The 102744-nt window shown below is 44.0% G+C and carries 97 protein-coding genes, 8 pseudogenes and 1 riboswitch (1 of these 106 only partly in view); of the genes and pseudogenes, 31 read left to right on the top strand and 74 right to left on the bottom strand.

What is annotated here, in order from left to right; all coding sequences use genetic code 11:
* On the top strand, positions 1-231 hold a 231-nt coding region (locus C400_RS26685; protein WP_017426710.1), incomplete at its 5' end, for a transposase.
* Between the two features lie 442 nt (positions 232-673).
* Here the strand turns inward: C400_RS26685 and C400_RS27570 are convergent.
* The 19 genes and pseudogenes from C400_RS27570 to C400_RS0108780 all read right to left on the bottom strand — a co-directional run.
* Positions 674-829: pseudogene (locus C400_RS27570) on the bottom strand (restriction endonuclease); the annotation flags it as partial.
* 69 nt (positions 830-898) lie between these two features.
* Positions 899-1297 (bottom strand): hypothetical protein, encoded by a 399-nt coding sequence (locus C400_RS0108865; RefSeq protein ID WP_017426709.1) that lies wholly within the window; start codon positions 1295-1297, stop codon positions 899-901.
* Entirely contained in the window at positions 1278-1445 is a 168-nt protein-coding gene (locus C400_RS27565) for a hypothetical protein (protein ID WP_017426708.1), read from the bottom strand. The genes C400_RS0108865 and C400_RS27565 overlap by 20 nt, the downstream gene beginning before the upstream one ends.
* Positions 1446-1789: 344 nt before the next feature.
* Positions 1790-2118 (bottom strand): annotated as a pseudogene (locus C400_RS0108860) (hypothetical protein).
* Positions 2119-2354: 236 nt separating this feature from the next.
* Complete coding sequence (locus C400_RS0108855) at positions 2355-2597, bottom strand: DUF1871 family protein (RefSeq protein ID WP_017426706.1); 243 nt, start codon at positions 2595-2597, stop codon at positions 2355-2357.
* A gap of 332 nt (positions 2598-2929) precedes the next feature.
* Positions 2930-3484, bottom strand: coding sequence for a hypothetical protein (locus tag C400_RS0108845; RefSeq protein ID WP_017426704.1), 555 nt, complete (start codon positions 3482-3484; stop codon positions 2930-2932).
* A gap of 684 nt (positions 3485-4168) precedes the next feature.
* Complete coding sequence (locus tag C400_RS0108840) at positions 4169-4417, bottom strand: CPCC family cysteine-rich protein (RefSeq protein ID WP_017426703.1); 249 nt, start codon at positions 4415-4417, stop codon at positions 4169-4171.
* A gap of 175 nt (positions 4418-4592) precedes the next feature.
* Entirely contained in the window at positions 4593-5051 is a 459-nt protein-coding gene (locus C400_RS0108835; RefSeq protein WP_017426702.1) for a hypothetical protein, read from the bottom strand.
* A 672-nt stretch (positions 5052-5723) separates the two neighbouring features.
* Positions 5724-5945, bottom strand: a complete 222-nt coding sequence (locus C400_RS0108830; protein ID WP_017426701.1) for a hypothetical protein — start codon at positions 5943-5945, stop codon at positions 5724-5726.
* 11 nt (positions 5946-5956) lie between these two features.
* Complete coding sequence (locus C400_RS26140) at positions 5957-7000, bottom strand: WXG100 family type VII secretion target (RefSeq protein WP_017426700.1); 1044 nt, start codon at positions 6998-7000, stop codon at positions 5957-5959.
* Positions 7001-7325: 325 nt separating this feature from the next.
* On the bottom strand, positions 7326-8696 hold the full coding sequence (locus tag C400_RS0108820; protein WP_017426699.1) for a helix-turn-helix domain-containing protein: 1371 nt from the start codon (positions 8694-8696) through the stop codon (positions 7326-7328).
* 330 nt (positions 8697-9026) lie between these two features.
* Positions 9027-10358, bottom strand: coding sequence for a helix-turn-helix domain-containing protein (locus tag C400_RS0108810; protein ID WP_049885681.1), 1332 nt, complete (start codon positions 10356-10358; stop codon positions 9027-9029).
* Positions 10359-10581: 223 nt separating this feature from the next.
* Positions 10582-11037 carry a GNAT family N-acetyltransferase gene (locus tag C400_RS0108805; RefSeq protein WP_017426696.1) on the bottom strand — a complete coding sequence of 152 codons (456 nt, stop codon included), beginning with the start codon at positions 11035-11037 and terminating at the stop codon, positions 10582-10584.
* Positions 11038-11131: 94 nt separating this feature from the next.
* On the bottom strand, positions 11132-11806 hold the full coding sequence (locus C400_RS0108800) for a VOC family protein (RefSeq protein ID WP_017426695.1): 675 nt from the start codon (positions 11804-11806) through the stop codon (positions 11132-11134).
* Between the two features lie 45 nt (positions 11807-11851).
* On the bottom strand, positions 11852-12376 hold the full coding sequence (locus C400_RS0108795; protein WP_017426694.1) for a hypothetical protein: 525 nt from the start codon (positions 12374-12376) through the stop codon (positions 11852-11854).
* Between the two features lie 234 nt (positions 12377-12610).
* Entirely contained in the window at positions 12611-13786 is a 1176-nt protein-coding gene (locus C400_RS0108790; protein WP_017426693.1) for an MFS transporter, read from the bottom strand.
* Positions 13787-13861: 75 nt separating this feature from the next.
* Positions 13862-14174: pseudogene (locus tag C400_RS26670) on the bottom strand (ArsR/SmtB family transcription factor).
* A gap of 139 nt (positions 14175-14313) precedes the next feature.
* The gene (locus C400_RS0108785; RefSeq protein WP_016820455.1) at positions 14314-16362 is read right to left on the bottom strand and encodes an iron ABC transporter permease; all 2049 of its coding nucleotides are present in this window, start codon (positions 16360-16362) and stop codon (positions 14314-14316) included.
* Positions 16359-17354: an ABC transporter substrate-binding protein gene (locus C400_RS0108780; RefSeq protein WP_017426692.1), complete on the bottom strand. Its 996-nt coding sequence runs from the start codon at positions 17352-17354 to the stop codon at positions 16359-16361. The genes C400_RS0108785 and C400_RS0108780 overlap by 4 nt, the downstream gene beginning before the upstream one ends.
* 171 nt (positions 17355-17525) lie before the next feature.
* Here C400_RS0108780 and infC point away from each other — a divergent pair.
* Positions 17526-18042 (top strand): annotated as a pseudogene (infC, locus tag C400_RS0108775) (translation initiation factor IF-3).
* 56 nt (positions 18043-18098) lie between these two features.
* Here infC and C400_RS0108770 read toward each other — a convergent pair.
* Complete coding sequence (locus tag C400_RS0108770) at positions 18099-18401, bottom strand: hypothetical protein (RefSeq protein ID WP_017426691.1); 303 nt, start codon at positions 18399-18401, stop codon at positions 18099-18101.
* Between the two features lie 98 nt (positions 18402-18499).
* Between C400_RS0108770 and C400_RS0108765 the strand changes: the two genes are divergently transcribed.
* Positions 18500-19270: an ANT(4')-I family aminoglycoside nucleotidyltransferase gene (locus C400_RS0108765; RefSeq protein WP_017426690.1), complete on the top strand. Its 771-nt coding sequence runs from the start codon at positions 18500-18502 to the stop codon at positions 19268-19270.
* 443 nt (positions 19271-19713) lie between these two features.
* A complete protein-coding gene (locus tag C400_RS0108760) occupies positions 19714-20262 on the top strand; it encodes a hypothetical protein (protein ID WP_016820460.1) in 549 nt (182 codons plus the stop codon).
* Between the two features lie 108 nt (positions 20263-20370).
* Here the strand turns inward: C400_RS0108760 and C400_RS0108755 are convergent, their stop codons facing one another.
* A complete protein-coding gene (locus tag C400_RS0108755; protein ID WP_016820461.1) occupies positions 20371-20754 on the bottom strand; it encodes a DUF423 domain-containing protein in 384 nt (127 codons plus the stop codon).
* A gap of 221 nt (positions 20755-20975) precedes the next feature.
* Here C400_RS0108755 and C400_RS0108750 point away from each other — a divergent pair, with 221 nt between their 5' ends.
* From C400_RS0108750 to C400_RS0108740, 3 genes are all read left to right on the top strand, one after another.
* Positions 20976-21449, top strand: a complete 474-nt coding sequence (locus tag C400_RS0108750) for a hypothetical protein (protein WP_017426689.1) — start codon at positions 20976-20978, stop codon at positions 21447-21449.
* 32 nt (positions 21450-21481) lie between these two features.
* A complete protein-coding gene (locus C400_RS0108745) occupies positions 21482-22333 on the top strand; it encodes a DegV family protein (protein WP_017426688.1) in 852 nt (283 codons plus the stop codon).
* A 155-nt stretch (positions 22334-22488) separates the two neighbouring features.
* Positions 22489-24114 carry an S-layer homology domain-containing protein gene (locus C400_RS0108740; protein WP_017426687.1) on the top strand — a complete coding sequence of 542 codons (1626 nt, stop codon included), beginning with the start codon at positions 22489-22491 and terminating at the stop codon, positions 24112-24114.
* 70 nt (positions 24115-24184) lie between these two features.
* On the opposite strand, the gene C400_RS0108735 is transcribed toward C400_RS0108740, so the two are convergent.
* Entirely contained in the window at positions 24185-25774 is a 1590-nt protein-coding gene (locus tag C400_RS0108735; RefSeq protein WP_017426686.1) for an amidohydrolase, read from the bottom strand.
* A 47-nt stretch (positions 25775-25821) separates the two neighbouring features.
* Positions 25822-26520, bottom strand: a complete 699-nt coding sequence (locus C400_RS0108730; RefSeq protein ID WP_017426685.1) for a 4'-phosphopantetheinyl transferase family protein — start codon at positions 26518-26520, stop codon at positions 25822-25824.
* A gap of 226 nt (positions 26521-26746) precedes the next feature.
* Between C400_RS0108730 and C400_RS0108725 the strand changes: the two are divergent.
* Positions 26747-28207: pseudogene (locus C400_RS0108725) on the top strand (RICIN domain-containing protein).
* Between the two features lie 107 nt (positions 28208-28314).
* Here C400_RS0108725 and C400_RS0108720 read toward each other — a convergent pair.
* Together C400_RS0108720 and C400_RS0108715 are read right to left on the bottom strand one after the other, a co-directional pair.
* Positions 28315-28830 (bottom strand): acyl-CoA thioesterase, encoded by a 516-nt coding sequence (locus tag C400_RS0108720; protein ID WP_014599583.1) that lies wholly within the window; start codon positions 28828-28830, stop codon positions 28315-28317.
* A 99-nt stretch (positions 28831-28929) separates the two neighbouring features.
* The gene (locus C400_RS0108715; protein WP_017426682.1) at positions 28930-29478 is read right to left on the bottom strand and encodes a helix-turn-helix domain-containing protein; all 549 of its coding nucleotides are present in this window, start codon (positions 29476-29478) and stop codon (positions 28930-28932) included.
* Between the two features lie 233 nt (positions 29479-29711).
* Here C400_RS0108715 and C400_RS0108710 point away from each other — a divergent pair, with 233 nt between their 5' ends.
* From C400_RS0108710 to C400_RS0108700, 3 genes are all read left to right on the top strand, one after another.
* Positions 29712-30950: an MFS transporter gene (locus C400_RS0108710; protein ID WP_017426681.1), complete on the top strand. Its 1239-nt coding sequence runs from the start codon at positions 29712-29714 to the stop codon at positions 30948-30950.
* A 176-nt stretch (positions 30951-31126) separates the two neighbouring features.
* Entirely contained in the window at positions 31127-31852 is a 726-nt protein-coding gene (locus C400_RS0108705) for an AzlC family ABC transporter permease (RefSeq protein ID WP_016820470.1), read from the top strand.
* Complete coding sequence (locus C400_RS0108700) at positions 31849-32178, top strand: AzlD domain-containing protein (protein WP_017426680.1); 330 nt, start codon at positions 31849-31851, stop codon at positions 32176-32178. Before C400_RS0108705 ends, C400_RS0108700 begins: the two co-directional genes overlap by 4 nt.
* A gap of 38 nt (positions 32179-32216) precedes the next feature.
* Here the strand turns inward: C400_RS0108700 and C400_RS0108695 are convergent, their stop codons facing one another.
* The 5 genes from C400_RS0108695 to C400_RS0108675 all read right to left on the bottom strand — a co-directional run bounded on the left by C400_RS0108695 (position 32217) and on the right by C400_RS0108675 (position 39555).
* The gene (locus C400_RS0108695; protein ID WP_017426679.1) at positions 32217-34118 is read right to left on the bottom strand and encodes an ABC transporter ATP-binding protein; all 1902 of its coding nucleotides are present in this window, start codon (positions 34116-34118) and stop codon (positions 32217-32219) included.
* Complete coding sequence (locus C400_RS0108690) at positions 34105-37359, bottom strand: lantibiotic dehydratase (RefSeq protein WP_017426678.1); 3255 nt, start codon at positions 37357-37359, stop codon at positions 34105-34107. Before C400_RS0108690 ends, C400_RS0108695 begins: the two co-directional genes overlap by 14 nt.
* Positions 37334-38011 (bottom strand): winged helix-turn-helix domain-containing protein, encoded by a 678-nt coding sequence (locus tag C400_RS0108685; RefSeq protein ID WP_016820474.1) that lies wholly within the window; start codon positions 38009-38011, stop codon positions 37334-37336. Before C400_RS0108685 ends, C400_RS0108690 begins: the two co-directional genes overlap by 26 nt.
* A 50-nt stretch (positions 38012-38061) precedes the next feature.
* A complete protein-coding gene (locus C400_RS0108680) occupies positions 38062-39327 on the bottom strand; it encodes a lanthionine synthetase C family protein (RefSeq protein WP_016820475.1) in 1266 nt (421 codons plus the stop codon).
* A gap of 75 nt (positions 39328-39402) precedes the next feature.
* Entirely contained in the window at positions 39403-39555 is a 153-nt protein-coding gene (locus C400_RS0108675; RefSeq protein ID WP_016820476.1) for an FDLD family class I lanthipeptide, read from the bottom strand.
* A 197-nt stretch (positions 39556-39752) separates the two neighbouring features.
* On the opposite strand from C400_RS0108675, the gene C400_RS0108670 reads away from it, so the two are divergent.
* Positions 39753-41114 (top strand): lanthionine synthetase C family protein, encoded by a 1362-nt coding sequence (locus C400_RS0108670; protein WP_017426677.1) that lies wholly within the window; start codon positions 39753-39755, stop codon positions 41112-41114.
* Here the strand turns inward: C400_RS0108670 and C400_RS0108665 are convergent, their stop codons facing one another.
* The 5 genes from C400_RS0108665 to C400_RS0108645 form a co-directional block, all read right to left on the bottom strand.
* Complete coding sequence (locus C400_RS0108665) at positions 41115-41849, bottom strand: ABC transporter permease (RefSeq protein WP_016820478.1); 735 nt, start codon at positions 41847-41849, stop codon at positions 41115-41117.
* Positions 41850-41862: 13 nt separating this feature from the next.
* The gene (locus tag C400_RS0108660) at positions 41863-42570 is read right to left on the bottom strand and encodes an ABC transporter permease (RefSeq protein WP_017426676.1); all 708 of its coding nucleotides are present in this window, start codon (positions 42568-42570) and stop codon (positions 41863-41865) included.
* Positions 42567-43490, bottom strand: a complete 924-nt coding sequence (locus C400_RS0108655) for an ABC transporter ATP-binding protein (protein WP_017426675.1) — start codon at positions 43488-43490, stop codon at positions 42567-42569. Before C400_RS0108655 ends, C400_RS0108660 begins: the two co-directional genes overlap by 4 nt.
* A 145-nt stretch (positions 43491-43635) precedes the next feature.
* Positions 43636-44571 (bottom strand): sensor histidine kinase, encoded by a 936-nt coding sequence (locus C400_RS0108650; RefSeq protein ID WP_226888706.1) that lies wholly within the window; start codon positions 44569-44571, stop codon positions 43636-43638.
* Positions 44572-44702: 131 nt separating this feature from the next.
* On the bottom strand, positions 44703-45422 hold the full coding sequence (locus tag C400_RS0108645) for a response regulator transcription factor (RefSeq protein ID WP_016820482.1): 720 nt from the start codon (positions 45420-45422) through the stop codon (positions 44703-44705).
* A 163-nt stretch (positions 45423-45585) separates the two neighbouring features.
* On the opposite strand from C400_RS0108645, the gene yhbH reads away from it, so the two are divergent.
* Both yhbH and C400_RS0108635 read left to right on the top strand, forming a co-directional pair.
* Entirely contained in the window at positions 45586-46752 is a 1167-nt protein-coding gene (gene yhbH, locus C400_RS0108640; RefSeq protein WP_016820483.1) for a sporulation protein YhbH, read from the top strand.
* Positions 46749-48194 carry a SpoVR family protein gene (locus C400_RS0108635; protein WP_017426673.1) on the top strand — a complete coding sequence of 482 codons (1446 nt, stop codon included), beginning with the start codon at positions 46749-46751 and terminating at the stop codon, positions 48192-48194. The genes yhbH and C400_RS0108635 overlap by 4 nt, the downstream gene beginning before the upstream one ends.
* A 69-nt stretch (positions 48195-48263) precedes the next feature.
* Here C400_RS0108635 and C400_RS0108630 read toward each other — a convergent pair whose 3' ends face one another.
* From C400_RS0108630 to C400_RS26665, 4 genes and pseudogenes are all read right to left on the bottom strand, one after another.
* Complete coding sequence (locus C400_RS0108630; RefSeq protein WP_017426672.1) at positions 48264-49445, bottom strand: hypothetical protein; 1182 nt, start codon at positions 49443-49445, stop codon at positions 48264-48266.
* Between the two features lie 113 nt (positions 49446-49558).
* Positions 49559-51142: a sensor histidine kinase gene (locus tag C400_RS0108625; protein WP_017426671.1), complete on the bottom strand. Its 1584-nt coding sequence runs from the start codon at positions 51140-51142 to the stop codon at positions 49559-49561.
* Positions 51139-51825, bottom strand: coding sequence for a response regulator transcription factor (locus C400_RS0108620; RefSeq protein ID WP_017426670.1), 687 nt, complete (start codon positions 51823-51825; stop codon positions 51139-51141). Before C400_RS0108620 ends, C400_RS0108625 begins: the two co-directional genes overlap by 4 nt.
* Positions 51826-51857: 32 nt before the next feature.
* A pseudogene (locus tag C400_RS26665) lies at positions 51858-52073 on the bottom strand (helix-turn-helix domain-containing protein); the annotation flags it as partial.
* 189 nt (positions 52074-52262) lie between these two features.
* On the opposite strand from C400_RS26665, the gene C400_RS0108615 reads away from it, so the two are divergent.
* From C400_RS0108615 to C400_RS0108585, 8 genes are all read left to right on the top strand, one after another.
* Positions 52263-52964, top strand: coding sequence for a response regulator transcription factor (locus C400_RS0108615; RefSeq protein WP_017426669.1), 702 nt, complete (start codon positions 52263-52265; stop codon positions 52962-52964).
* Positions 52961-54322 carry a sensor histidine kinase gene (locus tag C400_RS0108610; RefSeq protein WP_017426668.1) on the top strand — a complete coding sequence of 454 codons (1362 nt, stop codon included), beginning with the start codon at positions 52961-52963 and terminating at the stop codon, positions 54320-54322. The genes C400_RS0108615 and C400_RS0108610 overlap by 4 nt, the downstream gene beginning before the upstream one ends.
* A 22-nt stretch (positions 54323-54344) precedes the next feature.
* Positions 54345-54770 (top strand): PepSY domain-containing protein, encoded by a 426-nt coding sequence (locus tag C400_RS0108605; protein WP_017426667.1) that lies wholly within the window; start codon positions 54345-54347, stop codon positions 54768-54770.
* Positions 54767-54940 (top strand): PepSY domain-containing protein, encoded by a 174-nt coding sequence (locus C400_RS27555; protein ID WP_017426666.1) that lies wholly within the window; start codon positions 54767-54769, stop codon positions 54938-54940. Before C400_RS0108605 ends, C400_RS27555 begins: the two co-directional genes overlap by 4 nt.
* Before the next feature lie 115 nt (positions 54941-55055).
* The gene (locus C400_RS0108600; RefSeq protein WP_016820491.1) at positions 55056-55604 is read left to right on the top strand and encodes a PepSY domain-containing protein; all 549 of its coding nucleotides are present in this window, start codon (positions 55056-55058) and stop codon (positions 55602-55604) included.
* A 204-nt stretch (positions 55605-55808) separates the two neighbouring features.
* Positions 55809-56819, top strand: coding sequence for an aminoglycoside phosphotransferase family protein (locus tag C400_RS0108595; RefSeq protein ID WP_017426665.1), 1011 nt, complete (start codon positions 55809-55811; stop codon positions 56817-56819).
* A gap of 18 nt (positions 56820-56837) precedes the next feature.
* A complete protein-coding gene (locus C400_RS0108590) occupies positions 56838-57734 on the top strand; it encodes a phosphotransferase (protein WP_017426664.1) in 897 nt (298 codons plus the stop codon).
* A gap of 243 nt (positions 57735-57977) precedes the next feature.
* A complete protein-coding gene (locus tag C400_RS0108585) occupies positions 57978-58844 on the top strand; it encodes an arylamine N-acetyltransferase family protein (protein ID WP_017426663.1) in 867 nt (288 codons plus the stop codon).
* A gap of 169 nt (positions 58845-59013) precedes the next feature.
* On the opposite strand, the gene C400_RS0108580 is transcribed toward C400_RS0108585, so the two are convergent.
* Together C400_RS0108580 and C400_RS0108575 are read right to left on the bottom strand one after the other, a co-directional pair.
* Positions 59014-60036, bottom strand: a complete 1023-nt coding sequence (locus C400_RS0108580) for a globin-coupled sensor protein (RefSeq protein WP_017426662.1) — start codon at positions 60034-60036, stop codon at positions 59014-59016.
* A 249-nt stretch (positions 60037-60285) separates the two neighbouring features.
* Complete coding sequence (locus C400_RS0108575; RefSeq protein WP_013370145.1) at positions 60286-62181, bottom strand: PrkA family serine protein kinase; 1896 nt, start codon at positions 62179-62181, stop codon at positions 60286-60288.
* A gap of 284 nt (positions 62182-62465) precedes the next feature.
* On the opposite strand from C400_RS0108575, the gene C400_RS0108570 reads away from it, so the two are divergent.
* Positions 62466-63224, top strand: a complete 759-nt coding sequence (locus C400_RS0108570; RefSeq protein ID WP_017426661.1) for a DUF2161 domain-containing phosphodiesterase — start codon at positions 62466-62468, stop codon at positions 63222-63224.
* A gap of 19 nt (positions 63225-63243) precedes the next feature.
* Here C400_RS0108570 and C400_RS0108565 read toward each other — a convergent pair whose 3' ends face one another.
* The gene (locus C400_RS0108565; protein WP_016820497.1) at positions 63244-64497 is read right to left on the bottom strand and encodes an aminotransferase-like domain-containing protein; all 1254 of its coding nucleotides are present in this window, start codon (positions 64495-64497) and stop codon (positions 63244-63246) included.
* A 49-nt stretch (positions 64498-64546) separates the two neighbouring features.
* Positions 64547-65203: a response regulator transcription factor gene (locus C400_RS0108560; RefSeq protein WP_016820498.1), complete on the bottom strand. Its 657-nt coding sequence runs from the start codon at positions 65201-65203 to the stop codon at positions 64547-64549.
* Between the two features lie 271 nt (positions 65204-65474).
* Between C400_RS0108560 and C400_RS0108555 the strand changes: the two genes are divergently transcribed.
* Together C400_RS0108555 and C400_RS0108550 are read left to right on the top strand one after the other, a co-directional pair.
* The gene (locus C400_RS0108555) at positions 65475-65882 is read left to right on the top strand and encodes a hypothetical protein (RefSeq protein WP_017426660.1); all 408 of its coding nucleotides are present in this window, start codon (positions 65475-65477) and stop codon (positions 65880-65882) included.
* A complete protein-coding gene (locus tag C400_RS0108550; RefSeq protein WP_016820500.1) occupies positions 65879-66946 on the top strand; it encodes a phosphodiester glycosidase family protein in 1068 nt (355 codons plus the stop codon). The genes C400_RS0108555 and C400_RS0108550 overlap by 4 nt, the downstream gene beginning before the upstream one ends.
* A 104-nt stretch (positions 66947-67050) precedes the next feature.
* Here the strand turns inward: C400_RS0108550 and C400_RS0108545 are convergent, their stop codons facing one another.
* From C400_RS0108545 to C400_RS0108490, 12 genes are all read right to left on the bottom strand, one after another.
* On the bottom strand, positions 67051-67299 hold the full coding sequence (locus C400_RS0108545; RefSeq protein WP_014599574.1) for an AbrB/MazE/SpoVT family DNA-binding domain-containing protein: 249 nt from the start codon (positions 67297-67299) through the stop codon (positions 67051-67053).
* A 376-nt stretch (positions 67300-67675) separates the two neighbouring features.
* On the bottom strand, positions 67676-68140 hold the full coding sequence (gene trmL, locus C400_RS0108540) for a tRNA (uridine(34)/cytosine(34)/5-carboxymethylaminomethyluridine(34)-2'-O)-methyltransferase TrmL (protein ID WP_017426659.1): 465 nt from the start codon (positions 68138-68140) through the stop codon (positions 67676-67678).
* Between the two features lie 245 nt (positions 68141-68385).
* Entirely contained in the window at positions 68386-69477 is a 1092-nt protein-coding gene (serC, locus tag C400_RS0108535; RefSeq protein WP_016820502.1) for a 3-phosphoserine/phosphohydroxythreonine transaminase, read from the bottom strand.
* A 268-nt stretch (positions 69478-69745) separates the two neighbouring features.
* Positions 69746-71170, bottom strand: coding sequence for a type I glutamate--ammonia ligase (glnA, locus tag C400_RS0108530; RefSeq protein WP_016820503.1), 1425 nt, complete (start codon positions 71168-71170; stop codon positions 69746-69748).
* A 272-nt stretch (positions 71171-71442) separates the two neighbouring features.
* On the bottom strand, positions 71443-72480 hold the full coding sequence (gene aroF, locus C400_RS0108525) for a 3-deoxy-7-phosphoheptulonate synthase (RefSeq protein WP_017426658.1): 1038 nt from the start codon (positions 72478-72480) through the stop codon (positions 71443-71445).
* 266 nt (positions 72481-72746) lie between these two features.
* Positions 72747-73703, bottom strand: coding sequence for a 4-hydroxy-3-methylbut-2-enyl diphosphate reductase (locus C400_RS0108520; RefSeq protein ID WP_017426657.1), 957 nt, complete (start codon positions 73701-73703; stop codon positions 72747-72749).
* A gap of 111 nt (positions 73704-73814) precedes the next feature.
* Complete coding sequence (locus C400_RS0108515) at positions 73815-75293, bottom strand: sensor histidine kinase (RefSeq protein WP_017426656.1); 1479 nt, start codon at positions 75291-75293, stop codon at positions 73815-73817.
* A 1-nt stretch (position 75294) separates the two neighbouring features.
* Positions 75295-75984: a response regulator transcription factor gene (locus C400_RS0108510; RefSeq protein ID WP_016820507.1), complete on the bottom strand. Its 690-nt coding sequence runs from the start codon at positions 75982-75984 to the stop codon at positions 75295-75297.
* A gap of 150 nt (positions 75985-76134) precedes the next feature.
* Entirely contained in the window at positions 76135-77718 is a 1584-nt protein-coding gene (locus C400_RS0108505; RefSeq protein ID WP_017426655.1) for a S1C family serine protease, read from the bottom strand.
* A 195-nt stretch (positions 77719-77913) separates the two neighbouring features.
* On the bottom strand, positions 77914-78222 hold the full coding sequence (locus C400_RS0108500) for a hypothetical protein (RefSeq protein WP_016820509.1): 309 nt from the start codon (positions 78220-78222) through the stop codon (positions 77914-77916).
* 84 nt (positions 78223-78306) lie between these two features.
* A complete protein-coding gene (locus tag C400_RS0108495; RefSeq protein ID WP_016820510.1) occupies positions 78307-78882 on the bottom strand; it encodes a 3D domain-containing protein in 576 nt (191 codons plus the stop codon).
* Between the two features lie 61 nt (positions 78883-78943).
* Complete coding sequence (locus tag C400_RS0108490) at positions 78944-79825, bottom strand: putative sporulation protein YtxC (protein WP_016820511.1); 882 nt, start codon at positions 79823-79825, stop codon at positions 78944-78946.
* A gap of 239 nt (positions 79826-80064) precedes the next feature.
* Between C400_RS0108490 and C400_RS0108485 the strand changes: the two genes are divergently transcribed.
* From C400_RS0108485 to C400_RS0108470, 4 genes are all read left to right on the top strand, one after another.
* Positions 80065-80460, top strand: coding sequence for a hypothetical protein (locus C400_RS0108485; RefSeq protein WP_016820512.1), 396 nt, complete (start codon positions 80065-80067; stop codon positions 80458-80460).
* A 196-nt stretch (positions 80461-80656) separates the two neighbouring features.
* Positions 80657-81151: a cation:proton antiporter regulatory subunit gene (locus C400_RS0108480; RefSeq protein WP_017426654.1), complete on the top strand. Its 495-nt coding sequence runs from the start codon at positions 80657-80659 to the stop codon at positions 81149-81151.
* Positions 81152-81155: 4 nt separating this feature from the next.
* Positions 81156-82382 carry a cation:proton antiporter gene (locus C400_RS0108475; RefSeq protein ID WP_017426653.1) on the top strand — a complete coding sequence of 409 codons (1227 nt, stop codon included), beginning with the start codon at positions 81156-81158 and terminating at the stop codon, positions 82380-82382.
* 84 nt (positions 82383-82466) lie between these two features.
* Positions 82467-83330 carry a YitT family protein gene (locus tag C400_RS0108470; protein ID WP_017426652.1) on the top strand — a complete coding sequence of 288 codons (864 nt, stop codon included), beginning with the start codon at positions 82467-82469 and terminating at the stop codon, positions 83328-83330.
* A gap of 148 nt (positions 83331-83478) precedes the next feature.
* Here the strand turns inward: C400_RS0108470 and mqnC are convergent, their stop codons facing one another.
* The 4 genes from mqnC to metA all read right to left on the bottom strand — a co-directional run bounded on the left by mqnC (position 83479) and on the right by metA (position 88355).
* A complete protein-coding gene (gene mqnC, locus C400_RS0108465; protein ID WP_016820516.1) occupies positions 83479-84612 on the bottom strand; it encodes a cyclic dehypoxanthinyl futalosine synthase in 1134 nt (377 codons plus the stop codon).
* 341 nt (positions 84613-84953) lie between these two features.
* Positions 84954-86132, bottom strand: coding sequence for an aminotransferase class I/II-fold pyridoxal phosphate-dependent enzyme (locus C400_RS0108455; protein WP_017426650.1), 1179 nt, complete (start codon positions 86130-86132; stop codon positions 84954-84956).
* The gene (locus tag C400_RS0108450) at positions 86129-87313 is read right to left on the bottom strand and encodes a PLP-dependent transferase (protein WP_017426649.1); all 1185 of its coding nucleotides are present in this window, start codon (positions 87311-87313) and stop codon (positions 86129-86131) included. Before C400_RS0108450 ends, C400_RS0108455 begins: the two co-directional genes overlap by 4 nt.
* 124 nt (positions 87314-87437) lie before the next feature.
* Complete coding sequence (metA, locus tag C400_RS0108445; protein WP_017426648.1) at positions 87438-88355, bottom strand: homoserine O-acetyltransferase MetA; 918 nt, start codon at positions 88353-88355, stop codon at positions 87438-87440.
* A gap of 117 nt (positions 88356-88472) precedes the next feature.
* A riboswitch (SAM riboswitch) is annotated at positions 88473-88599 on the bottom strand.
* Between the two features lie 549 nt (positions 88600-89148).
* On the opposite strand from metA, the pseudogene corA reads away from it, so the two are divergent.
* Positions 89149-90085: pseudogene (gene corA, locus C400_RS0108440) on the top strand (magnesium/cobalt transporter CorA).
* 121 nt (positions 90086-90206) lie between these two features.
* Here the strand turns inward: corA and C400_RS0108435 are convergent.
* The 12 genes from C400_RS0108435 to C400_RS0108380 all read right to left on the bottom strand — a co-directional run bounded on the left by C400_RS0108435 (position 90207) and on the right by C400_RS0108380 (position 98924).
* A complete protein-coding gene (locus tag C400_RS0108435; protein WP_017426647.1) occupies positions 90207-91214 on the bottom strand; it encodes an HRDC domain-containing protein in 1008 nt (335 codons plus the stop codon).
* 164 nt (positions 91215-91378) lie between these two features.
* The gene (locus C400_RS0108430) at positions 91379-92257 is read right to left on the bottom strand and encodes an ROK family protein (RefSeq protein ID WP_031463162.1); all 879 of its coding nucleotides are present in this window, start codon (positions 92255-92257) and stop codon (positions 91379-91381) included.
* A gap of 217 nt (positions 92258-92474) precedes the next feature.
* A complete protein-coding gene (locus tag C400_RS0108425) occupies positions 92475-93371 on the bottom strand; it encodes a 5'-3' exonuclease (protein WP_017426645.1) in 897 nt (298 codons plus the stop codon).
* A gap of 72 nt (positions 93372-93443) precedes the next feature.
* The gene (locus C400_RS0108420) at positions 93444-93809 is read right to left on the bottom strand and encodes an arsenate reductase family protein (RefSeq protein ID WP_017426644.1); all 366 of its coding nucleotides are present in this window, start codon (positions 93807-93809) and stop codon (positions 93444-93446) included.
* 42 nt (positions 93810-93851) lie between these two features.
* Complete coding sequence (locus tag C400_RS0108415) at positions 93852-94808, bottom strand: RluA family pseudouridine synthase (protein ID WP_017426643.1); 957 nt, start codon at positions 94806-94808, stop codon at positions 93852-93854.
* A gap of 21 nt (positions 94809-94829) precedes the next feature.
* Entirely contained in the window at positions 94830-95393 is a 564-nt protein-coding gene (locus C400_RS0108410; RefSeq protein ID WP_016820526.1) for a cob(I)yrinic acid a,c-diamide adenosyltransferase, read from the bottom strand.
* An 18-nt stretch (positions 95394-95411) separates the two neighbouring features.
* A complete protein-coding gene (locus C400_RS0108405; protein WP_017426642.1) occupies positions 95412-95981 on the bottom strand; it encodes a hypothetical protein in 570 nt (189 codons plus the stop codon).
* Positions 95982-96081: 100 nt separating this feature from the next.
* Complete coding sequence (locus tag C400_RS0108400; RefSeq protein WP_016820528.1) at positions 96082-96288, bottom strand: aspartyl-phosphate phosphatase Spo0E family protein; 207 nt, start codon at positions 96286-96288, stop codon at positions 96082-96084.
* A 115-nt stretch (positions 96289-96403) separates the two neighbouring features.
* Positions 96404-97615, bottom strand: a complete 1212-nt coding sequence (locus C400_RS0108395) for an aminotransferase class I/II-fold pyridoxal phosphate-dependent enzyme (RefSeq protein ID WP_016820529.1) — start codon at positions 97613-97615, stop codon at positions 96404-96406.
* A gap of 12 nt (positions 97616-97627) precedes the next feature.
* On the bottom strand, positions 97628-98128 hold the full coding sequence (locus tag C400_RS0108390) for an Lrp/AsnC family transcriptional regulator (protein ID WP_016820530.1): 501 nt from the start codon (positions 98126-98128) through the stop codon (positions 97628-97630).
* Positions 98129-98271: 143 nt separating this feature from the next.
* Positions 98272-98655, bottom strand: a complete 384-nt coding sequence (locus tag C400_RS0108385; protein ID WP_016820531.1) for a spore coat protein — start codon at positions 98653-98655, stop codon at positions 98272-98274.
* A 32-nt stretch (positions 98656-98687) separates the two neighbouring features.
* Entirely contained in the window at positions 98688-98924 is a 237-nt protein-coding gene (locus C400_RS0108380; RefSeq protein ID WP_016820532.1) for a hypothetical protein, read from the bottom strand.
* Positions 98925-99039: 115 nt separating this feature from the next.
* Between C400_RS0108380 and C400_RS0108375 the strand changes: the two are divergent.
* A pseudogene (locus tag C400_RS0108375) lies at positions 99040-100279 on the top strand (NAD(P)/FAD-dependent oxidoreductase).
* A 70-nt stretch (positions 100280-100349) separates the two neighbouring features.
* Here C400_RS0108375 and C400_RS0108370 read toward each other — a convergent pair.
* From C400_RS0108370 to C400_RS0108360, 3 genes are all read right to left on the bottom strand, one after another.
* A complete protein-coding gene (locus C400_RS0108370; RefSeq protein WP_017426641.1) occupies positions 100350-101603 on the bottom strand; it encodes an MFS transporter in 1254 nt (417 codons plus the stop codon).
* A 116-nt stretch (positions 101604-101719) separates the two neighbouring features.
* Positions 101720-102427, bottom strand: a complete 708-nt coding sequence (locus C400_RS0108365) for a hypothetical protein (protein WP_017426640.1) — start codon at positions 102425-102427, stop codon at positions 101720-101722.
* A 50-nt stretch (positions 102428-102477) separates the two neighbouring features.
* Positions 102478-102744, bottom strand: partial view of a DUF350 domain-containing protein gene (locus C400_RS0108360; RefSeq protein WP_014599569.1) — the 3' portion only. The gene runs 147 nt beyond the window's last position; the window shows 267 of its 414 coding nt (coding positions 148-414); the start codon falls outside the window, past its right edge; its stop codon occupies positions 102478-102480.

Raw genomic sequence — 102744 nt, 5'->3', positions numbered from 1 at the left:
GCAACTCGAAACCGAATCACGAAACGTGGTTCCAGGCAGTTGCGTTACGCACTGGTAATGGCTGTCCAGTGTGGGCTTATACGCTCCCGAAATATGCGACTCAAAGCGTTCTATGATCGCAAGAGAGCAGAAGGAAAACCACATAAAGTAGCTCTAATCGCATGTGCAAATAAGCTCATCCATTGGCTTTATGCAATCTTGAAAAACAAAAAGAAATTTCGTCCAATTTAAAAGATTATCATTGGCATAACCTTCCAAGGCACAACGGAAATTGGAGGGTTATTTGGCATGCTCATATTAACTATACCACATGATTTAGAATCACTTTACTGGTAATCTTGACAAGCTATTAGCTGGTATAGCTTAATACCAGCAGCCAGTCTACAACTTTGTTTTCTTGGTCAAAAACTTTATTGTCACCGGACATTAATTTGTAACGACATCGTTACATTGGACAATTCTGTCCAGCGAAGAATAAAAGGGAGACAGCACAATTTTACTCCCTCACTCATGAACGAATTTTCCGCGTTTCGCGGAGTAGGAATCGTGTCACCTTGGTGACATGGAATAGTAACGACATTACAAAGTGATATTTCCTTGGGGGGGACACTTGATGACACCCATTTTGTTTGATATTCACATACACAGAAATATAGGAAATCCCACCATTTAAACGTACTAGGCTTAACCCAACAGGATTGGTGACTGCATACCGTTTGGCCTGAAGGACATTACGGTATCCCTCACGATCCGTAAATACCAAATCTGCTCCAAAATCTCTACTGTCCTGTGTTTTATACGTATCACTATAACCCAAGCAATTGAACAGCTATAAATTAGAAACAATAAAATCTAAATTAAAAAAGGCAACAGGTAATGCCTGCCGCCTTACTCCCTATTATTCAGCTTCCGTTAACGTTTTTAAAGCTCCAGTAAATGAATTGTCGATCGACACAATTTCTCCATTAACTTGCTTGCTAAATTGAGACTCCGTAAGTTTATCTTTTCCTGCCGTGTGATTCTTAATGAATTTTATAAGATTTGCTTTCTGTTTTGCAACATCCTTTAAAATTTGGTCACTTTCTCGCTTGTAATTTTTAATACTTTTACTTAGTTCCACCTTTGCCACACTGAGTTGCTTCTTTAATTTATCGCAATCAGCCTTGGCTTGAGCTATTACCGCTTTACTAGACTTATTTTTCACTTCGTTTTTATATCGCGCAGTTGCCTGGTTTAATCTCTGAGTTAGTTCACGAACTTCTGCCCCCAGAAAAGCATTAAGTTTTTTTTTGTGCAACTTTAATTTCTTTTACACGATCTTTGTAATTCTCAAAGTATAATTTTTCGATTTCACTTGTTGACATAGCTTTTGTAGATGTTGCTGCCAATACTTGTGATGGAATTAAAACAACAAACATTAATAATAGTAGAATAGCTTTCTTCATATGTATCCCCTTGTCTGGTAATAGTATAATTATCATAAGGGAAATTCAGGAAATAGGCAATATGTCTTATTTTAGTATCATGATATTTCTAAGGAAGCTTATCCGTTAGAATGATTATATATAGAAGCTTTTTAATCTACAAAAAGGAGATAGTTATGAAGAAACATCGAATAGCAATCTTTATAATAATATACAAACACTGAAATTTATTCAGTTGAAACTAAAAGATAGCTAAAGCTCCCATGAAAGGAGTAGATGATGGAACTTATAATTATAAACATCATGAAAAAAAGTGAAAGATTATCCTCAATTCAGTGAAAAAACTCAATTAAGGATAATCTAAGCTATTCATTTTTCCAAATAATAGACCCATCAGAAGAGGTGATCATGCTAGGGGGTCATCATGCAGGGAAATTTCAATAAAGGAGCTTTTTCCTTTTTGCAACCATTTATATATACTTCCTTCATCGGTAATCGGCTTAGATATTATTTTTTTAACTTCAACAACCGCAGCATCATATTCAATGAACCCATTATCATCTTCATCTAAGCCATTGTTTGTTTCATAGATGGTGTCCCTAGTACCAATAATCTTTAATCCACTTTTCCAATGAATAGTTAATTCTTCTTTTGGTACTGAAATAATGGCTTTAATTAAAGAATCATATCCCATATATTCCTCCTTGGTTTAAGGCTCTTCTCGTCTTTGAATTCAATGGTAACGCTAGTGTTTCGATATAAATTAACCATTATTTCAATTCCTTATTTCCCTATCCAGGCACAACCATCTTATCATGGATGATATTGTTGTTTGCTGTATTCAAAAAATCGTGTCCTTTATTTTATTGACCAATTATGCAAAAAAAGCCTACTTTATTTTATTATTAAAGGAGCAAGCTCAAAAATAAATTATTTTGTAACATTAATTATCTTTTCAGCGATTGACCGACATTCTTCAATACTTTTGTCGAATTTCTTTTTAAAAGATTGAGCGAATACCGAATGAATCTGCTTTGCTAATTCTTCAACAGAGTTTGTTTCCTTACTTTTTTCATGGATTCTACATATTTCTGAATAATATTCATCTTCTAATAGAGGATATATTTCGACTGGATTCCATTCATTAATCATTTGTACAATATCATCGTTCATTTCTATACACTCCTACTCTCCAAATAACGATTTAGATAGTGTTTTATATGCATCATCATACTTACTCTTAGGAATAACTGTAACAAGTGTCCCGTCGTTAGCAACTACAGCAGCACCTTCTTTTGAAAAAAACAAATGCTTACTACCATTATTCTGGGAAAGGGCCTTCCCATTCTCCACTCAAGAATCTGCCATTTCTTTGGTTACGCCTCGCTCTTGCATTCTTTCTAAAGTATGATTAGAGGAATTATGTAGTATATAACTGGAAGAAAAAATATTTCACAAATATCAAAAAAGGTGTAGTCATTAAGTTGACTACACCTAATTAAATATCATTTGTCATTGTATGTTAGAGAAACATGAAGATAGCCATCTCTTATACCAGGTAAACCATCCGTTTCTTTTATATCTAAAAAATCAAGTTTTTCTCTCCAAGCTTCTCTTTCTTTATCTTTATAAGTGTTACCGTATCTATCAAAAACATAAGCGATAACTGATGCTTTTATTTCAACGCTCCCCTTTGAAATACGTGTCCATTCTGTCGGTGCAACTATTTGGTTACTTAAAGGAGTTATTTCTTTCCCCGAGACATTCAATACAAACACTTTCCCTTGATTTCCTACAAGCGCTACCTTCTTCTTAGCATCCCATGAAACTGAATCGACATAACCACCAAATAAATCTTTTATAGGTATATATCGGGACTTATAATTAAATTGTTTCCCTTTTTGCTTATATGAGATTGTTAAAGCAGTGTTTTTAAGGTTTGAGTTGTACGCATGGTCTGCTTTTTTAGCTATTGAATCACTAACACCTGCTGCTTGTATGCTTGCTCCAAAAACAAAAAACAAAGAAAAAGACAATAAAAAGAATGTTATTTTTCTCATAAATATCCCTCCAAACCTTTTCATTAAGTAGCTGATAACTTTAGTTAGGTCAATACCTATTTCAAAACATATACAGGCACCGACCTAACACTGCAATATACTTAGAAACCTACAGTATTAACTGTTACTGTTTGGTAAGGTACACTACCAGATTTACTTATTGCTCCACTAGGCGTATCACACGTACCAAACGTTTTTCCATTATACGTGTGACTACTTAAAATGCCTTGTGTCAAATCAGTTGTTGATCCATCTATTCTCGTAACCTCAGTACCAGAATAATTAACCGTTACTTTACCAATGTCACCACCAGAATAATTCTCTTTAGCTAAAGCTGTAACTCTTTTAACAACTAAATTAGAAACCTCAGAGCTACTCAGTGGTTTTGCATAAGTAATCTGTCGTTATTCAAAAACCTGGTACTTATTTGGTCAATATTCTAAGTCCAGATGTATTCGTGGGAGGTAGTTCACCGTACGGCTCTGTCAAATGGGCTGAGATAGCAGTCGATGTAATGCATAAAACCACCAAAAAGCCATAGTTCCTCTCTTCCAAATCTAACACCAGCTAAATATGGACCAGTATAATAAAGGAGCAGCGGCGGACACAAGACTTGATAAATAAAATCTTGTGTCCGCCGCTGTTGTCATTGAACTAATGTTTTCCGTTAGCGTAATGAGACTGTCACTTTTTCAAAAGTGGTTTCCAGTTCTCATTACGCTCATCGTTAATCGTTGGCTTACGATTAACACGTCCTTGTAAATAAGCTTCTTGATATTGCCTTAGCGATTCAATATTTGCTCCCCCTTCATAATCGGGATCGTGGTATTGAATAACATCATCCTCCCAAAAACAAATATCACAAATGTCATAGGTACCTGGTGGTTCATAATCCAGTGTCTTATAACCACAGCATGGACATGCATATTTCATATATAATGACCTCCACATAAACAGCAGCACTTTGATGTGTTCGCTATATGATTAACCTAGCCTGCCGTTAGCTTAATGAGATAAAGTAACTTATTAAATGTATATCTAATCGTCGATCGGTACAAGTTCTTGTCCCTCGACAACTCGACTTTTAATAGAAACAAAATCTGTCTCTTCAATATGGTGCTTTTGACTGTGTAAGAAGAACTTGTCCTTTTGGTTGACCTGTCCCACCGTAAATAGTCACTGTATAAGCGCCTGAAGGAACAAGTGGCATACTATTATTATTTACAAGTTCTACTGTTGCGTCTGCTGCAACACTTGCATTAAAAATAACTGTATTCTTGATGTTGTGCTTTACTTCGATCCTAAAAGAGTGTGCTCCAGTATTTTTTGCATTAAGTTTAATATGTGGATATCCAACTGTCACAGAATAATCTTTTTCAGGGTCCACTTTATCACCCGCTAAATCCCAAGTTAGTGTATCTTCGAGTGTCTCAGGACTGCTTTCAAAGGTTTCACTTTCTTCTTTGGATTTTAAATCAACATTATTTTTCAAGGCACTTGAAACGCCAATAATAAGTATAATAGATGCAGTAGTAACAATAATCTTCATAACTTTGTTTTTATCCATGTAACATTCCTCTCAATGAACAGATTTATAACATAGTACACAAATTCTCCTTTTTCCATAAACATTATTGGAGGCTAGAAAAAGTAAATTTGAAAAAAATCTAATTAAGTATTTGTCTTACGGTTTTGTGTAGGAATTTATTATTCCTTTATTAAGGGGCCAACAACAACGAATTCTTCAATCAACGGTATGTTTGAATTTTATACAGTACCCACTTCTACTATTATTTTCAGAACTTTATCCATCTCGTTTATACTAAGTCTCATTGCTGGAGTGGTGTATACAATCGTTTTTTTATGTATAAAAGGAAATCAGTGGATTTCCCAGAGTAATCTTAAAACAAAAGGAGCCGACCAATCGCAATAGTTCCTTTTCTTTATCGACGGTTCAAAGCAAATATTGCGTCACAGGTAGCGCCACTTTAAGCTTGCTCCCACAAAGGAGATAATTATAAAGAAATATGGAATGCCAATCTTTATTGTAATTATATTGGCAAGCATTTGGATACTTAGTAGCTACACTAAAAGTCATACCCAAATCGAAGTATTCAATTATTTATTCAGTTGAAACTCAAATAGCTAAAGCTCCCTTAATTAGTACATAAGTTATATTTAAGGACGAAATCAATACAAGGTATTTTTATAAAAAAGATCAAGCCCAAAATATACTTTTTCAAATCTCTATGTTATCCCACAATTCTAAAATAGTCTTATCGTCAATCTTTCCATTAACAAACAACTCTCTTGCTGACTGAAATGACTGCGAAAAACTGTCTCTTTCCCGAGTAAGAAAATACTCTTCTTCATTATGGCTAATCCAGTAACTATCGTTTTTATAATAGAATTGAAATTCTTCTCCCATCTCAAAACGTTCTACTAATTCAGTGTATTCCAAAACAATCCCTCCTACTTCTTGTTAACTCTTTTAAATGTTCCGTCTTCTTTCCACTCAAAAATATGTTCATGAGGCCACTCTGGATGCTGTTTTGAATTCCCATGATTTGTATAGTCAACATCTCGTACAGCTCTTCCATTCTCATCATAATATCTTCTCGTTTTTATCTCACCTGTATTTTTATCTAAAATATCAACAGATGAGTTAGGCTCCCCTTTAGCTGGATGTGGATTTGTTGTCGTACTGGTATGATTAGATGAAGGAGTAACATCTATCGACGTTCCCTTATTGGAAGTGAGTGTTTGTTTAGATGAACCTCCACCTTCTCCCTTTACCATCTGCCACAATTCCACTGAGCTTTTCCCTATTCCACTTGCACCTTTAAATGCGGTGGTACTTCCATGCGCTGCCAAAGCTGCAGATCCAATTAATCCTGGTACTCCAACGATACTTCCAACTCCTGTAGATGAAACAGCAACTGATAATCCTTCTCCACCTAGTCCAGCTACTACCTCACCGGCGCCCTGCAATGTCGTAGCTACGTGACCGAGAATTTCGCCTACTTTAGCTGCCATAGGATGATCATAATCCCGTTCTTTATCAGGCAGTATCCCTAAGGTTAAATCTTCCTGAATAGCACCTTTTGCTCCCTGTGCAGTATCCCAGAAAATTTCTCCTTGTAGCTTGCTAGCTTCCAGTTGGGCTTCGGCCTTGGTAATCTCCGCTTTTCCAATCTGTTCAAAAATTTTATGTAACCAACCTTCACCGCTGGATGCTGTTTTGATAGGTACACCATTCCCTGGCACATCTAATACGACTTTTTCCCCGTCTACCTGTGTGAAGTTATTTGAAATAAAGATGAGTTCTTGTGCAACCGTAGAAAGTCGTTCAAGCGTTACACTCATGGATTGTCGAGAAACCTGAAATTCCTGAAAAAATCTTTCTCGGGTAGCTCCAGACCAGCCTTGTTGGACAAAATCAATTCGTCCACTCAGAAAATTCAGCATACGATCCATTTCATGCTTTCCGTGTAAGAACTGATCAGCCACTTCCATCAATTTGTCAGGTGGAACTAAAATTCTCCCCATTCTACCACGCTCACTTTAATTTTGATGGAAATAATCCTATCAGAAGGGGTGATTTAGGAAAATCCATCTACTATCCTGTTATTTCCTTTTAATCCATATGAAGTTCGAACTGAAATAAACAATTCTATTATGTCTTAAGTATCACACTCCCTTGTTATAAGTTATTTAAATCAATGAGCAGCACTGTTAGCTTTCAAATCTCGAACAACATACCCTGTAACTCAGGAATCAATGTCAGGTGTAGTTTTGAACTTAAAAGCATTTTATTTGCAATTGGAATGGTGGGATCAGCTTACTCTTCCTCTTCGTTAACCGCTTTAATCAGATCTCCATAGACTGCCCTCGTATGAGCAGATGCATGTTCTTTAAAATGTGTAAACAATCTCATACATCTGATTGCTTGTATTCTATTATTAGCTTCAGCAGACTTTTCCAAACAGCTGAACAAAAATGTGAATCCTTCCGAAAACCTCCCCTTGCGCAAAAGATAGATCGCCAACTCCCTTAAAAAATGAGTAAAACGTTCTGTAGTGAATTGTTGATTGTACACGCCCGAACACTCAGGATTATCCAGTAATGTGAAAATTTCCGTTTCAAATTGTTTTAGAATATGATCAACATCTAAATGAAATCGATTTGCAGCTTCAATTACATTATCTAATCCGGGAAGTGTCTCTTCTTTTCTTGAAGAAAAATATGTTACATAATCAGCCAATATACCAACTTCACCAGCATGAAGCTTATTTACATAAGCGTTGGCTTTAGCCCATTTTTTAAATCGCTTTTTCCATTCCAAACTGATTTCATCGGTTTCCTTCACCCAACTTAAATCAGCATATTTGTACGTATGTTGAAGCGCCTTCTCATAATCTTTATGTGCTTCACACACTTCAGCACGAAGCAGATGAGAAAACGCCCAGTAAGCAAAAGCTGGAGAAACAGGTTTCTTTGAGTTCTCTTTTTTTACATTATTACTTTGATCTAACTTATATTGAATATCTGCTTTTATCTCCATTGCTTTAGCGAATAGTTCTACTTTATCCCATTTTCGTAACGAACGGTATGTATTCGCCAAGTCTTTTAATGCCTCTAACTGATCTATCTCATCTAACCGTTCAACGTAAGGCTCAAATTGAATGGCTGCATCATAGTTTTTCTCTTGATCGTCTCCAATACGAATCGTAAACAATCGATACTGGCAAACCGCCAAACGTTCTGAATACTGATACTTTTCCCCTTCTGACACGTTTTCATAAAGGAACGCCGCTGCTTCAGTATTACCCTTTTTAAAAGAATCCTCGGCTACTTCAAAAAGTGAAGGAAGATAAACAGGATTATCTAGCAACATACCTGCAACTCTTCGCAAGCAATCAAGTCGTCCTAACTCCACGCATCGGTACAAAAAAGGGCTGATTCTTCGCCAGTTGAGCGGTTCTTCCTCAATACATTCATCAATATAACGTTCATAAAAATAATCCGGTGGTAAATCCATTCCCATAGTGATGCGATCTAGCTGGTGAACAGAAATAGACCGGTTGCCCGTCACAATGCCACTAACTGTACCTACATTCAAATCAATCATGTGACCAAACTCGGTCATGGTTAAGCTTTTCCGTATCAGATAGGTTTGTACTTCTGCTCTAATCGTAGGTGTGATCTCCATAGATAAACCACCCTTTCAACATAAACTCGACATACAACACACATAACATTTTTGCACTTTTTACATATATTTCTCAAAAGAAGATTTTCTCATATTGCTTATATACAGCGAAATAGGTAATAAAAAGGCTAGACGGATCATTCCGTCTAACCACTTAACATTGGTGATTTTCTAGGTTCTACTGTGGCCTTGAACTTGAGGCCTTTTTACCCTCACATTCCTCCGTGTTTTCCAGTCGGCTCGTAAGTAGATCCTTTGTCTTGATACTGAAGGGGGGTAACCATTACCGCTGCTAGTGTAAAACTTGTTACCAAGAAAGCTATCATCACTTTACGTCCCATCATCATCCACCTTATTAATCAAATTTCTGTAGGCTGCCTTCGTCTCAAACGATGCATACTCCAGATAGGATTCATACAGCTTTACACATTTAATTATATACGATTTATTATTTACTAATGTAGATTTTTCCAAGCAACTTAATAAAAAATTAAATCCATCTGCAAAATTATTTTTGTTAAAGTAGTAAACCGCTAATTCACATGTAAAATGAATATAACGTTCTATAATAAATTGTTGATTGTAGACACCTACACCTTCATGTTTATCTCGCATAGCTAAAATTTCCGTTTGAAATTGATTTAGAATATGATCAACATTTAAATTAAATCGATTAGCAGCTTCAATTACGTTATCTAACCCGGGAAGTGTCTCTTCATTCCTTGAAGAAAAAAACGCTACATAATCAGCCAGAACACCAATTTCACCAGCGTGAAGTTTATTTACATAAGTATTGGCTTCAGACCATTCTTTATATCTCATTTTCCATTCTGAAGTGATTTCATCTGACTCTTTCACCCAACTTAAGTCACCATATGTGTACGTATGTTGAAGCGCTTTCTCATAATCTTTATGTGCTTCACAAACCTCATCACGAAGCAAATGAGAAAAAGCCCAATACGCAAACAGAGGAAAGCTTGGTTTCTTTGCATTTTCTTTTTTGGATGGATGGCGTTCTTGCTCCAGTTTATATTGAATTTTTGCCTTGTCTCCCAGAGCTTTAGCGAATAATTCTACTTTGTCCCATTTTCGTAACGAGCGGTATGTATTCGCCAGATCTTTTAATGCATCTAACTGTTCGATCTCATCTAGTCGATCAACGTATATTTCAAATTGAACGGCTGCTTCATAGTTTTTCTCTTGATTATCTCCTTGCCTAGTATGGAACAAACGGTACTGACAAATAGCCAGACGTTCCGAATATTGCTTTTTTTCACTTATAGCCACATTTTCATAAAGTATGGTTGCCGCTTGATACATTTTTTCATGAAATAATTCTTCGGCAAACTCAAATAAAGATTCTGAATAGCCTAGTTTATCCATCAATAAATTAACCACATCATGAATGCAGTCCAATTTATTGAGTCTCGCACAATTATGTATAAAAGGACTCATTCGACGCCAATTCGGATTAGCCTCTGCTAAATACTCAGACACGTAGCGTTCATAGTAATAACCAACGGGATAGCCCATCGCTTGTGTAATTCGGTCTAACTGATCGACTGAAAGTGTGCGATTCCCATTAATAATACTGCTCATGGTGCCCGGATTCATTTCGGCTGCTCTAGCTAAATCACTTAGGATTAAATCATGATCTCTCATATGTTTTGCTATCTCTGTGAGTATCGTGGTTGTTGTGTTGTACAAAGTAACCACCCCTTGTCAGGAACTTAGTAGGATATCAGCTCATTAAAAAAGGACTATTGCAATCCAATGATTGTATAGCCTTTCCGCAATTCATTGTACCATCTTTTGGCACAATATCATATACCTTTCAGAACCTTACTTAAGATACCTTTGAAGGGTTTGCAAAGAAAATTAAGCTCTACAAATCCTGAGACATACGAATCATATCTCTACACTGTATGCCATTCTCATAAATTTCTTCTACATAGTTATGTCTGACAAAGAAATCTAGATCTACACCTACAATTCTGAAACCACATTTTTGGTAGAGAGCTAACTGTCCAATGCTAGAGTTTCCTGTACCACTTTCTAATGTTTTATAGCCTTGTATCCGGGCTGTTTCAATCGCATGTGTCACTAATTGTCTGCCAATCCCCTTACCCTGCATGACTTCCGATACTGCAATATTCACCACCTCAATTGTTTCAGGTCTTGTAGGTAAAAGAACATAGACTCCCACAATTTGATGGTCGATTTCTGCTACATAACACTGCCCTCTTTTCAAATATTCCTCAACAAGTTGGCGCGAAGGATCAGCTAGTAACAAGAGCTCTAACGGATAATTTTCATTTGAATTTAGCAATCTAATATTCATCTATTCTCTCCTATATGTATGGTAATCCCCGGATTTTCCTCTTATTGATCTATTCTAGAAATCCAGGGTGGTGGCGTTGAGATGAAGCCTTAACTCAGGTTGATCTCAATTCATACGACCCATTATGAAGCGAAAGACGGGCAGAGCATATACCTTCAAATAAGATACGGATGCTGAACACGGTCGGAAGCCTATCATCAGGAAACCAGGGACGTTGCTTGTCTGTAACAATAAAGGAACCTTCCACATCCCCTAGCGGTACAAATTTCTGTCCAGCCCCTCCCCATGAATTAAGTTGGAACGTTTCGGTAATTATTCTAGAACCCTCTGGAACATCATCGACCGGAAGACCAATCTCGCTTATACGAAGTATCGAGTGAGATCCGAAAGCTTCAGCGACTGCATTATCGAGTGTATGGTGAGCAATGAATTCAACGAGGTTTTGATCCGGATCATAGAAGTAAAACGCGGTTGCATTCCAGTTTTCGAAATAAAACTCATCTTCTTGGTGCCTTGAAATCAACGAAATTCCTCGGTTGATAGCCCACTGTTTGGCTTCTATAAATTTATTGGTTGGAATCGTAAAGGCAATATGGTAAAACTCATTTTCCATATGGGAGGATTCCTGAAAAGCAAGCACCGATTCACCTACTTGAAACGATAACCGCGAAGTCCCCTCCTCTACAACCTGCAAATCCAGGAGAGAACCGTAAAAAATCTTCATCGCTTCGAAGCTGTGTGTACCTAAGAGCACTTCTTTTAATTTCAAAGCAGTCGTCCTCCTCATAAATAAAAAATAAGACCATTACATTGATTATTGGCTATCTTTTAATTCGCTCAAAAGTTTGGCATTCACATCCAACGCCTTAAATCGAAGTAATACATCCTGTTCATCCAGAGCTTTACTTTTCGCCATTTCGAGATAAAGCTTGGGCTGATCCCGAAATGCCCGTGCGCCCCCAATCGAGTATGCCTTCTTGAGATATTTATGAGCTAATCCAGGCTTGCTCTGAAGAAGATGCGTTTCCGCCATTAAAATGTAAGGCTCTGCATGTATAATTCGGTACCCTGAACCTTCCAAATCTAAAATTTCGTCATTTAAAAGCTCTACTGATCGCTCCATATGACTGTTATAGTTGAGTATTTGAACATACTGATGCAAGGTTACACCTGTAATGCCCCATGTATGCTTTGGCTCAGGGATTAGATCCCAAGCCTTCTGTGCCTTTTCCTCGGCCATACCGCTATCTATGGGAAGTGTAAGAGCTGCTTCCTCTCCAAGAGCCCAAATCGCTTCTTCCAATTGAGCCTCCAGATCGTGATACATTCGAATATCCATCAGATTCCTCCCCATAAATAATGTAATTTCAACACATAGAGATGTCTACTCCTTTATTACGATTAGCGAAAACGCTTAATTAAGGATATCACTCCCCAGGTGAGCAACGCCAAGATCCCGCTAATGATTACGAATGTCATTAAGATCGAAGTCCATACGAAATGCAATCAACATCACCCCATGTATCATTTTATGGTCATAATGTAGAGTACTCCTCTAATGTCTCTCCATATTTTAACGCACGTTGACTTCCGTTGCATTTGATTTGAACATTTTTATTTTTATGATAATCGATAAAAATGCTAGCAGTGCAAACATCATTCCACTCCAGATGAGCTGGTGTATTCCCAAGTGAGAGATAAACCACCCACCCATAACACCCCCTATCGTAATACCGAGATTAGAAAATGAGACAAATAGGCTATTACCGAACTCTGGAGCTTCTTTCGCTTCAGTGGTTAACCATGCTTGGCTAATAATTAGCCCTCCGGAATGTACAGCTCCCCAAATGAGCACAACCACAATCATCGGTAGGAAAGAAGTACCCAGAGCATAAGTGAGTACGTAAATGACCATATATAGCAACGGGAACGTGATGACAGTCTTTGTCAGATTTTTATGTAGTAATCCCCCAAATAAAAAGTTCCCAAAAATCATAACGATTCCAAAGACCATCAGCATCATACTGATCCATGACCCGTTCATACGGGTTATTTCTCCAAGATATTCAGCAAAATAGCTATACACTGAAAACATAGCTGCAAAGATAAAAATAACTGACACAATATTGAACCATAATTGAGGCTTGCGTAATACACTTAGCTGTTTGCCATAAGACATTTTTTCCTGAGCAGGTAGAGAAGGAAGCCATATGAGGATTCCTACAAATGCAATCATGCTTACGACAGCTCCAAACCAGAAAGCAGCTTCTAACGCTATTTTCTCAGCAAGATAAGAAGTCAAGGGTACGCCAAAAGCAAATCCTACCGTGATTCCGGCGAAAACCTTGGTGACAGCTTTACTGCTCTTTTCAGGGGGAACAAGATTAGATGCGGTCACGAGGGCAACTGAAAAAAAGACAGGATGAAATATTGCAGGAAGAACACGAAAAGTGAGCATGACCTCAAAATGAGTAGTATAGGCATAGACAAGATTTGAAATAACAAAACTGAATACAGCTATTAATAGAACAACTTTACGATTCATGCCAGAAACGAGTAAGGTCAAAAACGGTCCTGAGATCGCAACAACGAAAGAAAATATACTGACGAGCCAACCAGCTTGGGAAGCTGATATATTGAATTTTTGAGTGACTTGGGGAAGAACACCTATAATCCCCATTTCCGTTGTAATAATGCCGAACACGCCCAAAGCTAGAATGATAATAAGTAACGGGTTAACCTTTTTCATATTTAAGTATAAGCCTCCAATTAATTATATATATAGATTTATAGATATGTTATGTGAAAAAAAACTCCTTTCTGTTTATAGTTCTTTTTGGATGTACTCGGCAAATTCCTGTATTGTTTTTTCATTCCGACGGTAGTACGTCCACTTTCCTACTCGCTCAGACTCTAACAAACCGGATTTTTGCATCGTTAATAAATAACTTGAGATTACAGACTGTGCAAGCCCCGATTTGGCCTGAATATCTCCCACACATACACCAATTTGAAAATTGAGCCCTTGCTTTAAATAAGCCTGCTCATCAAAATAATCTTCTGGTTTTTTTTAACCACTGCATAATCAGACGACGAGTCTCGTTCGACAAAGCTTTATAAATCAATGACGGTTCCATACTTCACATTATATCTACTTTATTAGATTTGTAAATATTTAATTCAGATGATTCCTCAGATGATTACATAGAAAAAAATAATAAAGGCTGCTTCCTCACGGAGAATCCGCTTGGAAACAGCCTGTTCGTGTCATCTCAACTACACAGATTTACTCTTATTCGAGCGGTACATCAAGTACAGAAAATACGGTGCACCGATTAGTGCAATCAGCAATCCAGAAGGAATTTCGGTCGGCGCAAGCACGGTCCGTCCAATCGTATCCGCCAGCACCAGCATGACCGCTCCCAAGATGCTAGACAGAACAATGGAACGGCGTACATGGTGCCCGATCAACGTACGCACGATATGCGGAGCAATCAGCCCAATGAAGCCGATTGTACCCACACAGGCTACTGCTCCACCCGCCAGCAGCACACCTACTACCATCGCCCACAGCCGGGTGCGGCGCACCGGAAGCCCCAGTCCCATAGCGCTGCTATCGTCAAATACCAAAAGATCGAAACGGCGAGCCAGCCACCATGCTACTGGCAACAACACGAGTAGAAAGGCCAGAATGGTTGCCACCTGTCCCCAGTTTCGAGCGTAGGTGCTACCAGTCAGCCAGATATAGCCTGTGCTACCCCAGAGCGAACCTTGGATGATCAACACCTGAATACCGGCTGATCCGATGGCAGATACGGCAATCCCAAGCAGGATGACCACTGACGGATTTAGGTGCTTGTTCCACGATAAAAAGAAGATCACCGCTGCCGACACTGTCGCTCCAGCAATCGCCGCGATGGGCAGCATGTAAATAGGCAGCCCAGGCCACACGATAATCACTGCAAGCGCACCGAAACCAGCCCCTGACGAAACTCCAATGATCGAGGCATCCGCCAAAGGATTACGAACCGCTAGTTGGATCAAGACGCCGCTGACCGCAAGCGCGATACCAGCCCCGGCCGCCACCAGCGTACGTGGTATTCTAAATTGAAGCAAAGCCGAATTCGCACTCTCCCCGCCAAACAGGCCGGATAGCAGATCCCCCACTGGAATGCGCATTCCTCCAAACATCAGGCTGAATACCGTTAGCAGCACGGCACAGCACGCAAATATTGTAGCCAGTCTGCCAAAAGGTAATTTCCGAGAGCGCACACCTATGTTCATGGAAGACTGTCCGCCGATACCGGATGGCAGCTTCATTTTCCGCAAAATCAGCCAAATCAACCAAGGTGCCCCAATCAAGGCCATGACCGCTCCGGTTGGCAGATCCATGCTTGATTTGTGAATCATTTTCGCCAGCACGTCTGCGCCGATCAACAGCAGTGCCCCCCAGAGGAAGGAACCGGGCAGCACCCAACGATGCATTTTCAACCCGCTTAGGCGCACCAAATGCGGAGCCACCAAACCTACAAACCCGATGGGCCCAATGACGCTGACTGTAATGGTCGACAGCAGCACCGCCAACACAATTCCCACCGCCCGGGTTAAGCTAACCTTTTGTCCAAGGGATGTGGATGTGGACTCATCCAGATCCAGCACATCAAACTGCCTTGACAGCATAACAGCAATGACCGAGAGTCCTACGACCCAAGGCCAAGCGTAAGTCGTCCCACTCCAATCATTTTGCACCAGTGAGCCCGAACCCCAGAGAAACAGCCCCTGTGTTTCAAATGAATAAAAAATATGCAGTGCTCCAGTAAACGAACCAAGAACCATGGATACGATCAAGCCGGCAAGCGCCAACCGAATCGGAGTTCCAGCTCTTCCCCCGCCCATAAAGTAAGCCAGCACCGCTGCCAACAGACCGCCAGCAGCGGCAAATAGAAATGGCGCCTGGTGCAGCAATCCGGGAAACATCACCGCACCAAGTACGACCACAAAGTAGGCACCCGCGTTTATCCCTAGGGTATCAGAAGCTGCCAGTGGATTTTTGGTGATGGCCTGAAGCAAAGCACCCGCGATGGCCAGCGCACCGCCAGCCAGAATTCCAATGACCGTACGCGGCATCCGAAGATCCCAAACCATGTTATGCTCAAGCGTATTCTGACGCTGGGTCAACGCCTCGATGACTGTATGGAGCGGGATCGAAGCCTCCCCATAACACAAGCTTACAAAAAAAAGCACGATGAGGACGATCAAGCCGCCCCCAAAGATGCTTCCTATACGCCAAGTCTTCGATAATCCCGTTGTGTCCGTTCGGGTCATTTCGTCAGAGCTCCGACTACTTGATCAACCAGTACTTTGGACGAAATTGGACCGCCGAAAGTCCATGTTGTACCGTCCAGCGGGTAGGTGCGTTTTTCTTTAACAAAGTTCAGTCCGTTCCATACCGTGTTGTTCTTCATGGCGGTGCCAAATATATCGTCCGTCTTTTGCGTAATGTAGATAAAATTACTATCCTGTACAGCTGGAAGAGCTTCGATGCCTACGGTACTAAATCCGTACTTCTCAGTCTGGTCCGACTTCCAGTCGTTCACCATGCCGATTCTCGCAAGCGTACCCGCTACAACTGAATTATCCTTGAACATTCGCAGACTGGCAGCATTTTGAGCTGTAAAGGCCTGTGTCAGCGCATAGTGAAAGTCTGCTTTGCCCGCCTTCTCCAATGTTGCCTTTGCCTCTACATAGTGCTGGTCAAGTTCGCTTAAGACTTTATCAGCCTGTTCCGTTTTACCGGTAGCCACCGCGATTTGCTTGAAAATCTCGACCATACGGTCGTAATCATAGCCGTTTCCTTTGTAAGGATCGTATTCTATCGTTGGTGCAATTCCCTTAAGCTGTGCATAGATCGCTGCATTGTTATCGGCGTTAGAGATAATAAGATCCGGCTTGAGCGCCGCAATCGCTTCGAGATTGGGTTCGCCCCGTGTACCGATATCCGTTACGGTATCAGCCAGCTTCGCCTCTGGTGTCACCCACAGCTTGTAATTGGCATTGTCCGCATTCCCGACCGGCTGTACGCCAAGTGCTATCAGATCCTCGGTAAACGTCCATTCGAGTACAACGACACGTTCCGCTGGCTTGTCCAGCTTGACTTCCCCATGGTCGTCCTTAACCGTAACCGGACCAGCCGCTGTAGATGTCTGCTCAGACCCTGTAGCCCCTTCCGTCTTCGAGCTATTCGCAGCCGAACCGCAGCCTGCCAATACAATCGCTAAAACTACAAATAACAATAGGCCATTCCACATCTTTTTCATTTCTCTCAATCACCCCTGTATGTATATGCATCGGAAAATGATAATCATTATCAGTAAAAGAGTATAGGGGTTAGTGATTTTTGTCAATAAGGATATATCGAAGCTCAATTGAATCGCACATAGGTTCCGTATATGATAGTTTTATCATTGTTTAAGGGAGGCTACATTGAAGTGGCAGTATTAATCAACGAGCAAATTAAAGCTGACGAGGTGGTGCTCACCGGACTCTCAGGCGAGAAGCTCGGCGTTGTTTCCAAGTCAGAAGCCTTGGCTATGGCCCGATCCAAGGGAGTGGACCTGGTCTGCACCTCACTGATGAGTAGTCCGCCACCGTGCAGCTTGGTTGCAAAGGGCAAAGGAAAAGCGCTTGTGCAAAAAAAAAGCCGCAGCAAGCAAAACAAATAAAGGCCAAGCCGCAGGAAACCATGGTAAAGAAAAGGTCAAGGAGCTTCGCTTCACCGCTCACATTGAGGAGCATGATTACGACACGAAGCTGCGTCAGGCGGACAAACAACTGCGTTCTGGTAAACCGGTACAGTTGGTCGTTAAGGCCTCAGGCGCAAAAGAAGCACCTGTCGCTAAAGCGGTGCTGGAGCGTCTACTGGGCGATCTGAAGGAAGTCGGTGTAAAGGAAACTGGAATCCAGACGGGCGGCAAGGGCTCACAGGTGAAATTAAACCCTCGCTGAATGGCGAATCAGTAGATTGGACAAGTCTCTTAGTTCGTACAATCAAACACTTCACCTTAGTCCTCTAAGCCTAGTTCGGCTATAAGAAAATCAGCCTGATCCATTTTCATCTGTTTCTTTTCTTGGCTGTAATCCCATCCGAGTGCTATAGCATATTTAATGATACGGGCACAAGTATTGGGTTTATGAAGGTTGATGGACCAGTTCCCCTTCCATGAAAAGCTCACTTCAAAAAATGAAGTTTTGGAAGAGTATATTCTAAGACTGACAAAATCTCTGCTAGGCATTTCATTAATCACACAATGAAAAATAAAATTATTGACCGTAATGTTTTTAGTTCTCTTAACAAAGGGCTTCATAAGTCACCACACTACTGATAAAATAGATATTTTCACTTGTCGCTATTTCCCCACAGCACTCCATACCATGCTTGCTAAAAACGGAGGGAGAATCACAAATGAACATGAATGGACCTGTCCACATTTCCCGAAGTGAGAGGCTTCAGACGTGCCATGAAATAGCTGCTAGGTTACATGAAGTATACAAAGACAAAATTCTAGCTATAGGGGTCTATGGATCTGTTGCCAAAGGTACGGACGGCCCTTTCTCAGATATTGAAATGTTTTGTGTACTAAGTGAATCCAACGCTCCCGTAGATTTTAGCCATGAATGGTCGGCGGGTCCCTGGAAAGCCGAGGTGAACGTCTGTAGTTCAGACATTCTTCTGAAAACCGCCTCTACTGTTGAGGGTACGTGGCCGTTGACACATGGACCCTTCTTTTCCCCACTTCGTCTGTATGATCCTAAAGACTTTTTTTCCATATTAAAGGAAGCTGCCGAATTCCCAACAAAGGAAGATTTCAGGCATGCAATCAACGAAGTGCTTGTAGGTGAAATGTATGAGTTTATTGGAAAGCTTAGAAATGTCAGTATAAATGGCCCTCGTACCTACTTGCCGTACTTGATCATGCAGTTTGCCCAATATGGAGCTATGTTAGTTGGGTTACACAATCAGAAGCTTTTCTCAACGGGCTCAATGGTTCTACCAGAAGCACTGGAACTGCCGGATCGTCCAGAGGGATTTGATCATCTAGTTAAGTTGGTTATGTCCGGAGATTTAGCGGAACCAACAAAGATCATTTCAGTCTGTGAAAATTTCTGGAGTGGTCTTGTGAGTTGGGCAGTCGAACATGACTATCATATTCAATCACAACGAATTCCATTTTGATTGAATATAACATCCACTTTATTTTTTGCTTACTATAATATACCATGTTTTCGATATGCCAAATCCCTCTTTCGTTAAGGGGGATTTTAATTTTTTTCTCGGCGGAAAAAGATCCTTAATGAAGATATGCCACGCTATACTTTTTTGTAAAATATTTAAAATTTAAATTACTTGATTTCATTCCCCACCTCACTTATTCTCGGTATATGCATACTTTAGCTCTATTCATTCTTCTCATACACAGTCCTCATTCATGTACACATATGCTAAAATGTACATTTCCTGTGGATTCAGAAAAAATTTAGCTCATAGGGCTTTATATAGAACTTATTTTTGCTAATATCCAACAACAGGGCCCTAGGCCCTATGACAGATTACATTTTAATGATATATTGATAGGTACTACAAAAGACTAATTACCCAGGGCTTGGGCTGGAGGATGTATGAAAAAGGAATCAAATCAAGACGAAACCAGTTATTTATTTAATGTTGATGTATTAGTTAAAGGTCGTTCGAACGTAGAGGCCCTTCAGTTCCTGCTTCATCTCTTGAGCCAAAACGAACAAATTGCGGATAGTCGGATTCAATCCGGTATCGAACTTGGTAATTTAATTGAAGCTGCATTGTATCTAAAAAAACAGTCGGCCGTTAATAGCCCGTCTGATGCAGCCGCTACGCTTGCGGAAAAATTCTCCAAAAAGAAATCAGCCGCAATTACGAACAAGACACCTGTTATTCAAGAGATCAAACAATCCCACGTACAGCCAAAGCCTGCAATACAACAAGACCTTAGTACGTACGAATGGATCAAACGCTATATACATGATAATACGCTTGTACGGTTAATCGTGAACCGCTACGGCGGACAGCGCAGCATTCCATGCCGCATACTCAACCTGGATCATGATAATAACCTGCTGAGTGTGTATCATGTTGATGAGAAGCAAGTGTACTCCTTTAAAATGAATGAGATTGATGAGATCACATCGTAAATGTAATATCTCACTAGAACAAGTAAGCATGAAAAAAGAGAATCGATAGGAAAAACATGGCGTCTTTCCTATCGATTCTCTTTTTTTTAAAATGGGGCAATGAGCTTTCTAATTCTCTTTCTTTAGACCGGCAGCAGCCCATGCCAACAATATCCATCCTGCAATAAAACACACGCCTCCTAATGGGGTGATCGCACCCAGCACACGGATTCCGGTTAAACTTAGCACATACAGGCTGCCGGAAAATAAAATGATACCCGTGAACAACAGCCGCGCAGCCCATCTTAAGCGGGTCGAAGGGCCCCACTGTCCGGCAGCCAACGCAATGATCAGCAATCCGACAGCGTGAATCATATGATATTTCACACCGGTTTCATATACGGCCAATGCATCCGCATCAATCCGTGCTTTTACAATATGCGCCCCAAACGCTCCAATGGCTACCGCCAACATCATCATTATAGATCCTACCATAATCCATCTTCGTTGCATGTTTTTTTATTACTCCTTTTCACTGATCCTTTTACCCGAATGTTCTTCTTATTTTATCGGAACAGCATGAAGTTTACCAGCCAGTGTGTGTAAACAAACCGCATACAAAATTCGATGATTAAGCCCTGTCTATTGGAGGGTAATGTGTAAAGTGGCTTGCTTTTTTGTTTATTTTGTGGAAAATTAGTACCTGTTCGGACTATGTTCAAGGAGTTGAAAAAATGAGTAACCAAGATCCTAATTTGCAAAAGCCTGCTGCGTCTGAGGAGCACCCTGTTTTTTCAGAAGCTCCTGTGTTCCAGCCTCCGGTCAAGCTCAAGCATTCCGGTCCCGGAATTGCTTCTTTTATTATGTCGCTCGTCAGTCTGATCGGATATATTATTCTGGCTATTATGGTCATTAATCTGATGGCTCATTTCAGCCAATACCAAACTATGAACCCGGAAGTCGCCTTGCAGCAAACCGGAACCATGCTGATTCCCTTTATTTTTTTAGGCAGCCTACTGCTCAATTGTAGCGGACTTGTGGTCGGAATCATCGGCATTGCGTTAAAAAACCGTAAGAAAACCTTTGCCATTATTGGATTAATCATTAATGCACTCATTATTGTAGGCTTTATTGCACTACTTGCCATCGGTCTCGCCATTCCGAATAGCACGGCGGATATTTATCCTTCGTCTGTGCAATCTTTATGATTTTTCTGCATCTCACAGAGAGGATTTAATGTATGAACAAAATTAAAATTTTTGCAGACAGTACCAGTGATGTTCCTGCTCACTGGCGTCAACAGTACGAGATTAGCATTGTACCATTGTATACCGTATTTGGTGATGAAGCATTGCAAGATGGGGTGAACATTCACCCGGAACAATTATTTCAGCGTGTCAGCCGCGAGGGACATTTACCTCGTACCGCCGCACCTTCTCCGGCAGATTTCATTCAAGCCTTTACGCCCTACATAGAACAAGGAGAGGACATTTTATATATCAGTCTGTCCTCCGAGCTATCATCGACGTACCAGAATGCGCTGCTCGCTGCCTCCGAATTTCCAGAAGGTCGCATTACGGTTTTTGATTCCCTAAATCTCTCATGCGGCTTTGGCCTGCTTGTGATGAAAGCTGCTCGCGCGGCAGCAAACGGTAGTACAATAGAGCAGATTGTAGATATGTTGACGGCAACCAGACCGCTAATCGACACGGAATTTGTGATTGATACACTCGAATATCTATATAAAGGCGGAAGATGCTCAGGCATGCAAAACCTGATCGGCAGTCTGCTCAAAATTCGTCCAGTAATCAAAGTGATTGATGGAAAAATGACGCCTGCCTATAAGGTCCGCGGCAAACGTGAAAAAGCACTGGAACAAATGCTGCAAAATGCCCTGAACCAGCGGGATTTGATGGATAACGATATGATCATTGTCGTGCACGCTCTGGCTGAGGAAGATGCGCTGATGCTGCAAGCACGCCTACAAGAGGAAACGAACGCACAAGAGGTACTGTTAACAACAGCAGGCTGTGTTATATCTAGTCATTGTGGTCCACAAACGATCGGTATTATGTATGCCAAAAAAGCATAGTTTATCCAATATCAAACCTGTTACCCATCGGTAGCAGGTTTTTTGGTATTTTTCCAGCAATTTAGCAATGAATAACTTTCCTCTTTTTGATAGTATTATTCGTCGAGTAACAATATATACACTTACAATCTATCATAAAAAAGAAGGTTATTGGGATGAGTTCCAAACGATCGCGTTGGCTAACCAGGTTTACTCTATCGGCAACTACAGCCATTACAATATTCACAGCATTCACTTCATACTTAGCTGCCCCGGCAGCAGCATCCGGCGTAGCTTTTCGAGATATTTCACACAGCTACGCCTATCAGTCTATTATTTCCCTGCACGCTAAAGGAATTTTGAACGGTACACAACCTGGTTACTTCTCACCTAAAAAGGCCGTTACCAGAGCTGAATGGGTTACCGCATTGGATCATGTCCTCGCTCTGGAGCCTGTACAAGCAGCTGTCTCCTCCTATAGGGATGTTCCCAAGCAAGCGTGGTACTACGGTTGGATCGAAGCGGCTTCGCAGCTCGATATCGTACAGGGAGGAACGTCCGGCACATTCCAACCCAACAGTCCTATAACCCGGCAAGAAGCAGCCTTAATGATTGCACGTCTCATCCGCTCTTCGAGCGGATCAGGTAGCATCACATCCTCTTTCACCGATCGTGACGAAATTGCAGATTGGGCTCTTGAAGGGGTAACCACCGTGAATCGTTACGGCTTTATGAAAGGTGAGAACAACTATTTCCACCCGGCATCTTCTCTCACTCGTGAAGAAACAGCGGCATTATTGGAGCGTCTGCTGACGTATTCAACACAGCATGCTCACCAAGCTGCTTCCACCGCTTCTTCCATTCGATTAGGCTGGCAATATGACCAAACCGTTCAGCAATTTGAAAATACGGTGCTTCAATCCAACATCAACACCCTGTCACCACGCTGGTTTTTTCTGAACGAAACGGGCAGTATCAGCGATTACACTAACTCTTCGCTGCTTTCCTGGTCCAAACAGCATCAAAAAAAAATCTGGGCTATGGTGGGCAACCGTTCCAATCTGGCGTTGACACACCAAATTCTGTCCAGTGAGGTTCTACGAGCTAAAACCATAACTCAGCTTGCCAATGCTGTATCTGTACATGGTTTAGACGGGCTTGTCATTGATTTTGAAAATGTAGATGGTCAGGATCGTGCCTATCTTACATTGTTCGTCCAACAATTAAAAGCGAAGTTGAAAAGTCAAAATGCAGTACTGGCGCTCTGTGTATCTCCTGATTACGGAACGGACTGGACTGCCGCTTTTGATTATCAAAAGCTTGGCGTTGCGGCAGACTATCTAATCCTGATGGGATATGACGAGCATTGGGGGGGAAGCTCGATCCCCGGCTCCGTGTCCTCCCTGCCATGGCTGCGTGAAAGCGTGCGGCGCTTTGTACAAACCACCGATCCGGAAAAAGCAATTTTGGCGCTGCCGTTATTTACACGGAATTGGACACTTAACGCTAACGGGCAATCCATCGCTTCCTCTGATATTTCACTAGATCTGCAAAATCTGCTGGTGTCCCGTATCTCCTCCAAACCGATCTGGAACGAGGATATTCAGCAGTATACCGTGTCTTACAAAGATACTCAGCTTCATAAGCTATGGCTGGAAGAAGGGCGATCCATCACTCGTAAGTACCGCTTGGGTCAGGATCAAGGATTTGCTGGCTTCGCCTACTGGTATCCAGGCGGCGCAAGCTCTGATCTGTGGGTCAGTGTGAAAAATGCGGACCGCTTCATACAGCGTGGCTTGTAAAAGTCAAAAGCCTTCAACCTCACGTAAAAAGTGAAGTTGAAGGCTTTTGCCATACATACGTATTACCAGCCTACGACCGGTATGCAACTTGCCCGTTCACAACGGTCATTCGTACCTTAACATCAAGCAAAGCTTGGTGACTTTCCGATACATCGCGGTCAATAACGGTAAAGTCAGCGGCTTTGCCTTCAGCGATTGTCCCTCTTTCATCAGCTTCCCCAGCCGCTACTGCGCTTCCCATAGTAAACAGATGAATGGCTTCGTGAACATCCAGCTTCTCAGCGGGAAGATAGCCCTCATGCATTTCTTCCGGCTTGGCGCGAGTCACTGCCGCATGTATACCCAGAAATGGGTTTAGGGGCTCGATCGGTGCATCACTGCCTCCAGCACACGGAATGCCTGCTTGCAGCAGCTTTTTCCAGGCATATAAATACTCGGTCCGTTCTTTCCCAACCCGATCCAGCACCCAGGGAAAATCGCTTGCGACAAAACGAGGCTGGATGTCTGCAATCAGCGGCAGCTTCACCATTCTTTTGACCAAATCAGCCCTTAGCACCTGCCCATGAATCAGACGATCCGGCAACCCGCTTTCCTCCGTTAGTCCATGGGCCTCCATCGCTGTCAAAATCATGTGCGCCGCCCCATCTCCGATGGCATGTACAGCCACTGGAAAGCCTGCGGCTCTGGCTGCTGCCACCATCTGATTCAGCTCTGGCTGTGGTTGGATGGCCATTCCACACGTATGTGGAGCATCACTATATGGTTCGGATAATAAAGCCGTTCTTCCACCAATAGCGCCGTCAGCAAACATTTTAATCGCACCGATTTTGAACCACTCATTTCCAGTACCTGCACGCAGCTCCTGTGCTTTCACTTCTTCCATAAATGGATGATAGATGAGCTGGTGTGTGCGAAAAGCAAGACCTTCTTCTCTCAGCTCCTTGTAAATTCGCTGCATCGTCTCTACGCTGCCCAAAAAACGTAAATCCTCCGTGTGTGCAGCAGTCAGACCCAGCCGTAGCGCATCCAGACAAGCCCGCCGGATCGTATCCTTCTTCGCCGAATAATCCGGCTCTGGCTGCACGCTTGTAAAGGCAAAGGATGCTTCCTCATAAATCAATCCATTTAACCGTCCCTCTATATCTCGTCCATAGGCTCCTGAAGCCGGATTAGGGGTGTTCTCGTGAATACCTGCACGCCGAAATGCCTCTGAATTGGCCAAAAACGTATGAAAGCACGTACGAGTCAGATATACCGGATGCTGATCTGTAATGGCATCCAGCTCAGCTATATTTGGAATTTCAACAGGAATAAACGCGTTTTCGTTCCAATTAAGTCCTAAAATCCACTCTCCCGGCGGTGTTACAGAGACCCGCTTGCGCAGCATAGCCAGCATCTCGTCCTTGGAAGTAGCTGATGTGAAATCCAGCATAGCCAGCTTCATACCATGCATAGACAAATGCATATGGGCATCAGTTAAGCCCGGCAGTACATTGGCACCCTCCCAATCCACCGTCTCGTACTCCTTACCGGACAACTGCAATTCAAGCTCCCGGGCATATCCAATGGCCTGTATGCGGCCATGCTGTACAACGATGGAGTCTCCTTTGGAAGCCCAGTCCCCATATAACCTGCCGTGCTTGAACAAAACGAATGTCAACGCCACTCATCTCCTTTTCTCCAACTATATGCTTGATCTGCTGCATATTACGCCAAGGTTGCCACTTCCAAACGCAGTGTATTTATATCTACCTGCTGTACCTCCTGCGCAAAGTGATCATGAGCTGCACAGACAGCCATTTTATAATCTGGGTCTAGCTCATACTGCTTAAAATGACAATACTCAGTCGTAAAGCCCTCTGTCGTGAAACCTATAGACGGTCGTGCTTCCAACTCGAATGAAAAAGACTTTAATGGTAGCGTTAGCCCCTGCCCTTCGGCCTTCACAAAACTTTCCTTAAGCGTCCAAAGATCGTAAAAATAGGCTAAACGACTCTCTGCATCCTGCTGCATTAATGCATCGTACTCTGTGTCTGAAAAGCATACCCTGCCTACCTCAAAATCAATAGGACGGAGCTGTTCAATGTCAATACCAAGCGGGTGATCATCAATGGCGCATACTACCCATTTTCCCGAATGGGAAACATTAAAATGGAATGCCGGCGCATTCAACAAGGAGGGCTTGCCAAAAGCATTGTATGTAAACTGAAGGCTGGCATTTGGTATTTTTAATTGCCGACAAACCAACCACCTTAACAGCACATCGGCGTATAACCCCCTCAAAGCGTCTTCTCGATGTAAAAAACGATCCAACTTGTGCTGTTTTTCCAGTGAAACCTGATTTACCAGTAATTCATAATGTCGCTCAGCCTCCGGCTTACTTGTATCAATCGCGTATATTTCCATGGTCGCCTCCTGTATACCTAATGGATATTAGCCAGTTTGTAACACTCACCAGTTGATTAAAGTCTGTTAAATTGGGATGACGCTTGCCATATACATGGTCAATATACTACTCTAGCACTTTCAATTCAATATGGATACAATTGGGATAAGTAGCTCTATCCAAACTACTTCATAGACCCTATTAATGAAAGCGCTTTAAAATAACCATACAGAGGAGGACGAAACAATGAAATATGATTTTGCCCGCTTGCTGTGTATTATGCTCACTATTTTGCTTTCGTTAAGCATTTTTCAGATGTTTTCACCTAAGATCGCTTCAGCTGCTTCAGCGAATGTAGTAAATGGCATTCAGTTTAAAGATACAGATGGAAACGTGGTCCATGCCCATGGGGGCGGGATGATTAAAGTGGATGGTTATTATTATTGGTTTGGTGAAAATCGTAATCCGAATGGAACATTCAAGGCGGTCTCCGCCTATCGTTCCTCTGATTTAAAAAACTGGGAGTTTCGTAAAAACGTGCTGACCAGCAGCTCGGCCGTAGAGCTGAATGTATCAAATATTGAACGTCCGAAAGTGATTTATAACGAAAAAACACGCAAATACGTATTATGGATGCACAAGGAAAACGGGATTAATTACAACGAAGCCCGAGTGGCAGTTGCCTCATCCGATACTGTAGACGGAGATTATACGTATCAGGGCAGCTTCCGTCCGCTGGATTATGATTCGCGCGATATGACCGTATACAACGATAACGGTACTGCATACCTGATTTCGGCTACCCGTGTAAACGCGGATCTGAACATTTATCGTCTGACACCGGATTTCCTTCAAGTTGAATCGCTGGTGACTACACTTTGGCCAGGACAATATCGTGAAGCTCCAGCGATGTTCAAAAAAGGAGACGTCTACTTCCTGATTACATCCGGGGCAACCGGCTGGAATCCCAATCAGGCCAAGTATGCTACCGCATCCAGCATTGAAGGAACCTGGAGCAATACGATGAACTTCGGGGATAGTACAACCTATGGTTCACAGTCGGCCTACGTCATTCCTGTTGAAGGTACGCAGACGACCTCGTATCTGTATTTGGGCGACCGTTGGGCTGGGGCGTGGAGTGGTCCTGTGCAGGATTCTCAATATGTATGGCTGCCGCTGCGTTTTCCAACCGCGACCTCATTAGCTATGGATTGGTTCGACAGCATTAATATTGATACCGCCAGTGGTGTGGTGGAGGGCGTAACTACGCCGATGGTCATCGACCCGGATAGTTATTATCAGCTGGTAAGCCGCAAGAGCAACAAGTCGCTAGGCATCATTGGCAATGCGACGACAGACGGAGCAGATTTAGAGTAGCGTGCGAATTCCGGAGCGCCAAGCCAGCAATGGCAGCTTAAGGATGCAGGCGGCGGATATTATAAAATTGTGAATCGGAACAGCGGGAAGCTGATTGGTGTTGAAAGCGGTGCTACAGCAGACGGCGCAGTTATTGAACAGTGGAATGATGGAGGCTGGTCCAGCCAGCATTGGCAGCTCGTATCCGTAACCGGAGGCTATTATAAGCTGAAAAATCGGGCAACGGGCAAGCTCATTTCCGAAGGTGCCACTGCCGATGGAGCCAAAGCCATTCAATGGGGCGATAATGGCGGGACGAACCAGCATTTCCGTGTAGTCAAAGTGGAATAGCTCAGATCCTTATCAAAAGGAGCCGTCATCCGAACAGATCGTAGTGATCTCTAACGGAAAACGGCTCCTTTTTATGCTAAAACGGTAAAATGGGGATGTCTAGTACACTACACTTCCCACGGAAAATCTGTCGTCAGAAAACTAGCCAGCTGCTTGCTTTCTTCCCTCCGCTGACGCCGTATGGCTGCGCGCGATGGAGCCGTCTGGTGTAATTGTATTTGCTCCTCTGTTTCCGGAATCACCTGTGGGACGGTCACTTTACGATTGTTCTCGTCCAATGCCACAAAGGTCAGGAAGGCGGTAGCTGCAATTTTGCGATCGCCAGTCATCAATCCCTCGCGAATCACTTTTACGAACACCTCCATCGAGCTGCGGCCTGTCCAAGTTACGAACGCTTCCAGCGTGACAGAATCGCTCGGGTGGATAGGCAGCAAAAAATCTACCGAATCCGTCGAGGCTGTAACTGTGTTCGTACGGCACAGCTTGGCGGCAGCAATAGATGCGATATCGTCGATATACGACATCAATCGGCCTCCAAAGAGCGTGTTATGATTGTTGATATCGTTGGGAAATACTCGGGACGTCTTAAAGCAGTAGGTTTCTCGGATGTACTTGCTTTCCATGGGTTCTTTCCTCTCTTTTCCTCGTTGCTCTCTTTTTATATCTCAGGATTTTGCAGAATCCTGTGTGGAAGTCTGTTGTAGACTATATTAATCATCCCACTAATCCGCATAATAAATCAATACATAAAAATCGGCATCCTCATCCGAATCATTACGATAGGTATGGATATCAGATCCTTGAAATTGTACGGCGTCCCCTGCACTCAGTTGGAGCTGTTGCCCCTGCATTTCAAAGTACATTTCCCCACGGATCATGAGAATCGTTTCCTCTCCCAGATGCTCTTCTGCCTTGTGTGTAAAGCCTGGCTTCAGACTTACCGTGAATACCTCGAACTTCTTTTCCGAGTGATACGGGAAGACAGGGTAAACAAAATAGTTACCGTCCTCATCAATAACTGGATGCAGATCTGCTCTACGAATTTTGGTGATTTGCGGCGGGTCTTCCTTAAGAAAGGTGGAGAAGGATACGTGCAAGCCGTTCGCAATCTTCCAAAGTGTGGTTACCGTAGGATTAGATTTCCCCTTCTCAATTTGAGCCAGCATCCCTTTGCTAACCCCTGTCAGTTCAGCCACCTTATCCAAACTAAGTCCTCTAGTTTTCCTAATTTGAGCCAAATTAGAACCAATAATATATTGCATTGAATCCACCGAATTATACCTCCTCGTATCCCAAAGTCTATATATGAAGAATACACAAAAGTGTCCGCTGTAGCTATAATTTACTGTTGACATTAACTATAAATGTCCTTAAACTTCACTTACTAAAACGTTTTTCAAAACTATTGTAATATCCTGAAGGGGGCCGCTATCCTGTGACTTTTCCATCCCTGAACACCCAACAGGCGAGAAAATCAACGTTGACTATCTAGGAGGGACTAAATTTGAATCCGCAAACCCGCAAGTCCCGCCACATGTACATGATGCAGCTGGCGACAATTTTTATTGGCTTTATTGTATTTGGTATCTCGGAGAATATAAAAGGTCCTGCCATTCCACGCATTCAATTCGACTTCAATCTGGATGAACAGCAGCTCGGAACATTGTTGTCTCTAAACGCACTTGGTTATTTGATTGCCTGCTCGTTCACCGCTGTCCTTGTCCGTAAGTGGGGAATCAAGGCGGTCAGCATCATTTCTTTTGCTTCCATGATCATCTCGGGAGTGTTCATCTACCTGTCGCACACGTATCCGTTCTTCGCTTCGTCCTACTTCTTGATGTATATCGGGAACGGCATGCTGGAGATTGCACTCGCAATTTTGGGGGCGAGGATTTTTGTGAAAAATACCGGCACGATGATGAATTTGTCTCACTTTTTCTATGGGCTTAGCTCAACAGTCGCCCCTTTGCTGGCGACGGGAGTTATGTCACTGACGGTATTTGGGCATACGCTAGACTGGCGGGGAATGTATCTGGCTATGTTGTCGCTCTGCCTGCTGCCGATTGTGGCCGCGCTGCTCAGCACCTTCCCGGGAGACGATCTGCAGCATGAGGAACGGACCTCACTCAAGACCCTAACCCGCGATCCGGCACTCTGGATGATGGTAATGATCCTGTCGTTTGGGGTAGTCTCTGAGCTCGCAGTTGGGGGCTGGCTAGTCAACTTTTTAGAGAAAGCGTATTCATGGAGCACGGTGAAGGCGTCCAGCATGCTCTCAGCGTTTTTTCTTACCTTCTCGTTGGGGCGCCTGTTGCTTGGTCCACTCACAGACCGGATGGGGTTTGTACTTTCGACGATTCTATTCTCCGCCTTCTCAGCGATATGCACGTTTGCAGCAATCGCGGGTGGGGAGAGACTGGCGTTTCTCTTTGCCGCATCGGGTGCCGGCATTGCAATGATCTATCCGACCGTGATGGCGTTCATAGCACGGAGATATCCGAAAGACAGTGATACAGCTATTACGTTCGTCGTCACACTGATGGGCATAGGTAGTGTCATTGGCAACTATGTGATCGGCTGGGTAATCGAAGGGGTCAAGATAGTCTACGGAGCAACCACTGAGCTTGGCATACTGCGCGGGCTTCAGGCGGGATATGGAGTTATTGGTCTATGTGCAGCCATCTGCGCGGTCTCGGGAATGATTCTCTACGGATATCTGAAAAAACGGCAAGAGCTTATATAAGCCACCACCTTAGGGTTGTCCCATAAGTCATGAACTGACTGGGGCGCCCTTTTTTTACGAACTACTTGTTCGCTATAGGGATTATTCAATATAACATACAATTGTATAATATATTGATACTTCGCAATTTCCGTTATATACTATTATAAAATTTATACACTGGGGGTAAGGTTAACATGTCCATAGCTTCGGAATTGAGCGGAACGAAGCCCGATTCACTGAGCGTTTTACAAGGGGTTAAAGATTGTATTCCTACACTGCTTGGTTATGTATGTATTGGATTCGCAGCTGGCATTGTGGGCGCTTCATCAGGGGTTAGCACCATGGAAATTGGTCTGATGTCAGCGCTTGTATACGCAGGCGCCTCCCAGTTTATTATGTGCTCGATGCTGGCGGCAGCCAGTCCTCCGTCTGTCATTATTTTAACGACATTTATTGTGAATGCTCGCCATCTGCTTTTAAGTGCGTCATTGGCTCCTTACTTTTCTAAATACTCACTGTGGAAAAACATAGGCATCGGTATCCTTTTGACGGATGAATCCTTTGGGGTAGCGTCGGATAAATTGGCTAAAGGCGGGCAGGTCAGTGACCGCTGGATGAACGGACTTAATATTACAGCTTATCTCGCTTGGATTGCTTCCTGTGTGGCTGGTGGAGTGCTAGGGAATTGGATTTCCCAGCCGGAAGCTTTTGGTCTAGACTTTGCCTTACCTGCAATGTTTCTGGCCCTACTCATTTCCCAGCTCCAAAGTGTCCAGACCTCCAAACTCAAGCATCGCCTGCTGCTTGTGCTATGTATGGCCGTTCTAATGTACCTTTTGTCCTGGTGGGTGCCATCACATATCGCAGTCATTGTAGCGACCATGATCACCGCAACGATTGGAGTGTTAACTGACAAATGAGTATTAGTCCCAATGTCCTGTATATCATTATCGGCGGTATGATTGTCACGGCAATTCCGAGAATCATCCCCTTCGTCGTGCTGCAAAAACTGACGTTGCCCAAACCTGTGTTACAGTGGCTGTCCTACATCCCCATTTGCATCTTCACGGCACTGGTCATGGAAAATCTGCTCGTACGAACTGAAACCTCGGTCACTCTTAATGGGCAAGTGCTTATAGCGGTCCTTCCTACGCTGGTGACCGCTTTGTGGAGCAAAAATTTGCTGGCTACTGTGGTTGTGGGTATTGTGAGTATGGCTGTAGTTCGAGTTTTGTGGTTGGGATAGAAAATCCCCTCCTAAAATAGGAGGGGATTTGTCCTTTCTTACGATCCGCCTGTCGCCTTTACCAACGGAGGTGACAGCATCTCTTGCTCAAGTTCACTTTCTCCTTGTGAAAGATACGAAGATGCTTGTAGCCTGAACATTTCAGCGTATACTCCGTCCATATCCATTAAGTGTTTATGACTGCCCGCTTCCACAATTCTGCCCTCCTTCATTAAAATAATGGTATCCGCCATACGTGCGGAGGACAATCTGTGTGAAATAAATACTCCTATTCTCTCGTGAACAAGTTGATCAAATTTTTGAAAAACTTCCTTCTCTGCGTGTGGGTCTAAAAAAGAACTCGGCTCATCCAACACATAGATATCAGCATTTCTCATAAAAGCCCTAGCTATTGCTATGCGCTGCCACTGCCCTCCAGATAGCTGTTGTCCATCTTCAAACCATTTTCCAAGCAGAGTGTTCAGTTTTTCTGGCAGACCAGCTATCAAATCTACAATGCCTGCCTTATCAATAGCTGTCCAAATGGCCTCATCATTTTCTCTGGCAGCCACATGACCAAAGCCTATATTATCCCTAACAGACATCTCATAATGTACAAAGTCCTGAAAAACGACGCCTATCTTTCCCCTAAAGCTGTCTTTATCCAATTCGTGTATTGAGTGTCCATTAATTAAGATTTCTCCTTCAAAATCAGAATACAGATGAGTGAGTAACTTCACAATTGTTGATTTACCCGATCCATTTCTCCCTACAATGGCTAGCTTCTCTCCTTGATGAAGAGTAAAGCTAACATTAGAGATGGCATTCTCCTCCGTGTTAGGATATCTAAACGATACATTTCGAAATTCAATACTGTGTATAGCGGACAAAGGCAAGTGTTGAACTGACTTTTGCATTTTCGTTTCCTCCGGCATATCCAGAAAGTCAAAAAGCTGCTTAATATACAAGTTATTTTGACACAGACTTAAAATACCTTGTACAATGCTCTGCGACGTTGACTGGGTTAACGTGATACCTTGAATTAAGCTCACCAGGTTCCCCACTAAAATTTGACCAACATAAGTGGCTTGTATGGCCATGAAAATAATAAATGCGCATGCACCCTGATTCACAATCTGAAATGCAAGAGAAGTATAGGATCTACGAACCGCCAGCACTTTATCCTCACGATAAAACCCTTCGAGTATTGTTTTATACCTTTTTCGCAGATAATCTCCCAGTTGAAATATTTTCACTTCTTTAAAACTATTATCTCTCGTCACCAAAAAAGACAAGTACCAGGATTCGCGTTGTCTTCCTGCTCTTTGAAAGTGAACATTAAATTCTCTTTGCCCAATGCGTAAAAAGGAATAGAATGACAAACATGGAATGAGAAAAATGAATAAAAACGCCCACCATCTCCACGCAATAAGAATAGCACCCGTCGAAAATAAGGTTACCACACTGCTCATAATGGCGAGGATCTGAGTAAATATTTCAAATGGTCTGTAATCTGCTTCTCCCTGAGCACGTTGAAGCATATTTTGCACATCTGCATCCTCAAACGACTGCAAAGACATCTTTTGTGCTTTTTCAATAATTCTGATATTTACCTGGTTTGATAGCCGGCTTTGAAACATTTTACGAAAAAAGCTTTCCCCAATATTGATCAGATCGTACAGCAAATTGACACCTATTAGAACACCAAAAGCTATAAAAACAGGCTGAAAGCTTCCTCCTGACGCTCCTGCCACAACACTATTAATTAATTCCCTCGTTGCTAAAAGGATCACAGCAGGAACGGCACCCTTCAACAAATTTGTAATAAGTATAGCGATCAAAAAAGTAGGGTGTGTGTCCCAAAGCAGCCTGAATATACGAGGCCAAAATAAAAAGGTACGAAATATATTTTGGTAGGACAAGGAAACCAGGTCATTGGTTTGTCCTTTAGACTGTGACATGGCGCACTCCTTTCCGATGCAACAGGTTGGCCGCTGTATGCTTTGCCAAAGCCATACATTTCATTTCCCGTTCCCGATTTACACCCAGCAGACGATTCAGGTGCATATGAATGATACTGCCTAAAATATCATTAGCATGGTTCGTAAGCTCATGATTGTTTTCAGCCAGGGTTATCGCTTGAGCATACTGTTGAATCATGGCCTGTCTTTTTTCTACAAGTGCCAACAAAGCGACCTGTGTAGCCGTATCCGCTTGTCTAATCCATTCATATTCCGATTCTACAGCGGTAATCAATGCTTTTTTAATATCCCTGAACGCCTTCATATAAGGCTTGCTGTCAATTCTACCTTCTAGCCAGTCCACTTGCTCCTGAATCGTTAAACCAAAGCTGCTTAAATAGTGAATAATGTTAATCACAGCTGCAATCTCTATGTCCAGATTGAAAGCTTTGGAACGAATTCCTGCCATATAGGCGATAACCCATCGGCTATCCACGTCAAAAACCTGTTCTGCCAGGTCCATAAGTGTCTGCCCTCCATACCTCTCCAACTCAGGAAGGTATGTATCCAGTACCATATGTGTGATAAGTCCCTCTTCACGCAGCTCACCTGCCCACTGATTTAATTGCGCCAAGCCAGCACTCCATAGTTGACCTGGCTCTCCTTGAAACCGCAGACGAATATGATGCTCAGGATCAACGTACCGCAAAAAATAAGATTTTTTACTCCAATCCTCAAATTCCGGGTTATTTCGGAGTTGATCCAAGCTTAAGGAAATAAGATCCGTTTCCCTTTCCTTGACTCCATACAATTTAAGGTACAGCCATTCACCTCCTGGAAGGAACCCTCTATGAATGCCCGAAGGGGTATAAGCCATGAATTTTTGAGAATCCATCTTGTGGGGTAAACTTGGAATACTCGGCTTCCCCTTTATTTTTTTCTTCTTGAGCGGAAACACAAATTCCCCCATATATCTTCCAGCGGTCCCATGTAGCGGGGTATGGAATGGATCGCCCAAACACTCGGTAAGAAGCAGTTCCTGTCCTTCCCTCATCTTGCTCATCTCACGAAGCAATTCTTTGATATGGAAGAGATTGCACAGGTCCAATAACAGTCGGTTATCTCCCATCGTTAAATAAACATAGCGTGGCACATTCCACTGTTCTCTCCAAGTATGAAAAAGCTCCTCCCTTGCTTGAGGCTCAGTTAAATCTGAAATATTCAATGCAGCCTTGCCAAGCCTCCACTGCGCAGCACTAATAACAATTTTTCCATATACAAGTCTTGGCAAAAAAGGAGACTGCTCTAGTGGCCCCCAGTCAAAGTATGACCATGTGCCAAGCTCTTTGTTGGTGATATCGGTCAAGAATCTGAATACATGCGGTGAAAGCTTGTAATTAAGCATATGGGTTTGCAGGGGGATGATTTCTTTACCCAAACGCCTGGACTTGACATAGAAACGGTCGTGAGTTGCACCTATCAATAAATCATCCATGTGTAGTGTCTGCTCCTCATCTTTAGAAGAGGTCGTTCCGGACACGATTTCATATTCCATAAAATTTTTGCTCAGTGATATATTCGATATTTTTCCCTGGTCAGGCATAAAAACCATCTCTGCCAACAAGGCGTCGGGATGAAAGCATCGGTGATGATCATAAATATCAGAGAATTTCTGAACATACTCTTCACTAAACATATCCAGAAAACGTCCAAAAGTTTTACCTGCCCGATTAGAACCGGCGCTGGGCCCAAGTAAAAGCTTATAGTCTCCTGAATCAACTTTTTCAGGTGATTCGGCAAATATACTGTAGTATACCTCCATAGATTCCGGGGAAGTGTCATCATTATCGGATATCGTCAGCTGCTCCAACTGCTCATCTGAAAGAACGATTTCTATGTCATGGTTGGCAATGGCATTCGAAAGCCATTGAAAGAGAACTGCGTTGCGTTTAAATGCTTCCATGCCCATTGATTTTTTCTCATTGGTACGATACGTCTTTGGTATACCAAGTCCCCAATCCTCATCAAACAGTTCATTGATAGGGACCTCCTGGTACACTCCGTACTTTTCCAAAAAACGATTTAAATATTCGTCCAGTTCATCCATTTTTGGGGATGAAAACAACCTGCACATGACTTCAGCTCCTAATGCAACATCATCGAGCACATGTCTCGGCAGCGTTACTTCTTGAGCTAATTTGACATCGACCTGTACAGGCGTTTTTACAGCAATGATATCTAGCATTTTTCCACATAGTTCCCGGTAGGCCTTCTCTCCTTCTCCAATCATGCACTGATTGTATTGTCGTAATAAAATATCAATTTCGTGTAAAATGTCAGTCCAATAATCAGACATGTCCATTTTTTTAATTTTTTCAAATATGTAATGAAAAGGTGAGTGATCCATCAGTGGAGGTCTAAGCTCGCTCAAAATAAACTCTTGCTCTACAAGCTGCTGCAAAAAATGAGCGATGATTTCCGTAGTAGCGTCAGGAAATGCCTTCAATAGTAATTCTTTAAGCTCCATCACCTGAATCGGATGCTCAGCAGCTTCAAACGTCAGGCGAACGACGTCCGTAAGCCGAATGGAACTAAACATTTCGGCCGAATCATCGGTTTCTGCCGCTCCATGCTTAGGCCGAAATGGTAATTTGGCGCGATCGCCCTTGATCATAACCGTTCGGTTTAAAAAAACCTTTAATTGATCAAATATGACTGGGTCAGACTCCATTTTTCGGATAATCTTATATATCCATTCCATGTCAGGTCTAGCTCTCTTCAGATGTTGATGATAGGTACCTATGTCCAAATGGGTAGTATCCTTACAAATCCCTTGCCCCACCCCTGAAAATAATCCAAATGGAGTCGTTCGAGTAGTCATCCGAATAAAATAACGATAAAAACTATTTAGCGTCTTCTCATACTTTTGTAACTCTCCTTTATCTTCCAAAGCATCGTCATCGTTCAAGTAGTGTAGAAACTGCATAAGGGACGGAGAGGCCAATGAAATAGCTTCTCGAATAACAGCTTCACGGGACACAAGCTTTAGTCGACGAGTGATTTCCTCCAAAGAAAGATGGCTATCTACATCTTGATCCGAAAACACCTCAAAATATTGCTCTAACGGTAGTAATGGGGCTCTGATTAGAAAATAATCACATGCGCTGAACCATCGTTCATTCTTATCTCTCGGTTCTCTATGTAGGTTATGAGCATCAGTGTAATGCAGTTGTCTCTTCACAACTGGCCACCTCCAAGTTTTTAGGAAATATATTCAACCTGTAACCGATTCCATGGCATGTTACCAGTATTTTCGGATGACTTGGATCATCTTCTATTTTCTCTCTCAATTTTCGGATATGCACATACACCGTATTAGATGTAGTAAAAGCATCAACTCCCCATACTCTGTCTATAATGTGATCAATCGTGGATGCACACTCTTTCGCTGTAAGGAGATACATCAATAATCGAAATTCCATCATCGTCAGCATATGCTCATGTCCTTGCTTCCAAATAACCTTACCAGCAGGATCAAAAATGACATTGGGTGATAAACTAATTGCCTCCTGATCTCTTTCCAGACCATATTCAGATGAAGCCATGGAAAGCAGTTGTTTGAGGAGATCCAATTGCCGTTTGTCATCACAATGATAGGATAGGAAGATAAATGGGACTGTAAATTTCTCTTTAATGGTGTGCCAGTGAGATAAATCCTCTAGCGTTACATGATCCTGATTCAAAGCTACACCGATGCACTGCTCATCAATATCCGGTAGAGCCTGGTAAAGCGAATCATAAAACATAATTTGAATGTTTTCTGGAGTGCTTAAAGTCTCAAAAAAATGCTTAATCTTCTTAAAGGATGATATAACCATAAATTTTTGTTTCATCTAATCCTCCCCAAAAACACGGCTTCAGATAAGCAGTTAAGACAGAGCTTTTACGAAATTAGAAACAATTCACTCCATCTCCCTGAATATTTAGGTTGTTCCTTCCCTACTCCATAGTCCAACAAGCTTAATGCAATTCCTGTTGCCCCTTGCAGTATTCCTATATTATGAACATGAGTTGTCCCCTCCAAGTCCTGATAACCAAATGGGAGCTCTTCATCGTATAGATTCATCAACTTTAATGCTATTTGGTCGGCAAAGCCTAATGCAGCTTGATTACCAGTGAAGTAATAGAATCTATGAGCCATATGAAGCAAACCCGCCAATCCATGACAGAAAGTGGGGGATAGCGCGTTTAAAAGCTCATCATCCAAGCAAAATACGGATTTCATAGCTTGTTCAGCTATCTTTGTCCATTCTTCATTGCTACACTCCATTCCTGCTCTGAATAAAGTCCATGCTATCCCACAGGTTCCATGGCACCAGCCTTCAATTTCTCTCATTCCTTCTTTGTTATCTGTCTTGTTCATTGAAGTCGCTTGAGAGCTTACAGGCCAATACAAACCATATTGATCCTCCTGAATTTGAATAAGCAAAAAATCGGCTATATATTCTATAGCCTCATGTAATCCTTTAACTCTAATCTTTTTTTGTAGGGCAGTGACAAGTAGTGCAAGGATTCCGGTGATGCCATGCGCCATTCCTAGATGAATCGAAGTCGAACTTCCCCTTGATACCGAATGTATATATTCAGGTATAAAGTGCGTTATAGTATCTAATAGTTGATGGGTCAGATTGCACATCTTCTCGTCGTCTTCAGGAATCTCTAATGTGTATCTGCCCACTCCGAGCAGGCCGTGGATAACGTCCATCTGCTTGCTGAACTCTGTAATTGTATTTATAACGGGTGACTTTACCCATTGAGTACGAATATAATCATTTATTTGATTTAACAGTTGCTGATAATTAGCTCTGTTATTTGAGGCAAGCAATATTCCATATGCTACACCTGTAGAACCATAGTACAGAGATATATCGGGTAGTAATATTAAAGAATTGCGATGTAAATACAACAACTGTGTATGCACATGTTCTGCCCAATTCTGATCAGGTTTCAGATAACCCCACTCGGCCAACAGCACGAATACACCTGGAACTCCATCAGCAAGCCAGCCGGGATTCCAAGGGGCCGTCCCACGCGAAGGTGAAAGGTTGTTTCTATGATGAACTATTTTTTCTGTATATGATAGGTCTATCAGTTTTTGTGTAATATTTTTGCTGATCTCAACTGACCTTTCCTGCAAATCTCCAACCATAATTCCTCCCCCTATTTTATAACCGGGAAAAGACACGGTTATAAAACCGTGCCTTTTGTACCTTGTTTCTCGTTATTAACACGTTTTGCAGAAAGAAAGACTAACTTGGCAATTCAAAGTACCTGTTGCACATGAAGGAGTACAGATAAGACCGCTAGCTGGTTGAACCTCTTTAGGAGCAACCTCATTTTTGGCAACTTGCAAGTCCAGATCAAATTGATTTTTCATTTTGCTACCTCCTTTTATTTTTTACAATTTTATTATAATTTATATAATCTTAACTAGACTTTATAAAACTCTTACATCCATCTTAAATTTAGTGAATGCAATTAAGATAATCCCTCGTTACTTTTTAGAATTTTTAAGGACAACTCGCCAGCTTTGAGCAACAATATAATGAAGGAAAAAATGAAAGGGGCATTCGTATGAAAACGGACCATTTTGTTATGGAAGCATGCGAGCAATTACAGGCAAAAGACTTCAGTACAACAATCGCCTTGCGCCTGAGTAACCCTGAATCGGTCTACAAAGCAGTCCACGCAGAGCAAAATATTTCACCCGAAACAAAATATCACCCATGGGGAGATACTTCGCTTTCACACGGTTATCCGGGTAATATTTTTTTACTATCTCAATGTCGTGCTTCAGATTCCACGTATGATTGGAATCAGGCAATCTACTTGAATATGAAGCACATTCAAGCTTCACTTGCTAAAAAAGGTCTGAATGATGTCTCACTTTACAGCGGCTGGACCGGCATCGCTTCTTCTGTGAGAGAAGCCTCCAATCATGGCGAATACTACAGCCATTTTTTACAGCAAATACATGAATGGATGATTCCTCTGACAGAACAATGGCTGCAATTGAATACAGCACAATTAGCTCTGCACGAAGGGATGCCCATGCAATCCTTTGATACGATTTCAGGAGCCTCCGGGATTGGGAGATATATTGTGATGAACTCAACCGATCCTAGTTGTGCTCCTCTTGTCGAGCCTATTCTTCAATTTTTAACCGATCTCACATATCCTATAAAAATTCACAACCGCTATGTTCCAGGCTGGTACTCTCCGCAAAAGTTCCAATTTTTGGATCGTGATAAAAGCAATTATGCTATGGGTAATTTCAATTGCGGAATGGCACACGGCATTCCCGGACCACTGGCCTTACTATCTGTAGCTTACAGTTCTGGAATTGAAGTAAAAGGCCAATATCAAGCGATTGAAACGATTACGGAATGGCTGCTTAAGTATAAAAATGAGGATACATACGGCTACTACTGGCCTCATATTGTTCCTTTTGAAGCTGAAACAGCCTCTTTACAGTTAGATTTAAAACGAGCAAGAGAAGCCTGGTGTTACGGTACTCCCGGCGTTGCCTGTTCCTTATATCTTGCCGGGAAGGCTCTTCATGATGAAGAACTGCAAAAAATGGCTGTGAAGGCCTGTATCGGTGCCATTACCTATGAGGTTACTAAGCAGGAAATGGACTCCTCTGCATTGTGTCATGGTCTTGCCGGGTTACTTACGATCTCCTGGCGAATGTGGTGTCACAGTAAGGAACCAGCGTTTATCCCGCTTATTCAACACTTAACCAGTCAGCTGATAGATCGCTTTCAAGCCGATAGCCCACTTGGATATCTGGACCCCGAGCCAAGGGCAGACAGCTCTTTGGCCTGGCTGACAAAAGCAGGCCTGCTTGAAGGCGTCGCCGGGATTGCTTCTGCTTTATTAAGTGTTTCTGAGAACAAAGAGATGCCCTGGGATTACATGCTCATGCTATCCTAGCTACAGCCAATCCCTATTCACAAACATCTTTCTTCCAGCAAATAGATAGGCTAAAAACGTAAAAAGTACAATCAAACCAAGACTATAAGGCTCAACTCTAGGAGCATAGCTCGCTGTTTGCGGCAACATGATATAATAAGGAATCGTAAAAGGAAACCATGCGCCTATGGAAGAGTGAAAGCCTGTCATAACAATATTAGGCACCACACAGCAAATAGCCATTCCTAGTGAAGCTCCAAAATTGCGAATTTTCACCGAGAGCATAAGCTGGAGGGCTGCCAATGGTAGAATCCCGAACCACCCTCCCCATCCGGTAGAAAGGACGAGCAACCAAGGGATTTTTCCTGGAGCACCTGCTATATACCCACCTACAAAATATCCTACTATGAATGTAAGCTGATCAAGAAACAGGATGAGAATGAGCAATATATATTTTGCATAATAGATTCGCTGACGGGGATATGGACTGCTCAATAAAATCTTCCATCCCCCGTCTCGATGTTCGTATGCGCACAAAAGAGAAGCGATAATTCCACAATAAAGCGGATAAAAAAACATCGAGTGAAATTGCGCCGCATAGGTGTATAGCATTAACCAGCTAGGCTCATAAAATTGCTTCAAATCGTTCAGTTCCAGGACTCCCATTAAAGAATTGATAACCGCATCTAATATAATGAGAATCCATACCATGACCCATTGAAGCTTCATCGCTTCCACGCGTAAAATGGATCCCATACTACTCCTCCTCCTATTTGAATTCATGCTTTCTAAACTGTAGAGTACCGAGTCCTGTGAAGATGACCCCTGCACATAAAGCAATGATCACCCATATTACGTATCCCTTAATTAGAGGACTTGATAGAGCCGGATACGACCAAGGTAATAATTTAATCCAAAGAATACTGGTTCGTGCCAAAAACAAGCTGGCAATAGAACCAAATATGCCAAATGCTAACGGGAATGCCTGATTAGTAAAAAGCGTAGACAACCAAAGTTGAATTGCAAGTACAGGCAGAGTAGCCAAGCTGGCGTTAATCGGCTGCAGCAGCATAACTCGCCAAGGAATGGGCTCGTTTGTATACAGCACCCAGATGAGACTCATCCCTGCTATCGTAATCAAGGCAGTACCAAACTGCAGAATCACAATCCATAACATTTTGGATAAGTAGATGTAGCTTCTGGGAACCGGCATGGCCATAAGCTGCTTCCATGTTTGGGTATCATGCTCTGTACCCGCCATAATACTTGCTAGAAGTGTACCGCCAAGCAGCATCACGAACGAGATGAACATAAACATAACCGCAAAACCAGCATAGACTCCTCCCGGCCCCTGACGAAAGTAGAGATACCATTCCATGACAGTCATCCCTGTAAGGACACAGCCCTGTATTAGAGGAAGCCACCAGCATATTTTTTTCAGCTTATATCCTTCCGCCTTGATAACTTGGAGTATCATAAACTTCGCTCCTTACCCGTCAGCTCCAGGAATATTTCCTCCAATGTTTTTTTCTTCTCCCTTACCCGATAGACGGGGTGATTGTGCTCTACCAACACTTTGATCATCTCCGATGATTGTTGCCGATCCACAATAGGAGTTATGACCTCTTTTTGCTCCATGGATTCAGCTCCGGCAATCCATCCATGCTGCATCAGGGCTCCAGCAGCCTGAACAGGATTTTGGGTTTCAATGAATAATTGAGGCTTGCTTTTGTCTGTAAGTTCTTTCATCGTTCCCTGGAATATCATTTCTCCTTGATTAATAATCCCTACATAGGTTGCGATCTGTTCGATTTCACTTAGTAGATGGCTCGAAACCAATACCGTCATTCCGTAAGCATCAGGCAGGCTCATAATTAACTCCCGAATTTCCTGGATACCAGACGGGTCCAAACCATTCGTCGGTTCATCAAGAATCAACAATTTGGGATCAGCAATCAACGCCATGGCAATTCCTAGCCTTTGCCTCATCCCCAAGGAGTATCCTTTTACCGGTCGATACGCATCTTTGCTTAATCTCACCAAATCCAGCACTTTATGAATTTTTCGGGTCGGCAGCCCACGCATTGTTGTAACGATTTCCAAATTTCGATATGCAGACAAATGGGCATAATAGGCAGGTGATTCAACCAGAGAACCTACATCCTTTAATATTTCCATGCGATGATCCTTGAGCTTTTTCCCAAAAATCTCAATCTCCCCGGATGTGGATTTAATCAGCCCGAGTAGCATACGAATCGTGGTCGTTTTTCCCGCCCCGTTTGGTCCCAAAAATCCGTAAATTTGCTTCTCAGGTACCTGGAGATTTATTTGTTTGACAAATTCTCGTTTTCCAAAACGCCTGGTTAGCTGCTGTGTATGTATTACATATTCAGACATTTCCTGATCTCCTCTCGACTTTTAATGCTGAAGTTTTAGTTACATACAGTTTACAGAAGGAAAGTTAACATCAGGTAAACAGTTCCTAAACAACAGGCAAAAAAACGAGCGGACTCCAAAATGTGAAGGCAAAGATGTTAAAGAGTTACATATTTAGCGGCAAAGTAATTTCCACCCTGGTACCCTTTTTACTTCCCGGAAGAATATGAAGCGTTCCGTTATGAGCTTCAATAAAGCTTTTGGCAATAGATATGCCATGCTCTTTGGAATGAGACACCTGTATACATTCAGTTGGATTCATTCCTTTTCCATCATCTTCGATCGAAATATGAAGCTTATCGCTCTCTTTATTTACATCCATTGAAATATGTGTACCTGAAGGATTATGAATGATTGCGTTCATCAAAAAATTTTTCAGCGCTCTACCTAATAATTTACTATCGAAGGGCATGGTACATACTGCCTCCAATGACATAAAAGAAAATTCGTACTGCTCGGCCGAAGGATGGTTAGCGATATCTATGACTGTATTGCGGAGAAACTCCACAATGTCCTCCTTCTTCAGCTGGATCGGCAAGGCACCCTCCTTGAGCTGCATAGAAGCATTCAAATCCTGAATTAACTGCTTCATTTCCGTTACTTTCTCACTGATAGCCATACTAAAGCTTCTTTTTTCTTCATCGGACCAATCATACTCTTGAGTAGTCAGCATGGCTGCATATCCTTCAATATAGGATAATGGTGTTTTGAGATCATGGCTTACGCCTGCTACCCACTGCTGTTTTCGCTTTTCTATTTCTATTCTCTCTTCCTCATTACTGCGCAATTGAGCAGATAAGATGTTCATTTGTTCAAAAACTTCTTTATACAATTGATACGGAGGCTTATAATTATTTCTCTGATTTTTTTTGCGCTCTGGCAGTTCTAGCTCACTTAGCGGTGCCTGGAATTCCCCTGTTGCTATATTTCCAATCCATTTAATTACATACACCAAGGGTTTGCCTATATACCATCCATAGACAACTATAAACACAAGGCTCTGCACGATTCCAAGTCCGATCCAGAAGAGATCAATATTCATATTATGAGATGTACCAAATGTACTTTTTATAAAAATATATATAACAGTACAGATAAGAAAACAAAGAACATAGGCTAGAGCAAAACATAATGTTACTTTTATAAAACGAAAGGACATCTTGACGAGAGAGTTCATTCTTGCTCCCCCCTCTTGACTGATATCATTTTATAACCTAGCCCTCTTACATTAACTAAAAATTGCGGGTGCTTGGGATCAGGTTCTATTTTTTTTCGCAAACGGGAGATATGAATGACTACTGTCTTTTCATCACCAAGGAAGGTCTCGCTCCATATTGCTTCGTATAGCTGACGCACACTGAATATACGGTTAGGATGCTTGCACAAAAATACCAGCAGCAGCCATTCACGTGCAGGACAATCGACCTCTTGGTCTTGCACATACAACACACCTGATTCCAATTCCAGACAAAAATATCCAAAATCTAAGGTTCGTAAGGCAGGCTTCATGTCCGCTGTTGTCACTTTTCGATATTTCATTCGAGCTTTCATACGTGCAACGACTTCCAACGGATTAAACGGTTTGGTAATATAATCGTCCCCACCAATACCAAATCCCATTAATTTGTCCAAATCTGTATCTCTTGCCGTCAAAAAAAGAATAGGAGCTTCCGTGTATAGACGCATCTGACGACACACCTCAAATCCATCACGATCAGGAAGCATAACATCAAGCACAATCACATCAATACGAGATTCCATCACGATTTGCAACGCTTCTTGACCCGTGGCTGCATGCTTAACATGTAGAAACCCTTCTTTTTTTAAAACTGTTGTCAGCATATCTCGCAGTCCCTGTTCATCGTCTACGATAAGCACTGCAATTTCTTCCATAACCAAGGTTCTCCATTCTTTTTTTACATTTTTTACTTTCATTATAAAAGCAAACGGGCAGAATTTAAATCGAGTTCCATCACATATCGTACATCCCCGTGAATATACTTAATAACCAACAAGGCCAAACTGTGCCGTGTATCCACTTGGGGGGTGCCTAACAATGACGGAACCACGCCAGCCATATTCATTCGTCGTATCCCGCGAAGATTGGTCGCTGCATCGCAAAGGGTACCAGGACCAGCAACGCCATCAGCAGAAGGTCAAAGATGTCATTAAGCAAAATCTACCCGATCTGATAACGGAAGAAAATATTATAATGTCGGACGGTCAACAGATCATCAAAGTGCCCATTCGCAGTCTGGATGAATATCGCTTCATTTATAACTACCAAAAGCAAAAGCATGTAGGTCAAGGGGATGGCGACAGTCAGGTGGGGGATGTCATCGGACGTGATCCTGCTTCCCAGAAGCCAGGTAAAGGTGAGAAAGCAGGCGACCAGCCAGGACATGATATTATGGAAACTGAAGTCAGCATAGAAGAACTCGAAGATATGCTGTTCGAGGAAATGGAATTACCGCATTTGCAGCAAAAAGATAAGGATCAAATTGAGGTTGAATCTATCGTATTCAATGATATACGCAAAAAAGGCATGCAAGCGAACATTGACAAGAAGCGAACGATACTCGAAAATCTGCGCCGCAACGCTCGTGAGGGGAATCCGGGCATCCATCATATTAGTCCGGACGATCTTCGTTACAAAACATGGGAAGAGAAAACCATTCCCCAATCCAATGCGGTAATTATAGCTATGATGGACACCTCAGGCAGCATGGGATCTTTTGAAAAATATTGCGCCCGCAGCTTCTTTTTCTGGATGACTCGCTTTTTGCGTCGCCAATATGAAAAGGTGGAAATTGTCTTTCTTGCGCATCATACCGAAGCCAAGGAGGTTACGGAGGAAGAATTTTTTACTCGCGGTGAAAGTGGTGGCACAATCTGCTCTTCTGCTTATTTGAAAGCATTGGAGATTATCGACAAGCGCTATCCTCCTTCCACTTATAATATTTATCCTTTCCATTTCTCCGATGGCGATAACCTAAGCTCAGACAATGAACGGTGTGTGAAACTAATTGAGGAGCTTATGAAGCGCAGCAATATGTTCGGCTATGGAGAGGTGAACCAATATAATCGCAGCAGTACGCTGATGTCAGCCTACAAGAATATTAAGGCAGATCAGTTTATGTACTATGTCATCAAGGAAAAAGGTGAGGTATACCAAGCCTTACGCACCTTTTTTCGTAAACGGGAAGGGGGGACAGTGGGATGAGTACCGACCAGAAAGAGCTGGAATACGCGATATCAGAAATTATGGAGATTGCTGATGGATTCGGGCTCGACTATTACCCAATGCGGTATGAGATTTGTCCGGCGGATATTGTATACACATTCGGGGCGTATGGTATGCCTACGCGCTTCAGCCACTGGAGTTTCGGAAAAACATTTCACAAGATGAAAATGCAGTACGATTTTGGATTGAGTAAAATCTATGAGCTGGTCATCAACTCCAATCCCTGCTACGCTTTCCTGCTGGATGGAAATTCGTTGGTGCAAAATAAACTGATTGTCGCTCATGTGTTGGCGCACTGCGATTTTTTCAAACACAACGCCCGTTTCTCGGCCTCCAACCGCAATATGGTCGAGAGCATGTCTGCCACCGCAGAACGGATCAGCAGCTATGAAATGGAGTACGGCTCAAAGGCCGTAGAATCCTTCATTGACTCTGTACTGGCGATACAAGAGCATGTAGACCCACAGCTCATCAAACCAAGGCATCTAGATAAACAACGATACATGGAACTCAAAATCAAGGAGCAAAAAGAACCTAAAAAACACCAGCATCCCATCGGACCTTACGATGATCTGTGGTCACTGGACACAGTAAAGCAGCATGATTCGGCGGAGACCGAGGGGATCAAGGTACGCCAGTTCCCACCGGAACCTGAAAAAGATATTGTCTGGTTTATTCAGGAATTCTCCGAGGTACTGGAGGATTGGCAGCGGGACATCATGACGATGCTGCGGGATGAAATGCTGTATTTCTGGCCCCAAATGGAGACCAAAATCATGAATGAAGGCTGGGCCTCTTATTGGCATCAACGGATTGTCAGGGAACTGGATCTGACTGGGGATGAAACTGTTGAATTTGCCATGCTAAATGCTTCCGTTGTGCAGCCTTCCAAGCAAAGCTTGAATCCATATTATTTGGGACTGAAAATATTTGAAGATATTGAAAAGCGATGGGATAACCCGACCCGTGAGGAGCAAGAGCGTCAAGGACGCAAACCGGGCGAGGGCCGAGCTAAAATGTTCGAGGTGCGAGAGTTTGATTCGGACACCTCTTTTATACGCAATTACATGACCAAGCAGCTAACAGAGGATTTAGATTTGTACGTGTTTGAGAAACGGGGACCGGATTGGAAAATTACCGATAAATCCTGGGAAAACATACGGGATCAGCTTGTGTTCTCACGCGTAAATGGAGGCTCCCCTTACATCGTCGTTGAGGACGGAGACTACCTGCATACGGGCGAGTTAAAGCTCAAGCATCAGTATGAAGGCATTGAGCTGGATTTAAAATATATGGAGCGCACGCTTCCATATGTATATCAACTGTGGGGGCGTACCGTTCATTTGGAAACGATGATTGAGGGGAAGCTCGCCTTATTTTCATATGATGGGAAGAAACATCATCGCAAGTTTGTGCAGTGACCCACAATCGAATAGCCAGCCTAATTTAAAAAAAGGTGCATTCCGAAGAAGGAAATGCGCCTTTTTTTACTACTTTTTCTTAAATTCGACGATGTAGCTCTGATTCAGTTGTTTTCCACCTTCCGAAATGTTCTGGTACATGGATAAAAACCGGGCGGAAGGGCTCCACACTGTTGGACTGTCATAGGATTGGATATCGGTCGTAACGGGAGTGGTTTTACCCGTGGATTGGTCAAACACATACAGCCCTCTCATTCCTTGCTGATCCTCATCATAAATGGAAAAAGCAAGCTTGGTCCCGTCGCTGGACCAGCTTCCACGACTCATTAAAGTCCCTTGACCCACGATCCCTTTCTCTTTGCCTTGTTCATCCAAAATGATCATACGGGCTGGTTCGGATGTATTCCATTTCCGCTTTTCAATGGCAATAGATTTACCATCAAGCGACACAGCAAAAGACATGGCCCCCTCTGCAATGGTCACAGCTTGAGGATGATTGAGAGAGAACCGATTCAGTACCGGATATCCTTGTTTATCATTGCCTGTATAAAATATGTCGTTACCCACCTTCTCGACATGAGCAATTAATTCTGAGTGATTCGGATCTTGAAAGCTTAGTTCTTCTGCTTTGCCGTTCAGACCAATCAGATGTATCTTACCGTCTGGTGTACCTGTAATGAGATGATCCTTATCACCCCAGCTCACTTCGTTAGTCATGTCCAGCTGACCAACCGATGTAACCTTACCACTGCTGAGTTCTAAAATATAGCCCTGGATATCATACTTGCTGCTGGCACTGCCCTCCGTAAAAAACACATGGCGTTGATCCGGTGATACCACAGCAAGTAACTGTAGAGCGTTACGACCTGGTGTTAAAACTCGCTCCTTGTTGGTCTTTACATTATGAATCCATAACTGATTCTGGCGCTCCACAATCAATTCTTCATCACTCAGCCATGACCTCGCGTAGACATCTCCCAGCCTGTCGATGGACTGTACCACCAGTTCGTCCGATACTTGCTGCCGAGCTGCATCCATGTCAATCACAGTAAGCTTTTGCCCCGTTTTCATACCGGATGTTGGAATTGTCTCTCCTGCGCTTTTTATGCCGCAGCCGCTGAGCAATCCTCCAGCGATCAAGCCAGTCATGAGCAAGCCTGTGACTTTGTGTCTGAAAAAGCGTGCATAGGGATATTCGAGACGAGGAAAGCCGTTCTTTTGCCCGTAGCTGTCTAGGTTTTTCTTCATCATGTATAACGGCCTCCTTGTTAACGTTACCCCCAGCTTAATGCCTGAACATCTCGTGAATACATCGAATTGTTTCCAAATTGTAAATAAGACAACATTTTCAGTTCTAAAGCTATCTACTGAGAGCCATCATGAACCAACAGGGGGAGCCTGAGCGAAAATTCATTGCCACTTGCAACTGAATGACCATTGCTATTTTCCAACCCAGTACCGCCCGAAGCTGTAAGCTGCAACTCTCCACCCATGCGCTCTGCCAGTCTGCGTGCCAGAGGCAGGCCAAGTCCCGTACCACTGTCCTGGCGAGAACGATCACGGCTTAAGGTAACAAACGGCTCAAAAATCATGTCCCATTCTTCCCTAGGAATCCATGGACCGGAATTGCATATATACACTATCACAGTGTCCTTTTCCACTCGATTGGATAACGTGATCCAGCCTTTGTCCTGATTATATTTTACTGCATTATCCAGCAAATTCAGTACAATATGCATTAGATGTTTAGGATCTCCACACACCTTGGCTGGAATGGTATCCATCGAAAAATTTAGTCCACGCGCCGCAGCTTTCCCCCGTATTCGGCTACCTGCATCTTCGAGCAGCAAATGCAGCTCCACTTCCTCCGTATGTAATTCAAAATCGTATTTGTCCAGCACAGATAGTCTCAGTGAATCCTCGACAAGCTCATACAACCGTTTTGTTTCCTTACCGATACTTTCTCTGGCTTCACGCACCAATTCGGGATCATCCCCATACATATCCAGCAAATCAGCGTAAGCCTGAATAGAGGTCAACGGAGTCTTCAGTTCATGACTGATATTGCCAATAAAAGTCTTCTGCTGCTGCTCCAGCTCTCGCAAACGCTGAACTGCTTCTTCCAGCCGAAGCTTTTCATTCTCGAGCGCGGTAATACTAGCCCGGATCACATGACTCATCTGGAGCATCCCTTCATCCAGCCTTCCTAGCTCGTCCTGACGTCGCAGCAATCGAGCTTCTGGATAGTGCCCCGCCGAGATCTGCTCAGAAACGCGAGTCAGTCGTCCGATGTCCCTCGTCTGGCGGCTGACATAGCCTAAGCCCAGAACAAAGCTTAAAACCAGCACCGCCCCTCCTGTCCATAAAAACAAGCGGGCAATCGCCTGGTAGAACTGCTGCTGCGCTTCTGTTGAGCTATGAAGCTGTACCACTCCCAGCAAGCCGTCCGGACCTTGCAGCGGAGCCAAATAAGTAACTGAGCTACCTTCCGTAATATACGCAATTTTCCCTTGGAGCGCATAAGAAAGCGCCTGGCCGACGTTTGTTCTATAAGCCAGTGGTAGAGAATTTCCGACCTCATCTCCCCGGCCATCATATAAAATAACGCGCATATTACTGGATACGCCGAGCTCCACGGCAAGCTGTGGTGCTTGCTTTTTCATGAAGTCTTCGGGCGATTGGTGAACTCCCAACAGGTAAGACTGTTTTACGCGCATCTCCACGATTTCCGCCTGACGCTTTAAGCCGCGTTCCATTTGGTCTGTCTGATTAGCACGAATACCGGTAAGTACGAGCCAGCTCAGCACACCGACAGTAAACAGCAGTAAAGCCGCCAGGACCAGCGGAAATTTCCAGCGCAGGCTCAAGCCTGTACGCTTACGTTTGCGCTTTGGCTGGTCAGTGGACTGCAAGCTTCCTTCTGGATGGAGTGAATGATGTTCGTTCACGTCATTTTCTCCGCCTTATAGCCGATTCCATACACAGTTTGCAGCATCGACTGGTGCGGCTCTAGCTTCTTGCGCAAGCGCTGAATATGAATATCCACCGTCCGCGTTCCCCCTGCATAATCGATGCCCCATACTTGTTCCAGCAACTCGTCCCGCGTATATACCCTTCCAGCATGGGACACCAGTAGCGCCAGCACATCAAACTCCTTGGGGGTCAGATCCAATGCTTTTGCTCCGAGTTCAGCCGTTCGACTGGACGGACGCACTCGCAACGGGTCCAGTATTATTTCCGCTCCTTCCGGCGCAGGCGCTCCTTCTCGTTCCAGTCTCCGTACCAATGCCTTAATACGTGCGAGCAGTTCTCTTAGGTCAAACGGCTTGCTCATAAAATCGTCCGCCCCCAACTCCAGTCCGAGCACCTTATCGACGATATCGTTTTTTGCGGTTAGCAGTAAAATACCGATGCCCTTTCGGCTTTCCAAACGGCGACACACTTCATATCCGCCCAGTTTGGGCATCATCACATCCAGTATGAGCACATCCGGGTGAAACAAACGCACTTTTTCCAATGCATCCTCTCCATCCACGGCAGTTTCCACCAAAAAACCTTCCCGCTTTAACGCATAGGCCAGTGCATTCCGAATACTCGCCTCATCGTCCGCTATCAGTATTCTTTTATCCATGTCCTTCCCTCCCTGCCTCAAAAAACGTTCGACTACTTATACTCCCGCAAATAATAATGTATTAGACATGTATGGCATATAAACTGCTCGCGGGAATCATTAAGATCAAAATCCGTCATGTCGCGTATCCGTTCCAGTCTATATTTTACCGAATTATGATGTATAAAAAAATAATTTGCTGTATCTATCAGACTGCCCCTGTTTTCCAAATAATAAAATAATGTTTTGAGTAAATCACTGCCATGTGACCCACTGACTCCCCGGTTGCTAATGCCCTTTCTATGATAGGGGCCACATCTGACCGAGGGGATTGTCCATAATTATAACGCATTATGCTAAGCTCTTTCTCTCCCAGTCCCGTGCTTTGAAGTGTCTTACCTGTCCGTATATGCTAAAATACTTCCGTATCGGCTATTCGCCTACAGGAGGGCATGATTATGAACCAATCCATTTTGATCGTAGAAGACGAAGAGAAGATTGCCCGACTTCTAGAGATCGAACTTGAATTTGAAGGCTATCAAGTAAGTAAAGAAAAAAACGGAATTGACGGACTGGAGACCTATTGCAAAGGTAGTTGGGATCTGGTTTTACTGGATATTATGATTCCCGGTCTTAATGGCATCGAACTCCTGCGGAGGATTCGTAAACATGATGCGAACGTTCCTGTCATTTTACTAACGGCTAAAAGTTCCATTGCGGATAAGGTAGAGGGACTCGATTTGGGAGCCAATGACTATGTTACCAAACCTTTTGTGATCGAAGAGCTGCTTGCACGTGTAAGGGTCGCGCTCAGGGTAGGTGCAGCGAAAGACATGACTTCACAAGTGGTAGATCAATGGCTTAGTGCCGGGGACTTACGTCTCCATGAAGGTACTCGTGAAGTTCTTCGTGGAGAGCACAACATTGAGCTTACGCCGCGAGAGTTTGACTTGCTCGTTCATTTACTTCGACATCAGCGGCAGGTACTTAGTCGTGAACAATTACTGGAGAATGTATGGGGCATTGATTATATTGGTGATACCAATGTGGTCGATGTGTATATTCGCTACGTGCGGAATAAAATTGACCCTTCGCGCCAACTCCCTGAGCTGATTCATACTGTACGCGGAATTGGCTATGTTCTGAAGGAATCGTTATGAAGCTGCAGAACAAAATCCATACGTACACCTCATTACTATTCGGGGTTTTACTTGTAGTCATTAATTTCTTAGTCTATTTTCTATTCAGCCAACTTTCGATAGACAGTCGAAAAAACCAGGTAGAGGCCGCAGCAGAAAACATGATTCATGGCATTCAACGCGCTCCAGTATCCGTAGCCACTGAGGATCTTCTACGAGCTTATGTGCCGCTGGATGGTATGCTTCGGCTGATGAGACCGGAAGGCGACTTTCTTGCCCCTATCACCTCTTCATCAGAGCAGTCTCTCAGCTTGGTGAAGGGCGTTTTTAATGAAACACGGCAGGTTCGCATCATTACCTATGAAAGCAACCGTTATATTTACGTATCGGTCCCCATGATTTGGTCGAATGGAGAGGTTGTCAATCTTCAGGTGACCGAGAGCCTGCAACCGACGATGCAGACGCTTCAGGTACTCAGAATCGTACTTATTGCAGTCACAGGAATTGCTTTTATTCCTGTCGTCCTATCGGGAAGACTGCTGGGCAGACTGATTACACATCCAATCACATCCATGATTAACACGATGAAAGAGATTCAACGTAGCGGGAAATTCAAACGTCTTCCGCTCAATTCGTCATCACGCGACGAGCTAGTCGAAATGGGAGAAACGTTTAATGACATGATTGAATTGCTAGAGCGGAATTTCGTTCGCCAAGAACAATTCGTTTCGAATGCGTCCCATGAATTGAAAACACCTCTAACCATTATTGAAAGTTATGCCAGTCTGCTTAAACGACGGGGATTGCGGAATCCCAGTATTTTTGCCGAATCCATTGAAGCGATCCATTCTGAGGCGCTCAGAATGAAGGATATGGCAGAGCAGCTTCTTCTATTGGCCAGAAACGAAGAACAATGGAATGTCGTGTTAGAACCTGTACGCTTGACCAAAGTAGGGACAGAACTGAAAGCTACATTTGAAAATGCTTTCGCCAGACAAATTCAACTGGATGTACAAACAGACTGCATCGCCTATACGGACGAAAATAAATTAAAACAACTTTTATTTATATTTTTGGATAATGCGCGCAAATACAGTGACGAGCCGATATACCTGATGATTGATATTGTGGGCGGTACGGCTCAACCTTGCATTAGAATCACAGATCAAGGAATTGGAATCCCTGAAGAAAAGTTATCTAAGGTTTTCGACCGCTTTTATCGTGTGGACGAAGCCAGAAGCCGCGAGGAAGGTGGGGCCGGGCTAGGCTTATCATTAGCTACAGGAATTGCTCAAGCTATTCAAGCACAAATTGGGCTAGAAAGCATAGAGGGAAGTGGAACAACTGCAACGATCATCCTCCCTACTGTTCCAGAATAATAAGCCAAAGGAGGCAAAACCAATGAAAACGATCTATACCTGGATGATTGGAGGTATGGTAGCGGCTATATTAATCACCATTTGCCTTTTACAGTGGCCCTGGGCACGATCGTTAGCAGCTTCGCCCTTGGAAGAAAAAACCGTGGTCCAATCTGTATTGCATCAGTATCCCGGTGAGGTGCTCGAATCCCAACGTTTGGATAATTTTTATGTGATCAAGCTAGAACGCATCAAAGGGAAGTATGTAATAAAAGTCAATGCCTATGATGGTGTCATTCAATCCATTAAGCGGACACAGATGTATGCAGATGCAAAGCAGGAACCCCAAGATCCCCCCCCCCGGTTCCTCACAACCCAGTCGACAAATCAAATCCAGTCCATAAACCTGACCCGGTTTCTCTTGTCATTACAGAGAATGAAGCAGCCAAGCTTGCTGCAAAAGCAGTGAATGGAACATCCGATGATATTGAACTGCACCGCAATGACAAAGGCCTCTATTATCTTGTTGAGGTTGAGATACAAGATGGGCGTGAGGCAGTGGTGCAGATCAATGCAGTATCAGGCTCAATCGACTCTATCACTTGGGAAAAAGAAAAACAGGATCACGACGAATCATGACGCCCTGATGATCTTGCTTATAGCTTCTCATTGTTTTCTCATGATTCTATTATGTTCCTCTCATATTCAAGGGTTAAGCTGTATTCAAGCATACAGTTCAAGGAGGAATTAGGTAATGAAAAAAAACTATACATTAGGAATAATAGCAGCCACGGTTCTGCTTGGAGTTACGGTTACAGGTGTCTCGGCAAATGCCGTATGGGCTGCTAAACCTACGGGATTAATTGGAGCGACTGCTGCTGCCAATATTGCCAAGAAGGCTGTGGGAAATGATGCGCAAGTTGAGGATGTCGAACTGGAGCGCAAGAACGGAAAGGTATACTATGAAGTGGATCTTCAGCAAGGAGATAAAGATTGGGATATAGATGTTGATGCTTATACCGGGAAAACTATCCGTTCCCATTCTGAGCTTGATCATGACTCGAATGACGAGTCTTCCTTTTACAAGCCCAACCACGTCACTCTAACTGAAAAGCAGGCTGGACAAATTGCACTTAAGCATGTGCCTGGGAGTACCCTTCTGTCTTCTAAATTAGATAAGGAAGACGGACAGTTCATCTATGAGGTCAAGGTACTCACCAACGAAGGAACTGTCGAGCTTGAAATCCATGCATCGTCTGGAGCGATCGTGGATACAGACGAAGAAGATGACAACGATAACTGATCAATCATTCATAATCAGGCTTGCGTAATACAGAGCAAATTAAAACGGAGCAGCGAACTTTCGCTGCTCCGTTTTTTTGACGAATGTGAACAGGAAAAGTAAGAGAATAGCTCCATAAAACTGCACCTATTATTTCCTCATGAATAGACTGATAACTAACAGAGGATTACCTTTTTCTTCAATTAAAAGTCAAGTGAGGTTCTTATGGCGAAATCCTATACAAAAGCACAGATTCGCGAAATCACCCGTCGTTTCGGCCTGATCCCCTTAAAATCAAGCTTAGTCTCATCACTGTACCGAAAAAATGCAGTAATCCAAGTAAAAACGAAAAAGGGAACTTATGCATTAAAGCCCTTTAGTCGTTCAAAGATGGCTCGTTCCAATACGATTCAACAGATGGAACGAGCTGCGAGCTATATAAGGCTTTTGAAAAAGAGAAAGTATAACTACATGCCCACATGGCTCCCTACTCATTCCGGCAAGCTATGGACACTACATCAAGGAACGCCATTTTATGTAAGTCAATGGATCAAAGGACGGGGACTGGAAACCGCTGAAGATTTCGAAAAACTAGGGTTAGCCCTTGCCACACTTCACGCTACATCCACCGGCTTACATCGGATAGAGAGAGGAAATTCCCCTTCGACCATTCAACAATTGCGGATATGGAAAAAGCAAGACCGTCTTTTCCAAAAAAAAATGACAAAAATCAGCCGCAAGGATAAGGAGTATCGCAACTGGTACAACACTCATGGCAAGGACTGTATACGTTTATCCAGACGTGCATGGAAAGATTTGCAGGACGCATCCATTATAAGACTACTTCGAACGGAACGCCGGCATCCCTCCTTGATACACAGTGATATCACCACCCCGAATGTCATTATTTCAGACGACGGTCATCTCAAAATCATTGATTGGGATCGGGCTAAGATTGGCTCCGTCTATGCTGATTTGGCAAAGGCTCTTATGAATACAACTCAATTCAATCCTGAATTTGTGCAATCCTTGTTAAGGGGATATCAAAAACGCAAACCACTCAGCCGAACTGAGCGGAAGATTGTTACAGCTTTATATAAACTGCCACGAGAAGCTTGGCATGCTTCTCGACATCCGAATCGTTCAAGAGACCGCGAAATCCTAGACAACTGGGATCAGTCGTGGCCTCTTCGATTACAAATCATCCATATTTTGCAGGAATGGGCCCGTGTATAAAAGAAAGTGAGGAGCAAAATGTCGATTTTATCGAACGTTGAGCAAATGTACGGAATCAAAATTCAGCGTAGCCGTCAAATGAAGGACATTCACAAGATTGAAACCGCTAATACAACTTATTGCTTAAAACCCTACAAATTTCCGGAAGAAGAGATTCGTTTTATTACACGTGTCTTGTCCTACCTGGATGAACGCGGGTTTACACGTAGCCAAAAGGTCTATCCAACCGTACAGCAAACAGCCTACATGACCTATGAAGGTGTTTCGTATACACTAACTAATTGGGTTCATGGACCCAGACCGGAATTTACAAAAAGAATAGACTTCAAAAAGGGAATTTCTACTTTAGCCAAATTCCACACCAGTGCCGTAGGCTTTCCTGTCACGGAAGCGCCGCCTTCCAGAATCCGTTATGAAGGCTTGAGCGATGAAATAGCTGAATATAAAAAACGTCTCAGTCCTTACAAAGGCACAGCACATCTCCTAGCTCTTTGTGAAGAAGTGTTATATCGTCTACAGCAGCCCAAAGTTCGAACTGCAATCCAGCAGGAGCAAAAAGCAGCTGCATTAATACACGGTGACTATAACTATCCCAATCTGGTCAAAGACAGGCAGCTCAAAATCCATTTGATTGACTTTGAAAATTGTTCCCTACACGTAAGGATGAAAGATCTCTCCCATCTTCTTCATCGGAATTGTCTTTGGAACGCGACAAAGATGCTGCGCGCGATAGACTTTTATCAACGATATCGACCGTTGAGTACTCAGGATCTGCATCTGCTTCATACGCTATTGATCTCTCCCTATCATGTGGTCCGCAACCTTAGAATAGGTGGCTTCCGTTCTGCCAAGCGAGTCATTCCATCGTTCGTGCATTTGAACAAATGCCGACGTGAACTTAGATCACTGCTATAATTAGTTAGCTTGAAAATAAGAAAAAAAACAGACCCGATAATCAGGTCTGTTTTTTTGTGTTCTGACAGCCATCTACGGGAAATCGACATGTTACTAAACGAATTGATTTGCTGATTGTACCGGTACAGCCATAAATTTATAGCATTGTACACAGCACGTACCCCTTTTACAATGATGCTAAGACTCAATGCTCATTTGTTTCGAGAAGAGAATTTGGCAAACTAACAATAGAGGTGACTGCACATGTACACCATGACAAAAGAAGAAATAAAAGCTTATTTGAACAGAATTGGAATTTCCGAAGTTCAGCCTCCTACCCCATCCTATTTAGTGGAGTTGCATAAGGCACATGTAAAAAATCTTTCATGGCAAACGTTGGACATTTTTGCAAGAAAGCCGGCTGCCATTGGTTTTCAAGAATCCGTTCAGCTCATTCTACATGGGAGAAGTGGTTATTGTTTTCATCTGAATGGTGCCTTTAGTGCGCTACTACATTCGCTAGGGTACAAAGTTTCTTTGCATCATGCTGGGGTACAACCTTTAGGAACTGAGCCACGCATTAATTCATTTCATCTTGGACTAACAGTGAACTTGCTAAATGAGCAGCAAGAAGATGAAGTATGGATTGTAGATGTCGGACTGGGCGATATGCCATATGAGCCTCTACCACTCCTTATGGGGACTTATGAACAAGCCCCTCTTCGTTATAAAGTTATGGAATCTGAAGTTGTTACTAAAGGTTGGCGTTTAGAACATGACCCGCTCGCTTCATTTGTTGGCGTTGATTTTGCCCCTACGGTTGTTCAGGATTTGGAAGAATTTAAGCCGAAACATCATTTCTATAGCCGCTCCGTGGAATCTCCATGGTTTAACCTGTTTCTAATTCGGCAAAGGCAAGCATTAGAAGCGAATGAACTCAGAGGATGTATGTGGAAAAAACGCGGGCTAAACGGTTTGGAAAAAATAGAGCTGGATAAGAAATCGCAGTGGCTGGAAGTATTGGCTGATGTATTTGGTGAGCCGCTCGTTAACTACAGCCACCAGGAACGGGACGAGTTATGGAAAAGAGTACTTGCGGCTCATATGGAATGGAAAAAAAGCTTCCTCTAATTCCTTGTTTCAAAAATTCGGTCATTCTTTCATAGGAATATGCACTTCCTCTGTTGCCTTTGTTGTGTTGACTGGACTGCCAACAGGAAGATCGTCGCTTTGCCAGTATCCAGCCAGCTAACGCCCCGAAAACTTCCAGTTCCCCAGGATATACTGCTCAAGCTACATCTCACACCTCCAGCAATTCCGAGGAGTGCTGCAACATTTCCAATTCCTTCACCATGTTTTCAATCAGCTTTGTGAATGAAGCCAATTCTTCGGAGCTGGAGGCCTGTTGCCGGGCACTGGCTGTTGTGGCAGCGGTTTCGGATTGCACACTGTCAAGCATACGGGCAATATCCAGCACCTTGCGCTGAATTTGCTCCTGTGCTTGCTTTGAATTAGATGCCAGCTTTCGCACTTCCTGCGCCACCACTTGAAATCCACGCCCTGCTTCTTGTGCATGGGCTGCCTCAATTGCCGCATTCAGTCCCAGCAAATGAGTCTGATCGGACAATTCTCGAATGTTACTGCTCATCTGTTCAATATGCTTAATTTCATCGCTCAATTGCAGTACCAGTTCCTCTGTATGTTCCTGTGAAGAAGCAGTGTTGCAGGCACTCTCCGCGATATTATCGGTATTTTCCCTAAGTTCGGCAATCATCCCCGTCAAATTTTGTGCAATTCGGGACACCACAGTCAGCATCTGCGTTTGTTCATCGGCGAGCTCGTTAACTTGTTCCTTTTCCTTTTCCTGATAAGCTTCCAGCACAAGTTGGGAATCCAGATTGAACATTTTGGAAAGAGCGTGCACAATAGAATACCAATCCTCTATCCCCGAACGCTTTAAAATGTCTACTGCAATATCCAGATAAGCAATGTACGTACCCAAATAATAATCGGAAGATAATCCAATCCGGGAATGTACCTGCCCCACAAAAAGGCGGTGCTCGATAAACTGATCATCTATTTTCCCATCTGCGAGAGAAAGCCAGTATTCACGTTGTGTTTGCTTTAGTCGCTCAATATTCGACCATTTAGAGATAATCGACATGAGATGGGGAACCTTTTCTACATGCTCATAAAAACGATCCACTACCTCATTTACAATAGATTGGAATAGCCCCTGATAATGATGCAATAAAGCCAAATCGCCATCAGTAATACCAATGTATTGTATCTGTTTTAATCTACTCTCAGCGACATGAATCATAAGTTCCTCCAAATAATAGTTTACATAGATTTTACATTACCATATTTATCGGCAACTTTTTAGAAAATGTTAAAAAAGCAGAAGATTGATTGTGATTGTTTACATATTAATTTCAGAAAAACATATAAATCCAACTCTCTATTCATACAAAAAAAGAACCCGTCAGCACCTCAAACGCTCTGTGCCTGCCGGATTCTCTTCACCATCCATTTCAATCCATAGCCTCATTACACAATTGTTTATTTCCCCTTACCGATTCAGGAGGCTGCCTACATACCTCAATAGATCGTTGGCGCTGGCTCCAGTGTAGCCATGCTCCTCAATCAGCCGCTTAATCACCTCATTCATCCGTTTGAGCTGATTAGCATCAGGCGTTTTGGTCGAAGTTGTGATCTTCACAATATCCTTCAAATCGGCGAACAGCTTCTTTTCAATGGCTTCTCGCAGCCGATCATGATGATGATACTCAAACTTTCGCCCCTTGCGGGAATAGGCAGAAATACGGATTAATATTTCCTCACGGAATGCCTTTTTCGCATTTTCCGACACCCCGATTTGCTCCTCAATGGAGCGCATAAGCCGCTCATCTGGGTCGAGCTCCTCATCTGTGAGCGGATCGCGGATTTTCGCCCAATTGCAAAAAGCTTCGATGTTATCCAAATAGTTATCAAACAGCGTCTTGGCTGATTCTTCGAAAGAGTACACAAAGGCCTTTTGTACTTCTTTTTTCGCCAATTCATCATATTCCTTACGAGCCACGGAAATGAAATTCAGATACCGCTCCCGCTCTTCCTTTGTGATAGAAGCGTGCTGGTCTAAACCATCCTTAATGGCTCGTAAAATATCCAGAGCATTGATGGACTCCACATTTTGCTTAATCAGCGCACTGGAAATACGATTAATGACGTACCTTGGGTCTACACCGGACATGCCTTCTTCCAGAAACTCATGTTGCATCTCCTTCAGATCGGCCTCCTTATAGCCTTCGACCTCCTCACCATCATACATGCGCATCTTTTTAACCAGATCCATCCCCTGCTTCTTGGTTTCTTTCAACCGGGTGAGTACAGAGAAAATGGCAGCCGTTCGCAGCGCATGAGGAGCGATGTGAATATGACGCATGTCACTTTGCTCAATGAGCTTGGCATAAATCTTTTCTTCCTCGGAAACTTTCAGATTATAGGGAATTGGCATTACAATCATCCGCGATTGCAACGCCTCGTTCTTTTTATTCGCAATAAAGCTTTTATACTCCGATTCATTGGTGTGAGCTACGATCAATTCATCTGCACTGATGAGCGCAAACCGTCCGGCCTTGAAATTTCCTTCCTGGGTCAGAGACAGTAAATTCCACAAAAATTTCTCATCGCACTTCAGCATTTCCTGAAATTCCATCAGTCCGCGATTCGCTTTATTCAGCTCTCCGTCAAATCGATAGGCGCGTGGATCCGATTCCGAACCATACTCTGTAATGGTGGAAAAGTCGATGCTGCCTGTCAAATCGGCAATATCCTGCGACTTCGGATCAGAAGGACTGAACGTACCTATGCCGATCCGGTTTTCTTCCGATATAAATACCCGCTCCACGCGAACCTTCTCAATATCACCATCAAATTCCGTACGTAATCTCATTTGGCAGGATGGGCACAAATTACCTTCAATGCGCACACCCAGTTCCTTTTCGAATTCGGGACGCAACTCATGAGGAATAAGATGAAGGGGATCTTCGTGCATAGGGCAGCCTTCTATGGCATACACGGCTCCCTGATCTGTTCTCGAAAACTTCTCCAGACCACGCTTTAGCAAAGTGACCAGTGTTGATTTCCCTCCGCTAACAGGTCCCATCAAAAGCAGGATACGCTTGCGGACATCGAGCCGCCTGGCTGAGGAATGGAAGTACTCCTCCACCAACTTCTCCAGTGCACGATCCAGCCCAAAAATCTCCTGCTCAAAAAATTTATATCGCTTATGTCCCCCAACCTCTTCTACACCAAAAGATTCAATCATTTTGTAAACCCGTGCATGAGCGGTCATCGCCGGTGTCGGGTCTTTCTTGAGTATCTCGATATACTCTCTAAAAGTGCCGTTCCAGGCCAAGCGGTTGTTCTCCGCTCGGTACTCCGCAAGGCGGTCAAAAATATTCATGCTCGGTTCCTCCCATGACTGCGTAATGACTATCCTCCACTCTTGATGATTATGGCTACACTCGTCACGCCTTTCAGGATATAATGCGATCCTCTTAAAAAAAAGTGTAATACATACCTATGCAGATTGATTTCAGAATTGACCTATTTTTTTGTGACAGGTCTCTAGGCTTTTTCCAAAAACAAAGGGATTCACTATGCTAAAATAGACAACAACGACGCGGACCTGACGCATTATGGTACAATATAAGCTCGGAATAATGGGATAAAGGAGCGGGAGAATCCATGGCGGTTCGGCATGAGACGGAGCTGTACGCTCCGGTCAAAGCCTTTTTTGAAAATTTGGGATATGAAGTCAAAGGAGAAGTGCGCAACTGCGATTTGATGGGGATCAAGCCAGGGCAGCAAGCGCCTCTAATTGTGGAGATAAAAAAGACGTTTAACCTGGCGCTGGTACTGCAAGGCATGCAGCGCTTGAAGCTAAGCAGCAATGTATATGTGGCCGTAGAACGGAATCGTGCCAAAAAAGGGGCGGTGAATCAACGCTGGAATGAGCTGGTCGGACTGTGCCGCCAGTTGGGTCTTGGCTTGCTCACCGTCACGCATTTTAAAACAAAGCCTCCGCTCGTTGAGGTGCTGTGTAAGCCCGTGGCATCTAGTGATGATGTTTACAAAACGACTACCGTTCGCCGCGGCTCGCGCAAGGAAAAGCTGCTGCGGGAATTTCACGCACGCAGCGGTGACCACAATGTCGGCGGGAGCACCCGGCGCAAGCTGGTCACCGCCTACCGGGAAAAAGCGCTGCGCGTAGCCGCTGCTTTACAGGGTTTGGGGGAAGCCGCCCCGGCGCAGCTCGCCCGCACAGCAGCCGTCAGCGACGCTGCTGCCGTACTCCAGCGCAACTACTACGGTTGGTTTGAACGTGTAGCCCGCGGGCGTTATCGGCTGACTCCGTTCGGTGAAGCCGCTCTGAGCGAGTATGCAGAAGTACTGCAGCAACAGGGCATTGAAGCGGCGGCTGGAATGATGGCAGAGGATGACTGACCTCGGATAGTGGTTATTACTAGCTTCGCGCTGTAAATTCACCGATCGTCTCACCGATTAAATTCATGCCCATAAGCAGTTGTTCCCGGCCTGGGTGGCTAAAGTTAAGGCGAATATGGGCCGCACCTTCATCGCCAACCGCACACAACGCACCTGGCATAAAGGCTACGCCCTTGGGTAGCGCCGCTTTGAGCAGCAAGGCGCTGTCCAGCCCAGCGGGCAATTTCACCCACACATACATCCCACCAGATGGAATATGATACGTCACGTCTTTCCAAAACGGACGCTTCAGCAGCTCTAAGAGTAATTGGAGCCGAGTTGAATATTCCTTGTTCAACATTGCCAAGTGCTCATGCCATTGAAAACGCGAATTGGTCAGCAATTGGAACAGCAGCCGTTGGTTCATCGTACTGGATTGCACGTCAGCCAGCTGCTTCAAGGCGTACATCCCTTCGATCAGCGGCGCAGGACCAGCCGCCCAGCCAGTTCGCAGTGCAGGGGCAACTGTTTTATTAAATGAACCGATATATAGCACTTGACCGCCCTGTCCCGCATGATCCAGTGCGAATAGTGAGGGGTAAGCCTCTGCAAACTTTCGGCTCTGGGCATGTGGACTCTTATCATGGGTTTCGTGTTTTTGCTTAAAATGCAATTCACCGTAAGAATCGTCCTCAACGACCAACACCTCATGACGCCTACAGAGGTCCAAAATTTCCTGCCGTCTAGCCGCGCTCCATAAGGCGCCTGTCGGATTCGTAAACGTTGGCGTAGCAAAAAAAAGCTTGGGGCGATAACGGATCATTAAAGCTTCAAGCTTATCGGGAATAACGCCCTCCCCATCCGATTCTACAGGAACGACCTGCGCCCCTTGCATAGATAGTACCTGTAAACATCCAGGGGATGTCGGGTTCTCGACCAATACCGGATCACGTTCATCCACCATCAGCCTTACGATCAAGTCAATGGCCTGCTGGCTGCCTGTGGTGAGAAGGATTTGACCTGGCGGTACTCTTACTCCTTTACGCTGCTCCCACTCTCCCGCAAGCCATGCCCGCAACGGAAAATAGCCCTCCGGTTCACCATACTGGAGGGCGTCAGGGCCGGAGCCAAACACATCATGAGCTGCTTCTTCCAACAGTTTCACCGGAAACAGCTCTTGTGCAGGCAATTCTTCAGCCAAAGATATAAAGGAATGTCTTCTCGCATTTTCCCGGATATGACGCACTGGAGAAGCCAACATCGCAGCCGTTCGTGAAGCAAAGGAATATTGCATGAACATCCTCCTTCTCCTGAAAAATAGTCATGATCTCCGGGCTGACACGTCAAGCATATAACTGCTTCATCTGACGCGCATATAAGGCATAACGTTCAATCGCCTGCGCCCGGCTGGACACACCTAATTTCGCATAAATTTTACGTAAATAATTATCAATGGAGCGCCGGCTAACTTCGATCTCGATAGCAATTTTGTCATATGTAATTCCTTGTACAATACGTTCCATAATAAAAACTTCGGTTTGCGTCAATTCGTCAAAAGGCTCAGAAGCCATTAACGGCATAAATGGCCAGTTTCCACAACGAATCCAATCCATTGGTAATGAAGCAAATCCTTCGCGCAAACCGTTGATCAGGTGAATTAACTGGCTCGGTGATGCCTGCTTGGATAGCATTCCATTTGCGCCAAGCGAGATTAACTGCTGGAACAACGTAATATTGTCCTCATCCGTCATAATAACAATATGGCTGTCCGGAGACAAGACCCGCATTTGTGTCAAAAACGGTTCCGCCGTTCCCTCAGGCAACCTATAGTCCATTAAAATAATTTCCGGGCGAATGGAGCAAACCAGCTCCAGGCCTTCTGTGCCGGAGGAAGACATCCCTCTAACAAGCAAATCCTGCTGGTCTTCCAAAATAAGCTTTGTTCCCAGCATACTTGTAGGATGGATATCTATGATGACCACCTGCCATACTTTTCTCATATCTAAACCTCCTGATTTACAAAAAAATACATATTTAGCGAAAGTAATCACAAAACTAGAGAGTGCTTATGTAGAAATTGCGCAAATGTGAACGTATAGGAAGCGAAAACGATTTAAGGAAATTGTATCCTAGGACTTCCTTCCGATGCAATCTCTTTTTCCAATATTTTTATATGACTATTTCGCTTTTGCGAAATAAATAGGCCCATGATAGAATTGGTACTGCAAATAAAGACTGGAAATTTGAATTTACACGGGAGTTGAAAATCAAATGCAAGCTTCACCTGAACGTCCTCCTGCCGAAGCCCGGCGGAGCAATTCAAGAAAGGGGTTGCCCGTAAAGACTTTTCTGCTATTTTGGTTCATTCTTATTATACTAGGTGCTCTCGCAACCTATTTGTATAGCAATCACTTAAAGCAGCAAATGCTAAACGAAATGCAAACCCATACAGACCAACAAATTCAAGTACTCAAATCTGACTATGAAAAGCAATTGACTGCACTTTCCAAGGAAGTTAGCGGATTGCAGGGCAAGGTTCAGTCCTTCAACGAACTACTGACCTTTACAAAGGATAATGCCAATAACAAGACCGATAATAGCAATAAACTGTATACTCAATTAAATGAAGTCAAGCAGCAGCTCAATACACTTCAGAAAAAAATGGACTTGCTAAAATGAATGTAGATGCAAAGCTAGTAAACCGGTTCTTTATGTTGGCCCTTGCTCCTTTTATCGGTTTGTTAGGGTGTATTTTGTTAGTGCATCCCCCTTTGAGCTTTCCTGAATCTACATCTCCGAGTCTGCAAAAAGCCGAAATTACTTTACAAACGCAATCAGTAGGCAAGCAGCTTGATGAAGCCAAGCAAACAGCAACGTATACCTTATCTACGATTCGCCGGACGTCTGAGCTCTACAAACAAACGACCCAAACGATGAATCAGCTTGTCGTGACTGCCTCTGCGCAGTCCAAGCGACCCGCGGTTATCTATAATCGGCGCATCACTGCCAAACTGGGGGTTCCCTATTACCAGGTAGATAGCAACCGGATTACCATTGAATTGTTTAAAGTAAACCCGGGAATTTATCACGGATATGCTATGAAAGTTAAACTTAAAGATCCTACGGCAATGAAAATGTCTTTGGGAAATGACAAATTGGGTGGCTCAGAGACGACTATGCGTGCAGTCTTGAGACACGGAGCCATTGCAGGCATCAACGCAGGCGGCTTTGCCGATGGAGATGGCAAACGCTATCCATTAAGCACTACTGTCTTGAACGGCCGCTATCTTACTGGCTTTCAGTCGAGTTTTAAGGACTTGTCATTCGTCGGATTGAGTAACGACGGCAAGCTTATTGGGGGCAAATTTTACAATCAAAGTGCTCTTGACAGCTTAAAACCTGCCTTTGGAGCTACCTTTGTTCCCGTTCTGTTGCAAAGGGGACAAAAAGTGCCTATTCCTGACAAATGGAAAGTCTCTCCCAAGCGGGCTCCACGTACGGTCATTGGCAACTATAAAGATGATCAGTTGCTCATTATTGTCGTAGACGGCTACAATGAAAGCGGGGGTTCAGGTGCAACGCTCGAAGAACTCCAAGGGAAGATGTTCAATCTGGGTGTTCAAGATGCTTATAATTTGGACGGCGGCGGTTCATCGTCCCTTATACTAAACGGCCGAATCGTAAACAAACCGTCAGATGGTAATTTGCGTCCAGTCCCTACTCATTTTTTGTTCTATAAATAGTTAGGTGTAGTGTAGTTTACCATCCAATTAAATATATGCTGTTCAGGCATAGCTCTATCCGAAAAAAAGCATCACGAACGAATGTCGTGATGCTTTTGCCTCATTTAGGAGGAGTACTGTGTCATTTCTGTCAGGCATTGAGCACAAATATAACGTTCTTTGAAATCGTTCACTTGTTCTATTGAGCCGCAGAATACACATTTTGGACGATAACGCTCCAAAATAATATGGTCGCCCTGAACCAAAATTTCGACAGGATCTCCCTCATTCATTTGATATCTTTTACGCAATGACTTAGGCAGAACTATTCTCCCCAACTGATCAACTTTACGTACCACACCGGCAGGTTTCATCGTGATCGTACACCTCTCCTATTGAGTATTAGCTTGCGATTTTCTTTCCAGGCGAAAAACTAGGTACAAAGACACTATTCTTTATGTAGTATTCGCTGTCTTTTTGTCGAATCCTGCTGATCACAGGAAATTTTATTACATTTTTTCATAAAATCATGAACCATATCAAAGTATGGTACAGAATGTCTATAATATTTTTATCGACCGGAAAGCCAATTATCATTAGCCTTCACAGAGAATTTCCGCAAATTTATGACCATATATCCTTTATTTAAGCTCTACTGTCATGTACTTTCGAGCAATAATAGTGCAACTTTTATCAGCAACTAAGGTCCTGGTTCTTTATTCGCATTTATACTTGATCGATTGATGTTCTTTACGATAAACCTGGAAAATCCAATTGTCTCAGCGCTTCATATACGATAATCGCAGCGGAATTCGACAAGTTTAGAGATCTTACTTTATCTGACATAGGCATCTTGATACATGTATCAGGATTAGCAGCTAACAGTTCAGGAGGCAAACCTTTCGTTTCTTTACCAAACACCAAAAAGTCTCCATCCTGAAATTCAATATCACTATACTGCTGTTTTGCCTTTGTCGTCGCATAAAAAAAGCGACCTTCTTGATATTTCTCTTGTACTTCAGCAAAAGAATCGTGATACTCAATGTGAACAGCATACCAATAATCAAGCCCAGCCCGTTTTAACGTAGCATCATCGGTACGGAAGCCCAGGGGCTTAACCAGATGCAGATGAGTTCCGGTTGCAGCACACGTTCTGGCAATATTCCCTGTGTTAGCTGGAATTTCCGGCTCGACAAGCACAATATGTAATGGCATCAGTTTTTCGTTCCTTTCATTATTAAATTCATTAGACAAATAACCTAAAGTCTAACTAAAATGTGTATACTGAAAACATACACTTTCTTCATTTTAACAAAATCAGAGGGATATAGACATCAAACGACAAAAAAATATCAATTTCCCTACACCACTAAAAGCCTTCCCCTATACACATTCAGGGAAGGCTTTATTTTTACTTTTTCGATATCAAATATCGTGTATCGAAATATATGTCTGTATAATCAACTGTTACGTTGCTTAAATCCATCCATAAACTCGGCTAATGCTTGACAGTTCTCCAGTGGAACCGCATTGTAGATTGAGGCGCGAAGCCCTCCAACACTGCGATGCCCCTTCAATCCGATGAAACCCGCTTGTTCGGATTCTTTAATAAATTGTTTTTCCAGATCCTCATTCGCAAGGCGGAAGGTTACGTTCATAATAGAACGATCAGCGCTGTCCACACAACCACGATAGAAGCCTTCGCTTCTGTCAATACGGTCGTATAGCAGATCAGCTTTCTGCTGATTCACACGCTCGATGCCTTCTAAACCGCCTTCCTCCTGGATCCATTTGAGCACTTCATTCACCATGTATATGGCAAAGGATGGGGGAGTATTGTAGAGAGAGTTATTCTTTTCATAAGTACTGTAACGCAGCATCGTAGGAATATTGCCTGGTGAGGAAGCCAGTAGCTCTTCACGGGCAACCACGACCGTTACACCAGAAGGTCCCAGATTTTTTTGCGCACCAGCATAAATCAATCCAAATTGAGTAACATCAAAAGGCTTGCAAAAAATATCACTGGACATGTCCACAATCAGCGGTACGGAACCCGTATCCGGGAATTGCTTAAATTGTGTACCTTCAATCGTCTCATTGGACGTCATATGCACATATGCAGTATTCTCAGGCAAGTCCAAGGAATCCACATTCGGAAGACGCATGAATTTCTCATCAGCGGAGGAGGCGGCAATGTGAGCCTTGCCCAATAGCTTAGCTTCTTTATATGCCTTGTCCGACCAGCTGCCTGTCATTACATAGCTTCCGATCTGTCCTTCGCCTAAGAAATTTAAAGGCAGCATGGCAAACTGCGTGCTTGCGCCCCCTTGCAAAAACAACACCTTGTAGCCTTGTGGATTGCCCAGCAGAGATAGCAGACGTTCCTGCGCTTCATTATGGACAGATTCATACACGGCTCCACGGTGAGACATTTCCATGATGGACATCCCTGTCCCCTGGAAATCTACGAATTCAGCTTGTACACGTTCCAGTACTTTGAGCGGCAATGCCGCCGGTCCTGCATTAAAATTGTAGGCTCTCTTACTCAACAATTTCCCATCCCTTCTCTACTCTGGTGTGGATATTATCGCTATGATAGCAGTATTCATAAATGCGTTCAAGACTTGTATAAAAATGTTTCCGATTTCCTTTATGATGTGACAAAGCTGTGAATGTTAATATATTTAACATCTTCATTTTGTAGTATTTATCATAATGGTAAAAGGTCTCCGGCATAAGACCGGAGACCTATCTTGAACAACAACTATTCCCCGCAGGCTAATGAGTGTTATTCAAATCTGCTATGCTATCGATGTAGTATTAGCAGTCAAAATACAAGCTGTATTCATGTGGATGAACACGGATGTTCACTGATTTAGCTTCAGAACGTTTGAACTCTACATAGTTATCGATGAAGTCCTTCGTAAATACGCCGCCTTCAGTCAGGAATTCGTAATCGGCTTCCAGAGCGTCCAGAGCTTCATCTAGTGTACCAGGTACACTGCGGATTTTGCCTTTTTCAGCGTCAGACAGCTCATAGATGTTAGTGTCGAGTGGACCATAGCCCAATTCGACTGGGTTCAGTTTGCGCTTGATGCCATCCAGACCCGCCATCAGCATTGCTGAGAAAGCAAGGTATGGGTTAGCTGTGGAGTCTGGTGTACGGAACTCGATTCGACAGCCTTTAGGCGTTACAGCCGCTACTGGAATGCGTACAGCCGCAGAACGGTTACCTTTGGAGAATACCAGGTTAACCGGCGCTTCGTAGCCAGGAACGAGACGTTTGAACGAGTTGGTGCTTGGGTTGGTCAAAGCGATCAACGCAGGTGCATGGTACAGAATACCGCCAATGTAATGAAGAGCCATTTCGCTCAGATTAGCATAACCACCTTTTTCGTAGAACAAAGGAGTGTCGCCATCGAAAATAGATTGGTGAACGTGCATACCGCTTCCGTTGTCCCCGAAAATCGGTTTCGGCATGAATGTTGCCACTTTACCATATTGACGCGCTGTGTTGTGTACAATGTATTTATAAACGAGCAGGTTGTCTGCTGTTTTCTTGAGTGTATCAAAACGGAAGTTGATTTCCGCTTGGCCTGCCGTAGCCACCTCATGGTGATGGCGCTCAATTCTCAGACCTGCTTCTTCAAGCAAACGGCACATTTCACTACGAATGTCTTGCTGGGTGTCTACTGGTGCTACAGGTACATAGCCGCCCTTCACTCCCACTTTGAAGGCCAGGTTGCCGCCTTCTTCCTTACGGTTCGTGTTCCAAGCTGCTTCCTCGGAATCTACGAAGAAGGAGGAGCTGTTCATGCCGCTTTCGTAGCGAACATCATCAAAGATGAAAAATTCAGATTCAGGTGCAAAGAATGCCGCTGTGCCCACTCCTGCGGATTGCAGAAATTCCTCAGCTTTTTTGGCAATACCACGAGGATCACGGTCATATTTTTCACCGTCTGGCGTAGCAATATCACACAGGATATTCAGTGTTGGATGCTGAGTGAAAGGGTCGATAAAAACCGCTTCTGGATCGGGCAGCATAACCATGTCGGATTCCTCAATGCCACGATAGCCGGGAATGGAAGAACCGTCGAAAGCAACACCGTTAACAAATGTTTCTTCATCTACTTCGGAAGCTGGCAATGAAATATGGTGAGCACGACCAGACAAATCTACAAAACGAAAATCTACCCACTCAATATTATTTTCCTGAATTGTTTTCAATACGTTTTCAACGGACATGTCTTCTTCCTCCCAATTTTTCCGAACATTAAGTCTTATACAACCCTGAAATGTTCATGATCGAATGTTTTTTTCTGTCGTCATTATAAATCTCAAACATGACACGGGTCAATAGCTATGTAAGGTATTTTTTAAACTAATGTTAGATATGCTTACGCCCTTGATAACATTTGAACAATACAAAAAGCCCGAAACATCGGGCTTTTAGGTGATTTTACTCTTATTTACTGCATTGCGGCAAAACTTTTATGCATTAATGTTAATAATTAGTTTTAAGATACAGCACTAGGTGTGTGGAATGTTTTCCCAATTGCAGGAGCCAACAATTCCAAATCTTTTAGTAAATCTGCAAATTGATCCGGGAATAGGGACTGTACACCATCACCCGTCATCGAGTTGTCAGGGTCTGTATGCATTTCAATAATTAAACCATCCGCTCCCGCTGCTACCGAAGCCTTCGTCATAGGAACAACCAGTTCACGTCTACCTGTGCCATGGCTAGGATCGGAAATGACCGGCAAATGGCTCAACTGCTGCAAAACAGGGATCGCGGACAAGTCGAGCGTATTTCTAGTGTAGGTTTCGAATGTACGGATACCGCGCTCACATAACATAACGTTCGGGTTGCCGCCTGCCAAGATGTACTCGGCAGCATTCAAAAACTCGTCATAAGTCGAGCTGAAACCTCGCTTGAGCAATACTGGCTTGCCGCAAGTACCCAGCTTGCGCAGCAAATCAAAGTTTTGCATATTACGTGTACCTACTTGCAGAATATCGGCGTATTCCGCGCAGATGTCTACGTATTCAGGTGTCATGACCTCTGTGATGGTCAAGAGATCGTGCTTCTGCCCCGCCTCAGCCATCATGATTAAACCTTCTACACCCGTTCCTTGGAAGCTGTATGGCCCTGTACGCGGCTTAAAGGCACCTCCACGAAGGACTTGCGCGCCTGCAGCTTTGACCAATCCGGCAATTTCATCGATCTGTGCGGCAGACTCAACAGCACATGGTCCCCCCATAACGACAAGCTCGCCGCCGCCGATATTTACACCTTTGATGGAGATCACCGTATTTTCCGGATGAAAATCACGGCTGGCCAATTTGTAGGACTTCGAAATTTTAACTACATTTTCTACACCCTTCATTTGGCGTAGATGTTCTGCCAGCTTCGGTTCTACGCTACCAATCAGTCCGATAATCGTACGATCCGATCCTCGGGATACATGAGCCTGCAATCCTTCTTTTTCAATCACTTCAACAATAGCTTGAATATGTTCTTCAGGTGTTTGAACACCAGCGATAACGATCATTTTTTTCTTCCTCTCTATAAACCATATTTTATTATCCACATAGAATAATATTATGACACTTAGACGCTTGTTCGCTTTTAAGCTTTTATCCGTTAAAGCAACTATACCTGTTTTAACTTGCCTCGTCAAGGCTTAATTATCCCGAATAGTTCTTTTTTTTGACTTAGTGAAGCTGATCTAATTGAATAATATCGGTACTTAAACAATTTGAAAAAAGCCGCTACCCGGATGTTTGTATCCGAATAACGGCTGTAATCAATGACATACTATTTCGTCGTTTTTGACTTTTCTCGTACAGGAGGCAGCAGTTTTTTCATATCAATGGTTCGCTGAATCTCCCATGTTTCCGGGTTATCCGCTTCATACTGTTCCAAATACGTAATGACCTCTTTGGTAATCAGCGTAGGTGTTGAAGCCCCGGAGGTCACAGCTACTTTGGCTACACCCTCAAGCCACTCCCTCTTCAGCTCCGTTATATCAGAAATACGATAAGCCGTAGTACCAGCTATTTCCTCTGACACCTGAGCCAATCGGTTGGAATTGTTGCTTCGCGGGTCACCGACCACGATTACCAGATCCGCCTGTCCTGCCTGCTCAGCTACCGCTTCCTGACGTACCTGTGTCGCCAAACAGATTTCATTGTGTATCTCGGCACCTGGGTACTTTTCTAGAAGCTTTTTCATTATGTGCTTGATGTCCCATTGACTCATGGTCGTCTGATTCGTAATGAGGATTTTGTCTGCTGACAGTGTAAGACTGTCAATCTCTTCTTCCTTTTCAATCAGATGAACATGGTCAGGAGCAATACCGATAGCTCCCTCTGGCTCTGGATGATTCTTTTTGCCAATATAAATAATCTGATAGCCTTCGGCAGACTTCTCCCGAATCAGATCATGTGTCTTCGTGACGTCAGGGCAGGTTGCGTCAACCGTAGTCAATCCCTTGTCTCGTGCCAGCTTGCGAACCTCTGGTGATACGCCATGAGCAGTGAAAATGACAGTACCACTCTCTACCTGGCTTAAAATCTCCATGCGGTTCGGTCCGTCCAATGTAATGATTCCTTCGTCTTCGAAGGAATTGGTGACATGACTGTTATGAACAATCATGCCTAGTATATAAATAGGCCGGGGTAAGTCCAAATTTCTGGCTGCCTGACGAGCCAATACCATGGCATCGACTACGCCGTAGCAGTAACCCCGGGGCGAAATTCTGAGTACCTCCAAAAATAGCCCCCACTTTCTTCGACACAGTATACAGCTCCAGTAACTGGACAGCTGCAGGCCTTTATGCCTCTACCGGCCAATTCTATGATGTAGTTCTCCTCCTATTATAGCCTATTCCAAAGGCGCGGAAAAGCTGACAGGAAGCCAAATGACAAAGGTTGTTCCTTCTCCTTGGCGCGTAACCACTTCCACAGACCCCTGATGTTCATCAATAATCCACTTGGCAATAGATAATCCCAAGCCAATTCCCTCCGTCACGCCGCGTGACTCATCTGCCCGGTAAAACCGGTCAAAAATAAAGGGAACCTCACTTTTGTCCATACCAATACCTGTATCACTGATCCGTAGCCCCACCTGACCCTGATAAACAATCGCATCAAATCGGACTGTGCCTTCAGGTGTATATTTAAAAGCATTATCAATGAAAATGAATAGCATTTGCTGCAAATAATCTTTGCTTCCGTCCATATAAATACCATTCAACAACGAAAAGTCGCCCACATTCCATTCGGCCGTTCGCTCCAAAAACTGAGCACGACGAGCAACCTCGTTTACGAGCGGCTCCAGCGCAACAGGCATCTTATCGAATGTTTTCCCCGTGTCCGCTCTTGCGAGTGACAACATATCGCTCACCAAGCGACTCATTCGCTTGCCTTCATCCGCCATGTCATTCAGCGCCTCCATGGAAAGCTCGCGAATCATGGCTTCATCCATATTCGGTCGCTCGCCCGGTTCGGTAGTCCACATTTTGAGCAGAAAATCAACGTTGCCACGAATCGTCGTCAAAGGTGTGCGCAGTTCATGGGAAGCATCGGCCACAAACCGGCGCTGCGCACCATATGCATCTTCAAGTTCCTTATAGAACACTTCTGTACGCCCCAGCATGTTGTTAACCGTCCCGATCAATTGTCCAATTTCATCTGGTGGTCCGTCATATTCAATCCGAACACTCAAATCATTACTCGATTGAATCTGATTGGCCCCCTCAATGACCTTAACCAGCGGCTTCATAGATTTACGAGCCAGGAAGAGACCAGAGGTCGCAGCAGCGAGTAAGGCAAATAGTGAACCGTACACAAGCACATTTTGTAACCTGTTCATAAGTCGGTCCTGAGAACCCGTGAATTGCCCTACCTGTAGCAGCCCGACCACCAAGCCCAACTCCTCGGATTTGATCGGCTGTTGAATAATCATAAAGGAATCACCATTTACGTTCACACGCCGAATTCCTTCATTTTGAACTGCTCCTGCCGCTGTAGACGGAACAGGGAAGGTGATACTGAGGTCTTTCATATTTTGGGTCGTTTTGGTTACACCGGACGTATAATTGTAAATTTGAACATAGAGCTGTGAGTCATCTATTCCACGCCCCTGCTCCAATCCCAAATCCAGATTAGGGACCTCAAACAATCCCCCTTTTATAATAAGGCGTAATTGCTTGTTAATCTGTGGCGCCTGAGTCATAAGCTGACTTTTCACTTCATTATATGTGTAGTAATATACTAGTCCGTAAATAGCCAGACCAAAAATGACAAGCACTATAGCCAAGATGCTCGAATACCAAGCTGTCAGCCGCCACCGAATAGACATATTACACATCACCTCTTAAAATATAGCCAGCTCCCCGAATGGTACGAATAAGCCGTTTGCCACCATCCTGCTCCGTTTTTTGTCGCAACATGGCAATATATACTTCCAGCACATTCGATTCTCCGCTATAGTCATAGCCCCAAATTTTATCCATAATCAGATCACGCGACAGAACGCGTTTTGGGTTTTGCATGAACAGATGGAGCAGTTCAAATTCTTTGGCCGTCAGTTCCAAGCGTTTGCCACCACGAACTACTTCACGTGATTCGTTATCCAGTTGTAAATCCTCGAAGGTAAGCCGATTCCCATTATTGTCCTGCTGTTCAGTTTTACGCCGCAAAAGCGCTCGTACGCGTGCCAGCAGCTCCTCCAGAGCAAACGGCTTCACGAGATAATCATCAGCCCCCAGGTCCAGACCCTTCACCCGGTTCTCCACCTCATCCTTGGCTGTAAGCATCAGGACAGGTACTGTGCTTCCCCCCTCCCGCATACGACGGCAAACCTCAAAACCATCGACCTGCGGCATCATTACATCGAGCACGACCAAATCAGGCTCAGCCGTTAGCATTTTATTTAATCCCTCTGCTCCATTGGCGGCTGTCAGCACTTCATATCCTTCAAAAGCCAGCCCTCTACGCAGCATGGATACAATTTTTTCATCATCATCAATGATCAGAATAGTAGAACGCATACACGATCAAACTCCTTTATCTCTTCTTCTTTTCCCTCTATTGTAGCAGGAGTAAACGCGTGTAGCATCTTGCCACCCAATGCAGCAAGAAACGGAAGGGTCGTTTTCCTTCCGTTTCTTACGTTCGTGTTCAATTCTAGAGTTATTCTCTTACTGCTGAAGAGTCGAGCTAAAGTCATTTTTGTTGCCTATTTTCAGCTGAATATCTTTTTTCTGCCCGGCTCGTTCGATGTTAAGCGTAAGTGCTGTACCCACTTTTTGTTTTTGGATGAATTGAATTAACTCCTGTGATGTGCTATAAGGCGTGCCATTAGCTCCGATAATTACATCGTAAGGACGTAGATCGGCCTGATATGCTGGTGATTTGTATATAATATCCCGAACAACCGAGCCTTCGGTCAGAGATGTACCCAATTCCTTGGCTACTTCAGGGCTCAAGTTTAACAGACTTGCACCAATGAAAGGTACAGGTTCTTTTGGAATAGGCTGGTTATTTTTCAGCTTATCGACGACTTCCAAAATCGTATTGGACGGAATTGCAAACCCGATCCCCTGTGCATCTGCACTAACAGCTACGTTCATACCGATAACCTGCCCTTGCAGATTTAACAACGGTCCGCCAGAGTTACCAGGATTAATGGAGGCATCCGTCTGAATGAGATGCTTGTATTGTGTCGGTTTTCCAGTTGACTCACTATTAATGGTGATGGTACGTTCTTTCGCGCTTAGCACACCGGCTGTTACCGAATGCTCAAAGCCTTCTGGGTTACCGATTGCAACCATCCACTCGCCGACTTTAGCGTTATCGGAGTCTCCCAAGGTTACGGTCGGGAAGTTATTTTTGCCTTCAATTTTAAGAACTGCCAAATCTAGATCTGCATTTTTGCCCAAAACTTTGGCTTCGTAAGGCTTGTTGGTTCCCTCTACTGTAACCTGTACCACACTCGCGCCTTCCACAACATGGTTGTTAGTCAGGACGTAACCCGATTTATCAAAAATAAAACCGGAACCAATACCCAGCGGAGTCAGCTGTCCACTGTTGCTGCCTTCATTTTCATTACTGTTGCCGCTACTGCCACTATCCCCATACTGGTTACCGAAAAAGTATTGATACAGCGGGTCATTGTAATAAGGGCTGCTTTGTCTGCCACTTCCAGCACTTGATTGCTTGGCAAGTGTTTCAATTTTGACGACTGCCGGGCCAGCCTTGGCTACAACAGATTGAACATCAGCCGTACCTGAAGGCATCACAGCCGGAACTGCGCTGGGAGACGAGTTAGTGGTTCCCGAATTCGTCGTTTCTCCGCTTTCAGCTGCTGCCGAAGTCAACGCTGTCTCCGGTGTGAACATATTGGTTCGGTCAGCTGTATACATCAATACCGTAATGACCAGCATTCCGGCTAAAAAAGATAACAAAATCGTTTTTACCTGCGATTTGGGCTTATTCGGTTTAAATTGCCAGTTGCCGCTATTCCGACCAGAACCATCCTGTTGCTCAGGCATAGCACGTTGATAAGAGGAAGGAAGCGGTCTCACTGCCTGCGGTGGCGTAATCTCAACGTTCTCCACCGACTGCCCTTCCCTGCGTTGTCCGTCCGACTGCACTGAGGAGAAAGGGCCATAGGAATAGTAATATGAGGAACCATTTGAATCGTTTGGCCGAGTTGTTTTATCGTTATCAACCTGATCATTGTCGTTCCGGCGCCCGGAATTATTATTTTTAAATTCGTCCATTGTATATCTCCTCCCAAACCCTATGCTTCAAGGTGGTGTTGTTTAGCTGACTTTATTTTGCACTTTAAACCTTAATTCCACCTTAAAAAAAATTAAAAAGGAGATAAAACCTCAGACCTATTGTATCTAGCCACTTTTACTCAACACGAAATGCCCCGGAATTCAATCCGGAGCATTTCGTGTTGAGTATGCTTTTTATTTTGTGTTAAAGTTCTCGTCGAACTTTTCGTTCGGTGTTTGTGCATTGCTTTGAATTTTGCTGCGACTGGAGTTTTGAACTTTTTGCGCTACTGCACTTGTACCGCCTTGATCTGTTGCAAATTCTTCATCATACTTCTCATTTGGTGTTTGGAAGTTGTCTTGAATTTTATTTTGTTCAGACTGCTTCACCTTTTGAGAAACAACGCCTACCGTATCGTCCTGTGCAAATTCCGCTTTGAACTGATTTCCTGTGTTTGCCTTGAAGCCTTTGTTCATGAAAGAACTACCGCCTTGATTTGGCATATTCCTCGACCTCCCAGTATGGTTTGCGGGATAAGCTCATCCCGAAACATAGTATGTGAAGTCAGGAAAAACAATATTCAAGGATTATATGGAAGCATCCAGTGTCTCGGGCGGAATGGTCTTATGCGTTTCTATCGCCTTTTGCAGCGATTTTATCATTTTTTCGGTACACTTGCCGTTTCCTTTTTTTATGATTTGAACATCCACATCTTTCTTGCCCCATTCAGAATACACCTGCCGGATTGTTTTAAAATACAAGTCAATTTTATTGCCCTTAATCGCTGAACCTGTATCTGCTACAATCCCGTAACCGTAACCTGGAATGTACAATATGCTGCCCAAAGGAAACATCTTCGGATCAGCCGCAATCGTGGACAGTGTATTTTTGTCACGACGCACTTTTACACCGGAATACGTAATACCGTAACCGGGATGATTCGGCCGTTTGCCAGTGGATTCATACCCTGCTGTATAACCTGTTGCCGTGACTGTCATGGTCGTAATAACCTGCTCTTCGCGTGGAGCTATAACAGGTGCGGATTGCCATTTCTTATGCTGGACCGGTTCTTTGTGACCGTAAACCTCATTGCCGGATAATACCAGACAGATTGCGATTAACATGGTTCCCAAAACCCGTTTCCATACCAACATGGATCTCATAAAAAACCTCCCCTTGAGGCAAAGGCTTTCCAGAAATCCATGAGTTTATACGGACTATTAATTATTTTTGAACATCCTGCCCCGGATAAAGTCTGCTCAGCTTTACTTTGTCTTCAAAAATATGCAAGAGCGTCCGTACAATAGGGGTGTGCTCATCGTCTGTGTGCAATATAATGGAAGCAGGGGATATCGAAATAAGAGTGCTGACGATTCGATCCTCTACCTCCATCTCCAGTTCAATACCGGGCATTTCAACAATAATATCATCTGCATCAGGAGTCGGTATGGGCACCATGGCACTATCGAGAATGATAAAATCATGCCCGCCTTGGTGAAGTACATGCACGAGTGGAACTTTGCTCTCCTGAAAAAACACAAAATATTTAAGCAGCCCCATAAATTCTTCGTATTGCCGATCTGCCCAGAATTCTTCCATCGCATAGTCAACGATTTCTTCAAGCTCTTTTTTATACGCATGCAGTCTGAATTGAATAAGCCCTTCCAAATTGATTACACGAAGCTCCTTAAAGTCCTTTTCCAAGAGGGTGGTCAGCTTACCATGGCGCTTTAAACGTCCTCGGGGACCATCATCATTTAACAGTGAGCGAATCATGCTACGAATTTGTTCAACGTCCTCTTTCTCCAGCAACGAGCAGGCTTTGTTGAGAATATGATCGAGAATCCCCCACTCCCTGACTTCGATAATATAATCCGCTATTGCCGAAGACATGATGCTGTATACACAGGGAAGAAAGCTTTCAAACGCTGAATTGCTTTCAGTGCCCTTGCAGGTCCATGCCACTTTGTTGTCCAGCTGTCTGAAAGTGAATCGAAATCCGCGCCGTGACATATGTAGTCCCTTGGTTCTACTTTTGACCACTTCGTAAAAACGGTCGGTTTCTTGATCTCCGTCTGTATTGGTCCACACTGTAAACAGTTCCATTGGCTCACTCCTTTCGATCACTGCTTTCAGTATATGGCGGCCTCTGAAGGGTTATACGAAGTGAACGACTGGAAACAAAAAGACATATGCAAAAGAGGCTGATCAGGTTTCAAAGAGACGTTAAGCGTGTTATAAACAATTACCGTGATTAGGTAAAAACCGAAAGACGTTTGAATATTTAGGGCGGGGTATGTTAAGGTTATAGTGATATGAATTTTTCACAAGAGGGAGGAGATAAGATGTCAACGATGCTGAACATGCTGCGCACATTCATGATCGTCATATTGAGCCTCGTTCAGATTTTGTCCCTTCCTGTGACGTTTCACGCGGAAGATACCACTCAATCCCTTCAGTTTACTTCGGGATCTTCACTTATGCTTCATGCTGATGTTACTTCGTTAGAAACAGATTCTCACGGTCTGGAACATCATTCCAAACCAGCGGTGCGCAAATCCTCCCCATTACTGCATCTGGTGATCGCTGCGGCTAAATCACTTCCCTTTGTCATTCTGATAGCGCTTGTGCTGCTAATGAGCATTCCTAAGCTACGTCTGCCTTTTATTCCTGTCATCTGTAAGCTAAAGAAACAATTGTTTTTGTTCCCCATCAAATTTACCTCTAGTTATGTGGCTTAACCTCCTTTTAGCATGCATATCACCATATTTGCATGTCTCTTTGCTAACTTTTCCTATTCATCTACTGCGTAAAATTTAATTTTCCATTTTTATTTAAAATTTAATGCAATCTAATTTTTCATATGACTTCCAAAGTATGTGATTTATTTCCCATATCATTCACTTAAATAAACGTATTATACAGGAGGCTTTATAAATGGATATTCGAGAGTCTATTTTGCCAGGAATCGGAATTAAGTATCGAATTGATGCGGAGAGTGGCGACCGAATTGTCATTATTATTCATGATGATGGCAGACGTGAGCTATATCACTTTGATTACGAGGATCTGGAACAAAGCATTTCTATGACGACCCTGAATGATCAGGAAGCACGATTAGTAGCCTCCATCATCGGTGGTATGACTTATAAGCCCAAGCAGCTCGAAAGTGTAGAGATGACATTTGACGATTTTATTATCGAATGGTACAGAGTGGAATCCCACTATGCAAGTGTAGGCAAATCCATTGGGGAGCTCGATGTAAGGCAAAATTCGGGTGCCACGGTTATTGCCATTGTGGAGAAAAAGGGAAAAAAATATGTAAATCCTGGCCCTGAAGTGATTATTAGCGATGATGCCACTGTAGTTGTTGTTGGAGAACGTGACCAGCAGAAACGCTTTAAACAAATCCTTATGAACGGAAGCGGGTGATTGGATGGATCATCTGGTATTTGAGGTTGGATTGGCTATTGCTCTAATTGCTGCAGCGGGGCTGATATCCTCCAAACTGCGCTTCTCGGTCATCCCTTTTTATATTCTGATCGGAATGGCAGTTGGACCTCATGCGATGGAGCTATGGCATTTTGATTTTCGGTTTATCGAAAGCGCCCCGTTTATTGATTTTATGGGGAGAATCGGAGTGCTGTTTCTTCTCTTCTACCTAGGGCTGGAGTTCTCAGTAGGTCGGTTGATTAAATCAGGTCGTTCCATTGCTGTGGGCGGTACCATTTATATTGGCATCAATTTTACACTGGGGCTGGCTCTCGGCTTCCTGAGCGGCTTTCCTGTAGCCGAGACACTAGTTATTGCCGGAATTACGACAATATCATCCAGTGCGATTGCAGCCAAGGTGCTAGTCGATCTCAAGCGTACCGCTAATGCTGAAACAGAAATGATTTTAGGTATTATTATGTTTGAGGATGTTTTCCTCGCCGTCTACATCTCCATCCTCTCCGGATTGGTTCTTAGCGACTCTTCCTCGCTCGGGGGTGTACTGCTATCGGCACTCATCGCACTTGGCTTTATGCTTGCAGTTATTATTATCGGTCGAAAGGCCGTCCCTCTGCTAAATCGGATTCTCCGTATCCGCTCCAATGAGGTATTCGGCCTCGTTGTTTTTGGCTCACTGTTTCTGGTGGCTGGTTTTTCAGAAACGATCCATGTAGCAGAAGCTATTGGAGCCCTGCTGGTCGGTCTGGTACTGGCCGAAACGGAACACGCCAAACGGATTGAGCATTTAATTGTTCCTTTCCGCGATTTCTTTGGTGCCCTGTTCTTCTTCAGTTTCGGACTGTCCATTGATCCGCTGTCTCTAGGAGGTAACGCCATATGGCTTGCGCTGGCAGCAGTCCTTCTCACACTATTTGGTAACATTTGGGCGGGTATGCTGGCTGGGCGTACAGCGTCTCTATCTCCCAAAGCATCCGCAAATATCGGTTTGACTATTGTGGCGCGAGGCGAATTTTCGATCATCATGGCCAACTTGGGTAAAGAAGGCGGTTTGCTTGATATTGTTCAACCTTTTGCAGCCATCTATGTACTCATACTGGCCATTCTTGGACCGCTTCTGACAAAGCAGTCAAAGCCTATCTTTAATATGCTAAACAAAATATTCAAATTTAAGGACCCTCGCTTACGAAAGGAAGAAAGCAAATCGGCGTAACTGTAAAAGCTGGATACGACAATCCATAGGAGGGAAGGCTATGCCGCACGTTGTAAAACATGCCGAAACTTTATGAGGCGGCTTGTGAAGCCCGCTTCAGGAGATGCGAGCAGGTTCCCTGTCTTTTATACGGTAATTGGCGGAATTACGGCATCCGTCGGTCTGGAATTGTTTTTACATCCGCATGATATGATCGCTGGAGGCGTTACGGGAATCTCCAGACTCATGTCGCTTTATACACAGGAGCATTTTGGGTTACTGCTATTCGTTTTAAACTTGCCACTAATGCTGCTGTATTCTTTGTCTACTCACAAACCCATGCTGCTTCGCGCACTCCCTGGCTTGTTTGCCTTTTCAGGCTCAGCCATCATTCTCTCGCCTTTTCCGGCAGTGAGCGGCCATCCGGTCGTATGCGCTTTGGGAGGCGGAATCTGTATTGGACTTGGCGCAGCGCTGACAGCTCGTCACGGGGGGTTGCTTGATTCATTAGGACTCAGCGAATCTGACGATGGCCGTCCATCCACTTTGTTGCTAATTCATCGGAAAATTCCGTTAATACAGATCGTAATGTTGTGTAATGGCCTGCTGCTCATTACGGCTGGTTTTGTGTTAGGCTGGGAGCCAGCCCTCTATTCCGCCTTATCCTGTCTCGCTGCCTATGAAACGACTCGGCTGATGTTTACTGGTCTGAGACGCATGGTCTGTGTTGTCAGCAAAAAACAGCCAACTGTCGAAGATGCCATATATCGCAGGTTGCGTTTACACAGCACACCTATTGAAGGTTCTGCCGCCCAGATAAAGGGCAAGATTAAAAGCGAATCAGATAAAAAAGAACAAATGGTCATCATTTACAGTGTTCATCTTTTGGATTTGCAGCGCTTTAAGGCGGCCATCCAAATGGCAGACCCACAGGCTGAGATCATGTATATGAAGCGATGGGAAACGTAGCAAATCCCAAATATATTAACCATAATAGAAAAATGATTAAAGATATTGTAGTATCCACTCTTCCGCACAAAAACGCTTATCTTCACTATCCTTGTACATAGGATAGTGAAAGATAAGCGTTTTGTAATGTACGATATATTAGCTGATATTAATTTTGCATAATAAAGTCATGCTCAATACTGCTGGCACTGTCAAAAGTACGAATAATATCATAACGGGTATTGCGCTGTGCCGGAATGTGACCCGTCTCACGGATCAACTGTAAAATGGATTCGATGTTAACCTTATACGTTGCTCCCGCAGCGGAAACTACATTTTCCTCAATCATGGTGCTGCCAAAATCATCACAACCGTAGTACAGTGATTTTTTACCGATTTCCGGTCCCATCGTTACCCATGAAGACTGGATATGCTTGATGTTATCCAAAACAAGACGACTGATCGCTACAGTCTTCAAATATTCCTCTGGCGTCTGGCGTTCTTTCTTCAAATTCGTGTTGTCTGGTTGGAAGGTCCAAGGAATAAAGGCCAGAAATCCTTCAGAATTATATTTGTTTTCAATGCATTCGTCCTGAGCATCACGGACACGCAGCAAATGCAGCGCACGCTCCTCCATCAGCTCGCCAAATCCGATTACCATGGTAGCCGTTGTGTTCATCCCAACCTTGTGAGCTGTTTGCATGACATCCATCCAATCACGCCAGGAGCCTTTGAGACGGCTAATTTTGCGGCGTGTACGGTCATCCAAAATTTCTCCGCCTCCACCCGGCAGCGAATCCAATCCAGCTTCATGAATGGCTCGGATCGTTTCCTCCATGGATAGGCCGGATTTTTCCTTCATTTTGTGAATTTCAGCTGGTGAGAAGGAGTGCATTGTAATATCTGGAAAACGTTCCTTAATAGCTTTCAGCAAATCGGTATAATAGCTGAACGGCAGGTTTGGATTTACACCGCCTTGCATTAGGATTTCGGTGCCACCTACATCCTGCGTTTCCTTAATTTTTTGGAAAATCACCTCATCCGGCAAAACATAACCTTCATCGGAACCCGGTCTGCGGTAAAATGCGCAAAAGCGGCAGTATACGTCACACACGTTCGTATAGTTAATATTTCGTCCGATGACGAAGGTTTTTATGGGATCGGGATGCATGCGATTCATGACTTTATTCGCCGCATGACCTATTTTTTCAACCTCGTCTGATTCGAACAAAGCAACGGTATCCTCTAAATTCAGGCGTTCGCCGCGTAGGGCTTTATCTAAAATATGGTCGATTACACTCATGGTGTATCCTCCTTCGCTGTCACAGGGCGACGAAATGAAAGACAGGACTTATGAACGAGAATGCTTTCACAAACCTGCGTTCGAACCCTGCCGTAATGTATGTTCATGACTAGCCTTGTATGTTGTCTGTGCTATTTAGCATAGTAAAACCTAATGATAATACTAACATATCTTTTGGTAAGGAACCATACTTAGACTGAAAAGTGCCTTTTTTCACACTGTCTATCATGTCATTCATGTAGAAAACAGCAAGTCTCCTGAATACCGGAAACCTGCTGCTTAGGGCTGTACCTATTTGCTTCCTTCGTATAACGTTGAGATGCTATGGACGTGCTAACGTTCTAGCTCAGCGCCTCATCCAGATCACGGATCAGGTCATCAATGTCCTCCAGACCTACGGAGAAACGAAGTAGTCCGTCTGTAATCCCGCGCTCCAACCGTACACTTTGCGGCATAGCCGCATGTGACATCATTGCTGGGTACGACAAGATACTTTCCACAGCTCCCAGACTCACCGCCACAATGGGAATACGTACGCGACTGAGGACCTCTTTTGCACGTTCACCCGAACCCACATCAAACGATATCACTGCACCATAACCGCTCGATTGACTCTCATGAATCACACGCCCTGGATGATTTTCCAGGCCCGGATAGTATACCGCTTCAATGTCATTGCGCTCGTTTAGCCAATTGGCAAGCTTAGCTGCACTTTTTTCGCTGTGAGCCATACGTGCCTCCAGTGTCTTCATACCACGCATGAGCAGCCAAGACTCTTGCGGTGCCAGCACAGTACCTAATCCATTCTGAAGCTGCTTGATTTGTCTCCCCAACGACTCGGTACGAGCTACCGCAAGCCCTGCCAGTACGTCGCTGTGTCCACCCAAAAACTTGGTCGCACTGTGCAATACAATATCGACTCCCTGCTCAATCGGACGTTGATAATAAGGTGTCATAAAAGTATTATCCAATAACGTCAAAAGTCCATTTTCCCTTGCCCATGAGGTTATTCCAGCTACATTGGTAATTTTGAGGGTCGGATTAGACGGGGTTTCCATATACACAGCCCTTGTATTTTCCTGCAACGCCTCTTTCACAAGGTTGAGATCCGTCATATCAACGAAGGTCGTTTCGATATTCATCCGTTTCAAGATGGAGGTCAGCAGTCGATATGTTCCTCCATATACGTCCTCCGAAACAATGACATGATCACCAGCGGATAAGAGCATAAATGTAGTGGAGATGGCAGCCATACCTGATGCAAAGGCAAAACCGCAAGCTCCGCCTTCTAATAAGGCGATATAATCTTCCAAAGCTTGTCGTGTCGGATTACCTGAACGGCTATAATCATGCTGTGGGGGATTAAAAATATCATGATGGTGAAAGGTCGAAGCTTGATAGATCGGGACACTCGATGCCCCTGTAACACTGTCAATTTCAGAGCCAAAATGCAGCAGCTTGGTTGCGAATTTCCGCCCTTTGTCCAGATCCTCTCCGATCTTCCTCGCATCCTCTATCATTGCTGCTCCCCTCCTTCTACTTCTTGACGTGCCGCTTCCAGTGCCGAACGCAAATCTTCAATCAGGTCATCCGTATGCTCGATACCTACAGAGAAACGAAGCAACCTGTCATCTACCCCGACTGCATCCCGAATTTCTACCGGTATGTCCGCATGTGTCTGCACAGCAGGATAGGTCATTAGCGATTCCACACCGCCTAGACTTTCGGCAAACGCAATAAGCTTAATATGACGAAGCAAAGGCTCCACATAGCGAGCATCCTTTACTTTGAAAGAGAAAATACCCGTGTTTCCGCTGGATTGTTTATTTTGTATCTCACGACCTGGATGGCCCTCAAGCGCCGGGTAATATACTTCCGCCACTGCTGGATGCGTCAGTAAATAATTAGACAACACCGTAGCATTATGCTCATGTCGATCCATACGTAGCGCTAACGTCTTCATCCCCTTCATCAACTGATAGCAGTCGCTTGGGGAAAGCACGGCCCCTATGGAATTGTGCAGGAAGGAAATTTCAGCTGACAGCTCTTTTCCTTTGCTTACAATCAACCCTGCCAGCACATCGTTGTGTCCGCCCAAATATTTGGTTGCGCTATGTACCACAATATCCGCACCTAGTTCCAATGGCCGCTGGAAATATGGTGTTAGCAGCGTATTATCTACAATAGTAAGCAACTCATGTTGTGATGCCCATGCAGCCACTGCCTGAATATCAGTTATCATCATTAACGGATTGGTAGGCGTTTCTATGAATACGGCTTTGGTATTCGGTCGACATGACTGTTGGAGTGCTTCGAGATCGTTTGTATCCACATAAGTTGCGGTCACACCAAATTTGGATAAAATACGCTCTAGCAAACGATAGGTCCCGCCATAAAGATCCAGCGATACAATGAGGTGATCTCCCTGTCCAAACAAAGCAAATACCGTTTGCAGTGCTGCCATACCTGAACTGCAAGCAAAGCCTGCATCACCAGATTCAAGTGCAGCAGCAGCCTCTTCCAGTACCTTTCGCGTGGGATTAATCGTCCGAATGTAATCAAACCCTGTGCTTTGACCCAGACGGGGATGGCGGAACGCCGTAGATTGGTAAATCGGGTAATTAACAGCCCCGGTTACTGGCTCCTCTACTGAACCGATTTGTGCCAATCTGCTTTCGATTTTCCACTGCTTCTCACTCATATGAATCCTCCTGTTCACTTCCATAGTAGGTGCTATAACATATGCTGCAAAAATGGATGTCCAAGACTATACTGCTGCGCTACTGCAAGGTGGTACTGTATAAGGGTAAACTACAAGCCCATTTTTAAATCTGAGGTCCGATATCATAAGGTGTTTCTTGGTATACATAATAGTTAAGCCAATTTGAAAATAATAAATTGGCATGAGCCCGCCAGATCGAGGGCGGTATGCGTCCAGGATCATCATTAGGATAATAATTTTTGGGGACGTCAATATCCAGTCCTTTGGCTATATCGCGATCGTATTCCCATTTCAGCGAAAGTGGGTCATATTCTGAATGCCCTGTTACAAAAATTTGTTTACCATCAAGCGTGGCTACCAGGTACACTCCAGCTTCCTCGGATTCGGATAAAACTTCTAATTCGGCAATATGGTCAATATCTTCCCGCCGAACCTCGGTATGCCGAGAGTGGGGAGCATAAAACAGTTCATCAAAGCCGCGTAGCAGTTTCACTTTAGGTTTAATAACGGTGTGTGGGAATACCCCAAAGCATTTGGTGTCGAGCCCGTATTTCGGAACATTGAAATGATGGTATAAGCCTGCCTGTGAGGCCCAACAGATATGCATGGTCGAAGTAACATTTGTTTTCGTCCACTCAAAGATTTGCCGGATCTCCTGCCAGTAGGTCACATCCTCAAACTCAAGTTGTTCTACGGGGGCTCCTGTAATAATCATGCCGTCAAAACGACTGTTCTTGATCTCATCAAACGTTTTATAAAACATGTTCAAATATTCTTGCGATGTATTTTTAGATACATGTGACTTCATATGCACCAACGTGACATCCACTTGTAACGGCGTATTGCCGACCAGACGCAACAGTTGGGTTTCCGTTGTTTCCTTCGTAGGCATCAAATTCAAAATGGCGATGCGCAACGGACGAATATCCTGATGATAAGCCAGGCTTTCGTCCATTACGAAAATATTTTCGCCCTCCAGTACTTCCTTAGCAGGCAGTGTATCTGGAATTTTAATCGGCATGTAAACTCACTCCTTGATCGGTAAGTTGTGCGAAAATCGTCTGGTAGAGATGCCGGGCATATAATAAAAAGACCTTTCTCGGTTAGAGAAAGGTCATATTTGTATCCATATGCGCCTCTCTCATCTGTCAGGGCTACGCTTCTTTGTACAAAGCGCGAGTCCTGCAAGAATTAGCACCGTGCGATAAAAATCGCCGGTTGCCGGGTATCATCGGGCTAGTCCCTCCACCTGCTCTTGATAAGATTTCGCTATATTCATTTTGGGTTCACAAAGTTCTTGTTGTTCACTTTAATGCATCGGCTGGGCTTCGTCAAGATGGACTTGTAAATTTGTGCCCTGCATTCACATTTTGTCTACCTTTTCCATAGGTTAAATCATATGCCCCCTTTCGCAGAAGCTCATATGACTGCTGTTGATTTAGCCCATGATTTTGCCCTTGAAAGGCCGTAGGCCGAGCGTTATACTATACAAGTGCTAATAGGCAAAAATACGGTGCAACAGTGTAGATTAGAGTGTTTTCTTCGATACTGTGGCAACCTAAAAAAGAACATTTGTGAGGTGAATCCGGAATGGAAGGCGACCCGAGTCCGAATAGGCGGCGATCCCTGAACAACAGCATAGGAATGACTTCAGCTTGCCGAAAGACGGGACGCCAGGCTCCGCATGCTCCAAAAGCCTTCTGCTTTTGATGGTATGCACGCTTACCTGCACCGGCTAACTGGCTAACTGAGTCCATTCCTTATGCTTAAGGTAAACGTATTTCCGTTACGACGGAGCATAAGGAGTGACATATATGAAAATCCGTTTGGTTAACAACGGGGTTTTTACCCCTGTCGAAGAAATTGAAATGGCGCTCACTGCACCGGCAGAAGGCTTTTATTGGATTGATGCCGATGTCGAGGATCTGACAGTGCTTCAGCCCTTATTTTCTATGCATGATCTTGCAGTAGAAGACTGTTTGAGTGAAGAAGAACAGCGTCCAAAGATTGAAATTTATGAAAGCCATTATTTTATCGTTGTAAATAGTATTCGTTTTGATGATGAAGAAATATTTTTGCGTGCTTTGAACATTTTTCTCGGCCGCCATTTTATCATTACGGTGACCAAGCAGAAAATCAATGAGCTTCGTACTCTCAAGCCTATGCTGTGGGAGCAGGAAGTTAGCCAGCCTGACCGTTTTATGTATCTGTTGGTCGATTTGATCGTTGATAACTATTTTCTGGTTGGTGACCGGATTGAAGTTCGTATTGAAAAGCTGGAAGAAGACATTCTAATGCATACGAAAAAGTCGCACTTGAACGAAATCATCGGATTGCGCAGTGAGATTCTATGGCTAAAAAAAAGTGCTCGGCCCGCAAAAGGAAGTCATCAATACCCTGAACAAACGGGATTTGCGGCTTATCGACGATCAACTACAAAAATATTTTAGCGACATTTATGAAAATGCTGTGAAAATTTCGGAGACTTTCGAAACTTATCGCGACTTGATGGGGAACCTTAGAGAAGCTTATCAGTCAAGTATCGCCAACCGTGCTAATGAAATCATGCGTGTGTTTACCGCCATTACAACCGTATTTATGCCGTTGACGGTCATTACCGGAATATATGGGATGAACTTTGATAATATGCCTGAGCTTCATACACGTTATGGTTATTTTGTCGTCATTGGGATTATGGTGGCACTAGGTGTCAGTATGTTCTGTATTTTCCGCAAGAAGGATTGGGTTTGAATTATTTGGTTTTCAAGCTTGGTCATCAAAAGCAGCAGCCGAGTCCTATGAGGAACTCGCTGCTGCTTTTTTTTATGCTGCACCTTATTTGTACTTTAGGACACTTTCAATCGTCTCTATATTATCCAACATGTCGGTCAGGTACCTCCTGATGGCGGAACCGTATACGAATCAGTCGCAGTCGCTCATAAATTTGATCCAGCCCTGCTTCCGTCGCTTTTTCTTCTCCATACACTTTTAGCATAATGGGCTTGAGCAGCGTATCTCCCAACTCTGCATAAGCAGACCAGATGGCTGCCTGCTCCTCCTCTGATACATGTGCCAATTCCTTGCGGATCAGCTTCTCCATATCCATTCCATCCCTATCCAAATGCTCCACAGCTTCAATCATTTCTCGACGGTGCAAGCCTGTCTTCATTCCGATATGCTCCAGTGAAAGACCGTCCGAAATGCCTTCGATAATCGCTCTAGTCAGGCTAAACTTATTCAGTTCCTGTCTGTACTGGTTTTCTTTTTGCTTGTACAGCCATGACAAAAAAACTTCTTCTTCAAGTATCTCTGTTACCCAGTTCAGCGGAAAGGGCGTGGTCCGATCATTTTGTTTCGTTATAGCCAATAGCTCCGTCCCATATTGCGACACCTTACCCAGGCCCATACCAGGTAGTTCTAACAATTCTTCTTCGGTATGAGGAAGATAGACGCTGATGAGTCGAAGTAGTCGATTCGTAGCGATAAAATAAGGTGCTTTTCGCTCAGTTGCTGCCTTTTGCCGTCTCCACATTGTTAATTGTTCATACACCTCATCACGCGGAAACAAATCACTATAGCAATACAGCTTTTGTAGCGTTTGTCCACGTCCTGATGATCCTTCTTGCTCATGAAAAACGCCATGAATTAGAGGCCTGTAGCCCTCAGCCATCTTGAGTGCCAGCTCATGACGGTATACATGCAGTAATTCCTGCCACAAACTGCCTTCATACCAAAGGTCGTCTATACTTTCATCTGGTACATGATGTGTGCTCCAGCCTGCACTCCATCCCCCTTCATGTTGTCCGATCCATACCTGCGCAAACTCCTCACAGCCCTGTTCATTCCGTTTGGACAAGCGATTTAAAAATACAATCTCCATGGTTCTTCCTCCCTCATAAGGTTAAAATGACTGACTCGCACAATACACAACGCAAAAAAAGCACCTATCCTGCGTATTCGCAAGAAAGGTGCTTCCCTTTTTGATCCGTACTATGCTGTTGCCTATATGATAACCGGACCTCGGAATACCGTCAACCATAAATTCTAAGAATTCAGCTTTTCCTTGGCCAAAGCCAGAGCACCGCACAATCCAGCATTGTCACCCAAGCCCGGAGATACGATATATTGCTCAATTTCTGTAGTCAGACTCGGATGCTGTACGTACCCATTTAAAAGTTGTTGAAGCTTGGTACGAATGAGCGGGAACAATTGATCCTGCTTCATGACTCCGCCGCCCATAATAATTTTTTGCGGTGACAGGATTAATACATAGCTCATTAAAGCCTGTGCCAGATAATGGGCCTCCATTTCCCAAGCCGGGTGATCCACAGAAAGCTCATGCCCTTTAACCTTCCATCTTTTTTCGAGTGCTGGCCCCGCTGCCAGTCCTTCCAGACAATCTCCATGATATGGACATGTGCCCTCATAGTGATCTTCTGGATGACGACGTACCAAAATATGTCCCATTTCCGGGTGGGATAATCCATGTACCAGCTTTCCGCCAACCAAAGCACCCGCTCCGATGCCTGTACCTATTGTAATATACAGACAGTTGTCCAATCCTTTAGCCGCACCCCAAATGGACTCACCCAGTGCTGCTCCATTCACATCCGTGTCAAACCCCATAGGTACATCGAAATGCTCCTTCAGTTTGCCAATCAGATTATAATTTCCCCAATGCGGCTTTGGCGTTGTTGTAATATAACCATATGTATCACTGCCTTCGATAGGATCAATCGGTCCGAAAGAGCCTACGCCCAGCGCTTCAATCCCCTTGCCTTCAAAAAATGCAATGACATTCTCCATGGTTTCTGCTGGAGTCGTTGTTGGAAAGCTTGCTCTTTCCAATACCTCTCCTCGTTCATTTCCAATTCCACATACAAATTTGGTACCGCCTGCCTCAATTGCTCCCAATACTGTCATAGCTGCTGTAATCCCCTCTCCATGATCTCTCTCCATTATATTCACCTGAAACGAGCCTAAGGTCAATCCCCTTATCACAATTGTATAAAATCCTTCACATGGTTATATATCTAAGCTGAGTTAGTTGTATACAAATAAGGACACTAACGCACCAAGCGCCAGCATCCCTATATAACTTAGTCCACCTGAAATGCACAGCACAAGCCTAACAGCTTCATTATGATCCGGTTGCGACACCCATCAACGTACACAAGCTCTTCATTTCAAGCTGCTCAAACTTATCGACAATTTGCACGTGATCCAGCGTCAACAGACAGCTGTCTAAAGCACACGCAACAGGCACATCACAGTGAATCTTAGCAAGTTTGCGTGAAAGATGCAGCATATCCAAATCACTCTCGATCTTTTTACGAACCGATGGAGTCAATTGATCCAGATTTTCCAGAATGCCTTCAATGGAGTCGTACTCCTGCACCAGCTTGAGGGCAGTTTTCTCACCGATTCCGCGTACTCCCGGGTAATTGTCACTTGCATCACCCATCAAGCCTTTGAGGTCGACCACTTGGCGCGGCTTAAGCCCTTTTTCTGACAGCAGGGTCTCCGGGGTATATACCATATAATTTCCATGCCCTTTTTTCATAATAATGACCCGTGTCCGCTCATCTACCAATTGAAGTAAATCATGATCTCCCGAGAGAATCATGACATCCATATCCTCATTTTGCGAATAATGACGTGCGAGCGTACCGATACAATCATCCGCTTCAAAGCCTTCCGCCCCAATGTTGGGAATGCCGAGGCTGTCCGTCACTTCACGGATCAAAGTAAATTGAGGAATCAAATCATCTGGCGCGTCGGCACGGTTGCCCTTATACGCAGCAAAATGTTCCCCACGGAATGTCGTTCCACCCATATCCCAGCAGCAAATGACATGTGTAGGATTAAAGGTTTGAACTGCATCCCAAAAATATCGAATAAAACCATATATGGCGTTCGTTGGTACTCCAGCTTTTGTACGACGGATATAACCGTTTGCAGCGGTTGCATAATAAGCACGAAAAAGCAGGGCCATGCCGTCAACCAGCATTACGGATTGTTCATTGCGTTGTGTCACAGATTGTATTGCTCCCATTCATCATAATATTTAACCCTCACAGTATAACATAATGTGGGGGTAAATTGGGCTTTACTGAGCTCCCCATGTCCCCTCAAATGTTTCCTCTTTGAATCCTACCGTTACTTTATTCCCGTCAGTTACAATCGGGCGTTTAATTAATCTTCCATTCGAGGACAAAAGCGAAATTTGCTCTTCACGGCTCATGTCTCCAAGCTTATCTTTCAGCTTTAACTCTTTGTATACTTCACCGCTCGTATTGAAAAACTTTTTCAGTTCCAGCCCGCTTTTTTTAATCAAGTCTTCCAATTCCCCCGGGCCGGGCGGTTGTTCAAAAATAGGAATCAGTTCCGTCTCATGCCCCTTGTTTTGCAGCCATTTCACTGCATTACGACAGGTGCTGCATTTAGAATACTGGTATACTTTCAGTTGGCTCATCGCTAGATTAACCTCCATTTGGTTTCAATCTTTGTTGAATATTTATTCTGGATATTGAGCCCTTAACAGCTCTTGCATTCCGATCATATCATCCGGTAGAGGAGCACAAAACGTCATTCGCTCCCCGGTCACAGGGTGCACCAAGGATAATTCTGAAGCATGCAGGGCTTGTCGAGGCATCTTGGCATCAAGCTGATCATATCGCTCACGTTGCACAGCGTCATCGGGTGTAATCCGGTACATTTTGTCTCCGATCAACGGGCATCCGATATATGTCATGTGAACCCGAATTTGGTGCGTACGTCCGGATTCCAATTTTAGACCGATGCGGCTTCCTTCGCTCCATACTTCCTCCAGCTTATATAGCGTAAGGGCAGGATAACCATCTGGAGTCACCATACGCAAATGCGGATTATCCGGGTTGCGGTCAATCGGTCCGTCCACCCTGCCTTCCTGCTGCTCAGGGCGCCCATGCACTAAAGCTGTATAGCGCTTGTCCACCGTTCCCGCAATCATCTGTTCGGAAATATGCTGGTGTACATACGGATTTTTAGCTACAACCAGCACGCCGGTCGTCTCCTGATCAAGACGATGAACAGGACGAAACCGAAACAGTTCTCCCTTGGTCTGCCAATAATGCACAACCCCGTTCGCCAGCGTTCCTGTGTAATGACCGTGAGTCGGATGGACAATCATCCCCGCCGCCTTGTTCACTACTAACAGATGTTCATCCTCAAACAAAATCTCAAAAGGAATGGGTTCCGGTAAAATATCATCGGAACGCTCGCGCTCCATGCGGATCTCTACTCGATCCCCGGACTTCACCTTTACACTGATATACACACGTATCCCGTTCAGCAAGATCCCCTGTTCGGTCAGCTTGAGTTTGGATATGAGCTTGCGAGAAATGTTCATACGTTTTTGTAGAATGGTCTTCAGCAGCATGCCCTCCTCTTCAGGAGAGATCATATATACGATAGGTTCATAGTACAAGCTCATCACAAATTCCTGATTGCCTCCTTATTTGCGGAACACTTTTTTGCTGCGAACATATTCGACATCAGGTACACCCTGACGTACATTCGCAGTGCGAGCCACAACAAAGAAATAATCGGACAGGCGGTTCAAATACCGACGTACCGCAGGATTGATATCTGTGTGCTTACCTAGTGTAACAGCACGGCGTTCCGCACGTCGGCAAACCGTGCGGCAAACATGAAGCGTCGAAGATAATGTACTGCCTCCCGGGATAATAAAGCGCTCCACCTTCGGGTTTTCCTCCTGGCATGCATCAATCCAGCCTTCCAGCCGCTCTGCCAGCTCGTCTTTGACCTTATATTTACTTTCACTGATTTTAACAAACGCCAAATCTGAACCACAATCGAACAGCTCCTGCTGTATTTCCTCCAATTGAGTCCGAATGTCCGCAAACTTTTCCCCTTCGGCAAAGCTGATCGCTTGTCCTACAAAGCTGTTCAGCTCGTCAATGGTACCGTACGCCTCCACACGGTCGTCATCTTTAGACACTCGACCGCCGATCACAGAAGTTTGACCTTCATCACCTGTTCTGGTATAAATCCCCATACTTTTTCATCCCCTTTATCATTCTGTGAGTGCTTTCAGCACCTTGATGGCTTCTTCCTTATTGCTTGTGCGTGGCGGTACGGTAGCAAATAATGTGTTTGAGTTATATTTTAGGTCCTTAAACATCTTCATCTGCTCCACCGGAATTCCGAACAAATGAGTTTCCTTGATGACATCCGTTCCTTCTTCCCCTTGCTCCTTTTTCTTAAATACGCCGCCTTCGAATACACCCCGGACATATGTCTTCTTGTCAAAGGCATCATCTAAGGGTAGATTCGAACCATTTTGTCCATACAACTTCATGTCCTCTTCCGGCAAAAGAAACAAATCATGTTCTCCGGCCGCATATTCTACGACCAGCTTCTGCTGATTATACAGTGGGCTGACTGAAATCTCGATTGTCGGAGCCTGTTCGCCCAGCTTATCCTTAAGCTTTTGTGCCAGCTCGTCACGAATGACTGAAGCATCCCCTTTATCCATAATAAATATGGAGAAGCTGTCCTTGTCTCGCCCCCCACATCCAGCCAATAGTACAAGTGCTATGATTCCGATGATCCATGGCGATAGCCTTTTTAGCCCTGCTTTCATCTGTACGCCCCCTCTTCCATGCCACTAATATATCATAAGTTGTGAACGCAAAAAAAGAAGGCCCTGCGGCCTTCTTCGTAGCTATGGTGACTTCACACAGTTACACTCTGCATTCCGTACCGTACAGCTTCATGTATTCATTGATTTTCAAATCTAGTTTGCAGCTAATCTCGATGACAAGATCAGAGGTCAAGGACTGCTCTTCCTGAAACGTCCGCATCATCTCATTGCGCAGGAACAAAATTTCATCTTCCAGGGAAATGTCGTATCCTATTGAACTCGGCGAATTATATCCAACATATGACATGAGCACTCCTCCTGTAATTGAAAAATTGAACTTCCTGCTTCCGATTTCAAATTATAGCATAGAAATTTAGAAATAAAAGACTATTTTCTATGAATTACCCATAAAAAAAATAAATTTAACCTTCTTTTTTCACTTTTTCTACAAAATGACCAATTCGATCCAAAGCTTCCGTAAGCTGAGTGACAGAAGTCGCGTATGAGCAACGAAGATACCCTTCGCCTCCCAAACCAAACACATTGCCCGGTACAGCCGCAACTTTGGCCTCTGCCAGTAGGCGCTGTGCAAATTCATCCGAGCTGAGGCCTGTGCTTTGAATACTCGGGAAAACGTAAAAAGCCCCTCTTGGCTCGTGGCATTCCAGACCAATGTCACGGAATCCCTCAACCATCAGACGACGACGCTGATTATAGGCTTCTACCATTCGATCTTTTTCACCCATACCATTTCGCAAGCCTTCCAAGGCTGCAACTTGGCCCATAGAGGGCGCACACATGACGGTGTACTGATGGATTTTGAGCATAGCAGCAATCAAATCAGGATGCCCGCAAGTATATCCAATACGCCAGCCAGTCATAGCGAAGGCTTTGGAAAAACCACTGACGAGAATCGTACGATCCATCATACCTGGTACCGAAGCAAAGCTGACGTGCTTATCGCCATAATTCAATTCGGCATAGATTTCATCAGAGATGACGATCAAATCATGTTTTTCCACGATTTCTGCAATCGGAAGCCAATCTTCATAAGTCATCGTAGCACCGGTCGGGTTGCTCGGATAGCATAAAATTAGCACCTTGGATTTAGGTGTAATTTTGGCCTCCAGCGCCTCAGCCGTCAGCTTAAACTCGTCCTTGGCAAACGTTTCAATGCCGACCGGAATCCCGCCTCCAATCGAAGTGATTGGAGAATAGGAGATGTAACACGGCTCAGGCACAAGAATTTCATCACCAGGTACAATTAAGGCGCGCAACGCAAGATCAATCGCCTCGCTACCTCCAACTGTTACGATAATCTCATTTTTAGGATCATAGCGGACGTCAAATTGCTCATTCAGATACTCACTAATCGCTTCACGCAGTTCTGGCGTTCCCGCATTAGATGTATAGCTGGTGAAGCCTCGCTCCAATGAATAGACACAGGCTTCCCGCATGTGCCAAGGGGTTGTAAAATCGGGTTCGCCTACCCCCAGGGTAATAATGTCCTTGTTACCACCCACCAGGTCAAAAAACTTACGAATACCCGATGATGGGATCTCGCGTACCAATGGGGATAAATAAGAACTCATGGCTTTGTTGCTGTCGGTAAATGCTTCTGTTTTGAGATTCATCATGATCTTCCTTTACGGCGAAATCATCAGACGATTATCTTCCTCATGGTCCTCAAAGATAATTCCGTCCTGCTTGTATTTTTTAAGCGTAAAATTAGTCTTGGTAGACAAAACCGAGTCAATAGGCGACAGTTTCTCCGACACAAAATTAGCGACTTCACGGAGGTTTCGGCCCTCCACCTCTACCAGCAAGTCATATGCTCCGGACATGAGATAAACAGATTTAACTTGCGGATACAAATAAATCCGCTCTGCAATCCCTTCAAATCCTCTTCCACGCTCAGGTGTAATCTGTACTTCAATCAAAGCGGTAACCTTTTCGTCATCAACTTTGTCCCAATTGACTACAGCGGCGTACTTGACAATCACATGTTGATCTTCGAGCTCTTTAATTGAGGTGCGTACATCCTGCTCGTCAACCCCCAGCAAAGTAGCCAACAAAGTCGGTGTTCTTCTTGCATCTTCTTTTAACAATTCCAGTACTTTTAATTTCAATTCATTCAGCTCTGTCATTCTACATAAGGCCTCCATCGAAAGAGATTACTATACATCATACAATACGCACTTTAAACCTGCAAAGAAAAACCGTCCTCTCCGGTAAACCCGGCAGACGGACGGCTGTTATGGGAAATTGCTTCAAAAACGGAAAATCCCGTTTACATATAATAAGGGTTACTTTGGTGAGTAGACTGGCCTTGATGCATAGGCTGGCCATATGCTCTGGCGGATGATGACTTCTGCTGAATGAACTGTTGGCATTCCTGTTGGGTCTTGCGAGCTTCTTGAATCTGTTTGTCCAAATCAATGCGCAGTGCTTTCGTTGGGGCGGCGTACATATTGTTCTGGCTCATTAGATGATACAAATCACCTTGCATACGCAATGTATCATTCGTAAGGTCGGTGAACATCTGACGCACAGACGGACAATTGGATTCTGTCGTCGCTGTTGTGTACTCGCGTACTGTACGTTTCATATCAGCAAGAATGCTATAGAGCAAATCTTCTTCGGGCATAAATGACATATTGTTTTGTGAATACATCCTGTCAAACCTCCTTTGTTTGGTAATCCAAATTACTGCTGCGGTTGCATTGGAGCAAGCTGCTGATGCTGTTGAAGAGCATTGAAAAGTACATTCAAGTGGTGCTCATGAGTTTTCGCCAGTTGCAAACAGGCTTGTTGAATGGCAGGCTGCTGAATAGACGCTGCTGTCGCCGCACATTGTTTTAACAGGAGTTCCTCATTGGAAATGGAGTCAACGATGTACTCCAGTTCTTTGCCTGACAAGGGTTGCATGTTCATAGATTGCATAGTCTTTTTGTCCCTCCTTAAATGTTTTGTTGCACGCTGGTTATCTTGTCCGTTTGGCGAAATACTATGTACACATAAGAGATACTACATATTGCCTATGGGGAGTGCTATTTATATGGAATTAATAAGCGGGAATACGTATTGGCCGAGTACCTTGGAGCAAACGCTGGATTTTCCTCCTTTAGCTGAGGATATAAATTGTGATGTACTAATCATCGGCGGCGGGATGGGCGGATCCATCTGCTCCCGGTTATTAGGAGAACGACAGGTTGACACTGTACTTATTGACAAGCGAAGGCTGGTACATGGAAGTTCTTCAGCCAATACTGGATTGCTGCAATATAGCAATGACAAGACTTTAACCTCTTTTATTAACACGTTTGGCGAGACCAACGGCGTACTGTTTTACCGTATGTGTAGGGATGCTCTGAATCAGCTAGATCAACTGGCTGCCACACTGGACAGAGACCCTTCCTTTATTCGCCGCAGCAGCCTGTACTACGCAAGTACTGCAGAGGATGTGCAGGTGCTGCAGGAAGAATATAAACAGTTAACCCGTTTTGGATTTCCAGTGGAATACTGGGATGAGCAACAGGTTGCTGCCCGATTTCCATTTCGAAAACCAGCAGCCTTGTATACGCACGAAGATGCCGAGGTTAATCCATTTTTGTTTGCCCAGGGACTGCTGCAATCTGCCAGCCGTCTCGGTGTTCGCTTATATGAGCATACAGAAGCTAAGCATTTTGAATTCAAAGAAAATGAGGTCGTTTGTCATGCCAATGGCCGGATGATCCGTGCAAAAAAAAGTTGTTTTTGCAACAGGTTATGAAACACAAGAGATTAAAACAGATCGCGGAGCCGTGCTAGAAAGCTCTTACGCTATCGCCACCAATCCAATCGGAGAGGCGCCTTTATGGCATGAACAGTGTCTGATCTGGGAAACTGCTCGTCCTTATCTATATATGCGCTCAACACAGGAAGGGCGCATCATCATTGGTGGTTTGGATGAACCTGTACTGGACTCCAAGCAACGTGAAATCAGGCTGTTGCACCAACAGCACAAGCTGCTGCAAGCACTACAGAGACATTTTCCCGGTGTCCCCTTTCAAATCGATTATGCTTGGGCGGCTGTATTCGGCTCTTCTCACGACGGCTTGCCGTATATTGGTCCACATCCGCGTTTTCCTAACTGCTACTTTTTGGAGGGTTACGGGGGAAATGGGACGGTTACGAGCATGGTGGCCGCACAGCTATTGGCTGATGAACTGACGGGCACACACCGACCTGAAATGGAGCTTTTTTCTCTGACCCGTCCCACCAAACCCTCGCCTGAGACAACAGAACCGATGATTTGAATGTGATACAAAAAGACCTCCTTTTCCTATATCAACGGATTTGGAGGCTCTTTTGTATTGAATTTTTCAATTATTCGGTTTGCTTGTGCAAGCGTCGTGCATGGGAATGAGACTTGCTTTGCTTCGTTTTTTGTTCCATTTTCAGCACACTTCGCATAAAAACCCATCCAATCACTGGCATTAATGCCAGCCCAATCAACAACCAGATCATCGCTGTAGGAGCCTTGCTAATACTTAGGACACCCAAGAAAACGAGTGTTCCTGTCAACCGACCTATCATTAAGCATAGTTCGCGCAGTACAACCAGTTCCACTCTCTGATTAGCATCTCCTTCACTCGTACCCATTAGATCAAAGCTCGCAGAGATCATAGGAATTAAATACAAGGGCATGAACAAAGCGGTGCCAATCCCCATAATCAGCAGCGTGCTATACTCCATACGCCACAATAATGGTAAAAGCGCGATCACCAACAGCACGGCACCCAACAACATACCAGCCGAGCGATAGTGTGGCTTGAGCCATTTTCCGACAGCCCAAAAGCTGAAAAATGAAACCCCCGATGTAATAAGTGAAAACTGTGCTAGCTTCCATTCCTGTTGAGTAACTACATACACGAGCAGCGTAATCAGGAAAGCAAACACTCCTTCACGGATGCCCTGTGTAACAAGTGATAACGACAACGGACGCCACATACTTCCTTTTTGCGACAAACGCTGCTTAGGCTCTTTCCAATTGTACTTTCCTGTCGGTTTACGCTTGCGAAGAAAGAAACTTAACACCACTCCTACGACATAAAAGGCCAAAGAAATACTGAATATCACGCGATAACCCGCGTCATCCTCCATACGCGCAATAATCCAACCAGAGAGCCAAGGACCCACTATACCGGAAAACGAGCCCAGCAGACCCACCCATCCGTTAAAATGATCACGGCTTGCCTGATCCGTGACTTCGAAAAAGATGACATTAAACGCTAGCCAAAATAAACCTAAGGCTGCACCCAACAACATTCCGAGCGGCCATATGTAGTTTACAGCCTGCGGTCCTGTATACAACACGATGAGATAAAATAAGCCGGACAATGCGGTTCCCACGCGCAGGGCATTCATTTTATTATGTTCCTTGACCCACTTTCCAGCTACCCAGACCATAATTCCCAGCGCAATTTGTTGACTGACATTAAACCAGCCGATCATCGCGTAATCCTGCCTGCTTTTCCACAAATACACATTAAGAAATGTGCCGGACAATGCTGCTGCAAACACAAACAATCCATTCAAGCTTAATAGCAGAATGGATTGTCCGTTCAGGTTTGATTTCAATGCAGTTCCCCCTAACGGAAAAATCACCAATCAGCTTATTACGAGTCAGCTTGTTCAAAGATTTCTTTGATTTAACATGCCCGTATTGAGCTGGGACCTATCCGGGGAATTGCCATTTAATTATTGGAAATACCGCTGAGCTTCTCCAGCATTCGCAGTCGGTCATTCTCTGACAAAGTCTGCTGAACATGGAAGCAGCTAGGACACACATAAACATTCAAGACGAACGGCAAGTCCAGAACAGGTTTGCCGAGCACCGGAGACATCGATGGTTCGAAACCCTCTCTGGTTACGGTTTGCGAACCCGCATGCAGCATATACTCTCCACATTGGGAACATTCAAGAACCTCATCTTGTCTGTCGAGTAATTGTTCAGCACCTTGCTCATAAGCCATTAGATCCGCACCGCTTTCTTCGAATTTTTGTAAAGTATGCAGCACAGGCAGCTTATGAAGCTCATTATCCTGCAATAACGGTGCATCAGCTGGCTTTTCAGATACGATTTCATCCTCTGCCTCGTATAAAATATCCTGCTCCTCATCATCGCCGAGCTGAATACTTAATGTACGATAACCCTTGAGGTCTTCTTTTCCATGAGCGCCGAGCGCCGGACTTACAGAAACCGCATGATCGTGTGTCGCATCTTCATGCCCATCCGTATGTCTGTGAACAGATGGAGAAACTGGCTCAGACTCCTCTTCGTCATCGGCTATGTCTGAGTATCCTTTCAGATCATTATGGCAATAAGGACACTCTTCTTCAGGTCCTAATTCTTCATCCCAAATAATTTCCATGTTACACCATGGACAAATAGTCATTTCCAAGCTTTATCATCCTTCCGTTCCGTATACCAAGCTTTAGTATACAGGATGTGTCAAGTTACACTCGCACCAATCACATACGATAACGATATTGAAATAATCATAGAGAACAAGCCGACCGCACGGTTATCTTCTTTAATCTCTTGATCGATAGAAAATACGGGTGTCAGAAATTCAAAAAGAAAGTACGCCGCAAGTAGCAGTAAAAAACCAACGAATGACCAGATCATCGTATCATATACGCTGGATTTAGCCTCCATCGCAAAGCGGAGCACGTTGCAAATACCAAACATTTTCCCACCCGTTGCCATGGCTACCGA

Origin of the sequence: Paenibacillus sp. ICGEB2008 (assembly GCF_000307675.1) — a bacterium.
In the GTDB taxonomy this organism is placed as follows: domain Bacteria; phylum Bacillota; class Bacilli; order Paenibacillales; family Paenibacillaceae; genus Paenibacillus; species Paenibacillus polymyxa.
Note: the sequence above shows the minus strand (reverse complement) of the source record. Positions and strands in the feature narration are given on the sequence as shown.

Bases quoted from the DNA above. Each gene is read 5' to 3' on its own strand.
- C400_RS27565 (WP_017426708.1), bottom strand. From the start codon at position 1,445: ATGAAGAAAGCTATTCTACTATTATTAATGTTTGTTGTTTTAATTCCA.
- C400_RS0108855 (WP_017426706.1), bottom strand. From the start codon at position 2,597: ATGAACGATGATATTGTACAAATGATTAATGAATGGAATCCAGTCGAA.
- C400_RS0108845 (WP_017426704.1), bottom strand. From the start codon at position 3,484: ATGAGAAAAATAACATTCTTTTTATTGTCTTTTTCTTTGTTTTTTGTT.
- C400_RS0108840 (WP_017426703.1), bottom strand. From the start codon at position 4,417: ATGAAATATGCATGTCCATGCTGTGGTTATAAGACACTGGATTATGAA.
- C400_RS0108835 (WP_017426702.1), bottom strand. From the start codon at position 5,051: ATGGATAAAAACAAAGTTATGAAGATTATTGTTACTACTGCATCTATT.
- C400_RS26140 (WP_017426700.1), bottom strand. From the start codon at position 7,000: ATGGAAGTGGCTGATCAGTTCTTACACGGAAAGCATGAAATGGATCGT.
- C400_RS0108820 (WP_017426699.1), bottom strand. From the start codon at position 8,696: ATGGAGATCACACCTACGATTAGAGCAGAAGTACAAACCTATCTGATA.
- C400_RS0108810 (WP_049885681.1), bottom strand. From the start codon at position 10,358: ATGAGAGATCATGATTTAATCCTAAGTGATTTAGCTAGAGCAGCCGAA.
- C400_RS0108805 (WP_017426696.1), bottom strand. From the start codon at position 11,037: ATGAATATTAGATTGCTAAATTCAAATGAAAATTATCCGTTAGAGCTC.
- C400_RS0108795 (WP_017426694.1), bottom strand. From the start codon at position 12,376: ATGGATATTCGAATGTATCACGATCTGGAGGCTCAATTGGAAGAAGCG.
- C400_RS0108790 (WP_017426693.1), bottom strand. From the start codon at position 13,786: ATGAAAAAGGTTAACCCGTTACTTATTATCATTCTAGCTTTGGGCGTG.
- C400_RS0108785 (WP_016820455.1), bottom strand. From the start codon at position 16,362: ATGACCCGAACGGACACAACGGGATTATCGAAGACTTGGCGTATAGGA.
- C400_RS0108780 (WP_017426692.1), bottom strand. From the start codon at position 17,354: ATGAAAAAGATGTGGAATGGCCTATTGTTATTTGTAGTTTTAGCGATT.
- C400_RS0108770 (WP_017426691.1), bottom strand. From the start codon at position 18,401: ATGAAGCCCTTTGTTAAGAGAACTAAAAACATTACGGTCAATAATTTT.
- C400_RS0108765 (WP_017426690.1), top strand. From the start codon at position 18,500: ATGAACATGAATGGACCTGTCCACATTTCCCGAAGTGAGAGGCTTCAG.
- C400_RS0108760 (WP_016820460.1), top strand. From the start codon at position 19,714: ATGAAAAAGGAATCAAATCAAGACGAAACCAGTTATTTATTTAATGTT.
- C400_RS0108755 (WP_016820461.1), bottom strand. From the start codon at position 20,754: ATGCAACGAAGATGGATTATGGTAGGATCTATAATGATGATGTTGGCG.
- C400_RS0108750 (WP_017426689.1), top strand. From the start codon at position 20,976: ATGAGTAACCAAGATCCTAATTTGCAAAAGCCTGCTGCGTCTGAGGAG.
- C400_RS0108745 (WP_017426688.1), top strand. From the start codon at position 21,482: ATGAACAAAATTAAAATTTTTGCAGACAGTACCAGTGATGTTCCTGCT.
- C400_RS0108740 (WP_017426687.1), top strand. From the start codon at position 22,489: ATGAGTTCCAAACGATCGCGTTGGCTAACCAGGTTTACTCTATCGGCA.
- C400_RS0108730 (WP_017426685.1), bottom strand. From the start codon at position 26,520: ATGGAAATATACGCGATTGATACAAGTAAGCCGGAGGCTGAGCGACAT.
- C400_RS0108720 (WP_014599583.1), bottom strand. From the start codon at position 28,830: ATGGAAAGCAAGTACATCCGAGAAACCTACTGCTTTAAGACGTCCCGA.
- C400_RS0108705 (WP_016820470.1), top strand. From the start codon at position 31,127: ATGTCCATAGCTTCGGAATTGAGCGGAACGAAGCCCGATTCACTGAGC.
- C400_RS0108700 (WP_017426680.1), top strand. From the start codon at position 31,849: ATGAGTATTAGTCCCAATGTCCTGTATATCATTATCGGCGGTATGATT.
- C400_RS0108695 (WP_017426679.1), bottom strand. From the start codon at position 34,118: ATGTCACAGTCTAAAGGACAAACCAATGACCTGGTTTCCTTGTCCTAC.
- C400_RS0108685 (WP_016820474.1), bottom strand. From the start codon at position 38,011: ATGAAACAAAAATTTATGGTTATATCATCCTTTAAGAAGATTAAGCAT.
- C400_RS0108680 (WP_016820475.1), bottom strand. From the start codon at position 39,327: ATGGTTGGAGATTTGCAGGAAAGGTCAGTTGAGATCAGCAAAAATATT.
- C400_RS0108675 (WP_016820476.1), bottom strand. From the start codon at position 39,555: ATGAAAAATCAATTTGATCTGGACTTGCAAGTTGCCAAAAATGAGGTT.
- C400_RS0108670 (WP_017426677.1), top strand. From the start codon at position 39,753: ATGAAAACGGACCATTTTGTTATGGAAGCATGCGAGCAATTACAGGCA.
- C400_RS0108665 (WP_016820478.1), bottom strand. From the start codon at position 41,849: ATGGGATCCATTTTACGCGTGGAAGCGATGAAGCTTCAATGGGTCATG.
- C400_RS0108660 (WP_017426676.1), bottom strand. From the start codon at position 42,570: ATGATACTCCAAGTTATCAAGGCGGAAGGATATAAGCTGAAAAAAATA.
- C400_RS0108655 (WP_017426675.1), bottom strand. From the start codon at position 43,490: ATGTCTGAATATGTAATACATACACAGCAGCTAACCAGGCGTTTTGGA.
- C400_RS0108650 (WP_226888706.1), bottom strand. From the start codon at position 44,571: ATGAATATTGATCTCTTCTGGATCGGACTTGGAATCGTGCAGAGCCTT.
- C400_RS0108645 (WP_016820482.1), bottom strand. From the start codon at position 45,422: ATGGAAGAAATTGCAGTGCTTATCGTAGACGATGAACAGGGACTGCGA.
- yhbH (WP_016820483.1), top strand. From the start codon at position 45,586: ATGACGGAACCACGCCAGCCATATTCATTCGTCGTATCCCGCGAAGAT.
- C400_RS0108635 (WP_017426673.1), top strand. From the start codon at position 46,749: ATGAGTACCGACCAGAAAGAGCTGGAATACGCGATATCAGAAATTATG.
- C400_RS0108630 (WP_017426672.1), bottom strand. From the start codon at position 49,445: ATGATGAAGAAAAACCTAGACAGCTACGGGCAAAAGAACGGCTTTCCT.
- C400_RS0108620 (WP_017426670.1), bottom strand. From the start codon at position 51,825: ATGGATAAAAGAATACTGATAGCGGACGATGAGGCGAGTATTCGGAAT.
- C400_RS0108615 (WP_017426669.1), top strand. From the start codon at position 52,263: ATGAACCAATCCATTTTGATCGTAGAAGACGAAGAGAAGATTGCCCGA.
- C400_RS0108610 (WP_017426668.1), top strand. From the start codon at position 52,961: ATGAAGCTGCAGAACAAAATCCATACGTACACCTCATTACTATTCGGG.
- C400_RS0108605 (WP_017426667.1), top strand. From the start codon at position 54,345: ATGAAAACGATCTATACCTGGATGATTGGAGGTATGGTAGCGGCTATA.
- C400_RS0108600 (WP_016820491.1), top strand. From the start codon at position 55,056: ATGAAAAAAAACTATACATTAGGAATAATAGCAGCCACGGTTCTGCTT.
- C400_RS0108595 (WP_017426665.1), top strand. From the start codon at position 55,809: ATGGCGAAATCCTATACAAAAGCACAGATTCGCGAAATCACCCGTCGT.
- C400_RS0108590 (WP_017426664.1), top strand. From the start codon at position 56,838: ATGTCGATTTTATCGAACGTTGAGCAAATGTACGGAATCAAAATTCAG.
- C400_RS0108585 (WP_017426663.1), top strand. From the start codon at position 57,978: ATGTACACCATGACAAAAGAAGAAATAAAAGCTTATTTGAACAGAATT.
- C400_RS0108580 (WP_017426662.1), bottom strand. From the start codon at position 60,036: ATGATTCATGTCGCTGAGAGTAGATTAAAACAGATACAATACATTGGT.
- C400_RS0108575 (WP_013370145.1), bottom strand. From the start codon at position 62,181: ATGAATATTTTTGACCGCCTTGCGGAGTACCGAGCGGAGAACAACCGC.
- C400_RS0108570 (WP_017426661.1), top strand. From the start codon at position 62,466: ATGGCGGTTCGGCATGAGACGGAGCTGTACGCTCCGGTCAAAGCCTTT.
- C400_RS0108565 (WP_016820497.1), bottom strand. From the start codon at position 64,497: ATGCAATATTCCTTTGCTTCACGAACGGCTGCGATGTTGGCTTCTCCA.
- C400_RS0108560 (WP_016820498.1), bottom strand. From the start codon at position 65,203: ATGAGAAAAGTATGGCAGGTGGTCATCATAGATATCCATCCTACAAGT.
- C400_RS0108555 (WP_017426660.1), top strand. From the start codon at position 65,475: ATGCAAGCTTCACCTGAACGTCCTCCTGCCGAAGCCCGGCGGAGCAAT.
- C400_RS0108550 (WP_016820500.1), top strand. From the start codon at position 65,879: ATGAATGTAGATGCAAAGCTAGTAAACCGGTTCTTTATGTTGGCCCTT.
- C400_RS0108545 (WP_014599574.1), bottom strand. From the start codon at position 67,299: ATGAAACCTGCCGGTGTGGTACGTAAAGTTGATCAGTTGGGGAGAATA.
- trmL (WP_017426659.1), bottom strand. From the start codon at position 68,140: ATGCCATTACATATTGTGCTTGTCGAGCCGGAAATTCCAGCTAACACA.
- glnA (WP_016820503.1), bottom strand. From the start codon at position 71,170: ATGTCCGTTGAAAACGTATTGAAAACAATTCAGGAAAATAATATTGAG.
- aroF (WP_017426658.1), bottom strand. From the start codon at position 72,480: ATGATCGTTATCGCTGGTGTTCAAACACCTGAAGAACATATTCAAGCT.
- C400_RS0108515 (WP_017426656.1), bottom strand. From the start codon at position 75,293: ATGTCTATTCGGTGGCGGCTGACAGCTTGGTATTCGAGCATCTTGGCT.
- C400_RS0108510 (WP_016820507.1), bottom strand. From the start codon at position 75,984: ATGCGTTCTACTATTCTGATCATTGATGATGATGAAAAAATTGTATCC.
- C400_RS0108505 (WP_017426655.1), bottom strand. From the start codon at position 77,718: ATGGACGAATTTAAAAATAATAATTCCGGGCGCCGGAACGACAATGAT.
- C400_RS0108500 (WP_016820509.1), bottom strand. From the start codon at position 78,222: ATGCCAAATCAAGGCGGTAGTTCTTTCATGAACAAAGGCTTCAAGGCA.
- C400_RS0108495 (WP_016820510.1), bottom strand. From the start codon at position 78,882: ATGAGATCCATGTTGGTATGGAAACGGGTTTTGGGAACCATGTTAATC.
- C400_RS0108490 (WP_016820511.1), bottom strand. From the start codon at position 79,825: ATGGAACTGTTTACAGTGTGGACCAATACAGACGGAGATCAAGAAACC.
- C400_RS0108485 (WP_016820512.1), top strand. From the start codon at position 80,065: ATGTCAACGATGCTGAACATGCTGCGCACATTCATGATCGTCATATTG.
- C400_RS0108480 (WP_017426654.1), top strand. From the start codon at position 80,657: ATGGATATTCGAGAGTCTATTTTGCCAGGAATCGGAATTAAGTATCGA.
- C400_RS0108475 (WP_017426653.1), top strand. From the start codon at position 81,156: ATGGATCATCTGGTATTTGAGGTTGGATTGGCTATTGCTCTAATTGCT.
- mqnC (WP_016820516.1), bottom strand. From the start codon at position 84,612: ATGAGTGTAATCGACCATATTTTAGATAAAGCCCTACGCGGCGAACGC.
- C400_RS0108455 (WP_017426650.1), bottom strand. From the start codon at position 86,132: ATGATAGAGGATGCGAGGAAGATCGGAGAGGATCTGGACAAAGGGCGG.
- C400_RS0108450 (WP_017426649.1), bottom strand. From the start codon at position 87,313: ATGAGTGAGAAGCAGTGGAAAATCGAAAGCAGATTGGCACAAATCGGT.
- metA (WP_017426648.1), bottom strand. From the start codon at position 88,355: ATGCCGATTAAAATTCCAGATACACTGCCTGCTAAGGAAGTACTGGAG.
- C400_RS0108435 (WP_017426647.1), bottom strand. From the start codon at position 91,214: ATGGAGATTGTATTTTTAAATCGCTTGTCCAAACGGAATGAACAGGGC.
- C400_RS0108430 (WP_031463162.1), bottom strand. From the start codon at position 92,257: ATGACAGTATTGGGAGCAATTGAGGCAGGCGGTACCAAATTTGTATGT.
- C400_RS0108420 (WP_017426644.1), bottom strand. From the start codon at position 93,809: ATGAGCCAACTGAAAGTATACCAGTATTCTAAATGCAGCACCTGTCGT.
- C400_RS0108415 (WP_017426643.1), bottom strand. From the start codon at position 94,808: ATGAGCTTGTACTATGAACCTATCGTATATATGATCTCTCCTGAAGAG.
- C400_RS0108410 (WP_016820526.1), bottom strand. From the start codon at position 95,393: ATGGGGATTTATACCAGAACAGGTGATGAAGGTCAAACTTCTGTGATC.
- C400_RS0108405 (WP_017426642.1), bottom strand. From the start codon at position 95,981: ATGAAAGCAGGGCTAAAAAGGCTATCGCCATGGATCATCGGAATCATA.
- C400_RS0108400 (WP_016820528.1), bottom strand. From the start codon at position 96,288: ATGTCATATGTTGGATATAATTCGCCGAGTTCAATAGGATACGACATT.
- C400_RS0108395 (WP_016820529.1), bottom strand. From the start codon at position 97,615: ATGAATCTCAAAACAGAAGCATTTACCGACAGCAACAAAGCCATGAGT.
- C400_RS0108390 (WP_016820530.1), bottom strand. From the start codon at position 98,128: ATGACAGAGCTGAATGAATTGAAATTAAAAGTACTGGAATTGTTAAAA.
- C400_RS0108385 (WP_016820531.1), bottom strand. From the start codon at position 98,655: ATGTATTCACAAAACAATATGTCATTTATGCCCGAAGAAGATTTGCTC.
- C400_RS0108380 (WP_016820532.1), bottom strand. From the start codon at position 98,924: ATGCAATCTATGAACATGCAACCCTTGTCAGGCAAAGAACTGGAGTAC.